Raw genomic sequence first — 111,473 nt, forward strand, 5'->3', positions numbered from 1 at the left:
GGGACCCATACTCCCCGGCGGTTCTTGTTGGAAAAGATAGCGGCTCCAGCCTTGGCTCAAACGACATCCTGTGGTTATGGGGCCCGGGTCGCGCGGAGCCTGTCATCGGTCCGCGCTTTGCGCGGACCCGGTGGCTTGCCCGGGACGACAGCGGGGGTTGCTCGCACCATTTCAGGTGCGGCGTGACCGCACGCATCCTGCAAAATCCCTGGCGTCTCCTGCTCGCGATAAACGCGGCGGTCATCGTCGGCGTGTTCGTCCACAAGATCCAGCTGCCGCCTTACGTCCCCTACATCCACCTCCTCGTCGACTATCATTTCGGCTTCATCAAGCGGGCGCTGATCGGCGCCATCGTCGCCTTGTTCACGGACAAGGTGCCGGTGTGGCTGGTGTTTGCGCTCGCCGGGGCGACGTGGCTGGTGACGCTTGGGCTGTACGTGAGGCTATTCCAGAAAACGTTCGGCTTCACCGCGAGGACGCTGCCGCTGTTCGTCTTCATCGCGGGCTCGCCGTTCTTTCTCAAGAACTTCATGCACACGCTCGGCCATTTCGACATCTATGGCTGCGCACTGGCGCTGATCCTGCTGCTGATGCCGGCCGGCTCGCTGCTGTTCGTCGCAACGGCTGCGCTGTTCGCGATCGTCCTCGTGCTGATCCACCACATTCATCTGCTGATGTATGTGCCGACGATCATCACCATCGTCGTGATCAGGCACTATCTCACGCATGGTGTCACCAGAGCGAATGTCGCGTTTGGTTTGGTCGTGCTGCTTTGCGTGAGCGCGCTGTTCTTCGCGGCGCAATTCCTGGGAACGATGCCGATCCCCGAAGCGGATTTCGTTGCCTACCTGAAGACCCGGATGGCCGATCCGGCGCGGACCGACCTGCTGCAATTCGCCTACATCTGGTACCAGCCGCTGGCGAAGGAGGTTTCGGATACCTGGGGCCGCCTGCCGCACAACATCCTCGGCGTGCCGGTGTTTGCCCTGCTGATCTGGCTGCACACGCCACTCTGGCGCTATTTCGCCGGCCTGATCGGCGCGCTCGCGGATGACCTGCACCGGCGCCTCGTCATCGCGGCGCTGATCGGCATCAGCCTCGCCTATCTCGTGATGTTCGCGATGGTGTTCGACTATTCGCGCTGGATCTCGAACTGGGCGGTCTGCCTGTTCCTGATCCTGCACGCGGTGAAGATGCTGCCGGCCAAATACAATGCACCGCTGATCGCGTCGGAGGATCGGAAGACAAACATCTTCGGCCTGATCCTCACGCTGATCCCGCGCGTCGGAATCGTCCGGCCGTTCTAATACCTCGCCCGGCGTATCCGCACATAGAGCGCGCCCTCGCCGCCGTGGCCGATATGCGCCTCCTCGAAGCCGACGACGAAGGCGCGGAATTCCGGCAAGCTCAGCCATTCCGGCACCTGGCGGCGGAGCACGCCGCTTTCGCCGCCGCTCCGTCCCTTGCCGGTGATGACGAGCACGAAGGTCAGGCCGTCGTGATGGGCGCGGTGCAGGAAGCCGGTCAGGGCCCGGTGGGCGCGTATCTGGGTCATGCCGTGCAGATCGAGCCGCGCCTCGATCTCGCTGCGGCCGCGCGACAATTTTGTGCGCTCGCGCTTGCCAAGCGGTGCCAGCGGCGGCATGGCCGGCTTTGCCACGCGCACAGCCGGCGCAGCAGCGATCGGCCGTGGCGATGGCGCAGATCGCGTGGCCGGCGCTGCCGGTGAAGGCTCAGCGCGCGGCGAGGCATGCGCCTTCGCCGCGCGATGCTTTCTCAGCGGCTTGACCTGTTTTGCGACCGCATCCCACAGCGCGCGCTCCTCCTCGCTCAGCGCACGGCGGCGCGGCGAGGGACGAGGCTCCAGCACGGGCGGACGGGACGATCGCTTCATTGCTGCCGATGGGGACGATTCTTGACTGGCCGCCGCGGCTCCTGAACGGGCTCTATCACGGGACGCGGCACCGGCAACGGGACCGGATTGGCAACGGCGACTGTCTCACCTTTACCTTGTGCCACGGCCGCGGCCGGAGCCGCCGCCGGCTTGGTCTGATCCTTGGTCGAATCCCTGGCAGGATCGGTCTGCGGAAACAGCTTTGCGATCTTCTCCGAGGGACGCGGGTCCGGCACCGGCAATTTCGCGGCGCGTACTGCGGGATCGAGGCCCTTCGGTACCAACATGACGAAGTGCATGGGATGGCGCAGCCGTCCCGAGACGCGGCCGGCATCCGCGCCGGCGCCGAAATAGAGATCGGCGCGCGCGGGGCCGATGATGGCCGAGCCGGTGTCCTGCGCGATCATCAGCCGGTGGAACGGCGTCTTGGAGCGTTCGGAATCGATCGGCAGCTCGCCCTCGATGAAGAACGGCGTGCCGTAGACGTGCAGCGCCTTGTCGACCGCGATCGAGCGGCCGGCGGTCAGCGGAATGCCCTGCGCCCCCACTGCTTCTTCCTTGTCGGACAGATTGACCTCGCGGAAGAAGATGTAGGAACGGTTCTGGCGGCGCAGATCCTTGGCGCCATCGGGGTTCTGCGCCATCCACTCCCTGATCTTCTGCATCGACATCTCCTCCTTCGGAATGATGCCGCGCTCGATCAGGACACGACCGACAGCCGTGTAGGGATAGCCGTTATAGGCGTCGTAATTCAGCCGGACCGTGCCGCCGTCGTCGAACTTGATCCGCGCCGAGCCCTGGATCTGGGCGAACAGCAGATCGGTCGGGTCCTTCAGCCAGGCGATCTCCAGCCCGCGACCGGCGATCTTGCCGTCCTCGATCTCGCCGCGATCGTAATAGGGCACCAGCTTGCGGCGGCCGATCTTGCGATAGACCGGGCCCTTGTTGGGCAAGCTGACCGAGTCCTGCTTGTAGCCGCGCACGAACAGGTTCGATGGGCGACGATAGACCGGCACGTTGAAGGCGTCGGTCTGCGTCCGCGATCCCTCCAGCACCGGTTCGTAATAGCCGGTGACGAAACCGTCGGGCTCGCCGAGGCGCGAGATCCGCAGCGGCGCGAAATTCTCCTCAAAGAAGATCTTGGCTTTGCCGTCGTCGGTGAGCTCGAGCGACTTGGCGGCCCGGCAGGGCTCGCTCAGTGAGCCGCCAAGCGCCTTCGGTTCGGCCGCACCGGTCTGCGCGTTGATCGTCCGGCAGCTCGCGCGGAACGTCTTGTAGGCGGCCAGATGGTCGTCGTCGCTCCAGCCTTTCACGTCCGTCCAGGTCAGCGGCAGATATTGCGCACCGGGGATTTCGAACGGCAAAGGGAGCTGCGGATAGGGCAAGGCGCGCGGCGGGGCGGCGGCAAGTGCCGGGAGATGATGGTGATGGCTGCGATAGTGACGCCGCGCCGCCTCGGCGCCGAGCGAAAACGACGACAGCACGACGGCACCTGCGCAAAGCGCCGTCGCGCTGTTCTTCAGGAAATTCTTAATTCGCGCTTCCKGTGCCAACCAGCTTCCAGTTTGGATCGCGAGAGGTGATATCGCGGGCGAAGGTCCAGATGTCGGTGATGTCGGCGACCGTGTCCGCACTACCGTCGACGATATTGCCACTCTTGTCGCGGGTGGCCGAGATCATCTGCGAGACGAATCGTATGGTGAGCTGAGCCGTGCGGTCGCGCAGCTCGGCGCCGACGAGCTCGGCCTTGTCGATCGAGACGAAACGCGTYTCGGTCTTCTGCTCATACTTCTCGCGTTCCTTGATAGCGGCGTCGAAGCTGTCATAGACCTCCGACGACAGCAGGTCGCGCAATGCGCGGCGGTCGCCATTGGCAAAGGCCAGCACGATCATCTCATAAGCGCCGCGGGCGCCCGAGATGAAATGGCGCGGATCGAAGGTGGAATCCTTGTCGACGATGGCGTCGAGACCCTGGGCGAGCGCGGTGCCCGGCTCGGTCAGGCCCTTCCAGCGATCGGAGGGCGGGGCCGGCTCGGCGGTCGGCGCCAGCGGGGCCTGGTCGATCACCTTGCCCGGCATGGTCACGACGTTCTTGTCCTGGGCACCCCCCAGCGCATTGCGGGCGGCGGTGCGGTCGAACGGCGGCCGCTCGTTACCCGTCCGCTGTCCCAGCACGCTGCGCAGCCTCAGAAAGATGAAGACCGCCAGCGCCAGGAAGATGATGGTGTAGATGTCCACGTCGTATTCGCTTTCTGGTCTTCGCTGAAAGGGGCCGTCTCGGGTCGTCGCCGGGAAAATCAATCCGGCCAGTAGACCGTTCCATACGGGAACGGCAAGTCTACATCACCATTTTAGGTCCGCGCGTCTGGTCCTCGGGATGTAGGCACGAAATCTTGCCCGGCCAATGGCGCCTTTTGGCACAGCGCCGAGTGTAGCGCGTTTTATGCTTAAGGGGAAACCCGATCCTGCCCGGAAATCGCGCATCTTCAATCGTTTAACGCGCGATTTCGTCAGGAGGGCCGGGTGAACGTCACAATTGCGGGGGCGGCGCGGATACCCGATCCGGGGCCGTTCGTCCTTGTGGAGTGAGGCGGCCCTATGTTAGCCAACCGCCGCGAAATTCAGCCCAAATCGGGTAAGGAGAGACTCTCATGACCAACGGCAACGGCACCCCTCCCGAGGCGGCCCAGGCTGCCCAGCTCAACGTTCTGGCGCAGTATATCAAGGACCTTTCGTTCGAGAATCCGAACGCGCCGACCTCGCTCCAGCAGCAGGGCCAGCCGCCCCAGATCAACATCCAGATCAATGTCAGCGCCATCAATCTCAGCGAAACCGAGTTCGAGGTGACGCTGTCGGTCGAGGGCAAGGCCGAGACCGCCGGTAAGATCATGTTCTCGTTCGAGCTCGCCTATGCCGGTGTGTTCCGCATCACCAACGTGCCGAAGGAGAATTTGCATCCGCTGGTCATGATCGAGTGCCCGCGTCTGCTGTTCCCGTTCGCCCGCGAGATCATCGCGACCGCAGTGCGCGACGGCGGGTTCCCGCCCCTGATGCTGGATCCGGTCGACTTCGTCGGTCTCTATCGTCAGAACATGGAGCGGCAAATGGCCGCTCAGCAGACGAGCGGTCAGGCCTGACCAGCCGGAGAGGCGGCTGGAGCGGGCAGGAACTCGTTCCAGATCGCCTTGTCGCCGAGCGTTGCGATGAAGGCCCGATGAGCCTCGCGCTCGGCATCGGAAATCCGCGGCGCGAGCGGCACGGTCCGCTGCCGCCGCGGCGCATCGCCAGCCGCATTACTGCGAATGTCCTCGCCTTCCGAAGCGAGGAGCAATTGCGATTGCCGCGCCCCGACCAGATCGACATAGACTTCGGCGAGCAACTCGGCGTCGAGCAGCGCGCCGTGCTTGGTGCGGTGTGAATTGTCGATCGAATAGCGCGAGCAGAGATCGTCGAGCCGGTTCGACACGCCCGGATGCTTGCGCCGCGCCAACAGCAGCGTATCGACCAGCCGCTCGCGCGGGATCGCGATACGTTTGACCTTGTCGAGCTCGGCGTTGATGAAGCCGATGTCGAACGAAGCGTTGTGGATCACCAGCGGCGCATCGCCGATGAACTCCAGAAACGCATCGACGACCTCGTGGAACAGCGGCTTGGTCGACAGGAACTCGGCCGACAGCCCGTGCACCGCAAAGGCTTCCGCCGGCATGTCCCGTTCGGGATTGATATAGACGTGATACGTCTGGCCCGTCGGCATGCGGTTGAAAATCTCGACGCAGCCGATTTCGACCAGGCGATCGCCGCGGAGCGGATCGAGGCCGGTGGTTTCGGTGTCGAGAACAATTTCGCGCATGATCTAGGAGGCCGTGTGAGGCAGCGAATCAGGCTCGCCGCTGCGGCATCTTAACGACCTCGGCCAGAATGTGCGTGATTTGGGCGCGCACGGGTTCAAGTCCGTGTGACGTATCCACTACGAAATCGGCCCGCTTGCGCTTCTCGGCATCCGGCGTCTGCTTGGCGATGATCGCATCGAGCTTGGCCTCGTCCATCGTCCCGCGCTCCAGCACACGCTTGCGCTGGAGTTCCGGCGAGGTCGACACCACGACGACGGCGTCGACCCGCTTCTCGCCGCCGGTTTCGAACAGCAACGGGATATCCAGGACCACGACGGGTGCCTTGGCTGCTTCCGCATCGGTGAAGAATCTTTGCCGGGAAGCGCCGAGCATTGGATGAACGATCTGCTCGAGCTGCTTGATCGCGGCCGGATCATGCACGACGCGCGCGGACAATTTTGGACGGTCGACCTTACCGTTCGCGGTGGTGCCGGGAAAGGCGGCCTCTATCGCGGGCGCGGCCTCGCCCTCGTAGAGCTGATGGACGGCGGCATCGGCGTCATAGACGGGAACGCCGGCCTCCGCGAACAATTTCGCGGTGGTGGATTTTCCCATCCCGATCGAGCCGGTCAGTCCAAGGATCCGCATCAGCAAGCAGCCGTTTCTGTCATTCACACCGCAACTAGCCGTTCGCGCCGCAGGAACGCAAGCAACGGCAGCAGCGGCAGGCCGAGAATGGTGAAATGGTCACCCTCGATGCGCTCGAACAGATGGCAGCCAAGACCTTCGAGCTGATAGGCGCCGACGCTGGTCGTCACCGCGTCGCCAGCGGCGTCGAGATAGGCGGAAAGCTCCGTCTCGGTCATCGGCCGCATGGTCATGCGGGCCACCGAAACATCCTCGAAAACGATCTTGGCATCTCGCGCCACGGCCACCGCGGAATTCAGCGCGTGGCTTTCGCCGGCGAGGTCGAGCAGTTGCGCCATCGCCTGTGCGCGGCCTGCCGGCTTGTTGAAGAGACGCCCGCCGAGAGCCAGGGTCTGGTCGGCACCGATCACATAGCTCCCCGGATGACCGGCCGAGACTGCCTTGGCCTTCTCACGCGCCAGCAGCAGGGCGATGTCATGCGGGCCTGAAAGTTTCGAGGCGGCCTGAATGCCGCGCTCGTCGATATCGGCCGTAATCGCCTTGAACTCCAGTCCGGCACCGGCCAGCAGCATCTTTCGCGCGCTGCTCTGCGAGGCCAGTATCAACGGAGTTTCGCCGCGCCAGAGAGACATCGCCGAAACTATCCCGTGGGCCGGTTGCGCTGGCGATCACTGTAGAGCTTCATGATCGCCGCGGCGGTTTCCTCGATCGATCGCCGCGTGACGTCGAGCAGCGGCCAGTCGTGTTTGGCGCTCAGCTTGCGCGCGAACGCGACCTCGTCGGCGACCGCCTGCCTGTCGGTATAGGTGTCGCCGCTGGTATCGGCACCCATCGAGAGCAGGCGGTTCTGGCGCACCTGGATCAGGCGTTCCGGCGTCGCATGCAGGCTCACCACCAGCGGCCGCGTCAGGGTCTCCAATTGTGCCGGCACCGGAATGCCCGGAACCAATGGCACGTTGGCGGTGCGGATGCCGCGATTGGCCAGATAGATCGACGTCGGTGTCTTGGAGGTGCGTGAAACGCCGACGAGCACCACGTCGGCATCATCGAGGCCTTCGACATGCTGGCCGTCGTCGTGGATCATCGTGTAGTTCAGCGCGTCGATGCGCTTGAAATATTCCGCATTGAGGACGTGCTGGGCGCCGACGCGGCCCGTGGTCGCAGCACCGAGATAGGCTTCGAACAACTGCATCACCGGACCGATGATCGACAGGCTCGGAACGTTGATCTGCTTGCACTTGTCCTCGAGCCGGGAGACCAGATCCTTCTCTAGCAGCGTGAACAGCACGATCCCCGGCGCCTCCTCGATCTCGTCGAGCACGCGATCGAGCTGCTTCTGGCTGCGCACCAGGGGATAGACATGCTCGACCGGGGTGACGTTGGCGTACTGCGCCGCGACGGCGCGCGCGACGGTGATCAGCGTCTCTCCGGTGGAGTCGGAGACCAGGTGGAGATGGAAATAATTGTTCGAGGTCGGCACAAAAGCCCTTTGTATGGAGGCGGTGTGGTTTGTGGATTTCTGTGGACCTTAACCCCTCGGAAAGGGTTGCGCGACACCAGGGGCGGGACAAGTGCCAATTTTCTTCACACCACTGCCCATCGGAACAAGTCCGGCGACCCGTTGCGAGGAAAACGGGATTGCGCGGACAACCCCCTTGATAAGCTGCCGACAGAAACGCGCAAGCCTTTGAAGCTGGCCGACTTATCGAAGGCCGCCGAAAGCATCAGGGATATGTTGATGGATGTGAACAAGCGCACGTGAACGTGCGGACGGAATTGTGTGAGTCCTATTCACGGTCACATAGACTCAAACCTTAAGAATCTAAGATTCTAGATTAGAGGAAGGCGCTACGGACGGATAAGTGTGTAGGGTGAGACCTTAACGAGTTCTTACTATCCCCAGCGTTCCCTGCGCTGGACAGAAAGCCGGGCGCAGAAAATGTTCGAAGACGTCTATCTCTGGATCAAGGCGCTGCATGTGATCGCCGTCATCTCCTGGATGGCGGGCATGCTCTACCTGCCGCGGCTGTTCGTTTATCACTCCGAGGCCGAGATCGGATCGAAGCAGTCGGAAACCTTCAAAGTGATGGAACGCCGGCTGCTCAAGGCGATCATCAACCCCGCCATGATCGTCACATGGCTTGCCGGGCTCTATCTCGCCTGGTCCGGCCACTGGTTCTCTTTCGGCTGGCTGCACGTAAAACTGGCACTGGTCCTGGCGATGTCTGGGGTCCACGGCTTTTTTTCACGCTGGTGCAAGGATTTCGCCGCCGACCGGCGTCCGCGTAGCCAGAAATTCTATCGAATTATCAATGAGGTGCCGACTGCTCTGATGATTTTGATCGTCATCATGGTGATCGTGAAGCCGTTCTAGGCAAGGCTTGCGATGAATCGCTCAGCGCTTCGGCTTGCGGAGTGGAAAGCGATTTTCTATATTGGCGATATCCCACCCAACGCAGGCGGATGTGGTTTTGTCTGAGCTTTCCAGAGGCCGGACACCGCATCAGGTTTGAAGCCTCACCGGCGCTCTCCTTGCCAGACCTGCGGACCTTACCTTCTCGCGTCCGCATTTCAGAGCCTCCTCGCACCCCCTCCCAAGGTTACCCCACAGGACCACCCCAATGCGGGAAATTAAACTCCAGGACCTCAAGTCGAAGACGCCGGCCGAGCTTGTCTCGTTCGCGGAAGAGAATGGGGTCGAGAATGCCAGCACCATGCGCAAGCAGGAGCTGCTGTTCGCCATCCTCAAGCAGCTCGCGATTGCTGAAACCGACATCGTTGGCGAGGGCGTCGTCGAGGTGCTCTCCGACGGCTTCGGATTCCTCCGCTCGCCGGACGCCAATTATCTGCCGGGACCGGACGACATCTACGTTTCGCCCTCGCAGATCCGCCGCTTCGGTCTGCGCACCGGCGACACCATCGAAGGCCACATTCGCAGCCCGAAAGAGGGCGAACGCTATTTTGCGCTGCTGAAGGTCAACACGCTCAATTTCGAAGACCCGGAAAAGGCCAAGCACAAGGTCAATTTCGACAACCTCACGCCGCTGTTTCCGAATCAGCGTTTCCGTATGGAAATCGACGACCCGACGCGAAAAGACCTTTCTGCAAGGGTGATCGATATCGTCGCGCCGATCGGAAAGGGCCAGCGCGCGCTGATCGTCGCGCCGCCGCGCACGGGTAAAACCGTGCTGATGCAGAACATCGCGCATTCGATCGCGCACAATCACCCCGAATGCTATCTGATCGTGCTGCTGATCGACGAACGTCCGGAAGAAGTCACGGACATGCAGCGCTCGGTGAAGGGCGAGGTCGTTTCGTCGACCTTCGACGAGCCGGCGGTTCGTCACGTCCAGGTCGCCGAGATGGTGATCGAAAAAGCAAAACGGCTGGTCGAGCATGGCCGCGACGTCGTCATCCTGCTCGATTCGATCACGCGCCTGGGCCGCGCCTACAACACCGTGGTGCCGTCATCCGGCAAGGTCTTGACCGGTGGTGTCGACGCCAACGCGCTCCAGCGCCCGAAGCGCTTCTTTGGTGCCGCCCGCAATATCGAGGAGGGCGGCTCGCTGACGATCATTGCAACCGCGCTGGTCGATACTGGCAGCCGCATGGACGAAGTCATCTTCGAAGAGTTCAAGGGCACCGGTAACTCCGAACTGATCCTGGACCGCAAGGTCTCGGACAAGCGCACCTTCCCGGCGATCGACATCTCGCGCTCCGGCACCCGCAAGGAGGAGCTCATCACCGATCCGCAGGTGCTCAAGAAAATGTACGTGCTCCGCCGCATCCTGAACCCGATGGGCACCATGGATGGGATCGACTTCCTGCTCGACAAGCTGCGCTCGACCAAGAGCAATTCCGAGTTCTTCGACTCGATGAACACCTGAGTGCGGTGCAGCATGAGATCAGAGGGCGCCTTCGGGCGCCCTTTTTTCTTTTGTGCGGCTTTGCTGCGGAAGAAATGCAGCATGGCGATGGGACGAAAGGAAAATCCGGATCCTCCGTAAGTTGTTGATATCTTTATGTAATGTTTGACGCTGGCTGACCATTTGGTGTTTGGGACGAGGCTGCCTCTGCAGCAAAATGCTGCGTCTTATATTGCATCGCAATAGAGCCGTTGCTGCGGGCCAGAGCGCAGCAAAAGGAGCGTCGGCATCGCGAGAACGGGCCGTTTGCCTTTTCGTCGCCAGCCGGACAAATAGGCCATGCATCCGCGAGACCAGACCATCTTTGCGCTGTCGTCCGGCCGTGCGCCGAGCGCGATCGCCGTGGTGCGGGTCTCCGGATCGCAAGCGGGGCTCGCGCTCACGACGCTGGCGGGGAGGCAGCCGGCGCCGAGACAGGCCAGCCGCCGGCTGCTCCGCGATGGCGCGGGCCAGCCGATCGACGACGCGGTCGTGCTCTGGTTTCCGGGGCCGGCCAGTGCGACCGGCGAGGACGTCGCCGAATTTCACGTCCACGGCGGCCGCGCGGTGCTCGCGGCACTCCTCTCCGCTATTTCGCTTATTCCGAATACGCGCGCGGCCGAGCCCGGCGAATTCACGCGGCGCGCCTTCGAGAACGGCAAGCTCGATCTCACCGAAGCCGAAGGTCTCGACGATCTCATCCATGCCGATACCGATCGTCAGCGCCGCCAGGCGCTGCGCCAGTTGCAGGGCCTGCTCGGCGATCGCGCGCGCGACTGGCGCGAGCGCATCATCGAGGCCTCGGCGCTGATCGAGGCCGGCATCGATTTTTCCGACGAGGGCGATGTGCCGGCCGAGTTGAGGGCGCCGGCGGTGAAGGCGATCAAAGCGCTGCATGACGAAATCTCAGAAGTCCTTGCGGCACAGGGGCATTCTGAACGCCTGCGCGACGGCCTGGTGGTCGCGATCGCCGGTGAGCCGAATGTCGGCAAGTCGACGCTGATCAATCAGCTCGCGCGCCGCGAGGTCGCGATCGTCTCGCCCTACGCCGGGACCACGCGCGACGTGATCGAGGTGCAGCTTGATCTCGACGGCTACCCGGTCACGGTGATCGACACGGCTGGCATCCGGCAGACCGACGATCCCGTGGAGCAGGAAGGCGTGCGCCGGGCGCGAGCCCGAGCCGAAGATGCCGACCTCGTGCTGTGGCTGGTGGAGGGTGGGCGCGCTGTCGATCCGGGCGCGATGCAATCGCTGGTGAAGTCCGGCTCCGGGCGTGATCAATCGGGCGGCTCGGTCTGGATCGTCCGCAACAAGATCGATCTGGGCGAGGCGGGGGAGGTCGGGCCGCGCGGCGAGTTCGGGATCTCGGCGAGCCGGGGGGACGGCGTTCCCGACCTGATCGACGCGCTCGTGAAATTCGCCGCCGAGTTTTTCGGGACCACCGAGGGCGCATTGGTGACCCGCGCCCGCCAGCGAGATCTGTTGCGCCGGGCATCAGACAGCTTGCGCCGGAGCCTGGAGCTTGTAGAAGACGGCGAAGAGCTTGCCGCCGAAGAGCTGCGTGCAGCGGCCTATGCCTTGGGTCGCCTGTTGGGCCGGGTCGACGTCGAGGACGTCCTCGGGGCCATCTTCCAGAAATTCTGCATCGGAAAGTAGGACTAGTTCTTCATTGTAGAACTAGCGCTTGTTCCAGTCCTTGCGTTTCACGTGAAGCGGCAATGGGATGGGTTCCGGGCCGTTTCACATGGAACAGGTGCTTGCAGTTTCGTAGCCCGGATGAAGCGAAGAGCAATCCGGGACGGCTCCGCAGCCGGAACACCTTTCCCGGATTTCGCTGCGCTCCATCCGGGCTACAAGCCTGTCCCGCTCCTAGCGTTTCACGTGAAGCAGCAGCGGGATGGGTTCCGGTCCGTTTCACGCGGAGCGCGTGCTTGCAGGCTCCGGCCTGTTTCACGTGAAACAGCGGGGCGAGTGGCCCGCCTCGGTCTCAGTCTTCGTGCGCACGGTCTGATCGCCTGAAGGGCAGTGAAGGTCGTGGCCGGTGGCCGTCCCCCAAGCTCGTCATTGCGAGGAGCCCTTGCGGCGAAGCAATCCAGACGGCCTCCACGGAGGGATTCTGGATTGCTTCGCTCCGCTCGCAATGACGGAGTAGGCCGATCGCTTGTGCCCTCTCTTCCCCCGTCCAGAGCCGTGCGAGATCTCGCCAGGAGTTCTCGCCCGGTTAGACCCATCCTGTTTCACGTGAAACAGCAGTCCGCTCAGTTCCGGTTCTACTGTGCATGGGGTTGTTTTCGCGAAAATGCGCATCGCCTCCTGCCGCCCCGTTTCACGTGAAACAACCGCCTCACCCAGTTTCTACTTCCGGCTTCTCCACCTCTGAGATAGAAGTCGGCCCATGCGAACAGAGCGAGAGAGTTTCGACGTCATCGTCATTGGCGGCGGCCACGCCGGCTGTGAAGCCGCGGCTGCTTCCGCCCGGATGGGTGCGACGACCGCTCTGGTGACGCACCGTTTCTCCACGGTCGGCGCGATGTCCTGCAACCCCGCCATCGGCGGTCTCGGCAAGGGCCATCTGGTCCGCGAGGTCGACGCGCTGGATGGTCTGATGGGCCGGGTCGGCGATGCCGGCGGCATCCAGTTCCGCGTCCTCAATCGCCGCAAGGGACCGGCTGTCCGGGGCCCCCGGGCTCAGGCCGACCGGAAGCTCTATGCCGCAGCCATGCAGGCCGCAATCCAGGACACCGAAGGTCTTTCCGTCATCGAGGGCGAGGCGGACGAGCTGATCGTGGTCGAGGGCCGGGTCACCGGACTACGCCTGGCGGACGGCCGCGAGCTTCGGGCAGGGGCTGTCGTCGTCACCACCGGCACCTTCCTCCGCGGTCTGATCCATCTCGGCGAGAAGAACTGGCCCGCCGGCCGGGTCGGCGAGGCGCCCGCGATGGGTCTTTCCGCCTCCTTTGAGCGGGCAGGCTTCACCCTTGGACGGCTTAAGACCGGGACTCCGCCCCGCCTGGACGGCACCACGATCGACTGGTCAGCGGTCGAGATGCAGCCCGGAGACGAGCCGCCGGAGCCGTTCTCGGTGATGACCGAGCGGATCACGACCCCCCAGATCCAGTGCGGGATCACCCGGACTACGCCCGCGACCCATGAGGTGATCCGCGCCAACGTCCATCGCTCGCCGATGTACTCCGGCCAGATCAAGAGCTCCGGACCGCGCTACTGTCCCTCGATCGAGGACAAGATCGTCCGCTTCGGCGACCGCGACGGCCATCAGATCTTCCTGGAGCCCGAGGGGCTCGATGATAGCACCGTCTATCCCAACGGCATCTCGACCTCGCTGCCGGAGGAGGTCCAGCTCGCGATCCTCGCCAGCATTCCTGGCCTGGAGCAGGTGAAGATGGTCCGTCCGGGCTACGCCATCGAATACGACCACATCGATCCCCGCGAGCTCGATCCGACCCTCCAGACCAAGCGTCTGCGTGGCCTCTTCCTGGCGGGTCAGATCAACGGCACCACCGGATATGAGGAAGCTGCCGGGCAGGGCATCGTGGCCGGCCTGAACGCGGCTTTGGCCGCGAGCGGCGCCGCGCTAACCGTGTTCGACCGTGCCGATGGCTATCTCGGTGTGATGATCGACGACCTCGTCACCCGTGGGATCAGCGAACCCTATCGGATGTTCACCTCCAGGGCCGAGTACCGGCTGACCCTGCGCGCCGACAATGCCGATCAGCGCCTCACCGAGAAGGGGATTGCGCTCGGATGCGTCGGGAGCGCCCGGACGCAGCATCACCGCGCCAAGATGGACGCCCTGAATGCGGCCAGGGCGCTGTCGAAGTCCCTGACGATCACCCCGAACGAGGCGATCAAGCACGGCCTGTCGCTGAACCGGGACGGCCAGCGCCGTTCGGCGTTCGAGTTGATGGCCTATCCGGACATCGGCTGGAGCCAGGTCCGGGCCATCTGGCCGGAGCTGTCGGCGATCGACCCGGTCATTGCCACCCATCTGGAGATCGACGCGAAGTATGACGTCTATCTCGAGCGCCAGAGCGCCGACGTCGAAGCTTTCAGGCGAGACGAGGGGATGGTGCTGTCGGACGTCGATTACCAGCAGGTCCCGGGTCTTTCCAATGAAGTGCGGGCCAAGCTTGAGAAGGCGCGGCCGTTCACCGTCGGCCAGGCTGGCCGGATCGATGGAATGACGCCGGCGGCGCTCGGTATCCTCGCGGCCTACCTCCGGCGCGAGGCACGGAAGATCTCAAAGGCGATCGCATAGGCGTTTCACGTGAAACAGCGCGGGCCGGGCGGCAGATCGTCATCAGCGAAACCATCGGCAGGTGAGGGCGCAAGCCGTCGATCCGAGCCGACGCCGATCAAACCGAAGATCGACAAGGCCAGCGCCAACGATCGGTCGCTGGACTCCATCATCGCCGCGGACAAGCTCGCAGCGCTCAGGCTCGCCCCCGTTTCACGTGAAACCGAGGAGCGACTCGACCGCTACATTGCGCTGCTCCGCGAGTGGCAGGCCAAGACCAATCTGGTCGCGCCCTCGACCCTGCCGCAGCTCTGGACCCGGCACATCGCCGACTCGCTCCAGCTCGTCGATCTCGCCCCTTCCGCGAAACGCTGGGCCGACCTCGGCAGCGGCGGCGGCTTTCCCGGAATCGTCCTCGCCTGTGCCATGGCCGGGACGCCTGGCGCCAGCGTCCATCTCGTCGAGCGAATCGCCAAGAAGGCGGCCTTTCTGCGCGAAGCAGTTCGCGTCACCGCATCTCCGGGGCTCGTACATCTCGCGGAGATCGGGGATAATGTGGATAGAATCACCGGCCCCGTGGATTGCGTCACCGCGCGTGCGCTGGCTCCGCTACATCAACTCATCGGCTTTGCGGAGCCGCTGATGCGCCAAGGTGCAAAAGCGCTGTTTCTGAAGGGTCAAGATGTAGAGGCTGAATTGACCGAAGCCGCTAAATATTGGAATATCCAGCCGCAGCTTCACCAAAGCCGTACCGGCGACGGTTGGATCGTCGAGCTGACGTCCGTCGAGCAGCGCGGCTGAGGCGTTCAGGGGTCGAGTGGGGAATTTGCGATGAGCGTGATTGACGAACCGCAGCAGCAACAGACCGGCGAAGTGCCGCAGGGCCACCCGCGCATCCTGGCGCTGGCGAATCAGAAGGGCGGCGTGGGAAAAACAACCACGGCGATCAATCTTGGCACGGCACTCGCTGCGATCGGCGAGCGCGTCCTGATCGTCGATCTCGATCCGCAGGGCAACGCCTCGACCGGCCTCGGCATCGATCGCCGCAACCGCTCCTGCTCGACCTATGACGTGCTGATCGGCGAAGCCGCTCTGCGCGAGGCGGTGGTCTCGACCGCGGTGCCGCGGCTGCACATCGCACCCTCGACCATGGACCTCTCCGGCCTCGAGCTTGAGCTCGGCACCACGCCCGGCCGCGCCTTCAAGCTGCGCGACGCCATCGGCGCGCTCAACAACAACGTCTCGCCGGACGCCGATTACACCTATGTGCTGATCGACTGCCCGCCCTCGCTCAACCTGCTCACGGTGAACGCGATGGCAGCCTCCGATGCGATCCTGGTGCCGCTGCAGTGCGAGTTCTTCGCGCTCGAAGGTCTGTCGCAATTGCTGCAGACGGTGGAGCAGGTGCGCTCGACGCTCAATCCGAACCTGTCGATCCACGGCATCGTGCTGACCATGTTCGACTCGCGCAACAACCTCTCGAACCAGGTCGTCGCCGACGTCCGTCAGTTCATGGGCGAGAAGGTCTACAAGACCATGATCCCGCGCAACGTGCGCATCTCGGAAGCGCCGTCCTACGGCAAGCCGGTCCTGGTCTACGATCTCAAATGCGTCGGTAGCGAAGCTTATCTGCGGCTCGCCACCGAAGTGATCCAGCGCGAGCGCGAGCTGCGCACCACGCATTGACGATGCCGTAGGGTGGGCAAAGGCGTCTTCGCCGTGCCCACCATCTTCCGCGCAAACTGGTGGGCACGCTTCGCTTTGCCCACCCTACGATTCGAAATTCAGTTCTGGAGTGTTGCACCGTGAATCCAAGGGAGCTGGCGATGGCCGACGAAGCGCGTTCGCGACTGGGCCGGGGTCTTGCGAGTCTGATCGGTGATGTCGGCGGCGAGGCTCAGCATGTCGATCGTCCGCGCGCGCAGCGCAAGGTGCCGATCGAATTCATCAAGCCCAATCCGCGCAACCCGCGCCGCGCCTTTTCGGAAACGGAGCTCAAGGAGCTCTCTGATTCGATCAGACAGCACGGCGTGATCCAGCCGATCGTCGTGCGTCCAGTCAAGGGCGCGCAGGATCGCTTCGAGATCATCGCCGGCGAACGGCGCTGGCGCGCGTCGCAGATGGCCGGCCTGCACGAAGTGCCGATCGTGCCGGTCGACATCAGCGACAGCGATGCGCTGGAGTTTGCGATCGTCGAGAACGTGCAGCGCGAAGACCTCAACCCGATGGAAGAGGCGCTCGGCTATCACGCGCTCGCCAACGAGTTCAAACGCAGCCAGGACGACATCGCAAAGGTCGTCGGCAAGAGCCGCAGCCACATCGCCAACATGATGCGGCTGACGAAACTGCCGGCCGAAGTGCAGGCCTTGATCACGAGCGGCGAGCTGACCGCCGGCCACGCCCGCGCGCTGATCGGCGTGCCCGATCCGCTCGCGTCAGCCAGGCGCATCGTCGCGGAAGGCCTCAACGTCCGCCAGGCCGAGGCCCTCGCGCATGAAGAGGGTGTGCCGGAGCGCAAGCCGCAGAAGGCGCGCAGCACCGGGGGCAAGGAAAAAGACCCCGACACGATCGATCTCGAAAAGCGCGTCAGCGATGCGCTTGGCCTCAAGGTCACGGTCAATCACCGGGACCCCGGCGGCTCCGTCCAGATCAACTACCGCAACCTCGACCAGCTCGACGAGGTGATGAAGCGGCTGGCGAAGGGCGCGCTGTAGACCTAGCCCTCAGTGTCGTCCCCTGGGCGATGGCGGCGGCGAGCGTCGATTGCTTGCGGGTGTCGAGCGCGGCGGTCGCGAGCTGCTCGATGATTGCAGCGAGCCGCGCCACGCTGAAATTGCGCAGCGCCGTTTCCACCGCGGGCTTTCGCGAAAAATGCAGGCGCGGATAGCCGCCCTCAAGCACGGCGGAGGCAGGCTGGCCGTCGGCGATTGCGAGCGCAGATTTGTGCAGCCACGCGGCCTGGCGCTGCGCGGCGGAGATGATCACGCCGGGATAGGTGCCGGCGATCATGGCCTTTGCAAATTCGGTCTCGACGATGTCGGGCCGGCCGGCGAAGGCACCGTCGACGATGGGGTCGAGTTTCAGCTCGGATGCATCGGCAACGACGGACATCACGTCATCCAGCGTGATCTCGCCTTTGCCATGCGCATAGAGCGTCAGCTTGCGCAGCTCATTGCGCGAGGCCTGGCGGTCGCCGCCGAGGAATGACATCAGCGCCGCGCGGGCATCCTGCGCGATGCGCAGATTGGCGATGCGGAGCTCGTCGTCCATCAGCTTGGCAAGGTCGCGCTCGGTGTCGGGATAGCAGCCGATCGCCACGGCCGTCTTGGCGCGCTCGCAGGCTTTGCGCAGTGGCGATTCCGGGCGCAGCTCGCCGGCTTCGATCACGATGCGGCAATCCTTCACGCCCATCTCCGCCAGCGTATCGATACCGCTGGCAAAGCTGCGCGAGCCGGCGCGGACGCGGATGGCGCGGCGGCCGCCGAACAACGGCACCGTCATGGCTTCATCGACGAGCCGCGACGGCTCGGCGGAGAGTTCGTCGCCGTCGAGCTTGACGAGCGAGAAGGGATCGTTGGGGTCGTCGACGGCCGAGGCAATCAGCGCATCGGCGCGCTCGCGCACGAGGCCGGCATCGGGACCGTAGAGCAGGATGATCGGTCGGCCCCCGTCAGGACGGGCGAGGAAGGCGTCGATCTCTTTTCCGCGCAGCGCGACCATTGGGCCCAACTGTCATTCCAGGGCGCACGAAGCGCGAACTACGGCGCGCAATTGCGCGCCTGAGAATCTCGATCAATAATCTCTGGATTCCGGATCCGCCCTGCGGGCGCTCCGGAATGACGGGGATGACTTAAGTGCCGGCGATGAAGAACGAGGCGAGGCGAGTGTTGATGTTCTCGGCGATCTCGTTGGCGGCACGATCCTCGGCATCGCGAAGGGCCCGGTTGCGGGCAAAGCGCTGGTAGGAGCCGGGCATGTCATAGGACACGCGCGCGAACGTCGTGCCGGTCATGACCGACTTGCCGCTGACGACCTCGATCAAATTGTACTGGGCGTCGATGCCGTAGTTTTCACTGTTCGGCAGGCCGGTATTGGGATCGACGATCAGCGACGTTTTGCTGCTCGCGAAGCGAATCTCCAGGCGATGGGTCGGCGGCATGCCGGTGGCCGTGCCGTAGAGCTTGAAGGCCAGGGCGTTGCGGACCTCGACGCCGACACGGGCCTCGCGGGAGGCATTGGCCTTGTTGATCGGCGGAAGGTCGACCCCCATCAGCTTCTCGCGCAGGCCGGGGGTGCCGTCACCGCGCTCGGCATACATCGGCTGGAAGCAGCCAGCCGTCAGTGCCGCCAATGCGGCGACCGCCAGCAAGCGGGCAGCGATCCGGATCCTAGCCGACAACATTCACGATCCTCTTGGGGACGATGATCACCTTGCGGACGGGCTTGCCGTCCAGGGCCAGTTTTACCGCATCGAGGGCCAAAACGGCAGCCTCGATTTCCGGATTCTGGGCCACTGTTGCAACTGTGACCTCACCCCGCTTCTTGCCATTGACCTGGACCACCAGGGTCACGGCGTCTTCAACCAGCAAATCGCGTTCGATTTGGGGCCAATCGGCCTCGGAAACCAGCCCGCTGTGGCCCAGAACCTGCCAACACTCCTCGGCCAGATGCGGCATCATCGGGGAGAACAGCTGAACCAGGATCTGGCTGGCCTCCCGGACCGCCCAGGCGAGGTCAGCTGTGGGCTGGCCGGGGCGCTGGAGCACCTCCGAAAACGCATTGGCGAATTCGCGGATATGGGCAAGGCAGACATTGAAGTGCAGCCGCTCGATGCCGGTGGTGACCTTGTCCAGCGCGCCATGGGCGGCCTTGCGCAAGGTGGTCGCATCCGGGCCGAACGAGCCCGGACGGTCCGCCGGCGCGGCCTGGCCGAGCTCCACTGCATCGTTCACCAGCCGCCACAGCCGCTGCACGAAGCGCGAGGCGCCCTGAACGCGCTCGTCGCTCCAGATCACGTCGCGGTCGGGCGGGGAGTCCGACAGCATGAACCAGCGGGCGACATCGGCGCCGTAGGTCTCGATGATGTCGTCGGGGTCGACCGTGTTCTTCCTCGACTTCGACATCTTCTCGATCGGACCGATCTGGATGTCTTCGCCTGACCTCAGCAGCGTCGCGCGCCGGCCGTTGCCGCCGACCTCGATCTTCACCTCGGCCGGTTGCACATAGGTGCCGTCGGCCTTCTGGTAGGTCTCGTGCACCACCATGCCCTGCGTGAACATGCCGGCGAACGGCTCGTCCAGCGCAATGTGCCCGGTCGCCTTCATCGCGCGGGTAAAGAAGCGGCTGTAGAGCAGATGCAGGATCGCGTGCTCGACGCCGCCGATATACTGGTCGACCGGCAGCATCCGGTTGGCGACAGCTGGCGTCGTCGGTGCGTTCTCATTCCAGGGATCGGTGAACCGCGCAAAATACCAGGACGAATCCACGAAGGTGTCCATGGTGTCGGTTTCGCGCTGGGCCTTGCCGCCGCATTTGGGGCAGGTGACGTGCTTCCAGGTCGGATGATGGTCGAGCGCATTGCCCGGTCTGTCGAAGGTCGCGTCATCCGGCAGCGTCACCGGCAGGTCGGCGTCCGGCACCGGCACCACGTCGCACTTTGGGCAATGGATGACGGGAATCGGGCAGCCCCAATAGCGCTGCCGCGAAATACCCCAGTCGCGCAGGCGGAAATTGACCTGACGCTCGCCAACCGGCGCATTGCCGCGCAGTTCGCCTTCCAGCCGCTTTGCGACCTCGTCCTTGGCCTGCTCGATGGTCATGCCGTCGAGGAAGCGCGAATTGATCATGCGGCCGTCACCGTCATAGGCGGTATCGGTGATGACAAACGTCTTCGGGTCCTGGCCCTCGGGGCACACTACCGGAATGTTGCCGAGATTGTACTTGTTGACGAAGTCGAGGTCGCGCTGGTCGTGCGCGGGGCAGCCGAAGATCGCGCCGGTGCCGTATTCCATCAGCACGAAGTTCGCGACATAGACCGGCAGCTTCCAGCTCGGATCGAACGGGTGCACCGCGCGGATGCCGGTGTCAAAACCCTGCTTTTCCGCGGTGTCGATGATCTCTTGCGCGGTGCCGATCTTCTTGATGTCGGCGATGAACTGGGCAAGCTTCGGGTTCTTCGCGGCGGCTGCCTGCGCCAGCGGATGATCCGACGAGATCGCCATGAATTTGGCGCCGAACAGGGTGTCCGGGCGCGTCGTAAAGATCTTCAGCTCGCTCTCGCCGGCGGGCGTCGTCGCCTGATCCAGCGCGAAGCGGACCAGCAGGCCCTCGGAGCGCCCGATCCAGTTGCGCTGCATCAGCCGCACCTTGTCGGGCCAGCGGTCGAGCCCATCTAGCGCCGACAGCAGATCCTGCGAGTACTTCGTGATCTTGAAGACCCACTGGCTCATTTCCCGTTGTTCGACAACGGCACCCGAGCGCCAGCCGCGGCCGTCGATCACCTGCTCGTTGGCGAGCACGGTCATGTCGACCGGATCCCAGTTGAGCTTGCGCTTCTCACGCTCCGCGAGGCCGGCGGCGAGCATGTCCAAAAACATCTTCTGCTGATGCTTGTAGTAGCTGGGGTCGCAGGTCGCGAATTCGCGCGACCAGTCCAGCGACAGCCCGATCGAGCGGAGCTGCTTCTTCATCGCGGCGATGTTGTCGTAGGTCCAGGCCTTCGGGGCGACCTTGCGCTCGATGGCGGCGTTCTCGGCCGGCAGGCCGAAGGCGTCCCAGCCCATCGGGTGCAGCACGTTGAACCCCTTGGCGCGCATGAAGCGGGCCAGCACGTCGCCGAGCGTGTAGTTGCGGACATGGCCGATATGGATACGCCCGGACGGGTAGGGGAACATCTCCAGCACGTAGTATTTCGGCCGCGAATCGTCGTTCTTGGAGACGAAGATCGCCTGCTGGTCCCAGGCGGCTTGCCAGCGCGGTTCGGCGTCGCGGGCGTTGTAGCGTTCGGAGGTCATGGAATCGTTGGGTTTTCGTGGATTCGGCCGTCTAAAGACGGCGGACTAGGCCATAGAAGTCCTTAGGGGGTCAATGGGTTGCCGCTGGCGGCGGCCCCCCGCAAGGCTGCTCCGCTAAAGTACGGACGGCCCATTGGGATCGGATTAAGGGGTCGGTGCGAGGTTGGCCCCCGACAGCACCCCGCCAGGCGATGGAATCAGGCTTCGACGATCTCGATTACGACTATGCCGCGTCCATCGCCGGACGGGCGGTGCGGAGCATGGCCGAGCAGCGGATTCCGCCAACGCCGACCAATTTTGCCGTCTGGTTCCACTATTTCGCAGGCAGCCATGACGACCTGCGCAATGCCATCGATCTCCTGATCGACCACAACCGTCCCTTCGACGCCAGGACCAACCAGGATCTGTTCGAGACCTATGTCGCGCCCCGGGCGGGCGCCGTCGCCTCCGAGACGTCCGATCGGCTGCATGCCCTCATGGGGGCGGCGAAGGAGTTTCTGGCGACGGCCATGGCCGACAATCGTTCCCAGATGCAGGCGATCAGCGAGGTCGCTGATCGGGGCAGGGCCGGTGTCGATCCGAAGGCGCTGGTCGCCCAGCTCATGAATGAGCTGGCGCGGGCCGCCACGAGGGCGACCCGGCTCGAGGCCGGCTTTGCGGAAAAGACCCGCGAGCTCGACGTGATCCGCGACTCGCTCTCCAAGTCCGAAGAGCGCGCCCGGACCGATACGCTGACGGGGCTGGCAAACCGGCGGGCGCTCGATGAATTCCTGCGCAAGGCACAGACGACCGCGGATTGGGGCGAGCCGCTCGGCGTGCTGATGCTCGACATCGACCACTTCAAGACCTTCAACGACAATTTCGGCCATGGCGTCGGCGACCAGGTGCTGCGCCTGATTGCGAGAGTGCTGCGCGAAAAAGTTCGCGAGCAGGATCTGTCGGCCCGCTATGGCGGCGAGGAGCTGATTGCCGTGCTGCCGGATGCCGATCTCGCCACTTGCGCCGAGATCGCCGAGCGCATCAGGCGCGCGATCGCCGAATGCACGATCACGCGCCGCTCGACCGGGGAGACCCTGCCCGGCATCAGCGTGTCGATCGGCGTGGCGCAGTACCGGACCGGCGAGACGATCACCGATCTGATCGAGCGCTGCGACCGCGCGCTCTATCTCGCCAAGGGCGGCGGCCGCAATCGCGTGGTAACAGAAGTCGAGCTCGATCGCGCGGCGGCTGCGGGCTAGGCGCTCGCGGCCAGCATCATGGCGGCCGCGCTGTTCTCGATTACCTGGATGCCGTGCTCCATGACATTGTTGCGGCCGCGGTGTTTTGCGGCGTAGAGCGCGGCGTCGGCAGCTTCGATGAGATCGCCGGGGCGCAGCGTCTCGTTCGGCTTCGTTGCGGCAACGCCGATCGAGACGGTGACGATCATGTGGGCGGAGGTGATGTGCGGCAGGCACAGCTTCAGCACGGCCGCGCGCACCTGCTCGCCGATCTCGACGGCGCGGTTCACATCGGTGTTCGGCAGCAGCAGGCAGAACTCCTCGCCGCCATAGCGGGCCGCAAAGCCCATCGTGTCGGCGGCGATGCCGGACAAGGATTCGCCGAGCCGGGTCAGGCAGGAATCGCCTTCGAGATGGCCGTAGGTGTCGTTGAACAGCTTGAAGTGGTCGACGTCAATCATCAGCAGCGCAAGCTCGCTGTCATACTGCTGCGCGCGCATCCATTCGAAGTCGAGCCGGCTCTGGAAGCCGCGGCGATTGGCCAGCCCCGACAGCATGTCGATCGAGGCCATCACGGTCAGGCGGTCGTTGCTCGCGATCAGCTCGCGCTCGCGCTGGCTGAGCTGCGCGGCCATCGCGTTGAAGGCGCGGGCCAGCGGCACGAACTCGGCCGGCAGCCGGTTGCGCGCGGCGCGGGCCGAGAGATCGCCTTCGCCGAGGCGTTTGGCCATGTCGGCCAGCATCTCAATCGGCTTGATCACGAGCTTCTCGGCGGCGATCAGCGCGCCGAGCAGCACGAACAGGACGACGAACGCGAGCTGCAGATAGGCAGTGCGGATGTCGCGGCTGACCGCCGCGGACACCTTGTCCTCGTCGATGCTGGCAATCAGGCGGGCATTGGTGCCGGCGATGCGGATATAGCTCACCGCGCGGCGGGAGCCGTCAGCGGCGAGGAAAGAGAGTGAGCCCTCGTCCTGGTCCGAACGCAGCGCCCTGTCGGCGATCGCCGACATCAGCGGCATGTTGTCGAGCGGACGGCCGATCGCGCTGTGCTGGTCAGCCGGCGCGGCGAGCACGGTGCCGGCGCTGTCGACCAGCACGGCAGTGATGCCGGCACGGCCGCCGAGATTGCTCATGACCTTCGACATCCAGTCGAGGTTCACGGTGGCGAGCACGACGGCATCCGCCACACCGCTGAAGGCCGACACCGGATAAACCGCCATGACGGTCGGCGACGGCACGGGCCGCGACAGGATGAAGTCGCTCAGCACGAAGCGGCCGGTTTCCTGCGCCTGCTGGAAGTATGGCCGGTCGCTGAGGTCGAGGCCGACATACATGTTGTTGGTGGCGCACTGGATGCGTCCGTCCTGGCCGGCGATCAACAGCGTGCGGATCCAGGGAAGGTTCGACGGCAGGCTCGCGCGCAGCACGTCGCAGCTCTTGCTGATGCCGCCGGCGGAGGCGCGGATGAAGGCTTCAGATTTCAGGATGGTTTCGACCGACGAGATCACTTCGCGCTGCGCATCGGCGCTGTGTCTTGCAATGGTGGTGAATTCGGTCGCGGCCTGCGCGATCTGCCGCGCGCGCGTGTCCTCGAGCGAACGGATGCGCTCGAACATCAAAGGCGTCACCAGAATCACCGCGAGCAACGCAAGCCGTGCCCGGATTCCGAGAACCTGCTTGAGTTTCACTCGTTTGCGGTTGAAACTGACGTTTGCCATCTTCGCTGCCCACCCCATCGGCCAAGGTAAAGCGAAGGGTTCAAAAACTCTTTCTTGAACTCGGTAAAATTAGAACTAGCTCCGCAACAATCCAGTCCGAACCGACGTCATGACCGAAACCAACACCGCGCCGGTAACCGGCCATTCACCAAACGCGCTCGCTGCGGTCGAAGCCGAAATTGTCCGCGCCTGCAAGGAAGCGCGGCGCGATCGTGCCTCCGTGACGCTGATCGCGGTGTCCAAGACGTTCGCCGCGGATGCAATTATCCCGGTCATCGACGCCGGACAGCGCGTATTCGGCGAAAATCGGGTGCAGGAGGCCAAAGGCAAGTGGCCGGCGTTAACGTCCGCTTATTCCGGCATCGCGCTGCATCTGATCGGGCCGCTGCAGTCCAACAAGGCGAAGGAGGCGGTGGCGCTGTTCGATGCCATCCATTCGGTCGACCGCCCGAGCATTTGCCAGGCGTTAGCCAAGGAAATCGAATCCCAGAACAGGCACCCGGAGCTGTTCGTCCAGATCAACATCGGCGAGGAGCCGCAGAAGGCCGGCATCGCTCCCGGCGAGGCCGATGCCTTCATCGCGAGCTGCCGCGACAGCTATGGGCTGACGATCTCCGGCCTGATGTGCATCCCGCCGGTCGACGAGCCGCCGGCGGCGCATTTCGCGCTGACCGCCAAGATCGCGGAGCGCAATGGATTGAAGAATCTCTCGATGGGCATGAGCGCGGACTTCGCCACCGCGATCATGCTCGGCGCCACCCATGTGCGCGTCGGGAGTGCGATCTTCGGGCATCGGTAGTTGCTGTCGTCCCTGCCTAGTGCGCAATTGCGCACGGGGCGCAGAGACCCATACCGCGTGATCTCTGATTGGTGGGTGGTCTTCGTACCGGCGAAAGTGAGGTAACTGCCAGTCTTCGCCAAACTTCTCCCTGGGGTTATGGGTCCCTGCGTCCGCAGGGACGACGGCGGTGTGTGCGGTGGTTACGCAAACCCCACCGACACCTGCCCCAGCACACCAAAATCCACCGCGAAATGGTCGCCGGCCTGGATCGGCAGCGGCGGATGGCACGTGCCTGTCGTCACCGCCTCCCCTGCCCTCAAGGTGATGCCGAGCCCGCGCAGCTCGTTGGCAAGCCAGGCCAGGGCAACGCGGGGATCGCCGAGCACGTTCTTGCCGTGGCCGAGATAGCGCTGGCCGCGAAGCGTGATCTGCGGCCGCTCCTCGACGAGATCCATGGCGCGCCAGTTCGCAGTCGTGGCGGCGCCCAGCACAAACAGATGCGCGCAGGCATTGTCGGCGATGAGCTGTGCCTCGCCGGCGCTGGCGAAATCGCCAAAGCGCGAGTCGGGAATCTCGATCGCGGGATGCAGGGTGTCGACGGCGGCGAGCACGTCGTCGACATTGTACGGCGTCGCGCGCTTCGGCAGATCGCGGCCCATGACGAAGGCGAACTCCGGTTCGCCGACGCGCATCTCGTTGCCCTTCATCGACGCGGTGCCGCCGTCGGCGATCACGGTGTCGCTCATGATGCGGCCGGCCAGCGGGCCCGCGACATTGATGTGCTTCTGTCCGGCCTCGCTTGTCGCCGCGATCTTCCAACCGAACAGCTTTCCAAGCGGTTGGTTTTCGAGGACGGCCTGGATGGCATAGCCATCGGCGCGGCTCTGCGGTCGCAACCGCGGCTCCAGCGCGTCAAACTTGGTGCCGTCGCGCCAATGTTTGACCAGGACCTGCGATGCGGCGGCGATCTGATCCTTGTCGAGCATGTGCCCTCACCCGATGATGATTCTTGTTCTTGGTCCCAGTCGCCGCAGCAATTGCAGCATCGCCGCTTTGGTCATCGAGACGCAGCCTGCGGTCGGCCCGAAATTGTCGCGCGCCAGATGCAAAAACACCGCACTGCCGCGGCCGGCGATGCGCGGTCTGGTGTTGTGGTCGATTTCGATGATGAAGTCATAGAGATGGTCGGTCCGCTTGAGACGGTCACCGCCCTGCTCCGGTCCGAGCCGGATCGCCTGATTGTAGTGGCGATCTCCGGCGTCCTCGCACCAAGCGTCCGTGTTGCCGATGGTCCGGGCCGGAAGAAAGGTCCGCGGACGGCTGTGGCGGTCGCCCCGCCACCACAATTGCCTGGGACGGAAGCTGCCCCGCGGGGTGCCGCCATCGCCCTCGCGCTTGTTTGCCAGGATTCCGCCCCGCCCCAGCGCCACCGGGATCGTCAGCGCGCCGGCCGTCAGCCAGCCCCGGCGCGGATTCCCGGCAGCAGGTTTAACGCGGATCGCTCGAAGCGGTCCGGAGCTTCGATTCCTTGGGTAACTAGCTGAATTCGCTTTGTTTTTCATGTGAACGTGCGATGTCGAATTCATTACAGGACATTCATCAAAACGGCCTGAGATTTTGAGTTAGAGTGCTTCTGGCTTGTGAATCGGTAACAGCCCACTACTTCAACACGAACAACAATAATAACGGCGACCCCCCTAACTTTCCCTCGCGGCTGGGTGCAGCATGCATGCGCGCCGAGCCGGACTCCAAAAGGATGACCCCCTATGGCCAATGCCCGCAAGATCCTCATCGTGGATGACGATACCGATCTGCGCGATACGTTGGTGGAGCAATTATCGCTGCACGAAGAATTTGAGGCCTCCGCCGTCGATACCGGGGCCAAGGGCGCGAGCGCCGCGAAGGCCAATGCCCCCGATCTCGTCCTGATGGATGTCGGCCTGCCCGACACAGATGGCCGCGAGGTGGTTCGTTCCTTGCGCAAGGGCGGCTTCAAGGCGCCGATCATCATGCTCACCGGGCATGACACCGATTCCGACACGATTTTGGGGCTGGAATCCGGCGCCAACGACTACGTCGCAAAACCCTTCCGTTTCGCCGTACTGCTGGCCCGCATCCGCGCCCAGCTCCGCCAGCACGAGGCGAGCGAGGACGCGGTGTTCTCGGTCGGCCCCTACTCCTTCCGCCCGGGCTCGAAGATGCTGACCGCGGCCAATGCCCGCAAGGTCCGGCTCACCGAGAAGGAAACCGCCATCCTCCGCTTCCTCTACCGGGCCGGCCAGATGCCGGTCTCGCGCGAGACCCTGCTCCAGGAGGTCTGGGGCTATAATTCCGGCGTCACCACCCACACGCTCGAAACCCACATCTACCGCCTCCGCCAGAAGATCGAGAAGGACGCCGCCAATCCGGAGATCCTGGTCACGGAAGCCGGTGGCTACAAGCTGGTGCCGTGATACGCTTTAGGGGCGTGCGAATCGTTTTAGATCGCATGCCCTTTGAGCCCCGGACCTGAATGTCAATCGACGACGACGTAGCGCTTCTCGAGCGTGTCCCGACACTGCGCTTGTTGGGAGACGCGTCGTTGCGCATGCTGGCGATCGGCTCCGAGCAGCGTAATTTCGTCCGCGGCGACGTCCTGTTCAATCTCGGCGACGAAGCCGATGCCGGATATGTGGTTCAACGCGGCGCCTTTCGGGTCGACGACGGCGCCGGCGCGGAGATGATCGCAGGTCCCGGCGCGCTGATCGGCGAGCTCGCGCTGGTGGTGCCGATGAAGCGGCCGTCGAGCGCGGTCGCGCTGGAGCACGCCTCCGTCATCCGCGTCGCGCGCAGCTTGTTTCAACGCGTGCTCGAGAGTGACCCCGCGGCTGCGGTGCGCCTGCGTGACGAATTCGCGGTGCGCTCCAGCCAGATCGCGAGCGATATCCTGATGGCGGGCGCGAAGCTGACGTCGTCGTAGCCCGGACGGCGCCGCTACACCTCCAGCGTCACCGTCACCGGCACGTGGTCCGACGGGCGCTCCCAGCTCCGCGCGTCGCGCAGGATCCTGAAATCGCTGACCGCGTCCTTCAATGCGCGCGAGACCCAGATGTGGTCGAGCCTGCGGCCGCGATCACCGACGGTCCAGTCGGCGGAGCGATAGCTCCACCACGTATAGACCTTCTCCGACATCGGAAAACGCTCGCGCGCGACGTCGACCCACTCACCGGCTGCCAGCGCGGCTTGCAACTTCTCGGTCTCTACAGGTGTATGCGAAACCACTTTCAGAAGCTGCTTGTGCGACCACACGTCGTTCTCGTGCGGCGCGACGTTGAGATCGCCGACCAGGATGTGGCGATCCTCCCCGCGCGGATGCAGCGGCTCGCAGGCCTTCATCTCGTCGAGGAAGCGAAGCTTGTGGTCGAATTTCTCGTTCAGCGCGGGATCGGGAATGTCGCCGCCGGCGGGCACGTAGAAATTATGCAGCACCAACGGCTTTGCGATGCTGGCCTTCTCGCCGAACGAGACCGAGATGTGGCGCGAATCCACCTTGTCGCAGAAGGTGCGGATGTCTTTCGATTCGAACGGGATCCTCGAGACGATGGCGACGCCGTGATAGCCCTTCTGCCCGTTCAGCGCGACATGCTCATAGCCCAGCCGCTTGAAACGCTTCAGCGGAAAGGCATCGTCGATGCACTTGGTTTCCTGGAGGCACAGCACGTCCGGCCGCGCGCTCTTGAGAAACTTCGCGACCAGGTCGATGCGCAGCCGCACCGAATTGATGTTCCAGGTTGTCAGGGAAAGACGCATGAGGGATGCGTCTTAGCAAGCTCTCGTAGGGTGGGCAAAGGCGCAAAGCGCCGTGCCCACGTCTTTTCGGGTTTGGGTGCAAGGTTCGTAGCGAGCCCTCGTAGGGTGGGCAAAGCGAAGCGCGCCCACCAATGCCTGCCGCAAGGAGAGATGGTGGGCACGGCGCTAATGCGCCTTTGCCCACCCTACGGCAGTAGAGCTTTCAACCCGGCGATGGGCCGTAATTGGTGAAATCGATCTTGAACATGGCAGGATCGAGCTTCTTGCCCGCATCGAGATTGTAGACCGCGATCGTGGTGTCGTAGCCCTGCGGGTCGGTGACGGTCCACTGCTTCAACTGGCCGTCCTTGGCGCCGAACATCAGCAGGAGGCGGCTGGTGCCGACCAGCGCCTGCTTCTCCTCGATGGTGACGCTGACGAAGACGTCATCAGCCGAGACGTTGACGACATTGGTGTCCTTCATCAGGTCGATGCGATCGGACAGCAGGAAGCGCAGCGGCGTCTGCGACAGCGGATAGACGTCCTGGGTCGCGAGCTTGCGGTCGCGCACCACCAGCGAGGATCCGTCGGCGACGATGTCGATCGGGCTCGGCGCGTCATATTCGAAGCGCACCTTGCCGGGCTTCTGGATGTAGAAGTCGCCCTGCGTCTTGCTGCCGTCGGGGCCGACCTGGACGAAATTTCCAACCAGCGTCGACAGCGAGGACAGATAGGCGCTGACCTTGGCCGCCTGCGCCTTCTGGTTGGCGTCGAAGGTCTGGAAGATGCTGGTCGGCACGTTGCGGCGCGGATCCGGGATGACCGGGTTCGGCGGCGTCTGGGTCGCGCCGGTGACAGCGGGGCCTCCGCCATCGCGGCCCTTCGGCGCGGGCTTCGGCACAGGCACGGTCTGCGCGAACGACGCCGCGGTCACCATCGMGGCGGTGACGAGAAGCACGCCGGCCATACGCGCGCTTCGCGCAGCGATGGTGGCAGCGAATCGAATGTCCGGATGTCTGATCAACGCGTCGTCCTGTGTGGCTGGGCGCCCTTTTAGCGTGATTTCGCTACTGCAGATATCGATTTTGCGTGAAATTATGTTCAGAGGCGGCTCGCCTCACATGTGGCTGTCTTCTTCCTCGACCAGAATCTCGCGCTTTCCGGCGTGGTTGGCGGGTCCGACGATGCCCTCGAGTTCCATGCGCTCCATCAGCGAAGCGGCGCGGTTATAGCCGATCTGGAGCCGGCGCTGGATGTAGCTGGTCGAGGCCTTGCGGTCGCGTTTGACGATGGCCACGGCCTGTTGGAAGAGATCGCCGCCGCCATCCGCGCCCATGCCGCTGGCGTCGAACACGGCGCCACCGTCCTCGTCCTCGGTCGGCTCTTCGGCCGTGACGGCCTCGAGGTATTCGGGCTGGCCCTGCGTCTTGAGGTGACGCACCACCTTTTCGACTTCCTCGTCCGACGCGAAAGGTCCGTGCACGCGGCTGATGCGGCCGCCGCCCGCCATGTAGAGCATGTCGCCCTGCCCGAGCAGCTGCTCGGCGCCCATCTCGCCCAAAATGGTGCGGCTGTCGATCTTGGACGTCACCTGGAAGGCGATGCGGGTCGGGAAGTTCGCCTTGATGGTGCCGGTGATGACGTCGACCGACGGGCGTTGCGTCGCGAGGATCACATGCAGGCCGGCGGCGCGCGCCATCTGCGCGAGACGCTGCACCGCGCCTTCGATGTCCTTGCCGGCGACCATCATCAGGTCGGCCATTTCGTCGACGATGATGACGATGTAGGGCAGCGGGTCGAGCGAGAGCTTCTCTTCCTCGTAGATCGCCTTGCCGGTTTCCTTGTCGAAGCCGGTGTGCACAGTGCGCGTCGGTTCCTCGCCCTTGGCTTTCAATTCGAGCAGGCGCGTATTGTAGCCGTCGATGTTGCGCACACCGAGCTTGGCCATGTTCTTGTAGCGCTCTTCCATCTCGCGCACGGCCCATTTCAGCGCGACCACCGCCTTCTTCGGGTCGGTCACAACAGGCGTGAGCAGATGGGGAATGCCGTCATAGACGGAGAGTTCGAGCATCTTCGGATCGACCATGATCAGGCGGCACTGGTCCGGGCGCAGCCGGTAGACCAGGCTGAGGATCATGGTGTTGATGGCGACCGACTTGCCGGACCCGGTGGTGCCGGCGATCAGCATGTGCGGCGTGCGCGCGAGGTCGATGATCACGGGGTCGCCGCCGATGGTCTTGCCGAGGCAGAGCGGCAGCTTCGCAACCGAATCGACAGTCTCCTTGGCGACCAGCAGCTCGCGCAGATAGACCTTTTCGCGATGCGCATTCGGTAGCTCGATGCCGATGGCGTTACGGCCGGGTACGACGGCGACGCGTGCCGACAGCGCGCTCATCGAACGGGCGATATCGTCGGCGAGACCGATCACGCGCGATGACTTGATGCCGGGCGCCGGCTCCAGCTCGTACAGTGTGACGACGGGACCCGGATTGGCTTTCACGATCTCGCCGCGCACGCCGAAATCCTGCAGCACGCCTTCGAGCGAACGCGAATTGGCTTCCAGCTCAGCCTTGCTGAGCGGCTGGCGATCGCCCGCCTTGGGCGCGGCCAGCACGGACACGGACGGAAGCTCGAACTTGTCGGAGGATTTCTTGGAAGCGGCCTTTGGTGCAGCCTTCTTGCGCGGGGCGCGCGCGGCCGGCTCCTCCTCTTCCTCCTCCTCGTCTTCCTCTTCTTCGTGCTCGTCCTCGTCAATTTCGTCTTCGGACTGCGGCGAGATCGACGGCGCGGCGCGGCCGGCGCCGAGATTCGGCTCCTGGCGGCTGAACGCAACGGCTTTGGTCTTCGGTCCGCTCGAGACCAGCGAGCGGTAAGCGGTGCCGAGCAGCCAGATCAGCCGCGCCTTCGTGCTCATCAATGCGTGGAACAGCCACCCCAGCGACACCGAGCCGCGATCGCTCTCCTCGTCTTCGTCGAGCGGCTTGTCGTCGTCCTCGATCTCCGCGAACTCGTCGTCGTGCGCGCGCGCGCCGAGGCCGCAGGCGATCAGGAAGGTCGCGCCCATCGCGGCGAACAGGATCGTGCCCAGCACCATGCGATAGATCGTGCCCGCCGGTCCGAAAATCACCGCGGGCGCGCGTACGAGCGCATCGCCGACCACGCCGCCGAGGCCGGTCGGCAGCGGCCAGGCGCCGCCATGCGGCCAGCAGCTGGCAAAGCCCGCAGCGATCACGGTGCAGAGAATCCAGGAACCGAGCCGCAGCGCCTCGCGGTCGAACGGGCGATGGGTCATCATGCGCCAGCCCCAGACCGCGACCGTCAGGACCAGCATGATCGCGCCGAGCCCGAGGATCTGCATCGCAAGGTCGGCGCCGATCGCGCCGGCATAGCCGAGAATGTTGCGGATCGGCCGCGAGGTCGCGTGGCTGAGGCTTGGATCCTGCACCGACCAGGTCATCAGCGCGGCCGAGGCGACGCCGGACAATGCAATCAGGCCGAAACCGGTGAGTTCGCGCATACGCCGCGCCAGCCCCTCGCGGATCGACGGTGGCAGATGGCCGACCAGTGGAATGACACGTTCGATTGCCGACATGCTCATGGGCCCCGCCTAACCCAGAGTCTCGACCAGGCGGTGCAGCGCCTGCGCCGTGGTCTCGCCATCCTGCACCAGCGCAAGGCGAATGAAACCTGCGCCCGGATTGAAGCCGTCGGGCTGGAGCCGCGCCAGATAGCTGCCGGGCACCACGCGTACGCCTGCTTCCTTGAAGAGCCTGAGCGTGATCGACACGTCGTCGCCGAGCGCGGACGTGTTGAGCCAGACGCAGAAGCCCGCGTCAGGCCGGCGATAGCCGTAACGATCGCCGATGATCTGGTCGGCGAGATCGAACTTGATCCGGTAGAGCCTGCGGTTCTCCTCGACATGCGCCTCGTCGCCATAGGCAACGGTCGCGACATGCTGGAGCGGCACCGGCACCTGCGGCGCCGCGATGTTGCGCAGTTCGAGGAACATGCCGATGAATCGCTTGTCGCCGGCGGCGAAACCGACGCGCAGGCCCGGCAGGTTGGAGCGTTTCGACAGCGACTGGAACGCAACCACGCGGGTGAAATCAGGGCCGGCGCATTCGAGCGCGCTGCCCGGGGCCTCGCGGGTGTAGATCTCGGAATAGCACTCGTCGCTGAGGATCACGAAGCCGTAGCGGTCGGCGAGCTGCTTCAACCGCCTGAAATAGTCGGGCTTGGCGACCGAGCCCTGCGGATTGGCCGGCGAGGCCAGATAGAACGCCACCGTGCGCGCCAGCGTCGCTTCGTCGATGGCATCGAGATCGGGCAGAAAGCCGTTTTCCACGGTGGTCGGCAGGTAGACCGGCTCGCAGGCCGCGGCTCGGGCGCCGGCGCCATAGACCGGATAGAACGGGTTCGGCATCAGGATGGCGGGCTTGCCGGGGCGCGGGCCGACATAGCGCGCGGCCGCGATCGCGGCGAGGAACAGCCCCTCGCGGCTGCCATTGAGGACGAGAATCTCGTTCTCGGGGTCGAGCGGCCGCGGCAGCTTGAAGCGCGACGACAGCCAGGCGCCGGCGGCGTTCCGGAACGGGTCGGTGCCCTTGTTCGCGGGGTAACGGCCGAAATCGGCGATGTGCTTGGCCAGCACCGGGCCGACGAAGTCAGGCACGGGATGCTGGGGCTCGCCGACTGCAAGCGTAATCAAGGGTTTACCCGGCTGATGGGGTGCCAGCAGCTCGTTCAGCCGGACGAAGGGCGAGCGTTCGCTATCGGAGCTTCCACTGTCCTGCGGCGCACGGGATGAAGCGGTTATAGCCATTCTGGACGCCAGCACTCTTGGAACAGCCGGTCGCACCAAGGCGCCGGCGGGAAGCGGTTCACTTCACCATAGATAGGGCGAGGTTAAGACGCGATTAACCATCGGCTTTCCGCGCCATCAAGAGTCATTTCCGTGACCTGGATTTGAGGTCCGGCCCGTTCAGAGCGGGAATAATGAGGCCGCGTACAATGGATGCGGGGTGGGCCTGGGTCTCGTCATGGCCGGGCTTGTCCCGGCCATCCACGGCCTTCCTGCCACGCCCCAGGAACGTTCATGCCCAGGGCAAGCCCGGGCATGACGAGTTTCCGGATATGGGCGCGCCTAGTGCCCCGGCAATTTCTCGAACGTCGCCATCCCCGCAGGGATCGCATGGAACTCCTGCTTGTCGCAGGTGTAGATCGCCATCTGCGGATGGAACTGCTTTGGCTCGCCAGGGTGCCGACCTTCAGGATCGCCGCTGGCAGTCCCGGAACCTTGGTCACCAGATGGGTGCCGCATTCGGCGCAGAATTCGCGCGTGACGGCGCGTTCGAGATCGTTGCGCGTGAATTGCTTGGGCTGCCCGGTGATGTAGCTGAAGCCGGCCGCCGGCATCGCGATGAAGGTGTTGGGCGCGCCGCCCGAGATGTACTGGCACTCGCGGCAATGACACTGGGCCTGCATCATTGGATCGCCTTCGGCCACGTAGCGCACTTCGCCGCAATAGCATCCGCCTTCCAAACGCATGATGACCTCCCGATTTGTTTTTCGTTGTGGTCGATATTTCTGCGCCGGCAATCTGAAATGGCAATCTATTTCTTTTGCGCAACGGTCAAAAAGAACATGGCGTTCTCGATGGGAAGGCTGCGGAGAATGCCTTACGCCTATCGCTTGGCGATGCCGCAGCCGTTGAAAGCTCGACTTCTCCAGCATCCGCTGCTCATGCATTCCGCTTCCTGCCGCACGCAGAAGGTTGAGCCACAATTGGGCTGGCCGCCAAAACTGACGCAAGCCACCGCGCAATTTCTGCGCATCGTGGAGCAGCTCATCCCGTTGCCGCCCGGCGCGGCCTGTCCGCCGTCGCGCCGATCGGAAGGCGCAGCAGCCGCATTGTCATTGCGCTTTGCGGCGCGCTTCGGGTCGGGCTGCCTCCGCTCGGATTCTCCGCTTGGCGCTGATACCTTTGAAAAGTCGTAGCGACACGGCCAATAGGTTTCCGTGCGGACCCCAGCCCCTTTGGAAGCCTTCAGTTCGAGCACGATCTTGTATCGATAGGACGAGCCCGCGGCGCGATTCAGCGGATCCTTGTCGCCAATGATACCGTTGACGGAGATAGTGCTGTTGCCGTCCGCTTCGATCTTGCCGTCATAACTCACAGAGCCGGGCTTGCCCTCGTCCCCGAGCACCGTGTGCAGCACTCCTTCCTTGATGCGAAAGACATATTGGCGATGGGCTTCCGGAAAAGGCGGTTTGCTCTCGCAGCTTTCGTTGGCGATCCAGGTTCCGTCGAAAGTCGTCGGGCGCTTTGCGCTGTCGATGGATTTCGACAGCAGCTCGATGCGGTATTTCGCCAGGTCTGCAAAGGCGCAGGACGGGAAGCGAAGCAGATGATCCTTGAAGGCCGTGATGGTCCCGAGCGCGTCCGCACCGCGCCAATGGTCGGCGGCCTCTGCGCAAGGGTCAGTCCGAGGTGAAGATGGTGTCAGCGCCGCGGGTTCGGCTTTGCCATTGAGGTAAAACTCGCCGAAGAACGACAACGACAGCTCCGGGACCTGTGATCCCTTGGTGCGCTTGTAGACGCCGGCGCCGATGGTCTGGAACACTGTATTGATGTTGTCCCTGTCGCTGATGTGCTCCAGGAACGAGCTGGTATAGGGACTGTTGCGGCCCTTGCCGTCGTCGGCCGTGCGACCGGCCTGGGTCGCATAGGAGATGATGGTGCCCTCCGGGCTCTCCATCTTGGCCAGCCCGCGGCTGACGGTTACGCCGCGCCCCTGCCCGATGTTTCGCCGGAGCTCGTCCGCGAAGGGATTGTCGCGGCAGGCGTCGAGCACAAGGATGCGCAGGTTCTTGGCCTGCTGCAAATCCGCCAGGATCTCGTCGGCGCGCACCAGGCGCCGCAGATCAACCTCGTCGCGCACGACGGCATCGACGGGCACCAGATAGTTGACGCCTGCGAATTGCAGCGCGTGTCCGCTGTAATAGAACAGGGCGACGTCGGCGCCGCGGGCCTCGCGCGCAAAGCGAAGAACGGTGTCCTGCATGGCGGCCTGATCAAGATCGGTCGCGACCAGGGGCTCGAATCCCGATCGCTTCAGCGCCGCGCCGATGTCGGCCGCATCATTGGTCGGATTGGCGAGCGTGGGAACGTTCCGGTAGGCGCCGTTGCCAATCACCAGCGCAACGCGCTTGTCGGCCTTGGCGTCGAGGGCAGACAGGGCAAGCGACAGCAAACACAAAGCCACGAAACGCAACAGGCTCATGAGACCGTGCTCCGGACGGGAGCATGATATTCACCAGTTTCGGGACAATGCAATTTGGGCTTGGTGCAGGCGTGGCCGCTGCGACGATGCGGCGCGCCAAAAAGAAAGGGGCTCCAGCTTGCGCTGGAGCCCCTCAACGGTCGGGACATTGCCGGGTATGTGCCCCAAACCGTAGTTGTGGGCACGGCCCCCGCGGAGGCCGCGCCCGGGAGGAGAGTTACATGTTGTAGGCGCGCTCGGTGTGCTCGGTGATATCGAGGCCTTCACGCTCGGTCTCGACATTGGCGCGGAGGCCAACGATCACATCGACGACCTTGTAGAGGATCGCCGAACCGATGCCCGACCACACCAGCGTGGTGCAGACGCCCCAGAGCTGGGAGATCATCTGCGCCGCGAAGTCGTAATCGGCAACCTTCGGCGGGATCGCGGTGTAGTCGATGATGCCCGCACCACCCAGCGCCGGATTGACGAGGATGCCGGTGCCGAGGGCGCCGACGATGCCGCCGACGCAGTGCACGCCGAACACATCGAGGCTGTCATCGTAGCCGAGCGCGTTCTTCACGACGGTGCAGAAGAACAGGCAGACCACGCCGACCACGAGGCCGAGGACGATCGCACCCATCACGCCGGCGAAGCCGGCGGCAGGCGTGACGGCCACGAGGCCCGCGACAGCGCCGGAGATGACGCCGAGCACCGACGGGTGACCCTTCACGATCCACTCCGCGAACATCCACGACAGCGCGGCGGCCGCTGTGGCGACGAAGGAGTTGGTCATGGCGAGGGCTGCGCCGCCGTTGGCCTCGAGGTTGGAGCCGGCGTTGAAGCCGAACCAGCCGACCCAGAGCAGCGAGGCGCCGATCATCGACATGGTCAGCGAATGCGGAGCCATCAGCTCCTTGCCGTAGCCGACGCGCTTGCCGATCAGCAGAGCGCCGACGAGACCTGCGATGCCGGCGTTGATGTGCACCACGGTGCCGCCAGCGAAGTCGATCGCGCCCTTCTTGAAGATCCAGCCGGCGTCGGCGTTGATCTCGTCGAGCTTGGCCTGCGCCGCGGTCTTCGCAGCCGCATCAGTGGCAGCAGCGAGTGCCTTGGCAGCGTCCTGGATCATGTCCGGGCCGGGCCAGTACCAGACCATGTGCGCGATCGGGAAGTAGATCAGCGTGACCCAGAGCGGGATGAAGAGCGCGATTGCCGCGAACTTCATGCGCTCGGCGAAGGCGCCGACGATGAGGGCCGGCGTGATCGCCGCGAAGGTCATCTGGAAGCACATATAGATGAGCTCCGAGATGTTGGCGTCGACCGAGAAGGTCGCGGCCTTCGAGTCGGTGGTGACGCCCATCATGAAGGCCTTGGAGAAGCCGCCGATGAAGTCGGAGCCGCCGGTGAAGGTGAGGCTGTAGCCGTACACGGCCCAGATCACGGTGACGACGCAGACGGTGTAGAACACCTGCATCAGCACGGAGAGCATGTTCTTGGAACGGACGAGGCCGCCGTAGAACAGCGCGAGGCCGGGGATCGTCATCAACAGCACGAGCACTGTCGATGTCAGCATCCAGGCGTTGTCTCCCTTGTTGACCGTTGGCTCGGCATAGGCCGCGGTCGCAGCGAACATGCCGACTGCGAGAGCCGCCAATCCCGCGCCATAGGGACGCTTAAACGTCATTTTATTCACTCCTGATTGGTAAAGGTTGAGCGCGAAATCAAAGGGCCGCGGCATCGGCCTCGCCGGTGCGGATGCGAACCGCATGGTCGAGGTTGATGACGAAGATCTTGCCGTCGCCGATCTGCCCGGTTTTCGCGGCGGACGTGATGGCGTCGATGGTCTTGTCGACCTGGTCGGAGGCGACAGCGACCTCGATCTTGATCTTGGGCAGGAAGCTCACGGCGTATTCAGCACCGCGATAGATTTCCGTATGGCCTTTCTGGCGGCCATATCCCTTGACTTCCGTCACCGTGAGACCGTGAACGCCGATGGCGGTCAGGGCGTCACGGACTTCTTCCAGCTTGAATGGCTTGATAATCGCCATAACAATTTTCATGGGTCCTATCCCCGCTTGGCCCGGTCCGGACGTGGCCGGGCGTTTCTCGACTGGTTCGCCACGAGGGAGAAGTTCACTACGCGGGCACAGCCAGCACCCTTAGAATCAAATGCCGTGCCAGATCGGGCGCGTTGCCTAACGGACTATGAAAACGGGTGTTTTCGCGTTTGACGCGTGCTGCGGTGCAGTGCGCTATTACGTCGCGCTCAAAACGTGGTCACGCCTGATCAAAAAGCGGGCACGACAGGCTGTCGACACAATTGCTGCTCACGTGTCGGGCAGCACGAAGGTATTTAATTACAGAAGGGGACTGACAAAGGACCCCGCCGCCCTGCGAAATATCGAACCGGCCCTCGGCCTGCTCACTGGATGCGCGAAACCGGCCTGAATCGTCAGGCGGCCTCGCGCTCCGCAAAGACCCGGTCGATCAATCCCCATTCGACCCCTTGCTGCGCGGTCATGAAGTGGTCGCGGTCCAGGGTCCGTTCCACCTCCGCGTCGGTGCGCCCGCAATGCTGCGCGTAGAGCCGGGTGATGCGCCGCTTGGTCTCCTGCATTTCGTTGGCATGGATCAGGATGTCGGACGCCTGGCCCTGGAAGCCGCCGAGCGGCTGATGCACGTGAAGGCTCGCATTGGGCAGCGCGGCGCGGTGACCCGGCTCGCCGGCCATCAGCAGGAACGAGCCCATCGAGCGCGCGGTGCCCATGCACAGCGTATGAACCGGCGCCTTGATGAACTGCATGGTGTCGTACATGGCGAGACCAGAGGTGACCACGCCGCCATAGGAGTTGATGTAGAGATTGATAGGCCTGTTCGGATTCTCCGCCTCCAGGAACAACAATTGCGCGCACACCAGTCCGGACATCGCATCATTGACCTCGCCGTTGAGGAAGATGATGCGTTCGCGCAGGAGTCGCGAATAGATGTCGAAGGATCGCTCGCCGCGGGCGGATTGTTCGACGACCATAGGGACGAGCTGAAGCATGTCGCGCATTGGCGACCTCCATGTTTGCAGGTGACGAAGTCTTGTTGGTGTTTAAGCCGCCGCGCGCATCAGGCAGCAATTGCTGTTGGCCGGCTGCGGCAGCTTTGTTTGCTCTTCGCAGGCTTGCTGGATGATGCGGAAGCGTGTGCCGCCGTCCTCGTTCGGCTCGATCCGGAAGATGACGTGGCTCTCGCGAAACGGCGGCTCTGAATCGCGAAGTCGGTAGCGCACCTCTTCGCCTGCGATCGTTGATTCAGGCTCGGCGCCTGCAAGGTCGCAATCCGGCAACCAGCGCTCGCGCAAGGCCGGAATGGTCACGGCGCGCCAGACCTTTGCTGGCGGCGCATCGAAATCAAATTCAAGTACCAGGGCTTCGTCGGGACGATCAGGCTTCGCGGCGTCGCTCATTGATCCCAGTCCTTATTGATCCATGTCCTTGAGGAGATCGGCGAGTGCTTCCATGCGCTTCGGCCAGTAGGCACGGTAGCGCGCAAGCCATGTGCCGATGGCCACGATTCCGTCCGGGTCGACTTCGTAATTCACGAAGCGGCCCTGTCGCTGTTCGCGCACGAGGCCTGCCGCGCGCAGCACCGAAAGATGCTGCGACATCGCCGGCTGGCTGATCTCCAAACCGTCGCGCAAAGCGCTGGCATTCAGGCTTCCGCCGGCGAGCTTCTCAAAGACTTTTCGGCGCGTCGGGTCGGCCAGTGCCTTGAAGATGTCGGCTTCGATCATGCCAACACATAAGCATTTACTTATGTGTCGCGCAAGCCCCCGATTACTGAAGCGCTTCTCCGTGCTGCGAGATATCCAGTCCCTCCAGCTCGTGCTCACGGGATACGCGCAGGGGCACGAACAGGGAGACCAGCTTGAGCAGGACGAAACTCACGCCGGCCGCCCAGACGAAGGTGACGGCGACCCCGTAGAGCTGGATCAGCAATTGCTGCGGATGGCCCTCGATCAGGCCGGCGGTGCCGCCGATCGCGCTGGTCGCGAACACACCGGCCAGCAGCGTGCCGGTCAGGCCGCCGATGCCGTGGACGCCGAACACGTCGAGGGAATCGTCATAGTTGAAGCGGTGCTTGAGCCAGGTGCAGGCCCAGTAGCAGACCGCGCCGGCGACGATGCCGATGACGATGCCATGCCAGGGCGCAACGAAGCCCGAGGCCGGCGTGATCGTGCCGAGCCCCGCGACCGCGCCGGAGATCATGCCGAGCACCGACGGCTTGCGGCGGGTCGACCATTCGATCGCGCCCCAGGTCAGCGCGCCGGAGCAGGCCGCAAGATGCGTCGCGATGATCGCCAGCACCGCGCGCGAATTGGCCGCGCCTGCCGAGCCGCCGTTGAAGCCGAACCAGCCGACCCACAACAGGCCGGTGCCCATCACCGCGAGCGACAGATCGAACGGCGAGAGATTTTCGGTGCCGTAGCCGTGGCGGCGGCCCATCACCTTGGCGGCGACGAGGCCGGCGGTGCCGGCCGACAGATGCACGACGAGGCCGCCGGCGAAATCCAGCACGCCCATGCTGGCGAGGAAGCCGCCGCCCCACACCCAATGCGCCAGCGGAATGTAGACGAAGATGAACCAGGCGACCGAGAACACCAGATAGGCGGAGAATCGCATCCGGTCGGCGACCGAGCCCGCGACCAGCGCCACCGTGATGATGGCAAAGGTCATCTGGTACAGCATGAACAGCGCTTCCGGGATCGTCTTCGCCGCCGGGTTGACGCTGTCCATCGTCATGCCCGCGAGGAACCAGCGGTCGAGCGTTCCGATCCAAGGCCCGTCGCCGACGAAGCAGAGCGAATAGCCGAACGCCACCCAGAGGATCGAGATCATCGTCACCGCGGCGAGGCTCTGCGCCATGGTGGCGAGCACGTTCTTCTTGCGCACCATGCCGGAATAGAACAGCGCCAAGCCGGGGATCGTCATCATCAGCACCAGCGCGGTGGCGACGATCATCCAGGCGGTGTCGGCGGTGTTGATCTCGGAGCCCGCGGCGTATGCGGGCGCCGCAACAAACGTCACAAATCCGAGCGGCGCAGCCATAGCAGCTGCGCGGCGCAACAATCCCGCCATGTCATTCCCCCCGGCATCAATTGGCGTCGCACGCTGTGGCGTCGTTGCCCGGTGCGATCGAAGAAGGATCAAAGCGTTTTCGAGCGAAGTGGATACCGGTTCGCGTGAAGAAAACGCATCAAAACAAAAAACCTTAAAGCGCGTCGCTGTCGGTTTCGCCGGTGCGGATGCGCAGCGCGTGGTCGATCGGCGTGACGAAGATCTTGCCGTCGCCGATCTGCCCGGTGCGCGCCGTCGCGGTGATCACGGCGACCGCCTTGTCGGCGACGTCGGAGGCGACCGCGATCTCGATCCTCAGCTTCGGCAGGAAGTTCACGACATATTCCGCGCCGCGATAGATCTCGGTATGACCCTTCTGGCGGCCGTAGCCCTTCACCTCGGTCACGGTCATGCCGTGGACGCCGATCGCGGTCAGCGCCTGGCGGACTTCATCGAGCTTGAAGGGTTTGATGATCGCGACGACGAGTTTCATGGTCAGGCCTATTCCCCGGGGATGCGCCACGCCGTATGTCCCCGGCGCAGCGTCAATCTGGCATCTTTCCGGGCAAATGGCATAAAAAACTTGCAGACTGAAGCGGAAAAACGTTTGGCCATGTGAACCGCCGCCTCTGTACAGGGCATCCGTTCATCCTTCACAATGCGTTTTTGGCATGGATGCGGTGAACCGAAGCGTCCCGGCCGGTACAAAATATGTTTGAGGGGGACGCTTCATGGCGAGTTGGTTCTACGCATCCGAGGGCAAGCAACAGGGGCCCTATCCGGAAGGGCAATTCCGCGACCTGGTCGCGCAGGGAGTTGTGCGCCCGGATACGCTGGTGTGGTCCGAGGGCATGGCCGGCTGGCAGAAGGCCGCCGAAATCCCCGGCCTGATCGGCGGCGGCGGTGCGCCCCCGATGATGCCGGCCGGCGGTCCGCCGATGATGGGCTCCGGTGGTTACGCTGGCGCCGGCTACGCTGGTGGTGGCGGCGGCGGCGGAGGAGCGCTGGCGGTCGATTTCGGCATCCTCGAGTTCACCTGGCGCAGCATCGTGATGCTGATCGGCATGTGCCTCATCATTCCGGTGCCATGGGTGTTCGTCTGGTACACGAAATGGATCGTGTCCTGCGTGAAGGTGCCCGGCCGGCCCAATCTCAGCTTCACCGGCAATGCGATGACGCTGGTGCCCTGGTTCTTCGGCTTCATCGTTCTGGCGATCGCGATCGGCGTCATCGGCAGTGCGCTGCTCAGCAATCTGCTGTTCATCGCGCAGATCGTGCTCTACTGGCTGCTGATCAAATGGATGGTCGCGAACCTCGCCTCCAACGGGCAGCCGCTCGGGCTCAGCTTCTCCGGCTCAGCTTGGGCCTATATCGGCTGGAATCTGTTGTTCGCGATCTCGATCATCACGATCATCGGCTGGGCCTGGGTCGCCGCGGCGCAGATGCGCTGGTTCTGCCGCAGCATCGAAGGCACGCGCCGCGAGATCGTGTTCAAGGGCAGCGGTCTCGGCATTCTCTGGCGCGGCATCGTCGCCGCGATCCTGTCCAGCCTCATCATCCCGATCCCGTGGGTGTATCGCTGGATCATGAACTGGTTTGCATCGCAGACCGAGCTCGCGCCGCGCGGGTCGCTCGGAGCTTGATCGCAAATCCCAGGCGCGACGAACTCGCGCCTGGGCTCTAGGACTTGCGCTCGCGCACAGAACCTTCTTGCGCGACGGAGGCGACCAGCGTGCCGTCGGGCTTGAAGATCGAGCCGCGGGTCAAGCCGCGGCCGCCGCGTGCGTTCGGCGAATCCTGCGCGTAGAGCAGCCATTCGTCGGCGCGGAACGGGCGGTGAAACCACATCGCGTGGTCGAGGCTCGCCGGCATCATGCGCTTGTCGAACAGCGTGCGGCCGTAGCGTGCCATGATCGCGTCGAGCAGCGAAAAATCCGAGGCATAGGCCAGCGCGCACATGTGCAGCGCCGGATCGTCGGGCAACTTCGCCGCGGTCCTGATCCAGACGTGAATGCGGCCGTCCTCGATCTTCTGGCCGAAATAACGGCCGAGCTCGACCGGGCGCAGCTCGATCGGACGATCGGACTCGTAGTAGCGGCGGATGAACTCCGGCATCTCCTTGAACATCGGCTGCTTCGCCACCTCCTCCGCCGTCAGCTTTTCCGGCGGCGGCACGTCGGGCATCTTGTCCTGATGATCGAACGCGCTCTCCTCGTCGGCGTGGAACGACACCATGATCGAGAAGATCGCGTTGCCGTGCTGGATCGCGGTGACGCGACGGGTCGAATAGCTCTTGCCGTCGCGCAGGCGCTCGACCTGGTAGATGATCGGGATCTGCGGATCGCCCGGCAGGATGAAATAGCAATGCAGCGAATGCGGCAGCCGGCCCTCGACCGTGCGGCAGGCCGCAACCATCGCCTGCCCGATCACCTGGCCGCCGAACACCCGCTGCCAGCTCGTCTTCGGGCTGTTGCCGCGGAACAGATTCACCTCGAGCTGTTCGAGGTCGAGAATCGAGATCAGGTCGATCAGGCCTTTGGACATGATGGTGCTTTCGAAGGATCTCGTCATTCCCGGGCATCGCGACAGCGATGACCCCGGAATGACGAGCCGATAACCTCTGGATTCCGGGTTCGCGCCTGTGCGCGCTCCGGAATGACGGAATGAGGCAGTTCCGCCCTTGTTTCACCGCACTGTTTCGCCCACCTCAAGTCTGCTAGCAAGGCCTGGAAAAGCCGAAGTGTGAGCCAGGAATTTGGTATGCCGGTACAGGGTAGCATTGTCATTGGTGGCGGCGCGTTTGCCGGCCTCGCGCTGGCCCTGGCGTTGCGCCAGGGGCTCGGGCCCGAGATTCCCGTCATCGTCGCCGACCCCGCGCTCGCGACCCGTCCGAGCCGCGACCCGCGCGCGACCGCGATCGTGGCCGCCTGCCGCCGCCTGTTCGAGGCCATCGACGCCTGGGACGCCGTCAGGGGCGAGGCGCAGCCGATCCTCGACATGGTCGTCACCGATTCAAAGCTGGAAGACGCCACCCGTCCGGTTTTTCTGAACTTTGCCGGCGATGTCGCGCCCGGCGAGCCCTTTGCGCACATGATCGAGAACCGCCGTTTGATCGACGCGCTGGTGGTGCGGGCCGAGGCCGAGGGCATCGATCTCCGCGCCACGACGGTCGCGTCCTATGACGCGCGCCCGGAAGGCGTCGACGTGACGCTTGGCGACGGCAGCGTGATTGCGGCAAGCCTGCTGGTCGCCGCCGATGGCGCGCGGTCGAAACTGCGCGAGCGCGCCGGTATCGTCACCCATGGCTGGGAGTACGATCAATCCGGCATCGTCGTCACCGTCGGCCATGAGCGCGATCACGACGGCCGCGCCGAGGAGCACTTCCTGCCCGCGGGTCCCTTCGCGATCCTGCCGCTCTCGGGAAAACGATCCTCGCTAGTGTGGACCGAGCGCCGCAGCGAAGCCGCGCGCATCATCGCGTTGAGCGACGAGGAGTTCCACGGCGAGCTCGAGCGCCGGTTCGGCCTGCATCTCGGCGAGGTCAAGGCGCTCGACAAGCCGCGCGCGTTCCCGCTGTCCTATTTCGTGGCGCGCTCCTTCATCGCCGAGCGTCTCGCGCTGGTCGGCGATTCCGCGCATGTCATCCATCCGATCGCGGGCCAGGGCCTCAACATGGGGCTGAAGGATGTCGCAGCACTGGCCGAAGTCGTGGTCGATGCCGCGCGGCTCGGCATGGATCTCGGCGGCGTCGACGTGCTCGAACGTTATCAGCGCTGGCGCCGCTTCGACACCATGGCGATGGGCGTTGCCACCAACTCGCTGAACTTCCTGTTCTCCAACCAGTCGACGCTGCTGCGCACGGTGCGCGACATCGGCCTCGGCCTCGTCGACCGCGCCCCGCCGCTGAAGAACCTCTTCATCCGCCAGGCCGCCGGTTTGACCGGTGAGATCCCGCGGTTGCTGAAGGGTGAGGCGTTGTAGGAGTTCGCGCTGCGTCTTCGTAGCCCGGATGGAGCGCAGCGCAATCCGGGGCCGCCGTATCGTCAGCGCGAAGTCCCGGATTTCGCTGCGCTCCATCCGGGCTACAAGAACCTCAATCGATCTTGCGCGCCTCTTCCGGCAGCATGATCGGGATGCCGTCGCGGATCGGGTAGGCGAGCTTGGCGCTGCGCGAGATCAGCTCCTGCTTTGCGGAATCGAACTCCAGCGGACCCTTGGTCAGCGGGCAGACCAGGATCTCCAGCAATTTGGGATCGACGCTGGTTTCGGGGCGTTCGGTGGGAGCGTTCATTGTGGTCTCCGAAGATCGCTTGCCTCTAGCACAGAAAATCGCGGTCGCCCATTGCGCCAACAGAGCGTTTTCGAGCGAAGTGGGTACCGGCTCGCATAAAGAAAACGCGTCAAAACAAGAATCTAGGCAGAGACCATCCGCATGATCTCGTCGACCAGGCCCGGGAGCCGTGCCGCCGGCACCGGCGTGCCCGACAAGGCAAAGCCCAGGAATGTCCAGTACAGGATCTGCGCGCGCGCCTGCGCCTTCGCCGGCTCAAGCCCCCGCATCGCAAGCAGCGTCTCGATATAGTCGATCCTGCGGCGGTCGATCGCGCGGACCGCGCCTTGCGCGGCCGTATCGAACGCCGCCCAGCTGCGCACGGCGCGCTCCAGGTCGAGCCGGGCGCCAAAGGATCTCCGCAGCAGCGCCTTCAGCGGCTCGTCGCCGGCGGCCTCGACATCGGCGATGATCTGTTCGGCCGCGATCTCGCGCCAGCGCTTCAGGACTTCAGCGTGGAACGCGCCGAGATCGGCGAAATGCCAATAGAAGCTGCCGCGCGAGACGCCCATGGCCCTTGCGAGCGGGTCGGCTTTCAGGGCCGTGAAGCCGTTCTTGGCCAGCGCCTTCAGGCCCTGTTTGATCCAGTCGTCGGCGGAGAGTTGTTCGGTCATGACCGGTTCCGGAATTGGCCATACACTAGTGTATTGACAGGCGGCGGGCCAGCGCCTATCTCACCATACACAACTGTATGGACGAAGCTTCAGGGAGCTGTGCCGATGCGTGATCTCTTGCTCCAGTGCTCCGGCGTCGTGGCCATTGCCGTAGCCCTCATCCATGGCGTTCTCGGCGAGACCAAGGTCTTTGCCCGCGCCCGCATCGAGCCGGAACGGCTCCGCACCCTGATTCGCCTGGTCTGGCAGGCCTCGACCGTCGCCTGGATCGGCGGCGGCGTGCTCCTGATCGCGGCGCCCTGGATGGAATCGGAGCTGGCGCGCCGCTGGATCGTCGTCACCATGGTCTGTGTGTTCGGCTTCTCGGCTGTCGCCAACGCGTGGGCCACGCGCGGCCGGCATTTCGGCTGGATGGCGCTCAGTGCCGTCGTTGCGATGGCGGTTGCCGGCTATTGAGGTGCCGCGCACAGAATGCCGGCCGTCAAACCGTGAGGCGTAAGGCCGCAGCGGCCGTTCAAATGCGTGCTGCCTACGGAGCCAACTGATCTTTTCCGGATCGTTAGAATAACTCTAAAGCCATCTGCGTCCAAACCGGATTGACTTCATCATCTCCTTTGCTTCCTTCGGTCCCGCTTCGCGGCTCCGCGCAGCGCCCACGACAGAGGAGGAGACGTTCGTGAAGGTCATTCGTGTAGTTGCCATTGCACTGACGATCGGAATTGGCATGGGATCGGCGGCCATGGCCGACGGGTTCAAGGACTGCACCAAGCTCGACAAGGCGTCGTGGAAGCCGGCCGCCGAAGCCGAAGCCAAGGCCAAGGCGCTGGGTTACGAAGTGCGGCGCTCCAAGATCGAAGGCTCGTGCTATGAGGTCTACGGCGTCAAGGAAGGCAAGCTCTACGAGCTGTTCTACAGCCCGGAAGATCTTAGCCTGAAGAAGACGGTTGCCAAGTAGGGTTTCAAGCAAGGTATTGAGCAAGGCTTGAGGATAGTCACGGCTTGATCGAAGAAGCGGTGCCAGAAACGCGCGGGGGGGCCGACAGGACCCCCGCGGATCGAACCGCCTCGCGGACGATCTCGGTCTGGGACCTCCCGCTACGCCTCTGGCACTGGGCCCTCGCGGCTTGCGTTCTGGCCGCCTGGTTCACCCCGACCGTCTATGACGGGCTTCACCGCATCCTCGGCTATACGGTGCTCGGGCTCCTGGCCTTCCGCCTCGCCTGGGGTTTCCTGGGAAGCCGCTATTCACGCTTCCGCATGGTCGGCGTCAGGCTTCGTGCCGCGCCAGGTTATCTCTGGAACCTGCGCCGCGGCATGACGGGCCGCTACATCGGTCTCAACCCCGCCGGGACGTTGATGCTGGTGGCGCTGCTGTTGTCGCTCGCCGTCTCGACCATCACCGGCGCGATGTCGGTGACCGTGACCTTCTTCGGCGTCTGGTGGGTCGAGGACACCCACCATTATTCATCGGATGCGGTCATTGTCCTGGTCGTGCTGCACGTCGCGGGCGTGGTGATGATGGGGATCCTCCAGCGCGAGAACCTGATCCGCGCGATGATCACGGGACGCAAGCGCATCCGCAGTCACCTCTGAACGTTCGTTGCCGGTCACAGCACAAATTGTTCACGATCGGCAGCCGGCAATCCGACGTCCTCTCCCGCAAATGCTCGGCAATTCGAATTGCGCAGGCAGCGTTACCAGCCGATGCCTGCCTCTGACGTCGCCAGAATGCTGCGGCGAGGTGCCGGAGCAGCCGTCCGCGCTGCCTGAGCATTCAGCCCCTCACTGCAACGGCGGATCGCCGCTGGTGCGCTTCTTGGCGAGATCCATCTCGGTCACCGCGATCAGGATTTCGGCGCGGGTCTTCAAATCCGGCGCCTCCAGCATGGCCTGCTTTTCCGCGGGGCCATAGGGCGACATCATCGCCAGTGCGTTGACGAGCGCCTCATTGGGCGCGCTCTCGACGCCTTCCCAGTCGACCTTGAGATTGTTGGCCTTCAGGAAATCCGCCAGCACGGTCAACAGCGCCTCGCGATCGACCTCGTCCTCGCCCATGCGCGCGGTGAAGTCGTCGACGAAGGTGAAGAAGTCCACCTTGCACTGGCGGTAGGCGGTCAGCACTTCAAGCTCCTTGACCACCTTGAAGCGCGAGACGCCGGTGAGCTCGAGGAGGTAGCGGCCGTCGCCGGATTCGGCCAGCTGGGTGATGCGGCCGACGCAGCCGACGCGGAACAGCGCCGGCCTGTCGGAATTCTTCGGCGAGTGCGCGACGTCGGGCTGGATCATGCCGATCAGGCGATGGCCGTCGCGCAAGGAATCGTCGACCATCGAAAGGTAACGCGGCTCGAAGATGTTGAGCGGCATCTGGCCGCGCGGCAGCAAAAGCGCGCCCGGCAGCGGAAATACCGGAATGATCTCCGGCAGGTCGGCGGGGCCGCGATATTCGATGTTGATCGGCATCTGGACCCCGCTAGACTCGCTAGAGCATGATCCGGACCCGGAGGGCCGCGTTAGCGCAAAGTGTGAAGCGGCTTTCCGACAAGATCATGCTCCAACAATAACCCTTACGAAAACAGGATCGTCGACAAGCGCTTTCGTCCCTCGATGGTAGCATCATCCGTGCCACCCCAGGCCTCGAAGAATTGCACGAGCTGCTTGCGGGCGCCGTCGTCGTTCCACTTGCGGTCGCGCTTGATGATCGCCAGCAACTGCTCGGTGGCCGCCGCCCGGTTGCCTTGCGCATTCAGCGCGGTCGCAAGGTCGAAGCGAGCCTGATGATCGAGCGGGTTTGCGGCGACTTTCTGTTCCAGCTCGGCCACCGGCCCCAGCTGCTCCGCCTGCTCGGCGAGATCGATCGCGGTCTGCACGGCTTTCACGGCGGGGTCGTTGCGCTTCGATTCCGGCACCATCGCCAGCGTCTGCTTGGCCTGCTCCATCGCGCCGGAGACGGCGTAGCATTTCGCGAGTCCGGCAAGGGCCGCGATGTTGGTCGAATCGTGCTGCAGCACCTCGGCATAGATCTGCGCGGCGGCGGCGGCGTCCCCCTCGGCGAGCACCGCCTCGGCCTCTTGCAGGATCTCGGCGATATTGGGCTCGCCCGGCGCCGTCACGCCCTTGGTCACCTTTTCGATGAAGGCGTTGACCTGGCTCTCCGGCACTGCGCCCATGAAGCCGTCGGCCGGCTGGCCGTTGACGAAGGCGATCACGGCCGGGATCGACTGGATGCCCATCTGGCCCGGGATCGCCGGATGCTGGTCGATGTTCATCTTGACCAGCTTGACCTTGCCCTTGGCCGCCTTGACCGCCTTTTCCAGCACGGGCGTGAGCTGCTTGCAGGGGCCGCACCACTCCGCCCAGAAGTCGATCAGAACCGGCTGGCGCTTCGATTCCTCGATGACGTCCTTCACGAAGGTCTGGGTGGTGGTGTCCTTGATCAGATCGGCCGCGGCCGCGCCCGCCGCTCCGTTACCCTGGTCGATGATCGTCACGGGATCCCCTCGTCTGATGTCTGGAATGGCGGCTCTTTAGCACGTCGCCAAATCATATGCTTCGTTGTCGGCTCCTAGATTGGGCCGAATGGGCCGAATTTCAATCCATCAGGGCCGATTCGCCGGTTCCGGGACGTTTTCGGGCGATTTGGCCGCGTTCGGGGTCCATATGGCCCTTCAATTGCGAATCTCTGCTGCCGGTAGCTGTTGCATTCGCCGTCCGCTTTTGGCATACGACAGCCGTTGCCGGCGCGTCATGCGACCGACACAGGATGCGGGTGTAGCTCAGTGGTAGAGCACGACCTTGCCAAGGTCGGGGTCGAGGGTTCGAGCCCCTTCGCCCGCTCCAATTTTTCCCAAAGCATCCAGCCAAACCGGGTCGGGCCGTGGTTTTCCACGCCGCTGGCGGCTGTATTGGGTCTCAAATGACAATACTGGTCACGGGCAGCGCGGGCCACCTTGGGGAGGCCGTTCTCCGTATGCTCCGGGGACGCAGTTTCCCCGCGCGTGGAATCGATCTGAAGCCATCGCCCTTCACCGATGCCGTCGGCTCGATCGTCGATTCCGACTTCGTGCGGCGCCGGATGGAGGGCGTCACCGCCGTGATCCACACCGCGACGCTGCACAAGCCGCATGTGGCGACCCACGGCAAACAGGATTTTGTCGACACCAACGTCACCGGCACGCTCAATCTGCTCGAGGCAGCGGTCGCCGCCGGCGTGAAGAGCTTCGTCTTTACCAGCACCACCAGCGCGTTCGGCTCGCAGCTCCGGCCGGAGGCAGGGCAGGCTGCGGTGTGGGTCACCGAGGATCTGGCGCCGGTGCCGAAGAACATCTACGGCACGACGAAGCTGATGGCCGAGACGCTGTGCGAGCTGTTCTTTCGCGAGCGCGGCCTGCCCGTCGTGATCTTGAGGACCTCGCGCTTCTTCCCTGAGGACGATGACGATCCGGCGATGCGCTCGGCTTACCCGCTGGACAACGTACAGGCCAATGAGCTGCTCTATAGACGGCTGGATATAGCGGACGCGGTGAGCGCCCATCTCCTCGCCGTCGAGCGCGCGCCGAAGATCGGTTTTGCCCGTTACATCATCTCCGCGACGAGCCCGTTCGAGCCCCGTCATCTCGCGGCGCTCGCGCGCGACGCGGCCGGTGTCGTGCGCGAGCTCTACCCGGATTGCGCGCAGCTCTATGCGGCGCGCGGATGGCGGCTATTCCCCGAGATCGACCGCGTCTATGTCAACGACCGTGCGCGGCACGAGCTGGGCTGGCGGCCCGAATTCGACTTCGCGCATGTCCTGAACAGCCTGTGCGAGGGCACGGATTTTCGCAGCACGCTGGCACGCGAGATCGGGTCGAAAGGCTATCACGACACGGTATTCGACGACGGACCCTATCCCGTCGCCTCGTAATCGCCGTCTTTGCCGTTTTGCTCGATGCATCAAATGTCTGTCCGGCGTCACTGGGAGCAGACCGGGCTAAGCCGTTCTACTGTGCATGGGGTTGTTTTCGCAATTTTGTGCGACCGCCCCTCCTGCTGCCTGCAAATCAGTCACGCGTTATTTTGATTCCGCGTTGCAGCGAGACCGTTGTCGGCGCCGTGCAAATCTTCGTGGCATTCAGTCTCAATTTCTATTGAGTCTGACTGCAGTGCTCCCGACGCGCTTCTCACCGTCCGCAGATGTGCTAACCTTTTTGCGTCTGTCGTCCTGACAGACTCCGAACTTCGCCTCTCGACTAGCAAAACAAAATAACGTGCAGCCCTGACGGCTGCCTTAGGGGAGTGACGTGATGAAATTCCATCAATCCGTCTTTCAATCCGTCCTGGCGCTTGCAGCGGTTGCCCTTCTCGCGGGGACAAGCGCAGTCAGCGCGCAACAGCAGGACAAGAACCGCCAGCTGAAGAAATACGAGTCCGGCACCAAGGAGTTCTGGACCCATCCGCCGGATGACTGGTTCCTCGGCGACGAGACCGAGGCGCAGAAGGGCCTCGCGCCGCCGTCGGGCCCGCCGACCGGCGCGTCGGAGGCCGAGCTCGCCGCGATGATGAAGAAGATCAAGCTGCCGGCCGGCTTCAAGATCGAAGTCTATGCGCCCGGCGTTCTCGCCGCGCGGCAGATGGCCTGGGGTGACAAGGGCACGCTGTTCGTTGGCTCGTTCGGCCTCGGCAACGTCTATGCCATCAAGGACAACAACGGAAAGAAAGAGGTCAAGACCATCCTGAAGGGGCTGAACATGCCCACCGGTCTCGCCTTCAAGGATGGCGCGCTCTACGTCATCGCGGTCGACAAGCTGATCCGTTACGACAACGCCGAAGCCAATCTCGACAAGCTCGGTGACGGCAAGGTCGTCTATGATGACATGCCCTCCTATGCCGCGCATGGCTGGAAGTACATCGCGGTCGACAAGGAAGGCTGGTTCTACCTGCCGTTCGGACCGCCCTTCAACGTCGGCGTGCCCCCGACCAGTGTCTCGCAGATCCGCCGCGTCGATCCCAAGACCGGCAACGCCGAAATCTATGCGCTCGGCGTTCGCAACTCGGTCGGCGGCGACGTCGATCCGCGCACCGGCAAATATTGGTTCACCGAGAACGCGCGCGACTGGATCAGCGACGATCTGCCCTCAGACAAGCTGAACATGATCTCGAAGATCGGCGAGCATTTCGGCTATCCCTACTGCCACCAGGGCGACCTGCTGGATACGAAGTTCGCGATGGGTCACAAGTGCTCCGAGTTCACGCCGCCCGTGCTGAACCTCGGCGCGCATGTCGCTCCGCTCGGTATGAAGTTCTATACCGGCGATCAATTCCCCGCCGAGTACAAGAATAACATCCTGATCGCCGAGCACGGCTCCTGGAATCGTCACAAGTACCAGGGCGGCAATATCACGCGCGTGATCGTCGGCCCCGACGGCAAGAACGCCAAGAAGGAGGTGTTCGCCTCCGGTTGGATCGAGGGTGACCAGGGCTATCTCGGCCGTCCCAACGACATCATCCTCGCCAAGGACGGCTCGATCCTCGTTGCCGACGATTGGGCCGGCGCKATCTACCGCATCAGCTACAGCAAGAAGTAGCGTAAGACGACACGAGGCTGCGACCGGACGACGGTCGCAGCCTCTTTTGTTTGTGACAGGCTTGCAGCGGAACGCGTTCGTCATGCCCGGACTTGATCCGGGCATCCATCAAACGAGAAACCTCTTTGCAAACGGGATGGATTGCCGGGCCTACGCCAAGCAGGCGGGTCAAGCCCGGCAATGACAGCCGGAGAAATCAGCCATGCGAGTCGTTCGGTTTGGAATTCTGTCTGTGACGCTATCGCTCGCAGCACTTGCAATCGTCCGTGCTCAGGCCGCCGATAATGCCGCGATCCAGGAGAAGGCCGCCGTCTGCTCCGGCTGTCACGGCGAGAACGGCATCTCGCAGACGGAGAACATCCCCTCGCTGGCCGGCCAGCCCGATCAATTCATCCAGTGGCAGCTCGTGTTCTTCCGCGCCGGCTCGCGCAAGAACGACCAGATGCAGCCGATCGCCGAGGAGATCACCAACGAGGACATCCGCAATTTCGGCGCCTACTTCGCGCAGATGACGCCGCCGAAGGCCGCGGAAGACGCGGATCCGGACCTGTCGAAAAAAGGCGCGCAAGTTGCCGTCGGCCGCCGCTGCGCCTCGTGCCATACGGATAGCTTTGCCGGCACCAAGGCCGTCGCGCGGCTCGCCGGCCAACGCGAGGAATACCTGGTCAAGGCACTGCACGACTACAAGAGCAGCCAGCGCGTCGGCGGCGGTGGCGCTGCGATGGCCGATGTCGCCTATCACATGAGCGATGAGGAAATCACCGCCGTCTCGCACTATCTCGCGTATTTCAAGTAACGCGGAGTCGTTGCGGCAAACGCCGCTGTCGTCCCGGGGCGCGACGAAGTCGCGAGCTACGATGCGCAATTGCGCATCTGAGGACCCATAGCCGCAGGATCAAGTTTGGCGAAGACTCGTGGTGACCAGCTCGCGTCATAACCACTCCCTGTGGTTATGGGTCCCGGGCTCGCGCTCTGCGCGCCCCGGGACGACAGCAAAGTTTGGAGCTACCCCGCCCGCTGCCTCTCATACGCCTTCAGATGCGTATACGCGATGCGCAGCTTCGGCACCGGCACCTTGGCGGCGTCGGCGCGCGCGATGAGGTCGCCAATGACGTGATCGGCCTCGACCGGCAGGCCCGCCTTGATGTCGCGGAACATGGATGCCGTCATCGGCGATCCCTCGGTGGTGAGGTTGCCCTTCACGCGCTCGAAGAACGGGCCGCCCGGCGTGTAGCCCGACGCGGTGGCGATCGCGCTGGTCTCGTCCAGCATGCCGAGCAAAAAGTCTCGGCCGCCGGGGGCCGCGAGGATGTTGCCGACGGAGGTGCGCATCAGGCTGGTGCTTGCGGCGAGCGAAGACAGGAACACCCACTTCTCCCACATGTCCTGCATGATGTTCTGGCTGGCGGCGGCGCCATTGATGCCGCTCTTGAAGGCCTCGTCGATCGCCTTTACCCGGTCCGAGAGTTTGCCGTCGCGCTCGCCGTAACTGAGCGACTGCATCGGCTGGAGCTGCACCACTTCGCGCTTCTCGTTCAGGGTTGCCGCGATGGCGCAGAGGCCGCCGAGCACGCGCTCCTTGCCGAATTTTTCGTCGAGCGTGTCGAGATGCTTCATGCCGTTGAGCATGGGAATGATCGCCGTATCAGGGCCGACCGCGGCCGCGAACGACTTGATGGCGTCGTCGAGGTCGAACGCCTTGCAGCTCAAGAGCACGACGTCGAACTTTCCCTTGAGCGCGTCGGCCTGAACGGTCGGCGGATTCTTCAGCGTCACGTCGCCGCTCGGGCTCTTGATGACGAGGCCGGCGCTCGCGAGCTCGCCGGCGCGCCGCGGCCGGACCAGGAAGGTGACGTCGCGGCCGGCCTGTAACAGCCTGCCACCAAAGTAGCCGCCGATGGCGCCGGCGCCGACCACGAGGATACGCATGGGAGAACTCCGTTCTTATTCTTGGCTTTATACTTGGCTTTATTTTTGGCGGATGGCGATTAGGAAGTAGCGAATAGCAGGCGCGATTTCCACTCGCTATTCGCTACGCGCCATTCGCGCGCTTCACTTTCCCGACACCATCTCCTCGACCTCGCGCAGCTGCTCCTTGCCGAAGAACATCTCGTTACCGACGAAGAAGGTGGGCGAGCCGAACGCACCGCGGGCAACGGCGTCCTCGGTGTTCTTGATCAGCTTGCCCTTGACCTCGGGCTCCTGGGCGCGCGCGAACAGTTTATGGGCATCGAGGCCGGAGGATGCCAGTGCCTTCGCCGCGACTTCCGGGTCGTCCATCTTCTTCGGCTCGCGCCACATGTGGTGGAAGGCGGCCTCGACATATTTTTCGAACACGCCCTCGGCCTGTGCCGCGATCGCGGTACGCATCAGGTTCAGCGTGTTGACCGGGAAGAACGGATTCATGACATAGGGCGGGACCTTGAAGCGCTTGACGAAGCGCTCGGTCTCGACCGCCTGGAATTCGCGCTTGTTCTTGATGCCGGCGAGCGTCTCGGCCGGCGACTTGTTGTTGGTCGACTTGAAGATGCCGCCGAGCAGGATCGGCACGTACTCGAATTTGACGCCGACGCGCTGCTCGATCGCCGGGATCGCAAGATGACTGAGATAGGCGTTCGGGCTGCCGAAATCGAACAGGAATTGCGGGGCTGTGCGGGTCAAAATCGTTCTCCCTGACCTGGCTTTTGATCTGGCTTTTCATCCATTGTGGCGCAGCGCGCGCCACGGGTCCACCGTTTAATGATGGTCATAATATCTTGATGATCCGGTCAGATCAGACGCCGGATCGCGCGCCTGCGCCACACCGTGAGGTAATAGCCCATCTGCAAAACGAACATGGCGCAGAACACGATCGGATAGGCGGCCCACACACCTTTCAGGCCGATCGTGCGGCTCAGGATCACAGCGGCCGGCAGCTCGATTGCGACAATGGCGAAGATCGACAGCAGCATTGGCGTCAAGGCGACGCCGGCCGCGCGCATGGCTCCGGAAAACACGGTGGCCAGGCCGAACGGCACCGAGCTCCACAGCGCGATGTGAAGCAGTCCCCCGGCGAGGTCGAGTACGGCACTGTCGGTGATGAAGAGTCCGAGCACGGCCCGCGGCGCCAGATAGATCAGCCCCACCAGCCCGCCGGTCAGGACGATGTTGAACATGAGGCCGGTGCGCACGATGCCATCGAGCAGCGTCCTGTTGCCGCCGCCGATGGCCTGTGCGCCGAGGATCGAGACCGCGATCGAAATCGACATTGCCGTGAACTGCGTGTAGCCCATCACCTGGTTGACCGCGCCATACGCGGCGGTGGCATCCGATCCAAAGCCGTTGACGAGCCCGAGCAGCACGAGCTCTGCGATCGCCATCACCACCATGCCGACTGCGCTCGGCAGTCCGATGCCGAGGATCTTTCCGAGCACGGCACGATTGAGCCGCAGATGACGCAGCAGCGCGGCATCGGGTGCCAGTGCATGCTTCGTCCGCAGCAGATAGAGGGCCAGCGCGAGCAGCGTCAGCGCGTTGGCAATCGCTGCCGCCCAGGCTGGGCTGGTGATTCCCGCGGCAGGCAATCCGAACGCGCCGCGGATCAGTATCGGCGTCAGGATCAGTCCGATGGTGGTCGACAAGGCCAGCGCCAGCAGCGGCGTCACGGCGTCACCGACGCCGCGGATCATCGCCGTCATCAGCAGGAAGACGAAGCCGAGCGGCATGGTGAGCAGCATGATGCGCGCATAGGCACTGGCCTGGTCGAGGATGTCCGCTGGCGTCGCGAGCATCGTCATTAGTTGCCGGCTGAAGAAGCCGCCGACCAAAGCAACCGAAAGCGAGAGCAGCAGGCCGATCGCGAGCGTCGTGCCGACGACGATCCTGATCCTGCCATGCTCGCCAGCGCCAAAGGCCTGGCCGATCAGCACAGTGGCGCCGGTGCTCAGGCCCATGACGAAGGCGAACAGGAAGAACATCACCGGGAAGAACGCCGACACCGCTGCGAGTGCGTCGACGCCGATCATCTGGCCGAGATAGACGTTGCTGACGGTCCCGAACAGCGATTGCAGCGCGTTGCTCAGCACCAGCGGTGCGAGGAAGCGGAGGAATGTCGTCCAGAGCGGTTTTGGCGCGGACATGGATAGGCCTTTCATCAGGGCGTGCGAAGCCGTTGCCGCGCGATGCACGCGCGGCTTGGCCGTCGATGGGGTGAGAGAAGTGCTGCGCCTAAGCGCGGTCGCTGTAGGCGAGCTTGACGATGTGGTCGCGGACGTCGACCGGCCAGTCGGCGATCAGTCCGGTGAAGCGCCGCCGGTCATCCGCGAACAGGGCGCGCGAAGCTTCCTCGAACTGCGGCAGATTACCCGCCATGGTCGACATGAAGTGATAGGCCGCATCACGCGCCTGCCGCTCGCGGTCCTTGTCGCCGCTTGCGCGTCTCGCCTCGTCGACGAGTTTCCGCAGCGCGACCGAGGCGCCGCCCGGCTGGGCTCCGAGCCACTCCCAGTGCCGCGGCAGCAGCGTCACCTCGCGCGCGACCACGCCGAGCTTCGGCCGGCCGCGCCCGCGGGGCTCGCTCGGTGGCGCGGTCTCCTCGACCGGCGGCGGGACAAGCTTCGCCACCCGCGCCAGCACCTCGCGATCCCCGCCGCGCAGATCGAAGTCGATCGATCGGCCCGTGTGGTCCTCGAAGATGATGATGGGCTCGTCCGGCGGTGGCGTGATCCGCTTGACGACCAGCGCGACCTCTCCTGCTGGCCCGGACGCCAGGCGGCGATGGCCCTGGAACGCCGTGAAAGTCCGTTGCATTGAAATCATTGCCATATTGATGACGTTGGCCCTTTAATATCCGGGTAAATTGCGGTCGTCAATATACCCGGATGAAATTATCCGTGGGGATGGCTCGACATTGCGTTCCCGGGCTGGCACGAACGCGCGACCGACCACGCCTAGCCTGGGGACCTCAACGATGCTGACCGTTCACCACCTCAACAATTCCCGCTCACAGCGGGTGCTGTGGCTGCTCGAGGAGTTGGGCGTGCCCTACGAGATCGTGTGCTATCAGCGCCAGCCGGACATGCGCGCGCCGAAGGAGCTGCGCGCCATCCATCCGCTCGGCAAGTCGCCCGTCATCACCGACAACGGCAACACCATCGCCGAGTCCGGCGCGATCATCGAATACCTCATCGCCACCTACGGCAACGGCCGGCTGATTCCGCCGCCGAACACGCCGGAGCGGCTGCGCTTCACCTATTGGTTGCACTATGCGGAGGGCTCGGCGATGCAGCCGCTGCTGCTCAAGCTGCTGTTCACGCTGATGCCGAAGCGCGCACCCGCACTGCTTCGCCCGCTGGTGCGCAAGGTCTCGAACCAGGCGCTCACCGCGCTGGTCAATCCGCAGCTCAAGCAGCACATGGATTATTGGGAAGGCGAGCTCGGCAAGAGCGAGTGGTTTGCCGGCAACGAGTTCACCGCCGCCGATATCCAGATGAGCTTCCCGCTCGAAGCCGCGCAAGCGCGTGGCGGGCTCGAGCTCGGCCATCCCAAGGCGATGGCATTCCTGGAACGCATCCATGCGCGCCCGGCGTATGCCAGAGCGCTGGAAAAAGGCGGGCCGTACCAGGTGGGGCGGTAAATTACTTCACCGCCCCGGGTGACAACGCCGGACTAATCCGCGTGCAGCACGCGCCCGCGCGTCTCCGGCAGCGCGAAGGCGGCAATGAAGAACAGCACGTAAGCCACCACCGCGAACATCGCGATCGCATTGGCGAGCGACGTCGTCGCCGAGAGCGCGCCGACCAGGAACGGAAACAGCGCGCCGATGCCGCGGCCGAAATTGTAGCAGAAGCCCTGGCCGGAGCCGCGCAGCCGCGTCGGATAGAGCTCGGTCAGGAACGCGCCGATCCCCGAGAAATAGCCCGAGGCGAAGAAGCCCAGCGGGAAGCCGAGCACCCACAGGATCTCGTTGGTCAGCGGCAGCTGCGTGTAGAGCAGCACCACGGCCATGGCGCCGATCGAGAAGATCAGGAACAGATTGCGCCTGCCGATGCGATCCGCGAGCCAGGCTCCGACGAGATAGCCGATGAAAGAGCCGATGATCAGCGTCGAGAGATAGCCGGTCGAACCGACGATCGACAGGTGCCGCTCCTTGGTCAGGAACTGCGGCACCCAGAAGGTGACGGCGTAGTAGCCGCCCTGGCAGCCTGTCGCCATCAGCGAGGCCAGGATCGTGGTCTTCAGGATCGGGCCGGAGAAAATTTCCCAGAGCGCCGGACGATCGCCGCTCGCGGCCTGTTTTGCGCGGGCCTCGGCCGCGATCTCGGGCTCGGTGACGGAGCGGCGGATGTAGAACACCAGCAGCGCCGGCAGTGCACCGATCACGAACATCCAGCGCCACGCCGTCTCCGGCGGCAAAGCCGAGAACAGGATCGCCTGCGACAGCACGGCGAGACCCCAGCCGACCGCCCAGCCCGACTGCACCGAACCGACTGCGCGTCCGCGATATTGCGGACGGATCGCCTCGCCCATCAGCACGGCGCCCGCCGCCCACTCGCCGCCGAAGCCGAGGCCGAGCACGGCGCGTGCGATCAGGAGCTGGTCGAAATTCTGCACGACCGCGCAGACCAGCGAGAAGAACGAGAACCAGATGATGGTGATCTGGAGCGTCCTGACACGTCCGATATGATCGGAGAGATAGCCGCCGAGCCAGCCGCCGATCGCGGAGGCCAGCAGCGTCACGGTGCCGGCGAGTCCGGCCGAGGCCGCATCGACCTTCCACAGCGCGATGATGGTGCCGATCACCAGCGGATAGATCATGAAGTCCATGCCGTCGAGCGCCCAGCCCGCCGCGCAGGCCCAGAACGTCCGTCGCTCCGGCGCGTTCATGTCGCGATAGAAGGCGAGGAGGCTGGTGTCTTCGATCTCCGCGCGCTCAATGCGCTGGGTCGGATCGGCTGTGCTCATGTGCGTTTCCCCGGCGGTCCCTTAAAGCTGCGCGGTGGTAGCACGCACGGCAGCCCGCGCAAGCTGCCGTGCCATGCAACGGCGAGACTACTGTCCCGCGGCTTCCGCGCCGCGGGTACGCGGATCGGGCGCGCCGAGTGGCCCGTTCGGCGTCACCAGAATCGAATTGGCCGAGGTCTGTCCCATCGGCTCGACGATGAGGTGATCCATCGCCCTCAGCTCGAACAGCACATCGCCGGAAAAGCCGCTCTCGACGCGCACCTCGTCCGGCAGCCATTGGTGATGCAGCCGTGGCGCAGCGACGGCGGCGGCCACATCCATCTTGTAGTCGAGCACGTTGACGACGACCTGGAGCACGGTCGAGATGATGCGGCTGCCGCCGGGTGAGCCCGTCACCAGCACCGGCTTGCCGTTCTTGAGCACGATGGTAGGGGACATCGAGGACAACGGCCGCTTGCCGGGTCCGGGCAGATTGGGCTCGAAACCGACGAGGCCGTAGGCGTTGGAAGCGCCGACCGCGGCGGTGAAATCGTCGAGCTCGTTGTTGAGCAGCACGCCGGTTCCGTCGGCAACGAGGCCGACGCCATAGCTGAAATTCAGCGTGGTGGTGTTGCTGACGGCATTGCCGCCGGCGTCGACGACGGAAAAGTGCGTGGTGTTGGTGCCCTCGCGCGGCGCGGGAGGGGCGGAGACGAGCTGCCTCGACGGCGTGGCGCGCTCCGTGGAGATGCCGGCGCGCAGCTTGGCGGCGTAGTCCTTTGCCGTGAGCGTCTCGATCGGTGCATTGACGAAGGCGGGATCGCCGAGATAGCGCGCACGATCCGCATAGGCGCGCTTCATGGCTTCGATCAGCAGATGCAGCGAAGCTGGCGACCCCTGTTTCAGATCGGCCAGCTGAAAGCCCTCGAGGATGTTGAGCGTCTCCACCAGCACCACGCCGCCGGAGGACGGCAGCGGCATCGAGACAATGTCGTAGCCGCGATATGTGCCGCGCACCGGGGCACGGACCACGGCCTGATAGGATTTCAGATCGGCCGGCGTCATGATGCCGCCGGCGTCAGTCACGGCCTTGGCGAGCTTGTCCGCGACCGGCCCCTCATAGAAACCGCGCGGCCCCTGTGCAGCGACGGCCGACAGCGTTTCGGCGAGATCACTCTGCACCAGCCTGTCGCCTTCGCCGAGCGGTGTGCCGTCGGGGCGCGAGAAGATCCTGGCCGACGACGGCCAGCGCGCCAGCCGCCGGTGCCAACCCGGCAGCGTGTCGGCAAGGTCGTCGGTGACAACAAAACCGTCGCGGGCGAGCCCAATCGCGGGCTCGAGCAGCTGTGCCAGCGTGAACCGGCCCGAGCCGTATTTTTCCAAGGCCAGCACAAGACCGGCGACGGTGCCGGGCACGCCGACGCCGAGCGCGGAATCCCGCGACTTCGCCGCATCGGGCTTGCCGTCAGCGCCGAGGAAGATCTGCGGGGTGGTCGCAGCCGGCGCGGTCTCGCGATAGTCGATCGTGATGTCCTCGTTGCGCTCGGCCGAATGGATCACCATGAATCCGCCGCCGCCGATGTTGCCGGCGCGCGGATACGTCACGGCCATCGCAAAGCCGGTGGCGACCGCGGCATCGACCGCGTTGCCGCCGCGGCGCAGGATGTCGGCGCCGACTTGCGCCGATATCTTTTCCTGCGCCACCACCATGCCGTGCTCGGACGGAACGGCGTGCACCGCGTCGAGCGCGGGTGGGACATAGGCTCGCCGCGCATCCTGTGCGGTGGCAGACGAAAAACCAAACGCCAGAGTGGCAATGAAGGCGAAAAATGTCCGCCGTGTCGGATATGACGACATCATCAAGCTTCCGTCGCGGCCTCAGGCCAGTTCCCACGCGTCGCTTCAATGCTATACGCTTTGCCCCAACAGAGGCAAAACTGTTCGTGATGGGGACTGGAATATGACGACGATCGCCTCGGATGCGCGCTTGGCCGGCGCGCAGCGGACCTATCCGCCGCGCGCCGCCGTTATCAGCTGGATCTTCTTCGATTGGGCCGCGCAGCCTTATTTCACGCTGATCACGACCTTTGTTTTCGCACCCTATTTCGCCACCAGCATTGCGCCAGATGCCGCCACCGGCCAGTCGTTGTGGGGCTTTGCGATGGCAGCCGCGGGCCTCGCGATCGCGCTGATGTCGCCGGTGCTCGGCGCCATTGCCGATGCCTCGGGCCGCAGGAAGCCGTGGATCGCGGGATTCGGCACACTGCTGGTGCTGGCGGCCTGCACGCTGTGGATCGGCAAGCCCGGCGATCCCACCATCATTGCGCCGCTGCTCACCGCGGTCGCGCTCGCCAGCGTCGGCGCGGAATTCGCCACCGTCTTCAACAACGCGATGATGCCGACCCTGGTGCCGCCTGAGCGGATCGGCCGGCTCTCCGGCACCGGCTGGGCCACGGGTTACATCGGCGGCATCGTCAGCCTCGTCATCGTGCTCGGCTTCCTCGCCGCCAATCCCGAGACCGGCCGCACGCTGCTCGGCTTCAAGCCGCTGTTCGGGCTCGATCCGGTCAGCCATCAGGGCGATCGCATCGTGGGACCGCTGACCGGGCTGTGGTTCATCATCTTCGTGACACCGTTATTCCTGTTCACGCCGGATTATCCGGCGAAGCACCCGGTGTGCGAGGCGCTGCGCGTGGGATTGTCGGATCTCAAGCAATCGATTAAGGGCCTGCCGCAGCGGAAATCGCTCGCGGCATTCCTGCTCGCCAACATGATCTACACCGACGGCCTGGTGTCGCTGTTCGCGTTCGGCGGCATCTATGCCGCCGGCACCTTCGGCTGGCACACGATCCAGATCGGCACCTTCGGCATCATGCTCGCGATTGCCGGCGCCCTTGGCGCGTGGCTCGGCGGCAAGCTCGACGATGGTCTCGGGCCGAAGCGCGTCATCGCCGGCAGCCTGCTTGTTCTGTTGCTGGCGGTGGCGGCGATTCTTCTGGTCGACAAGGACAGCGTCCTGTTCGTCAAGGTCGCGCCGCCTCTTCCGGGCGCGCCCTTGTTCTCGAGCGCTGCCGAGCGCGCTTATCTCGTTTTGGGTTGTCTCATCGGCGCTGCAGGCGGCCCGCTTCAGGCCGCCTCGCGCACTCTGCTGATCCGTCTCGCGCCGAAGGATCGCATCGCGCAGTATTTCGGCCTGTTCGCGCTGACGGGGAAGGTAACGTCCTTCATCGGCCCGCTGCTGATCGGCATGATCACCGCGGTGACGGCGAGCCAGAAGGCCGGCATGGCCGTGCTGGTGGTGTTCTTCGTCGCGGGGCTGGGGTTGTTGATGCGGGTACGGGATTAGTGGCGTAGCCCGGATGGAGCGAAGCGCAATCCGGGGCCGCTGTTGCTGAGACGTGAAACCCGGATTTCGCTGCGCTCCATCCGGGCTACGCTCGCGGTGAGTTAGTGCCTGAAGTGCCGCGTGCCCGTAAACACCATGGCGATGCCGTGCTCATCGGCGGCCTTGATCACCTCGTCGTCGCGCATGGAGCCGCCGGGCTGCACCACGGCGGTGGCGCCGGCCTCAATGCAGGCGAGCATGCCGTCGGCGAACGGGAAGAACGCATCCGACGCCACCACCGAGCCCTTGGTGAGCGGCTCTGCGAGCTTGAGCTCATTCGCCGCGTCCTGCGCCTTGCGCGCCGCGATCCGCGCTGAATCCACCCGGCTCATCTGGCCCGCGCCGATGCCGACGGTGGCGAGATCCTTGGCGTAGATGATGGTGTTGGACTTGACGTGCTTTGCCACGCGGAACGCGAATTTCAGATCGCGCATCTCGGCGTCATCAGGCGCACGTTTGGTCACGACCTTGAAGGTCATGTCGTCGACCACCGCGTTGTCGCGGCTTTGCACGAGGAGGCCGCCGGCGACCGTCTTGGCGGTGAGGCCAGGCGCGCGCGGATCGGGCAGGCTGCCGGCGAGCAGCAGGCGCAGATTCTTGCGCGCGCCGATGATGGCGATCGCCTCCTCGCTGGCGTCGGGCGCGATGATCACCTCGGTGAAGATCTTTGTGATCTCGCGCGCGGTGTCGGCGTCGAGCGCGCGGTTCATCGCGATGATGCCGCCGAACGCCGAGGTGGAATCGCATGCGAGCGCCTTGCGATAGGCGCTGACGAGATCGGAGCCTTCGGCCACGCCGCACGGATTGGCGTGCTTGACGATGACGCAGGCCGCGGTGCGCTTGGCGTCGAACTCGCCGATGCACTCGTAGGCCGCATCGGTGTCGTTGATGTTGTTGTAGGAGAGCTCCTTGCCCTGGAGCTGGCGCGCGGTCGAGACGCCCGGCCGCTTGTCGGGCGTCGCATAGAACGCGGCGGTCTGGTGCGGGTTCTCGCCATAGCGCAGCGACTGGATCAGTCTGCCGCCGAAGGCGCGGAAATCGGGCGCGTCGATTTCGAGCTGGCGGTTGAACCAGTTCGAGATCGCGGCGTCATACGCGCCGGTGCGCGCATAGGCCTTCGCGGCAAGCCGCCGGCGCAGTGTCAACGTCGTCGATCCGTTGTTGGCGGCAAGCTCGTCGAGCACGGCCTTGTAGTCCTCGGCCTCGACCACGACGGCGACGTCGTCATGGTTCTTCGCCGCGGCGCGGATCATCGCGGGGCCGCCGATGTCGATGTTCTCGATGCAATCCTCGAAGCCCGCGCCTTTGTCGACGGTCGCTTCGAACGGATACAGGTTGACGACCAGGAGATCGATCGGCGCGATGCCGTGCGCCTTCATCGCCTCCGCATGTTCCTTGTTGTCGCGGATCGCGAGCAGGCCGCCATGCACCTTCGGATGCAGCGTCTTGACGCGGCCGTCCATCATCTCGGGGAAGCCGGTGAGGTCGGAAACGTCCTTCACCTTGAGGCCGGCCGCGGCGATCGCCTTGGCGGTGCCGCCGGTCGAGACCAGCTCGACATCGTGCGCGGCAAGCGCCTTTGCGAACTCGATCAGGCCGGTCTTGTCGGAGACGGAGAGAAGAGCACGGGTGACGCGGCGGGGATGGTCAGTCATGAGCAAGATCCTCTGTCTTAAGGAGTGTCTATGCCCAGGCGCGCGGCGTCTCAGTCCCGCGCTTCCCGATGGTGCTCCATCCAAGGTCGCCAGTCGCGCGAGCGAGGGCTCGATAGCAGCTTTCGGCCGTTTTCACAACGATGAGATGGGGCCGAATCGTGCGCGTTTACAGCGGAAGTTCCGGCTCGCGCCGGGCGTTGCGGCGGGCATTGGTGACCGCAKGCGATGCAGTGGAGCGGACGAAGCTCCAGCGGATCGACGGCGCCTGCCGCGCATCCTGCCGGATCACGATCTGCGCGGTGCGGCGCGGGCCGTCATTGCCGGCCAGGAACACGCTGTCCTCGAGGTCGACCTTGTCGTCCAGCGCCTCGAAGGTCCAGACGTCGCGGTTGGGCAGCACCAGCATGACGCCACGGGCATCCGACAGCCGGCTCGCCTTCACCGCCGGATGCAGATGGAAGCGCAGCGCGAAGTCGGCGTCGGCGCCCTTGAAGCGTCCGCCCTGCGGCGGCGACAGCGTGTCCTCGCCGTCGATGCGTGCGCCGTCATTGGCGACCATCAGCACGCGGCGATGGATCGCGCCGAATTTCGCGAGGTAGCCGTCATGCGAGGTCGTGAGCAGCGTGCCGTTCTGAACGATCTCGCGATAGCTCTCGACCTCGACGGGGCCGCTGGTGACGGGTGAGCCGTGCAGGAGGCGCTTCATCGCCGACATCTCGACGAATTGGCATGAGGACGTCTCATGATAGGTCAGCGTCGAATGCGCCGCGGTGCCGCGTGCGAACGGCCGCCAATTGTCGCGTCCCGTGGTCGGCATGCCGCAATTGGTGACGATGCGGCTGATGCCGGAAGACAATTCGAACGACAGGCAGCCGGCATGGGCGTCGTGGCTGACGCCGGCCGGCGGCGGGGGGCCGGTGTCGATGATCAGCGTGGTCTGGCCGGCGTCGAGGCGCTGGAAGCCGGTATGCGGCATATTCGCCATCGGCGCGCCGTGAGTGTCGTCATAGGCGAGCAGCGTGGCGAGCAGGTCCGAGGGCGTCGCGCTCATGCCGTTGAAGAGCGCGAAATTGCCGTCGCCGTGCCGGAAGAAGCGCAGCATCGGCATCATGCGGTCGATCGCGTTGAGCAGCGCCGGCGGCGGTGCGATGTTGCGCGCGGCAAAGGTCTGCCGCAGCGGCAACAGGTCGATCAAGAGCTCGATCAGCGCGCCCGGATTGCGGGAGATGTGGCCGCCGTCGGGCAGGATCTGCCGCTGCAACTCGTCCGAGAGCTTTTTCGAGGCACTGCGGATCTGCCGCGCCTGGTTGGCAAGGCACAGCGCCGCGTAGCACAGCGCGATCAGCACCTGGAGCTTCGGCACTCCGTCGGGCATGTTGACCATGGTGTAGCGCAGAAGGCGGATCTCCCGCGCCAGCGCCCGCAGATAGCGGCGGTAGAATTTGTTGTCGGTGTCGTTGAGCACCAGCGGCGCCTGCGACAGCAGCGAGATCACGCGCCGCGCCAGCACGTCGGCACGCCGCGCGACGGCGCGGCGCTTGTTGGCAGGGTTGGCGATCCAGTCCTCGACCAGCGCGCGCGCATTGGCGCGCGTCAGCGCAGTGTCGGCGGCGCGCAGATGGCGCAGCCAGCCGAAGCCGAGCAGCGCGACCTCCCAGTCTTCCGACGGCGGTTCGAGATCGAAGATCGAGCGGCCGTGGCAATTGACGATCTTGCCGGCGAAGACGAAGCGTCCGGCATAGATCTCTGCGGCGCGGGTCGCATCCGCCGTGCGCAGGTCATGCGGCGCGATGATCAGCCGGTCGGTACGGCCGGGCCAGACCCGCGACAGCGCAACGGAACCGCCGCTCGCGCGCGCGAGCATGTTCCGCGCGAAGCGGTTCATCACCAGCGTCGAGATACGTCTGCGTTGAGCGACCGACACGCCTTGCCTTGAAGGGGGAGAGGATGAACGACGAATCCTTCTTAATCCCAAAATCGGACGTCTGACACCATCTTGAAGCGTCGCGAATCAGCGCTGGCGCAAAAACCGGTGCAAAATCAGGATTTAACGAGCCGGGCTGCGTAGAAACCGTCGAGCCCGCCGAGCTTGGGATCGGCGTTCGGCAGGTGGCTGGGCAGCGTGCGCAGGTCGCCTTCCGTGGTGATGATCTCGCTGAGCCCGGAGACCTCGGAAGCTTCGATCGGCACGCGGCGCAGGCCGCCCTCCGTGGCCAGCAGCGCCGCGATCGCCTGCTCGCCCTCTTCGGGTTCCAGCGAACAGGTGCAGTAGACCAGCGTCCCGCCCGGCTTGAGCAGCGAGACGGATTTCTTCAGCAGCCGCTGCTGGAGCGCGGTCAGGGCGGCGACGTCGGATTCCTGCCGGAGCCAGGCAACGTCGGGATGGCGCCGGATCGTTCCGGTCGATGTGCAGGGTGCATCGATCAGGATGCCGTCAAAGCCCTCGGCAGGGCCGGCCCATTCCACGGCGTCGGCGACGACAGTCTCGGCCTGGAGCGACAGCCGCGTCAGATTCTCGCGCAGACGCGCCACCCGGGCGGGTGAGCGGTCGATCGCCGTGACATGCGCGCCGGCCTGTGCCAGTTGCGCGGTCTTGCCGCCCGGGGCGGCGCAGAGATCGGCAATGGACTTGCCCTTGATGTCGCCAAATAGCCGAGCTGGCAACGCGGCGGCGGCATCTTGCACCCACCATTGCCCCTCGGTGAAGCCGGGCAGCATGGTCACGGCGCCGTGCAGCACCGTGCGCACCGATCCGGTCGGCAGTACTTCACCGTGCAGCCGGTTCGCCCATTGCGCGGCGTCCGATTTCACGGTGAGGTCGAGCGAGGGCTCGTGGCCGAGCGCCAGCGCCATGTCTCTTGCGGTCGCCTCGCCGTAATGCGCGCTCCAGCGCGCGAGCAGCCAGGGCGGCAAGTCCAGCGATTGCGTGGCAACTTCATCCACCAGCGCCTTGCCCTCGCGCGCGCAGCGGCGCAGCACGGCATTGACGAGGCCGGCATAACGAGCGGCACGCCGGTCGGATTGAACGAGGCGGACGGAGAGATCGACCGCGGCGTGATCGGGCACGTCCATCCAGAGGATCTGGGCGGCGCCGATCAGGAGCGCGCTCTGCGCGCGCGGCGCTTCGGACGGGATGCCCTTGTCGAGCAAGCGGGACAGCACATGGCCGAGCGTGCCGAGCCGACGCAGCACGGTCGCGACCAGGCGGCGCATCAGCGCGCGGTCGCGGTCGGCGAGCGTCTTCAATCCGGGATGGGCACCGCTGCCGTCGAGTTGATCGTCAAGCGTGCGGTGCTTGTGCAGCACGCCGTCGACGATGTCAGCGGCGATCCGCCGCGCCGCGAGACCGGGCACTTCGGACGGAGGAGCGAAACGTTGAGATGGCATGCGGCTTAAGGTTCTTGGCGAGCGGCAGTTCCGCCGCAATGGGCGCATGCCTCGAGAGACCTATCTCTGGCATGCGAATATGCCAAATGTAAGAATGGCCTCTCGCGTTTACAGCCCGGCATGACCATCTCAGCAATGCGTTATTGGACGTCGCACACCCCGTGATCCTGCGCTAGGAACCGCCGAGATGAGTGACCAGCCCCCCGTTCCCGATCGCAAGCCGCTCCCGCCGGCCGCCCAGCGCGCGCTGGCCGAGGCCGAAGCGCGCCGGCAGGCTGCTGCTGCCCACGCCGCGGCGGCGCCGAAGGAATTGCAGGGACCGAAGGGACCCGAGCCCACCCGCTACGGCGATTGGGAGCGCAAAGGTATCGCCTCGGACTTTTGAGGCTGTCGTTTGAGGCTGGCTTTTGAGGCCATCTTGCCGGATCGCCCGACTCAGCCCTAGCGTGCGCGGATGCCGCGTTTCGATCCCAGCCATCCATACCGGCCCTCATACAGTGGTTCGCCGTTCGGCCGTCACTTCTCGGGGCTGTTGCCGTGGATGTTCGTGGTCGCAATCGTGGTGGCCGTCGTGCTTACCTTCCGGCACGGGATGAACTGGCCCTTCCCGCATGCGATCGATGGTCAATCGCGAGATGCCCAGATCATTTTGCAGCAGGCCAATCCGGACATCCGTCAGCCGGTCGACGTCATTCGCACGATCGACGGCGATACCTTTCTCGCTCGCGTGCACCAGCGCGACGGACGCGTTCTCGTTGCGCGCGTTCGCCTGCGCGGTATCGATGCGCCGGAGATGAAAGCATCCTGCCAGGATGAATTGGACAAGGCTCAAGCGGCGACAGGCGCGCTGCGCGATCTGCTCGGCCAGGGCGGCGTGACGATCAACAATCTCGGCCCCGACAAATACGGCCGTGTTCTCGCCAATGTCGCGACAAAGCGAACTGCGGACGTATCTGCCGCGCTGCTCGCGGGCGGTTACGCGCGGAGCTACAACGGCGGCCATCGCGACGGCTGGTGCGCGCGCGGCTGGCGCTTCTGGTAACAAAGAGCCGCGTCGATGGACGCGGCTCTTTCAATTCTGTTACGAGTTTGGAGATCAGCGCGTCACGACCACCGTCGTGCCGACCGAGACGCGGCTGTAGAGATCGGTGATGTCGTCGTTGAGCATGCGGATGCAGCCATAGGAGACGAAGCCGCCGACCGAGCCCGGCACATTGGTGCCGTGGATGGCATATTCGCCGCCGGCCAGCGTCATCGCCGCAACGCCCATCGGGTTGCGCGGCGAGCCGCCTGGAATAACGTCGGGGATGCTGGGCTTGTCGCGCTTCACTTCAGCAGGCGGCGACCAGGCCGGGTTGAGATACTTGCCGTCGATGCGGGTGGTGCCGGCCCATTGCTTGCCGGACTTGCCGACGCCGACCGGATAGCGCACGGCGTGGCCGTTATCGAGGATGAGATAGAGCCGCCGCTCGTTGGTTTTGACCACGATGGTGCCCGGCGAATAGTCGGCCAGGTGTGCCCCCACCATTTCCGGCCGCGCCTCTGCGGCCGTCGACATCAAGACCCCTGCCCCAATGGTGGCGGCGAGCGCCACAGCAATCCTTACCGACATCAATTTTTCCTCTACCCCGAACGGATCGTCCAAAACTACGCAGCACCGGCAATTGCCCGCTTGCCCGGATATTCTTAACCGCGCCTGTTAACCGGATGGTTTCCACGCGCGGCCGCCAAGGGCCCGCCAGCACGCGGAACAAAGAAAATGTTCGAAATAAAGTAAATGACAAGAAAACAACACTTGGCTGGAAAGACGCGGGCGCGACGGATCGCGCCCTGACAAGTGCGTGAGGGTGTGAACGGCTGTTATTTCGGGGGGGCTCTGTGTCCCGGACGCGCTGCAGCGCCTTGGCGCTGCTGCGCAGAGCCGGGACCCGGGAGGCCACACGCTCTGCCATTGGATCGGCACCGGCTCTGCAGCGCACCGCTGAAGAAGCGCTGCGCCGCGTCCGGGGCACGAGAGCGTGCCTTACGCCGACTTCTTGTTCTGCCGGTTCTTGACGAGATCGTCGACCACGGCCGGATCGGCGAGCGTCGAGGTATCGCCGAGGCTGCCCGGCTCGTCCTCGGCGATCTTGCGCAGGATGCGGCGCATGATCTTGCCGGAGCGGGTTTTGGGCAGACCGGGCGAGAACTGGATCTGGTCGGGCGCGGCGATCGGGCCGATCTCCTTGCGCACCCAGGTGACGAGCTCCTTGCGCAATTCGTCGCTCGGCTCGACGCCGGCCATCAGGGTGACATAGGCGTAGATGCCCTGGCCCTTGATGTCGTGCGGGTAACCGACTACGGCGGCTTCCGACACCTTCTCATGCGCGACGAGCGCGCTCTCGACTTCCGCGGTGCCCATGCGGTGGCCGGAGACGTTGATGACGTCATCGACGCGGCCGGTGATCCAGTAATAGCCGTCGGCGTCGCGCCGGCAGCCGTCGCCGGTGAAATACTTGCCCTTGTAGGTCGAGAAATAGGTCTGCTCGAAGCGGGCGTGATCGCCATAGACCGTGCGCATCTGGCCCGGCCATGACCGCGTCAGGCAGAGATTGCCTGATGTCTCGCCGTCCAGCACCTTGCCGTCGGCATCGACGATCTCAGGCACGACGCCGAAGAACGGCTGCGTCGCCGAGCCCGGCTTCAGCTTGGTCGCGCCCGGCAGCGGCGTGATCAAGATGCCGCCGGTCTCGGTCTGCCACCAGGTGTCGACGATCGGGCAGCGATCGTCGCCGACGACACGGTGATACCACTCCCAGGCTTCGGGATTGATCGGCTCGCCGACCGAGCCGAGCAGGCGAAGCGAGGCGCGCGACGTCTTCTTCACGGGCTCGTCGCCGCTCTGCATCAGTGCGCGGATCGCGGTCGGCGCGGTGTAGAAGATGTTGACCTTGTGCTTGTCGATGACCTTCCAGAAACGGGAATTGTCCGGATAATTCGGCACGCCTTCGAACATCAGCGTGGTCGCGCCGTTCGCCAGCGGCCCATAAAGGATGTAGCTGTGTCCGGTGACCCAGCCGACGTCGGCGGTGCACCAGTAGATGTCGCCGTCGTGATAGTCGAAGACGTATTGATGCGTCATCGCGGCGAACACGAGATAGCCGCCCGAGGTGTGCAGCACGCCCTTGGGCTGGCCGGTCGAGCCCGACGTATAGAGGATGAACAGCGGATCCTCGGCGTGCATGTGCTCGGCCCGGCATTCCGTCGTCACCATCTTGGCGGCGTCGTGATACCAGAGATCGCGCGACGGATTCATCTCGACCGTGCCGCCGGTGCGCTTGACAACGACGACCCAGTCGACGCCGTCGGCCTTGGCGAGCGCTGCATCGACATTGGCTTTCAGCGGCACCTTCTTGCCGCCGCGCAGGCCCTCGTCCGCCGTGATGATCACCTTGGATTGGCAGTCGTTGATGCGCTGGGCGAGGCTGTCGGGCGAGAAGCCCGCGAACACCACGGAGTGGATCGCACCGATCCGCGCGCAGGCCAGCATCGCGTAGGCCGCTTCGGGAATCATCGGCAGGTAGATGGTGACGCGGTCGCCCTTCTTGACGTTGCGGGTGCGCAGGATGTTGGCCATCCGGCAGACCTCGTCGTGCAGCTCCTTGTAGGTGATGTGCCGGGATTGCGAGGGATCGTCGCCTTCCCAGATGATCGCGGTCTGGTTGGCGCGCTTGTGCAGATGCCGGTCGATGCAATTATGGGCGACGTTGAGGATTCCGTCCTCGAACCATTTGATCGAGATGTTGCCGGGGGCGAAGGAGACGTTCTCGATCTTCGTCGGCGCGTGCATCCAGTCGATACGCTTGGCCTGCTCGGCCCAGAAGGCGTTCGGGTCCGAGATCGAGCGGGCGTACATGTCCTTGTACTTGGCTTGGTCGATCCAGGCGCGCTTGGCCCATTCCGCGGGGACGTCGTAGGTCTTCTCGGACATGCTTCCCTCCAGATACGGCAAGCCGAGCCCAGGCGACCGGCGAGCCGACGTCATCATTGAACCGATTATGCGTCCGCCTAACCGGACCCGACAAGGAGCACAAGCTGGACCTTCGGCGAGCGGGCAGCCATGCGGAAGATCAACGGCGCCTGGCGCGACTGTCGCAGATCTGAAACAGGCTTGCGCGGCTTTCCAGGTCTTTACCAAGACGCCGGAATAGGCCTGTGCAGGGCGCCCATGCGCCGCATGAGGTATTTAGAAACCGTCTGTCACTGATTCGGGACTCGCAATGCGGTTCGGAACACCCTAAATGGCCAACCCGGGTCCCGAGAGACCGTCCAAGAGACTGTCCAATAGACCCTTGGAACAAAAATCAGAACAGCGGCATTGACCGATAACAGACAGGGCTAAGGCTTAAGGCTATGATGGATCAGCGGAATCTCGGGACGATGCGGCTCGCTTCGGCCGATCCTGCTGCTGTCGCGTTGGCCAAAGCCCTCGGACAATGGCCGAAACCGGCCGGTTCCGCCCGTCTCAGCCCGAAAAAGGTCTTCGACACCGCGCCTGCGACCTCGGTTGAGGCGATCGCCAAGGAGCTGGGCCTGCGGCTCGGCGACCAGAACGAGCTGACCATCCGGCGCATCAAGCGCGGCAAGGGCTATTCCTTCGTCCGTCCCAACGGCGCGCATATCCGCGACGCTCGCACCATCCGCCGGCTGCACGCCATGGCGGTGCCGCCGGCCTATCGCCAGGTGCGCTACTCGGCCGATCCGAGCTCGCATCTCCAGGCGGTGGGACGCGATGCCGCGGGCCGGCTGCAATACCGCTACCACACCGATTGGGAAAAGGTCCGCGAGCACCGCAAGGCGCACCGGCTGGAAAAGCTTGTCGGCGCGCTGCCAAAGATCCGGCGCAAGGTCTCGGCGTTCCTGTCGGGTGACGAGCCGACGCGTGAATTCGCACTCTCGGCCGTGATCGAGCTGATCGCGCGCACCGCGATCCGTCCCGGCAACGAATCGTATGCCCGCCTCAACGGCACCCGCGGTGCCACCACGATGCTGAAGTCGAACGTTACGCTCGAGGACGATTCCTTCGTGCTGACCTTCAAGGCCAAGGGCGGCAAGGCGGTGCGCAAGGAGTGCGACGCGGCCAAGCTGGTACGCGCCATCGGCATCCTGAACGGCGTTCCCGGCAAGCGCATGTTCCAGTATCGCGACGCCTACGGCATCGTGCGCGCGGTCAGCACCACGCAGGTGAACGCGTTTCTGCGCGAGATCGCCGGCATCAAGATTTCGCTGAAGGATTTTCGCACGCTGATGGCGTCCGCAGTCGTGGTGGAATCGCTGTCGCGGATCACGCCGGCGACCAGCCAGCGCGGCCGCAAGAAGCAGGTGCTGGACGCGATCCGCGCCGCAGCGGACAAGCTCTCCAACACGCCGGCGATCTGCCGCAAGAGCTACGTCCACGACACCATCGTCACCGCCTTCGAGGACGGTATCCTCGAACGCTTCGCCGCCACCATGAAGGGCCAGCGTTCGCAGGCCAGGCGCGAGCAACTCTTGCAGCAGGTGGTGGCGACCGCGGCAGTTTAAGCGGCGGTGCCGTAGGGTGGGCAAAGGCGCGAAGCGCCGTGCCCACCATTCTTCACGACATTGTTGATAGGCCGCGTGGGCACGCTTCGCTTTGCCCACCCTACGAGAGCTACATCTTGTCTGAGATACCCTTGTCCGGACCGGGATCACGGCCCGCGGCTGCGCTCGTGAGCCGGCCCAGATAATGCGCCCATCCTTTCGCGTGCGCGGCGGCCTGTTCCTCGGTCGGGAGCCCGCTATGGGTCATGCGCAGCAGCGTGCCGCCGTCGCGCTCGATCAGGTCGATCTCGATCAGGCTCGAGCCRGGCGGCACTTCCTGACCGCCCTCCCAGCCGAATGTGTAGGCCAGACGATGCACCGGCACGACCTCGCGGAAGGTGCCGCGGCCGACGCCGCCACGCGGTCCGATGCCCTTGAGGAGATAGAGCCCGCCGGGGTGCGGCTCCGTGGTCGCGTCGGAGCCCATCCAGCTCAGGATTTTCTCTGGATCGGTCAAATAGGCGAAGACGGTGGCGCGGGGGGCTGCGATCTGGGTTTCCCGTCGCACTACGAACGGCTCGGTCATCGGCGATCATCCCTGGGCTGACACTGGCCACATGGCGGCGGTGGAGCGGTGCGTCAAGGATTGCCCGTGACAAAGATGGCCGACCTTCGCCATCATCGGGCCATGCAACTCTCCCGGACCCTTGCCTGGCTCGTCGATGCCGCCTCGGATTGCCCCGGGGCCGACCGTCTGCTCGCGGAACTCGGCGCTCATCTGGTCGCCGACGGTGTGCCGCTTGCGGCAGGGAGCCTGACGTTGGAGGTGCCGCATCCGCTGATCGCGAAGCGGACCTGGCTGTGGCGCGCGGAGACCGGCCGGGTCATCGAGGCGCTCGGCTTCGCACCAAGTGGGCTGGCACCCGACCCGCCCAATGATGCCGGCCGCCGCTGGCTGCGCGACATCGCGCGCGGCGAGGTGCACGAAGAGGTGGTCGGACGACAAGATGGGCCGCAGCTCGGCTGGATCGGGCCGCGTCCGTTCACCGCAGACGAGATCGAGCAATTGCGCCAGGCTGCGCGTTTCGCCGCGACGCCGCTGGCCGTGCTCGCTGCGCGCGCCACGTTGCGCGCGACGCTCGATGCCTATCTCGGCAAGCGCAGCGCGGAGCGGGTGCTGGCGGCGCCGTTGCGGCGCGATCTCGGCGAGACCATTCAAGCCGCGCTGCTCTATGCGGATCTGCGCAACTTCACGACCTTGTCGGAGACCACACCGCCGGCCGACGTCATCGCAGCGCTCGACGCCTGGTTCGATCGCATCGCCGGTGCCGTTCATGCCTTCGGCGGCGAGGTGCTGAAATTTATCGGCGACGGCGTGCTCGCGATCTTCCCGGTGGTCGACGCGTCGCCGCGCCGCGCCTGCGACGCCGCCCTGCGTGCCGCAGGCGCAGCCGAAGCCGGCATGGCGTATCTCAACGGGGAGCGCGGCGCTCAAGGACTGCCGCCGCTTGCGTTCGGCGCGGCCCTTCATCTCGGCGAAATACTCTGGGGCAATATCGGCGCCGCCAACAGGCTCGATTTCACGGCGATCGGTCCCGCCGTCAATCTCGCCAGCCGGCTCGAGGGATTGTGCAAGCCCCTGGAACGGACCGTGCTGGTATCGGGGGCGCTGGCCGCGGAGACGGATACGCCTCTCGTCGCGCTCGGATCGCATCCGCTGCGCGGCATCGCTTCGCCATGCGAGGTGTTTACGCTGCCGGCGACGCAAGTGCGGACATCGTAGCCCGGATGGAGCGCAGCGTAATCCGGGGTCGTGCGGCATGAAGACTTTCCCGGATTGCGCTGCGCTCCATCCGGGCTACGGCAATAACTTACATCCCGCCCATCTTGCAGACGAGCTTCCACTCTTCCGTCGTCACCGGCTGCACCGACAGCCGCGAATATTTCACCAGCGCCATATTAGCGAGCTTCTTGTCCGCCTTGATCGCGGCCATCGTCACCGGCGTCTTCAAGGGCTTGTCGGCCTTGATGTCGACGCAGACGAATTTTTCGGTCTTGTCGGTCGGATCGGGATAGGCCTCCTTGATGACCTCCGCGATGCCGACGATCTCCTTGCCCTCGTTGGAATGATAGAAGAACGCCTTGTCGCCCTTCTTCATGCTCACGAGGTTTATGCGCGCGGTGTAATTGCGCACGCCGGTCCAGGCCTCGCCCTTGGCGCCCTTCGCTACCTGCTGGTCCCAGGACCACACCGACGGTTCGGATTTCACCAGCCAGTAGTTCATCGCGCGTCCTATCCGTTCGTCATGGCCGGGCTTGTCCCGGCCATCCACGTCTCTGCCACCAATTCAATATCAAGACGTGGATGCCCGCGACAAGCGCGGGCATGACGAGAAAGACGTCATTCCTCTGCCTTGAAGGGGCGCGTCAACAGTCCCGAGATCGCAGCGTCGATCGTGCTCCGGCCGCTCAGGATCGAAGCGACCGCTTCTGATACCGGCATCTCGATGTTGTGCGAAGCTGCGAGTTCGATCAACACAGGCGCGGTGAACTCGCCTTCGGCGAGCTTGCCCGCGGGCGGCTGCTCGCCGCGGCCCAGCGCAAGGCCGTGCGCGAGATTGCGCGATTGCGGGCTCGAGCAGGTCAGGATCAGATCGCCGAGGCCGGACAGGCCCGCGAGCGTCTCGCTGCGCGCGCCGAGGGCACGGCCGAGGCGCGTGAGTTCGGCAAAGCCGCGGGTCGTCAGCGCAGCCTGGGCGGAGGCACCGAGCTTGCGCCCGACCGCGATGCCAACCGCGATCGCCAGCACGTTCTTGGCCGCACCGCCGATCTCGACGCCGCGGACATCTGTCGTGTGATAGGGCCGGAAGGTCGCTGAGCCCAGCGCCTGCACCAGCGCGCTCGCCAGCGCTTCGTCCTTCGCCGCCAGCGTCACCGCGGTCGGCAAGCCGCGCGCGACGTCGTCGGCAAAGCTCGGGCCCGACAGGATCGCCGGCTGCGCGTGAGGTGCGGCTTCCGCGATGACGTCGGTCATGAATTTATGGGTGCCGTGCTCGATGCCTTTGGCGCAGGCGACGATCGGCACCGGCTTTGTCAGATGCGAGGCCAGTATGTTGACCGCGCCGCGCAAATGCTGTGCGGGCGTCGCGATCAGCACCATGTCCGCGCGCGCGGTCTCCGCAAGCTCGTGCGTCACGACGATCTCCGGCGCCAGCCGCACGCCGGGCAGCCGCGGATTGTCGCGGGTCGAGGCGATTCGCGCGGCATGTTCGCTGTTGCGCGCCCAGAGCGTCACGTTCCGTCCGGCGCGCGCCGCGACCGTCGCCAGCGCCGTGCCCCATGCGCCCGCACCAATCACCGCGACGGACCGGAACGCCGTCATAGCTAGAATCCCGCCCGCGTGTTGCCGTAACCGGCCGGCGCCGTGGCGTTGGCATCGAGCAGCCAGCGTGCGCGGGGTTGGGCTTCCATCGTGTCGATCATGCCGAGCGCCAGGCGCTCGGCGCCGGCCCAGGCAATCATCGCGCCGTTATCGGTGCAGAGCGCGGGCGGCGGCATGATCAGTTGCGTCCCGGCCTGCCGCGCGACGTCATGCAGGGCGCCGCGGATCGCCTGATTGGCCGCGACCCCGCCGGCGGCGACGAGGGCATGCGGAGCGCCGAACTGCTCGCGGAAAAGCCTCAGGCCGACGCTCAACCGGTCGGCCGTCGAGTCAAGCACTGCGGCTTGAAAACTCGCGCAGAGATCGCTGATATCCTGCGGCGCGATCTCAGTTAACCGGCTCGCCTCGTTGCGCACCGCCGTCTTCAATCCAGACAGCGAGAAATTAGCATCGGGCCGTCCCTGCATCGGGCGCGGGAAGGCGAAGCGCGTGGCATCGCCGGTTGCCGCGGCGCGTTCGACCTGCGGCCCGCCCGGATAGGGCAGGCCCAGCATCTTCGCGACCTTGTCGAAGGCTTCGCCCATCGCGTCGTCGACGGTGGTGCCGAGCCGCACATATTGGCCGACACCGGTGACGGCGACGATCTGGGTATGCCCGCCCGAGGCGAGGAACAGGCAGTAGGGAAATTCAATTCCGTCGGTGAGGCGCGGCGTCAGTGCATGCGCCTCGAGGTGGTTGACCGCGACCAGCGGCGTGTCGTGCACCATCGCGATCGCCTTTGCGGTGGTGAGGCCGACGATGACGCCGCCGATCAGCCCCGGCCCCGCCGCGGCGGCGACACCGTTGAGCTGCGCATAGTCGATGCCGGCCTCGTGCATGGCCCGGTCGATGATGCCGTCGAGGACGTCGACATGCGCGCGCGCGGCGATCTCCGGCACTACGCCGCCGAAGCGGGCATGCTCCTCGATCTGGGACCGCACGATGTTGGAGAGGATCTTGCCGCTGCCGTCGGGCGCGCGCTCGATCACGGCCGCGGCGGTCTCGTCGCAGGTGGTTTCGATGCCCAGTACCAGCATTGGCGAATTGTTATCCAATTTGCGCCCTTGCGCTCATCCGTAAAGCAGAGTTCTGGTACGTCCGGTAGCATTCCGGGGTCCACTTGCGCAATCGTCACGCGCGGCCGCCTTCGTGAATGCGTCACCGCCACGTGGTTCGGGAACACAAGCGATGTCCATTCTTGTCACACGGCCGCATCCCGACAATGAGGCGACGGCAGAAAATTTGCGGGCGCGGGGTCATGTGGTGCTGCTCGCCCCGATGCTCAAGTTCGAGCCGGTCGCCTTTCATGACGAGAGTGAGGCCGACTACGGCGCCATCATCGTCACGTCGGCCAATGCGATCCGCGCCGTCGCGCCACAATTGCAGGATCTTGGCTTAAAGAATCTTGGCCTCCTGAAGCTGCCGCTGTTTGCGGTCGGCGAGCACACGGCTGCCGCGGCGCGCGACGCCGGCTTCGCCGAGGTGATCGTCGCCGGCGGCGATGCCGCGGCCTTGCGCGACAAGGTGATGCAGAGCGCGCGCGACAAGCTGCTGAAGAAGAAAAGCACGCTGCTCTATCTCGCGGGCGCGGATCTGTCGCGCGATCTCGGCGGCGAGCTTGGCGCGGAGGGCTTCAGTGTGGTGACGCAGACCACCTATCGCATGACTCCGGTCAAGGTCCTGCCGCGCGATGTCTGCGATGGCTTTGCCGCACATGGGATCGAGGCGGTGCTGCACTACTCCCGTCGCAGCGCACGGGCCTTCCTGGATGCGGCACGGGACGAAGGCGTCGAAATCTCGGCGCTGGCGATCCCGCAATGCTGCCTGTCCGAGACGGTCGCCAGCGTGCTGCGCGATGCCGGCGCGTCGCAGGTTCTGGGGGCCGCGACGCCGGACGAAAATGCCCTATTTGATACCTTGGAGCGTGCTTTGCGGACCCGTTTGGCGTAAGAGGTCGGGCCGAATCCGACGCGATCGGGTCCGTTCAGGGCATTTGAGTGTGAGGAACCGTCACGATGGCCGATGACAAGCCTGAAGACGCAGGATTGGCTCCCGAGTCAGGCCGTGCCAAGCGCACCCCGCCCACCATCGACCTTGAGGCGACCGAAGTCTCGACCCAGTCGCAGCCAACGGCGGCCGCCGAACCGGAGGTTCAGCCGACGCCGGAGCAGGCCACGCAAGAGCAGGCCACGGTCGAAGAGTCCAAATCCGAAGAGGCCAGGCCCGACCCGGAGCCCGCGCACGCGGAGGACGCGGTTGCTTCCGCTCCCGCGTCGGCGCCGGTTTCGCCCTGGGTCATTGCGCCGTTCTCCGGCGCGGTCGCAGCCGCAATCGTGATTGCCGTCGGCTGGATGCTGGGCTGGCCCGCCGTGGAGGCGCCGCCGGCCGCGCCGCAGGTCACGAGCGCGACTGTCGACGCGCTCAGCGGACGTGTCGCCGCGGTCGAAGCCAAGGCGGGCAAGCCCGCCGCCGATCCGGCCGTGGTGGCGCGGATCGATGCACTGGAGAAATCCGCAAGTGCCTTGCGCAGTGACATCGCCAATCTGCGCGCACAGTCCGACAAGACCGCCAACGACGTGAAATCGGCACCGCGCGCTGCCGCGCCTGATCTTGCTGCTCTCAGCGACCGCATTGCGCAGCTGGAGCGCGCCAGCAAGACGGAGCGCGCCGAGCTCGCACAGCAGGGCGAGAAGATTGCCGACAACAAGGCGACGAATGACAAGCCGCTGCGCCATGTCGTGGCGGCGGCTCTGCTCGACGTCGCGGTTCGGCATGGCGATCCTTACGAATCGCAATTGGCCGCGGCGCGGTCGCTCGCGGCCAAGCCCGATATGCTGAAGCCGCTCGACACCTTTGCATCATCAGGCATTCCGACGCCGGTCGCGCTGAGCCGCGAGCTGCTCAACATCGTGCCCAAGCTCTCGCCGCCGGCGGAAGCCCCGGCCGCCGGTGCCGGCATCGTCGAGCGTCTCCAGGCGGGGGCCTCGAAACTCGTTCGTATAGAGCGCACCGACGGCGTCGGCAATGATCGCGGCGCCATCGTCGCACGGGTGACGGCGGCGGCGCTCCGCAACGATTTCGTCGAGGCGCGGCGCGAGCTGAAGACGCTGCCCGACGCCGATCGTGCACCCGCGCAGGCCTGGCTCGACAAGGCCGATGCGCGCGACGCCGCGCTCGGTGCCTCCCGCAAATTCGCCGACGATGCCATGGCGGATCTCGCCAAGCCCGATCTGGTCAAGCCTGCTCAGTAAAGGTTCGCGCAATAATCAGCGCGTAATAGGGATCGCCATGCTTCGCATCGTCCTCTTCCTCGTCCTGATCGCGCTGGCGGCGGCCGGCGCGGCCTGGGTTGCCGATCAGCCCGGCGATCTCGTCCTGACCGCGGGCGGTTTCCGCGCGTCAACGACGCTTCCGAGGTTCGTGTTTCTGCTCGGCGTCTTTGCAGCAGCGGTCGTGCTGGTCTGGAGCATCGTGACGATGATCTGGCGCGCGCCGGGACGCCTGCGCCGCCGCCGTCATGAGAAACGGCACGCGCGCGGCCGCCATGCCATCACCCACGGCCTGCTCGCGATCGGTCATGGCGATACCGCCCTCGCCCGCCGCCACGCCGATACCGCGCGGCGGCTGGCCGCGAACGATCCGCTCGCACTGCTGCTGCACGCGCAGTCGGCCCAGCTCGAAGGCAATCGCGACGAGGCCCAGCGCGTCTTCCGCGTCATGGCCGAGCGCGAGGATACCCGGCTGCTCGGCCTGCGCGGCCTGTTCATCGAGGCGCAGCGTGCCGACGATGCGGTCGGCGCCGTGATGATCGCGGAGGAGGCGATCAAGCTGTCGCCGTCCTCGACCTGGGCCTCGCACGCGGTGCTCGGCTTCCGTTGCGCGCGCGGTGACTGGAGCGGCGCACTTGCGATCCTGGATTCGAATCTGTCCGCGGGCCTGATCGACAAGGCGGCCTATCGCCGCCAGCGCGGCGTGCTGCTCACGGCCCGCGCGCTGGAATTGGAAACCATGGACCGCGACGTGGCGCGCGAGAGCGTGATGGAAGCCATCAAGCTCGCGCCGACGCTGGTGCCGGCCGCGGTGCTCGCGGCCAAGTTCGAGAGCGAAGCGCATCAGGTGCGCCGCTCCATGAAGCTGGTCGAGGCCGCGTGGCTCGCCAATCCGCATCCGGATCTTGCCGACGCCTACGCGCATGTGAAGCTCGGCGATTCCGCGCGGCAGCGCTTGCAGCGGGTCGAGACGCTCGCAGCCAAGACGCCCGCCGACAAAGCGGGCCATGTCGAGGGCCAGCTCGCGATCGCGCGCGCCGCGATCGACGCCTCCGAGTTCGCCCGCGCGCGCGCGGTGCTGGCACCCTACGTTAATGATCCGACCCAGCGCGTCGCGCTGCTGATGGCCGAGCTCGAGCGCACCGAGCACGGCGACGGCGGCCGTGCCCGCGCCTGGACCTTGCGCGCGGTGCGCGCCCGCCACGACCCGGCCTGGACCGCGGACGGCTATGTCAGCGACCGCTGGCGTCCGGTCTCGCCGGTCACCGGCCGTCTCGATGCCTTCCAGTGGCAAACGCCGGTCGCGAGCCTGCCCTCCGATAAGGGCGCCACGATCGAATCCTCGGCCTTCGAGGAAGCCATGCTGGCCGCCCCGCCGCCGAAGCGGGTGACGGCAGCCCCGAGCGAAGCCCCTGTGGAACCGCCGGTGGCTGCACCGGATCCGGTCCCCGCCGCACAGGACAATTCGCCCCCTGAGGCCAAGGAGACGACCGCGGAGGCCGCCAAGGAAGAGCCTGCGGTCACGCCGGCCGCCGAGCCGGTCAATCCAGCCCCTGAGGCGGCCGAATCATCGCCGGAGGCGGCAACGCCGGTGTTCCGGACCCGCGCCGACCTCGGCAAGCCTGCGCCGGCCCCGATCCAGGCCGTAATCCCCATCGTCCGCGCCCCCGATGATCCCGGGATCGATGACGAGGGTCCGAGCGATGAATTTGCGGAACAAATCGGTACGCCCAGAGCCCATGCAAAGGCCCAGGCCGGCGGCTGGCGCGGATTCTGGTCCCGCTGGGGCGCGTGAGGCACATTTCGAAGCCCGCTCCACCTTGCCAATTCGGGCCATGCCCGATATCAGGAGCGCGCGTATCGGGACCTGCACTGCGCGGGTTCCGGCAGGGTTCGCCGCAATAGCTCAGTTGGTAGAGCACGTCATTCGTAATGACGGGGTCGGGGGTTCGAATCCCTCTTGCGGCACCATTTACCGCTCTGATTTTTCGTTGTTTTCCGCGCCGTTGTTTCGTCCTCCGATGCAGCCTCGCCGCGAGACGGCATACCATCGCCTCAGACTTTGCGCAGGCTTTCGATTTCCCACAGCGCCAGTTGCCGCCGGTCGAACGGTGGGACGTAATCGTCCAGCACCTTGATCGGCGGCGGGAAGTTGTAGGGCGGAGCGCTCAGATCGATGGAGAAGAAGTCACCCGTGCGGATCGCACGATTTCGGCCCGCCGGGTAAGTGGTCGTCAGGAGATACTTGATGTTGGATCGACGAATGTTGTCGATTGCTTGAAAAATCATCTCTTCGGAAAGATGAATGAAGCAATCGCGGCATAGCAGCAGGTCAGCTTCCGGGAGCGGATCGTTGCAGAGATCGATCCGGAGGAACGTGCGATCTGGGCGACTGTATTGGTCACCCGTGCGCGCAATCAGTTCCGGAACGATGTCTCCTCCAATGTAGCGAGAAATTGGAAGTTCGATCTTCGACAACCGATGAAAATCACCACAAGGCAAATCGAGCAAGGTACGGATCTCGAGGTCGCCAACCAGACCAGGAAGGCTTTCCCGCACCCTTTGGGTATTGTGCAGCGTGGATCCGCCGCCGGAAGCGGTTTCCTTGTAACCCCAGACGTTGCGACGATAGATCTCGCCGAACACTTCGCCAGGCGTTCCACGGAGATTGCGCACCATCTGCGTGCGCAACCAGATCAGCGCGGGCTCTGGTAACGTCTGGCGCGCGATGTCGATAGCCGTCGAGAAAAAGGCCGTCTGACGTAACCAGTCTGCAAACTTGTCGAACACATCGCCCCCGTATTGTCGCAAGCTAGATGCGCGCGAACCTGAATTGTTGCGTGCCGCGCTCGGTGGGATCCGGGCTCCGCTCAGTGATGCGAAATCCCTCATGGGCCTGGATGAATGCTTGCTCGGAGATCCAGTTGCGCTCGTATCTGACGAGCTTCTCCCTGGAGGCGAGCGACGACCCTGGACCGTTGTCGCTCAGGTACGATGTCTGAACCTCTCGCCGGGTCTCTTCGCTGATCGGAACGCGGTACCATGCCAACGTTGCCGGCCGAACCGTGCACAGCGTTCTGACGGTTTCCAATGCATCCGGGACGTACTGTATGGCCCCATTCGAGTGGATGAGATCGACAGTGCCGAGCCAGTCGGCGGCCTGGTCGATGCGCTCGAAAAACATCAGCCTATCGGTGCCAAGCTCCTTGGCGCGCTGCACCATTGCAGGCGTCTCAACTACCGCCCATCGAATGTCCGGGCGTTGCCGGCGCGCCACCTTGTAATGCAGGCCAGCGCCTCCGCCGAAATCCAGAACCGTGTTTATGCCCGCGACCAGCGGCCAGTCGCTGTCCGGGTTGTAGTTGATTGTCTTTAGGAAAATCGTTTCGACCAGTTCCGGATTCTCGTACCCCTGAACAACCTCTCGCGGCGGCAGCAGCTTACGCTTCACTCGCTTGATGAAGGTCATAACGGGCGGACTCGGCACGCCTTGTGATACGTGTCGAGCGTCTACCACAATCAGAAACATTTGGAAACAATCGTGAAACGCGCCATCCGGCGCGGCGCGTTCGAGGCTTCACCGGGAAGCACATATCTGTCCGCCCGATTCCGAGACCTTTCCGGACGTGACGTTGCGGGTTGATCGCCGCGAATGCTGATCGCGGGTTCAAGACCGAGCGCGCAGTCTACGTGATGACAGTCACATAACGCAGATCAGATCTCCCCTAATTTCCCGGTCATGCAAACACGGGGAGATTTCACATGCGCGAGATCATTCTGGTCGCCGCCATGGTCCTGGCTTCTGCATCTGCCCATGCTGCCGACCGCAGCCTGTCGCTGGCCACGGCAACGGCTGCTCCGCAGGCCACCACGACCGCCGCTCCGACGACGCAAATCAGCGAAGTCGCGCCAGCCGCGGAAGCTCCGAAATACGTCGATCGTCCGCCGGCAGTCTCGGCCCCTGCTCCCGCCGTGGCGACGGCTCCTGCCGTGACCGCGACAACGACGACTTCAGCGCCGGCGGAGACAAGCAAGCCCGCCACGAAGACCGCAAAGGCGGGCAAGCCGAAGCACAAGCGCAGCTGGACCGAAGGCCGCATCATCAGCGAGCTGCACCGCCACGGCATCTACTGGTAAGGCTGCGACTCGCTCCAAAAGCAAATGGCCGGGCAAGAGCCCGGCCATGCGCGTATTGAGGAAGCGTTGCGGGCTTACTGCGACACCGTCTGCACCACGCTCGTTATCGGACGCGCGCTCGACGTCGGCACCTTCAGGTCCTTCAGCAGCGCCTCGTCATATTCCGGCAGCGTCTGGAGCGTTGCCTTGGCCTTCATCTGCACGACCTTGTAGCCGCCAGCCTTCAGCCGCGCGAGCAGCGCCGGCATGGCTTCGCCGGTGTGCTTCTGGAAGTCGTGCATCAGGATGATGCCCTTGCCGAGCTTGTCGAGCTTGGTCATCACGTTGTCGACGATCTTCTCCGGCGTGGCACCCTTCCTGAAGTCGAAGGAGTCGATGTCGGTCGAGAACATCGCGACATTGCGGGTGCCGAAATAGCTCACCATCGCCGGATTGTGCTGAAGCTGCGGGAAGCGGAAGAACGGTGCCGGGTTGGTGCCGAGCGCGAACCTCACCGCGCTGAAGCCCTTCTCGACCTCGTCCTTGACCTGTTGCTCCGTCATCTTCTTGCTGTTCAGGTTGACATGCGACCAGGTGTGCGTGCCGACCGTGTGGCCCTGGGCCAGCACCTGGCGCAGGATTTCCGGATGATAGGTCGCGTGCTTGCCGACCGAGAAGAACAGACCCTTGGTGCATTCATCCGCAAGCGCCTTCAGCACCGCGGGCGTGTTGACCGGCCACGGACCGTCGTCGAAGGTCAGCACGACCTCCTTATCGGTGAGGAAGTCGAACTGCTTGAAATGCTCGAAGCCGAAGCCGGGTCCGCCGGTGGTGTCGATCTCGACCACGCGGGCAACGCCCAGCGCGTTCGGATTGGCACAGGTCGACTTCTGCTGCACCGGCACGACCGGAGCGGGCGCAGGCGCCGCTGCCTGAGCAACCGCCGTCGGCCTGGCCGCGATCGCCGCGGTGGTCTCGACGTCATCCTTGGCGGCGAGCTTCGCCTGTGCCGGCAATTGATCGGCGGCACGGGCGGCCGTTGTTTTGGGGGCGCCCTGATCGGCGCGCGCGGAATAATAAAACCAACCGCCGACGGCGATCACGACCGCCGCAACTACACTGGCCAGCATCAGGCCCAACGCATTACGCATCGCTATTCTTTCCAATTACGCAACCAACCCTGCGGAATCTCCCGCGCGACGAGCCATTAATGCGAAGGAACAGTTAACGTGACACCAACACGACGGCGTTTGCGCCGGATTTTCAGCGAGGTGCGCCATGTGACGGAGGTCACAGATGGATGGCCACCCGTGACCGTCATCACAGTGGAAACTGTTTTGCCGGAGCATCGTAGTTCCCACCAACAACGGGCCCCGCTTCCAGCGGCGCCAATGGGAGCTTCAAATGACCAAATCTTCTTCGGCTAAGTCTTTCTCTGCGAAATTGCTGACGAGTAGGATCCGCGACACCAGCCTGGCTCTGGGCTTTGCCGCCATCGTCTCGATCGTCTCGACGACCGCGAGCTTCGCCTTCTCGGCCGAGGCGCAGCAGCAGTGCACCGGCGATGCCTTCCGCCTGTGCTCCTCGGAAATCCCCAACGTCCCGAAGATCACGGCGTGCATGATGAAGCATCGCTCCGACTTGAGCGCCGGCTGCCGCGCGGTGATGGACAAGGACCTCGCAAAGGGCGCCTCACGCAAGGTCGCTGACGCCCAGGACAAGCAGTAGGACAACGCGCAACGGCGATCGTTGTTAGCTCCCCTCGCGATGTGCTCCCGGCGTCAAGCCGGGGCCACGCGCGCCAGTCCCGCTCGGCAATAAAGCCGTTGCGGCCCCGGGATCGTCGCACTAGCTTCGCCCGCACTTCCTTGGGGTAAGAGGCATTACGCGATGACCAGATTTCTTTTCATTGTTTCTTTGATTCTGTGCGCATCGAGCGCCTCAGCGCAACAGCAGCCTGGCCACGATGCCTGCGCGCGCGATGTGACGCGCTTCTGCCGTGCCGTGATGAACAATGGCGATGGCGCCGTGCTCGCTTGCCTCAAGCAGAACCGCACCCGCCTCAGCAAAGCCTGCGACAAGGTGCTGACGGATCACGGGCAGTAAGATGTGCCGTCGCAGCCCGGCTGAGCGAAATCCGGGGTCTGCCCGCGCGTGAGATCGTCCCGGATCGCGCTTCGCTTCATCCGGGCTACAGGCCAAAACCTACGTGCTGCTTCCCGCCACGCTCGCGACCACCGGCAGCACCTCGGCGCCGGCACGATCCGGCGTCTCTTCCTTCCAGCGCACCGAGCCGAACGGACGCTCCAGCATGCGGCGGATCCGCACCGGATCGGGGCCGATGTGGAAATCGATCGCCTGCTGATGCAACGCGCGCTCGGACTGCGTCGAGCGGTTGCGCTGGCGCAAGTAATCGAGCCAGGTCGGACAGTGGTAGCGCTCGGTCCATAATTCGGGGTCGGCGATGTCGCGCGCGATCGACCAGCCATAGGCGCCGTTGCGCTGCCGGGAGAGCTGCACGTCCTGCATCACATTGTGGAAGGCGCGCGCGTTCTCCTGGCTCACCCTATATTCGATCTCGACCACCAGTGGCCCGCTGCGCGCCGTGAGCGACAGTTTGACTTCCGGATCGGCGAGCACGTCCGCGTCCTCGTTGCGGGCGCCGACGCGCGGCATCGCCAGCCAAATGCCCAGCACCGGCGAGATCAGCATCAGGCTGGCGGCCGTCAGCAGCGCGACCTCGACGCCGGCATAATCGGTGAGATGGCCCCAGCCCCAGGCGCCGATCGCGATGCCGCCGGATATCGAGGCCTGGAACGCCGCGAGCGAACGGCCCGCGACCCAGCGCGGCGCCGAGAGCTGCACGCCGATGTTGAACAGCGCGACGGCCGCCATCCAGACCGCACCGGCGAGCACAAGCGCCGCCGCCGTCAACACCGGCTCCGTGCTCACGGCAAGCGCGGCCATCGCAAATGCCATCGAGATGGTGCAGGCGCGGATCGCGGCCTCGCCGCTCATGCGCTTGCGCAATTCATGGATGTTGAGCGCACCGACGACGGCGCCCATGCCGAAGGCACCCAGCATGATGCCGTAGGTCTGCGCGCCGCCATGCAGCAGGTCGCGCGCGATCAGCGGCATCAGGGCCATGATGGCACCGCCGATCAGGCCCATCACCAATGTGCGCAACAGCACGATCTTGATCGGCGGCGAATTGGTGATGTAGCGGAAGCCCGAGACCATCGCGCGGTTGAGCTTCTCCCGCGGCAGGCGCGAGGGCTCGGTGTTGCGCCGCCAGAGCAGCAGCACCACCAGCAGCGGCAGATAAAGGATCGCGTTGCAGGCAAACGCGGCCACCGCGCCGAGCGAGGCGACGATGACGCCGCCGACCGCGGGACCGAAGCTGCGTGCAATATTGTAGCTGATGCCGTTCAGTGCGACGGCTGACGGCAGTGATTCGGGCGGGACCTGCTCGCTGACCGAGGATTGCCACGCCGGCCCGAACAGCGCATTGCCGCTGCCCACTACGAAGCAGAAGACGAGCAGCGTTTCCGGGGTGATCAGCTTGAGCCAGGCCAGCACCGTCAGCGCAGTCGCGCCGATCAGCGCGATCGCGAGCGAAATCAAGGTCACGATGCGCCGGTCATACATGTCGGCGATGGCGCCGGCCGGCATCGAGATCAGCATGATCGGCAGCATCAGCGCGGTCTGCACCAGCGCCACCTTGTCGGCCGAGGCCGCCATCTGCGTCATCGCCCAGGCCGCGCCCACGCCCTGGATCAAGAGGCCAAGATTGGAGAGCAGGCTGGCGAGCCAGATGCGCCGGAACACGGTGTACCGCAGGGGTGCGGCGATGCCGTCGCCGGCGAATTTCTGACGGTTCGGCTGCTCGGTCATATCCCCTTCCATATGGGCTGGCAGAAGTGGTCTTGGAATGGTCTTTGGGTGATTCCGGCAGGTTCAGTGATGCCTGCGAAAGTCCTTCGCTGTCCAGTGGTTAGGCCGGTATAAGCGGTCCAAAGACGTGGTTTTTCCGGAGAAACATATGAAGCTGTCGCGACGGTCGATCCTGCTGGGGGCAGGCAGCTTGCCTTTCGCGGTTGCGAGCTTGCGGACAGGCGCGCTGGCGCAGACCGCGCCCACGGCTCAGAATGCCGAGGTGCCGCCGATCCTGTTCGTCCACGGCAATGGTGAATACGACGCGGTCTGGATGACGACGCTTTGGCGGATGGAATCCGACGGCGTCGCGCGCGATCGCATGATGGCGATCAATTTCACGGATCCGCTGGCGCGCAGCGACGACAAGGTCGAGCAAGCGGGCCGCTCCTCGACCGGGGACCAGCGCCGCGAGCTCGCGGCGGCCATCGCGGAATTGAAGCGCCGCACCGGCGCGGCCCGCGTGGCGCTGGTCGGCAGTTCGCGCGGTGGCTACGCCATTCGCAACGTCATCAGGAACGGCGGTGCCGGCGATGTCAGCCATGCCGTGCTGTGCGGCACGCCCAATCACGGCGTGTTCGCGACCGACGACCAGCCGAACAACGAATTCAATGGCCGCGGTACATTTCTGCGCGGCCTGAATGAGGGCGAGAGCGAGGTGACGCCGGGCACGGCCTTCCTCACCCTGCGCAGCGATGGCATGGACAAGTACGCGCAAGCCGACGGCCGCTTCATCGGCAAGCCCGGCACGCCGACCGGCGTTACCGTCGAAGGGCCGGAGTTGACGGGCGCCACCAATCTCGTGCTCGTCGCGCTCGACCATCGCGAAGTGGCGTTTCACCCGCGTGCCTTCCGCGAGATCTACAAATTCATTGCCGGCCGCGAGCCCGCGCGCATCGCGATTGTGCCGGAGCAGAGCGTCAGGTTGAGCGGCCTTGTGACCGGTACGCCAGGCGGCGTGTCGACCAATCGCCCGGTGGCGGGTGCAACCGTCGATGTCTTCCGCGTCGATCCTGATACCGGGGAGCGCAAAGGCGGCGCGGTGCACAGCGCGAAGACCGGCGCCGACGGCCGCTGGGGTCCGGCGCAGGTCGAGCCTTCCTGGTTCCTCGAATTCGCCCTGACGTCGCCGGACGCGCCGACGACGCATATCTACCGCACGCCGTTCGCGCGCTCGTCCGATGTCGTGCATCTGCGTGCCGCGCGCCCGCTCGGGCCCGCGGACAAGGATGCCGGCGCCGTCGTGATCATGTCACGCCCGCGCGGCTATTTCGGCCTGCCGCGGGACGTGGTGCTGCTCGACGGCAAGGAGCCGGCCGACGTCAAGCCGGGTGTGCCCACGGATTCGGCAGCAACCTTGCGGCTCCCGGCCGCGGAGGCCGGGCGTAACGTCGTGGCCCAGTTCGGCGAAGAACGAATTGTGGCGCGTGCCTGGCCCGCCTCCGAGAACAGGATTGCGATTGCCGAGCTGACTTACTAGCTATTGGCCTGGGTCATATCTGCGGGAGAGAGCCATGAACATCGCCAGTGTGCGTCGGCCCATCATCCCTCCGACCCCGCCGCGTGCGCCCGACGACATGTCGTTTCTCGGCCGGGTCGCGGTCCTCAAGCAGAACATGATCGCGACCTGGGGCCAGCGTGCCTACGAAGAAGAGGTCATCAAGGGCCGCTTTTTCCTCCACAACAGCTTCATTCTGAATCAGCCGAATGCAATTCGGCATGTCCTGCTCAGCAATTATGAAAACTACACGCGCACGCCGGCGGGGATCCGCATGCTGCGTCCGGTGCTCGGCGAAGGAGTTCTGATCGCGGAAGGCCACGCCTGGGCGCATCAGCGCCGTACGCTCGCGCCGGCCTTCACGCCGCGTGCGACCGCAAATCTCGTCCCGCATATGACCGCGGTGCTCGACGAGACCATCACAAAGCTCGATGCGCGAACAAGCGAGCCGGTCGATCTGCGCGAGACGATGCAGCGTATGACGCTGGAGATCGCCGGGCGCACGATGTTCTCGTTCGGCATGGACCGTCACGGCCCGACCTTGCGCAACTTCGTCATGGAATACGGCGCGCGGCTGGGACGGCCCTATTTCCTCGACATGCTGCTGCCGGTGTCCTGGCCGACCCCGATGGATTTTGCCCGCGCCCGCTTCCGCAAGCGCTGGACCGAATTCGTCGCGATGCTGATCGCCGAGCGGCGCACGATGGGCAAGAAGGACGGCGCGCCGCCGCGCGACCTGTTCGATCTCATGGACGCGGCGCGCGATCCCGAAACCGGCAAGGGCTTTTCGGACGCGCAACTCGTCGACGAGGTCGCGACCATGATCCTGGCGGGTCACGAGACCACGGCGACGGCGCTGTTCTGGGCGCTCTATCTGCTCGCGCTCGATCCGGAGACGCAGGAGGAAGTTGCCTCCGAGACCCATGGCGAGCATCTCGACAGCATGGCCGACATCGATCGCCAGAAGTTCACCCGCGCGGTGATCGAGGAGACCATGCGGCTCTATCCGCCGGCCTTCCTGGTCGCGCGTGCCGCGCGCGAGAAGGATAATGCGGCCGGCGTCGAGATCGGCAAGGGCGACATCATCATGATCGCGCCCTGGCTGCTGCACCGGCATGAGAAGCTGTGGGATCAGCCGAACGCCTTCATTCCCAAACGCTTCATGTCGAACGAGGCGCCCGACCGTTTCGCTTACCTGCCGTTCGGCGCGGGTCCGCGCGTCTGCATCGGCGCGCCGTTCGCGCAAGCCGAATCCGTGCTGGCGCTGGCCCGGTTGATCGGCGCGTTCCGCATCGAGCTTGCCGACAGGGTTCCGGTGATCCCGCTCGGCGTCGTGACGACCCAGCCGGACCACTCACCTTTGTTCCGCATCACGCGTCGGTGACAGACATTCGTCTGCCCGATGGCGCGATCCACCCCAGATAGAGCCTCCGCCATGAGCGACATCCAGGCCCAGTTTTCCGTTCTGAAGCAGACCGCCGACGCCAAGGTGGTCGACGCGATTGCGCGCCTCATCGAGGACGGCGAGGATCACGAGCTCAACCGCGTCAATGTTCTCGATTTCTCCAGGCAGCATGGCCTCGATGAAGAGCACACGATCTCCACCTTCCTGCACTCGGCGCGGCTCGGACTGTTCGATCTCGGCTGGAACGTGCTCTGTCCGGGCTGCGGCGGCGTGCTGGGGGCCCATTCGACGCTGAAGGCGCTCAAGCCGGACGATTATCACTGCGCGCTCTGCGCCTGCGGCTACAAGGCGTCGGTCGACGATCAGGTCGAGGTCTCCTTCACCGTGAATCCGCGCGTGCGGCGCATCGCAGCGCACGATCCCGATACGCTTCCGGTGTGGGAATATTTCAAGCAGGTATTCTGGAGTTCCGGCGTCGACTTCAACAAGGAATCCTTCGCGACGCTCGCCAACGAGGTGACGCTCGATACGCTCGAGCTTCCGGCAGGCGAGAAGGCGACCATGTCGCTGCAACTGCCGGGCGACTTCATCATCATCTTCGAGCCGGTGACGCACGCCGCCCATTTCATCGACGTCCAGGGCGAGCCGACCAAGGAGCGCCAGCAGTTCGCGATCATGTACAACAAGGTGCAGGCTCCGACGGGGACGACGACCATGCGGCCGGGGCCGCTGCGGCTGTCGCTGGAGAACCAGGCCGGCGTGCGCGTGTTGCCGTCGGTGTTCATCGCGGCCGAGGCGCTCCATCATCTCATCGGCAAGCGCAAGCCGTTCCTCACCGCCAAGCGCATGCTGTCGAACCAGACGTTTCGCGATGTCTTCAAGGCGGACAATCTCAGCCTCGACCAGCGGCTCCAGATCACGTCGCTGACATTCCTGTTCACCGATTTGAAGGGCTCGACCGCGCTCTACGAGCGCGTCGGCGATCTCGCCGCCTTCGATCTCGTGCGCGCGCATTTCCATGCGCTGCTCGAGATCATCTCCTCCGAGAAGGGCGCGGTGGTGAAGACAATCGGCGACGCCGTGATGGCGACCTTCATCCGTCCGGAGCACGCCATCGTCGCGGGCCTGCGGATGCGGGCCGCTATGGACGAGCTCAACAGGCAGCGCGGCACCGACGATCTCATCGTCAAGATCGGCATCCATGAAGGCCCCTGTCTTGCGGTGATGCTCAACGAACGCCAGGATTATTTCGGCCAGACCGTCAACATCGCCGCTCGCGTCCAGAGCCTGTCGACGGCGCGGGAGATCCACATCACGGGCCCCGTGCTCGATGCGCCCGCAGTCGCCGAGGTGCTCGAGCAGCGCGCGATCAAGCCGATCCAGAAGCAGGCGGCCCTGCGCGGCATCGCCGACAAGATGGTGGTGTACGAGATACCGTGAGGACGGCACTCCCGATCATTGCGAGCTTAGCGAGCATCCGGAGTCTTTCCAGTGAGGCAGTCTGGATTGCTTCGCTGCGCTCGCAATGACGATGTGGAGACAGGTGCGTGCCACACTCACTGTCGTCATGCCCGGGCTAGTCCCGGGCATCCACGTCTTGCTTCGCTGTGGCGCGTGGATGGCCGGGACTAGCCCGGTCATGACGGTAACCAGCTCGTCCAGATTGCAGAAAGGTAATGCCCGCGCGGAGCTGACGCACGTTGCGGCGGTTGGGTTTCCCGCTCATATAATGCTGGTGGCGGCCGCACTCCCGCGGCTTCATCGTTTTTGGTAGGATCCTATGCTCGACGGCCTGCGCCAATTCATCGCCGACATCGTGGCCCCTCATGCCGGGGATCGCGCATTCGGCGATGGCGATTACCGGCTTGCGGCCACCGCGCTGCTGGTTCACGTGGTCTCGCTGGACGGTCAGCCGACGGCGACCGAGCAGCGCAAGCTGCACAGCCTGATCGAAAGCCATTTCGGGCTGGATCGCGGTACCGCCGACCGCCTGATCGCGGACGCCACCCAGGTCGAGGGCGAGGCCGTCGACCTCTATCACTTCACCAGTGTCATCATGCGCTCGCTCGACGAAGAGGGCCGCAAGCGCATCGTCCAGATGATGTGGGAGCTGGTCTATGCCGATGGCCAGGTCTCCGAGTTCGAGGACAACGTCGTCTGGCGCGCCTCCGACCTGCTCGGGATCGCCCAGCGCGACCGGATCGACCTCAAGCATGCGGTCGCAAACCGCGCCGGTGGTCAGGTCAAGGACGGTGCCGTCGGGGGTTGAACCGTCTCGACGCGGTATTATCGGCGGTTGTGCTGACCACATGACGAAACTTTAATATACACCCGTCGGCCAGCCCGGCCCGGATTTCCCCGTAAAATCCGTGGTTTTCCTGCTTCCCTGTTGCCCGCTCAAGCAGCCATGCTGCCGGTGACGCTTGCCTGTCGCGCTCGGCCTATGCTCTCGTTCCGCCATTGCGGGGCCAAAAAACTTCAATTCAAGAGACTTCGATCGTGACTGAGCGGGTAACATTGATCACCGGTGCGTCGGCGGGCATCGGCACGGAGCTGGCGCGTGTGTTCGCCGCCAACGGGCATCGCCTCGCGCTGACGGCGCGACGGGCGGACCGGCTGGAGGCGCTTGCGAACGAGCTCGCCGCCAAGGGCGGCAAGAAGCCGATCGTGATCGCCTGCGACCTGCAGGAGGCAGATGCGGGTGACAAAATCGCCGCCGCGCTCGCCGCCGAAGGTGTCGAGCTCGACCATCTCGTCAACAATGCCGGCTTCGGCGTGTTCGGCGATGCGATCGAGCGCGACCGCGTCGAACAGGTCGGCATCGTCGATGTCAACGTCCGGGCTCTGACGGATCTGTCGCTGCGCTTTGCCGATCAGCTGATCAGGAACAAGGGCGGTCTTCTCAATGTCGGATCGGTCGCGGGCTTTCTGCCCGGCCCCGGCATGGCCGTGTACTACGCGTCCAAGGCCTATGTGATTTCCCTCACCGAGGCCCTGCGGGCGGAGCTCGCGCCGCGCGGCGTTCGCGTCACCGTACTTTGCCCGGGTCCGGTGCCCACCGAATTCCAGGCGCGCGCCGGCGTCGGGTCCGGGCATGACACAACTCTTCTCAACGTGTCTGCCGCCGATGTCGCGCAACAAGCCTATCGAGGCCTGATGGCCAACAAGCGGGCAGTGCTGCCTGGTCTCGGCATCAAGATCGTGCCGTTCGCGCTGCGTTTCTTCCCGCGCGGCTTCATCCTGTCCGCCACCAGCCGGTTCCAGAGGCAGAGGCACTGATTTCTTGTTTTGACGCGTTTTCTTGACGCGAACCGGTATCCACTTCGCTCGAAATCGCTTTGAAGAAAGCTCAAAGCTCCGTAGTGGCCCGGAGCTTGCTTCAATATCGGGACGTGTGTGCGCGAACTCACACGATGTTAACTACCGCTTAGCTATGCTGGCGGTCTGAACCGATAGCACTCGCAGAGGCCATGTCGTTCCGGACGGACAGGTTTGGTGGCGCAGAATTGGTGCCCTTCCCCAGAAGGACGCCGAGCGCCGCCGCCTCCGAAGCCCGGTTGCCGGTTCTGATCATCCTGCATCAGGAATCCTCGACGCCCGGCCGCGTCGGCAATGCGCTGCGCGCGCTCGGCCATCGCCTCGACATTCGCCGACCGCGCTTCGGCGATCCCCTGCCCGATACGCTCGATCAGCATGCCGGCGCTGTTTTTTTCGGCGGTCCGATGAGCGCAAACGATTCCGACGACTACATCCGTCGCGAGATCGACTGGATCGAAATTCCGCTCCGCGAACAGCGACCGTTCCTCGGCATCTGCCTCGGCGCGCAGATGCTGGCGATGCAGTTGGGGGCCCGCGTCGCGCCGCATGCGGAGGCGCTGACCCAGATCGGCTACTATCCGATCCGCCCGACCGCCGCGGGCCACGCGCTCTGCCCGAATTGGCCGGCGCAGGTCTATCACTGGCATCGCGAAGGATTTGAACTGCCCGTCGGCGCTGAGCTGCTTGCGGAAGGCGATGATTTTCCGATCCAGGCGTTCCGCACCGGCAATGCTTTCGGGGTGCAGTTTCATCCTGACGTGACCTGCGCGATGATGCATTGCTGGACCACGCGCGGCTATGACGGCCTCAGCGCGCCTGGCGCGCGCGAGCGGCATCATCATTTCGGGGACCGTGCCGTCTACGACGTTGCGGAGCGGGCCTGGCTCGATCATTTCATCGACGGCTGGCTGGCGCGCCGGCGGGTGCTGGCGCAAGCCGCCGAGTGATCGCGCCTCTGCGCAAGGCCTTCGCGCAAGGCCTTGGCACAAGCTCTTGCCTCACCGTTGGATATGCTAGGCTCGTTCCTAACGAGCGCGCGCGAACGCGTGCCGGCAGACACAGGGAGAGCGTCATGGCCTACGAACACATTCTGTATGAGGTGAGCGACAAGGTCGCGACCATTACGCTCAACCGCCCTGATCGCATGAATGCGTGGACGCCGACGATGGAGCGCGACGTGCGTCACGCAATGGAAGCATCGAGCGCGGATGACGATGTCCGCGTCATCGTGCTCACCGGCGCGGGCCGCGCCTTCTGCGCCGGCGCCGACATGGATGCGCTGAAGGGGCTCGACCCCAACGACGTCAGGCGTGCCTCGAACCTGCCGCCCTTCGACATGAACCGCCGGCCGGACTGGCAGACGCGCTACGGCTTCTATCCGTCGATCGGAAAGCCCGTCATCGCCATGCTCAACGGCGCGACCGCCGGCATCGGCCTCGTGCACGCGCTTTATTGCGACCTGCGCTTTGCCGCCGACAATACCGTCTTCACCACGGCCTTTGCGCGGCGTGGCCTGATCGCCGAGCATGGCATGTCCTGGATGCTGCCGCGCATCGTCGGCCACGCCAACGCGATGGATCTGCTGCTCTCGGCCCGGCGCGTGTCGAGCGACGAGGCGCTGCGGATCGGCCTGGTGAACCGGCTCTGCTCGCCCGAGAAGCTGCGCGAGGAGACCTACGCCTATGCGCGCGACCTCGCCGACATGGTTTCCCCGAGCGCGATGGCCGTGATCAAGCGCCAGCTCTACGAGGTGCCGTTCCAGACCCTGGCGGAGGCGACGATCGAGGCCAACCGCGAGATGATGGTCGCGCTGAACGGCAGCGATTTCCGGGAGGGGGTCGCGAGCTTCATGGAGAAGCGGCCGCCGAGGTTTACGGGGGGGTAGGGGGAGAGGTTTCCGGATGAAGCCCGCCGTCGCCCTGCGGGCTATGGCGTGGCAGCCTTCGCTCACTTCGCTACGGGGGAGCCTGGCTGGCTTGCCTTAGCGGTAGCTCGCGAATGTCAGTGATGGTGGATGGGGTCCGCCGTCGCCCTTCGGGCTATGGCGGGACAGCCTTCGCTCGCTTCGCTACGAGGGAGCTCGGCTGGCTTGCCTAGCCGTAGCTCGCGAAGCGAGCGAAGGCTGGTGGAGCCAGGCGGGATCGAACCGCCGACCTCGTCATTGCGAACGACGCGCTCTCCCAGCTGAGCTATGGCCCCGTTTGGCGGCCGCTCTGGTGAATGCGGCCGACAACCGGGCGCCATTTAAGTCCCCGCCAAGGTCAAGTCAAGGACGGGTGTGACCCGGTTTTAACCATCCCCGGCACCGACTTCCCTTGTTTGGGCCGGGGGGAACCGATATCTAGCAAAAAGCGTCAATCCCGACCGAAAGCCAGAGTCTTCAATGCGTGCCGTTCTCGACATCGTCATCATCGTGCTCGACCTCTACGTCTGGCTGCTGATCGCCTCCGCGATCCTGTCCTGGCTGATCGCTTTCAACGTCGTGAACACCCGCAACCAGTTCGTTTCGGCGGTGGCGGAGTTCCTGTACCGGATCACCGAGCCGGTGCTGGCGCCGATTCGCAATTTCCTGCCCAGTCTCGGCGGCCTCGATATCTCGCCGATCATCCTGATCCTGCTCATCATGTTCATCGAGCGGGTGATCCTGTATTACATCTACCCGAACGTGATCTAAGCAGGCGGGAGCGCCTTGGTTGCGAAAGAGGCCTTCAAGGAACCCTGGCGCTATTCGGTCGCAGGAATCAGCATCGCGCTGCGGGTGACGCCGCGCGGCGGCCGCGACGACATCGACGGGATCGAGCAATTGGCCGACGGCCGCAGCGTGCTCAAGGTGCGGGTGCGCGCGATCGCCGATGGCGGCGAGGCCAACAAGGCCGTTCTGGTGCTATTGGCGAAATCGCTCGGCGTCCCCAAGGCCAGTGTAAAGCTGCTATCCGGTGCCACCTCGCGGCTGAAGCAGATCGCGGTCGACGGCGATCCGGCGCGACTCGGCGAAGCCCTGCGCAAGCTCGCCCAAGCCAGATCGGCAGACGCCAAACCGACAGACCAAGGGAACTGACATGACGGCCAAGATCATCGATGGAAAAGTCATCGCTGCGGAACTCCGCGCGCGCGTCGCTGACGAGGTTGCCCGCGTCAAGCGCGAGCACAATCTGGTGCCGGGCCTCGCGGTGGTTCTGGTCGGCAACGACCCCGCCAGCGAGGTCTATGTCCGCTCCAAGCACACCCAGACCCAGGCGGCCGGCATGGCCTCGTTCGAGCACAAGCTGCCGGCCGACGTGTCGCAGGCCGATCTGCTGGCCGTCGTCGCCAAGCTCAACCGCGATCCGGCCGTGCACGGCATTCTGGTGCAGCTGCCGCTGCCGAAGGGCCTGAACACCGAGGCCGTCATCAACGCCATCGATCCCGCCAAGGATGTCGACGGCCTGCATCCGAACAATGCCGGCCGGCTCGCCGGCGGCTTTGAAGCGCTGTCGCCTTGCACGCCGCTCGGCTCGATCATCCTGACCAAGAGCGTCCACGCCTCGCTCGAAGGCATGAATGCCATCGTCATCGGCCGCTCCAATCTGGTCGGCCGTCCGCTGGTGCAATTGCTGCTCAACGAGAATGCCACGGTGACCATCGCGCATTCGCGCTCGCGCGATCTGCCCGGACTCGTGAAGCGCGCCGACCTCGTTTATGCCGCGGTCGGCAAGCCCGAGATGGTGCACGGCGACTGGCTCAAGCCGGGCGCGACCGTGATCGACATCGGCATCAACCGCATCCCGAAGGACGACGGCAAGACGCGTCTCGTCGGCGATGTCGCCTATCAGGAAGCACTCGCCGTTGCCGGCGCGATCACGCCGGTGCCGGGTGGTGTTGGCCAGATGACGGTCGCCTGCCTGCTGGTGAATACGCTGCGCGCGGCTTGCGCGATCGCCGGGCTGCCGAAGCCGGCGGTTTAACTCCAGGTCTCGCGCCCCGGACGCTGCGCAGCGCATCACTTCGTGATGCACCGCGTCCGGGACACGCAATCTCACGCCTTCTTTTTCTTCTCGCGCTCGATGCCTTCGAGGATCAGCTTCTGCGCGTCTTCCGGGCCGCCCCAGCGCAGAATCTTCACCCACTTGCCCTTCTCGAGATCCTTGTAGTGCTCGAAGAAGTGCTGGATCTGCTGCAGCGTGATGTCGGGCAGGTCGGAGTACGACTTCACCTTGTCGTAGCGCTGCGTCAGCTTCGACGACGGCACCGCGAGAATCTTCTCGTCGCCGCCGGCTTCGTCTTCCATGAACAGCACGCCGACCGGGCGCACGCTCATGACGGCGCCGGGGATGATGGCGCGGGTGTTGATGATCAGCACGTCGCAGGGATCGCCATCATCGGACAGCGTGTGCGGGATGAAGCCGTAGTTACCGGGGTAACGCATCGGCGTGTAGAGGAAGCGGTCGACAACGAGCGTGCCGGCTTCCTTGTCCATCTCGTATTTGATCGGTTCGCCGCCCACGGGGACTTCGATGATGACGTTGACGTCGTGGGGTACGTTTTTTCCGATCGAGACCGCATCGATACGCATTCAAGGCTCCGTTGTTGCCGAGGTTAAATCGCGCCCGGCAGCGATTTTGGCGCTGTCATACGCGGGCTTGGCGCGCCAATCCATCGTGTTTTTGTGAAATAATGAATCCAGCGACTACCGGCTCAAAAGGCAACGGTATCGACGGATGGGAAGCGCTGCCGGCTAGACTTTCAGCAGCTCAATTGGTCCAAGCGAAGGCAACCTTGTCGAGCGACTTCGGCCCGAAACGCTCGGAGGAGCGCGCCACCATGCGGCCGCCCAAGGCGCGGTAGAACTCGGTCGCCGGATCGTTGTCCGAGAGCGCCCACACGACCATGCTCTTCAGGCCGCTCTGCATCAGGTCGCGGCGGGCTGCGGTGAACAGGCGGCGGCCGAAGCCGAGACCCTGGAATTCCGGACGCAGATAGAGCTCGTAGATCTCGCCGTCGAAGTGCAGGCTGCGGGCGCGGTTGCGGCCGTAATTGGCATAGCCGGCGATCTTGTCGCCGAACACGAGCACGCTGACGCGGCTGCCTTTGCGAATCGCACTGTCCCACCACTGCGGACCGCGGCGGTTGATCAGCTTTTCCAGCTCGCCGCCGGGAATGATGCCCTGATAGGCGGAGCGCCAGGCTTCGTCATGGGTGGACGCCACCGCAGTTGCATCTGCAGCTTTGGCCGGCCGGACCTCGATCAGGGTTGTGCTCATGGAGACGATCAAACCAAGTCGCCGCGCCGGCGGCAAGACCTATCGTTAATTATCGGTTAATGTGTGGATTTTGTGCATCAGTATTTTAACCATGTCGTACCGAAAGAAGACAAGATGCCATCTCGAACGGCACCGGCCTGCCATTGCCGGTGCAAAACTGCCCTGCGGCAACCAATGAACCGCGATGGCAACGCAAAAAGTCCGCCGAAAATGATTCGTTCCTGCAGATCCGTTGCTGTCCGTGTTCGCCTGCGGCGATTCATGCGCCTCTTCAACATCTTCGCCCTCCTGCCTCTGCTGCCCTTGCTGATGGCGTCGCCTCTGTGCGCACAGGTCACGTTTGGGTCATCGGGTGAGGAGGGCGAGCCGTTTCGCCGGCAACAATGGCGCGTGCCATCGCCGGATAAAGACATTGCCGCGCATGCGCTGCTGTTTCGCCCCGTCGGCGCCGGTCCGTTCCGGCTTGCGGTGATCGCACATGCCTCGACGCAAAATGTGCTGCGCCGGGCGCAAATGCCGCAGCCTGAATACCGCGCGCTGGTCGCGTTTCTCGTCGCGCACGGCTTCGCCGTGCTGGTGCCGGAGCGGCTCGGCCATGGTGCGACCGGCGGCCGCTATGTCGAGGACCAGGGCGGCTGCGACGAGGCGGATTACGCGCGTTCGGGCCGCGCGACGGCCGCCGAAATTTTGCTCACGCTGGATTTTTTGCGAAAGCAGGATTTCGTTCGTCAAGACTCGGTCGTCGTGCTCGGCCATTCGGCCGGCGGTTGGGGGGCGTTGGCGCTCGCGAACGCCGATCCGAACGCGATCTCCGCGATCATCGCGTTTGCGCCGGGGCGCGGTGGCCACGCCAATGATGAACCGAACCGGATCTGCGCGCCGCAGACGCTTCTCGCCGCGGCGGCCGAGTTCGGCAAGGCGGCGCGCATTCCCGTCACATGGCTCGTGGCGACCAATGACAGCTATTTCGCGCCGGCGTTCTCGCGGCAATTGGCGGATGCGTTTCGCGGCGGAGGCGGCAGGGTGGACTTCCGCACATTGCCGGTCGTCGGCAGCGAAGGGCATTGGATGATCGAGAGCGAAGCCGGCGTCAAAGCCGCCAGCCGCGAGCTCGGGCTTGCGCTGAACCAGTCCAAACCGGCGGCGGCCAAGAAGCCATGACGCTGTATCTCCTGGTCAAATACCTCCATGTGCTGGGCGCCATCGTCATTCTCGGCACCGGCACCGGCATCGCCTTCTTCATGCTGATGGCGCATCGCACGAACGACGCCGAATTCATCGCGCGCACCGCTTCGGTGGTGGTGATTGCGGACGCGATCTTCACGCTGTCGGCCGTGATCCTCCAGCCGGTGACGGGCGGCGTGCTGATGATGCTTTCGGCCATGCCGATCACGGAACGCTGGCTGCTGGCCTCGCTTGGGCTCTACGTCTTTGCGGGCCTGTTCTGGGTCCCCGTCGTCTTCATGCAGATCGAGATACGCGATCTCGCGCGCAAGGCGGCCGAGCAGCGCGGCGCTCTGCCTGAACGCTACTTCGTGCTCTACCGCCGCTGGTTCGCGTTCGGTTTCCCCGGCTTCGGCGCGACGATGTTGATCCTGTGGCTGATGATCGCGAAACCGTTTTGAGAGATGCGATGACCCAGCAAACCGTTTTGGTGCTCGGCGCCTCCGGCCTGATCGGGCGCTTCGTCACCGACGATCTGCGCGTGCGGGGATTTCGCGTGGTCGGCGTCGCGCGCAGCCTGTCGCCCGCGCAGAAGATGAGCGCGCTGGACATCGGGCAGCCGATCTTGTCGCTCGGTGCAGCCGCGCTGATGCGCCTCTTCAGCGAGCACGCCGTCGACGTCGTCGTGAACTGTCTCGGTGTGCTCCAGGACGGTCCCGGCAGCGACACCGGCGCAGTGCATCGCGATTTCGTCGCGCGTCTGCTTCAGGCGATCGCCGACAGCGGCCGCGCGATCCGGCTGGTGCACATCTCGATCCCCGGGACGGCGGAGGCGGATCGCACCGCCTTCGCGACGACCAAGCGCGCAGCCGAACGCCTGGTTGCAGCCTCCGGCATTCCCCACGCTGTCCTGCGGCCCGGCTTCGTCGTCGCACCATCAGCCTATGGCGGCAGCGCGATGCTGCGTGCGCTCGCCGCCTTCCCGCTCGATCTGCCGCAGAAGGAGATGTCGACGCCATTCCAGTCCGTCGCAGTCGAGGACATTTCGGCCACCATCGCCTGGCTCGCCGCGCGCGATATCGACGACGCCTCAGTCAAAGCCGTGACGTGGGACCTGATGCAGGCCGAGGCAGTCACCATGGCCGGCGTCATCAAACAGTTCCGCCACGCCTTCGGCACGGCCGGCTGGCCGCGCCTCGTGATGCCATCCTTCATGCTCGATCTCGGCGCGCAGATCGGCGATCTCGCCAATTATCTCGGCTGGATGCCGCCGATGCGCTCCACCGCCATCGCCGAGCTGCGCCGCGGCGTGACCGGCGATCCCTCCGCCTGGATCGCCGCCACGGGCATCGCGCCGAGGACGTTGACTGATACGATCGGGCGCCATCCCGCCACCATCCAGGACAAATGGTTCGCGCGACTATTCCTGATCAAGGCGCTGATCTTCGCCAGCCTCATTGCGTTCTGGGTCGTCTCCGGCTTCATCGCGCTGTTCGTCTCCTACCGCGCCGCCGCCGGGATTTTGAGTGCGCACAACTTCCCGCCCGCGCTGGTCGATCCCATCACCATCGGCACCAGCCTGATGGACATGAACATCGGCGCGCTGATCGCCTTCCGCCGCACCGCGGCGATCGGTTTGGTCGCAGGTATCTTCGCTTCGCTTGGGTATATGTTTGGTGCGGCGATCCTCACGCCCGACCTCTGGATCGAGCCGCTCGGCGCGCTGGTGAAGACAGGGCCGGCCATCGTGCTGATGCTGGTCGCGCTTATGATGCTGGATAATCGCTAGCGTTTTCGAGCGAAGTGGATCCCGGTTCGCGTGAAGAAAACGCGTAAGATAGAGAGACTGATGAGCAAATGGCCCGACGATGACGTGATCCTGTTCGACGGCGTCTGCATCTTCTGCTCGCGCTGGGTCCGCTTCGTCGCCAGGCGCGACACGGCGAGGCGGTTTCGCTTCACGCCGATCCAGTCGGATTACGGGGCGCGGCTTGCACGTGCGTTTGGCATCGATCCTGACGATCCCGACACCAATGCCGTGGTTCATGACGGAGAGGTCTTTATGAAGTCCGACGCCGGGCTGACCGTGCTGTCGCATCTGCCGGGATGGGGTTGGGTGCGCGCGTTGTTTGCCGTGCCAAAGTCGCTGCGGGATCCAGTCTACAGCCTCATCGCGCGCAACCGCTATCGCATCTTCGGGAAGTATGACGCCTGCTTCGTTCCGGACGTGGACTTACGGGCAAGGGTGATCGAACAGGGAGGCCCCAAAAAATGGCAATGATTAGGAAGTTTTTAGAACGCTCTATGGAGCGGAATTCAATCCACGATGAAATCGAAGCGCGCTACTCGATATTCGAGCGCGATGGGCGAAGCTTCCTGCAAATCGATACCTATGGTCGTAAGTCACGCGAAATGCCGGAGAAGAAGAGTCAGTCCATTCAGCTAGATCGCAGCTCTGGACTGGAACTGCTTAAGATTTTGAAGCAGGCGTTTCACGTCGATTAGAGCTGCTCCTTAGCTCCTTCGCCGCGCGCTCCCCGCTGTCCCTGGCTCCATGCGCCGTCGTGAAGAAGCTTGGCGACGTCGCTTCCCCCGCGAAGAACAGCCGCCCATCCACCGGCGCCGCCAGCACGGCCCGGTCACCAGCATGCCCTGGCAGCGCGTGTGAATACGATCCTCTCGCGAAAGGGTCGTGGGCCCAGCGCGACTCGTAGAGCGGCTTGAGCTTTCGCCTGATGTCGTTGCCGAGGAAGCCTGCGATCTCGTCGATGCTGTGCGCGGCGATGGCGCCGTCGCCGGCGTGTTCCAGCTCGCGGGCGAAGCTGCCGCCGAAAAAGCCTTCGATGCAGGGCTGTCCGAACGGGCGGATGTGATAGGTGCCCATCTCGGTGCGCATGGTGGCGCCGCGCAGATTGCCCTCTTTCGGGAAGGTTTCTGCATCGTCGAGCGCCAGCGTCACCTTGTCGTCGACGCCGAGCGGCAGGCCGGCTGCCGCATCGACCTTGGCGGGCAGCGGCGGTGAGAAGCGGATCGCCTCATCGGCGATGAGATTGGTCGGAACGGTGACGATCACCTTGTCGGCGGTCAGCGTACCCTGCGATGTCTCGATGCGGAGGCGCTGGCTGGAACGATCGATCAGCGTGACATTGCAGCCCAGGGCCACCGGGCAGGGGGCGCCATAGGCCGCGATCAGTGCGCCATAGCCACGGCGGACGCGCCAATTGAGGTCGCTGTCCTCATAGGCGTCCCAGTCGAGTGTCGACATGTCCTTCAGTTCGCAGCCATTGATGTAGGTCGAGACCGCGTCGATCATGGGATTCCAGCGATTGCCCGGATCGAGGCTCAGGCTTGCGGGCTCGTCCTTGCCCTTTTGCGCCGCCTGCCACAGCCGCTCGTAGAATGCGTCCATCGCGCGCATGAAATCGTCGCGCTCGGCCTGCGGAAACGCGTTGCCGAAGGCGCGCTCGCGCCAGGGCGGCAGGTCCTTGTTGAGCTCGAAACCGAGCTGCTTGGCGATTCCGACGAAGGAATTCTTGTCGGCCGAGTGCAGCCAGCCGCAGCCGACGTCGAAGGTCACCTCAGGCGAGGCCTGCACGGTCCAGGCGCGTCCGCCAATCCGGTCGCGCGCCTCCAGCACGATCACGGAGAGGCCGGAGCCAGCCAGCGCATGCGCCGCGCCGAGGCCGGCTGCGCCGGCGCCGATGATCGCGACGTTGACGGAGGAGGGCAGGGAGGTCATCAGCGGGCTCTAGCACGTTCGCTGGGTGCGCTGAAGCCACCACAAAGTGAGGTGTCATCACCCGCCTTGTGCGCGATTGCGCACTGGGCGAGTGATCCACTTTCGTAGGGTGGGCAAAGGCGCTCTTGCGCCGTGCCCACCATTGCCGACCGGGATTTCAAGTGGTGGGCCCGCTACGCTTGGCCCACCCTACGGCACTACGGTGTGGAGTGGCCTTACGCCACCGCTTCCTTGGACTTTTCCGCGCGCTTGCGCTCGTTCGGGTCGAGATGCTTCTTGCGCAGGCGGATCGACTTCGGGGTGACCTCGACGAGCTCGTCGTCCTCGATATAGGCGAGCGCCTTTTCCAGCGTCATGCGGATCGGCGGGGTCAGGCGCACCGCTTCGTCCTTGGACGTCGTGCGGATGTTGGTGAGCTGCTTCCCCTTGAGCACGTTGATCTCGAGATCGTTGTCGCGGGTGTGCTCGCCGACGATCATGCCCTTGTAGACCTTCCAGCCCGGCTCGATCATCATCGGGCCGCGGTCTTCCAGCTTGAACATGGCGTAGGCCACCGCTTCGCCCTGGTCGTTGGAGATCAGGACGCCGTTGCGGCGGCCCTGAATCTCGCCCTTGTACGGGGCATAGCCGTGGAACAGGCGGTTCATGATCGCGGTGCCGCGGGTGTCGGTGAGCAGTTCGCCCTGGTAGCCGATCAGGCCGCGGGTCGGCGCGTAGAACACCAGTCGCAGGCGGTTGCCGCCGGACGGCTTCATCTCGACCAGCTCGGACTTGCGCTCGCTCATCTTCTGCACGACGACGCCGGAATGCTCCTCGTCGACGTCGATCACGACTTCCTCGATCGGCTCCATGGTGGCGCCGGTCGCTTCGTCCTTCTGGTACACGACGCGCGGGCGCGACACCGAGAGCTCGAAGCCTTCGCGGCGCATGGTCTCGATCAGGATCGCGAGCTGCAATTCGCCGCGGCCGGACACTTCCATCGCATCCTTGTCGGTGGCCTCGACGACGCGCAACGCGACGTTACCCTCGGCTTCGCGCAGCAGACGGTCGCGGATCATGCGGCTCGTCACCTTGTCGCCTTCAGTGCCGGCGAGCGGGGAGTTGTTGACGATGAACGACATCGACACGGTCGGCGGGTCGATCGGCTGCGCCGGCAGCGGCACCTCGACGGTCGGATCGCAGAAGGTGTCGGCGACGGTGCCCTTGGTCAGGCCGGCAATGGCGACGATGTCGCCGGCTTCAGCTTCATCGAGCGGCGTGCGCTCGAGACCGCGGAATGCCAGGATCTTGGTGATGCGCCCGGACTCGACCAGCTTGCCGTCGGCATGCAGCACCTTGACCTGCTGGTTCGGCTTGAGAACGCCGGACGAGATGCGGCCGGTGATGATGCGGCCGAGATAGGGGTTGGCCTCCAGGATGGTGCCGATCATCTTGAACGGACCTTCCTCGACCGTCGGCGGTGCGACGTGGCGCAGGATCAGGTCGAACAGCGGCTCCATGCCCTTGTCCTGCGGACCCTCGGGGCTTTCGGCCATCCAGCCCTGCTTCGCCGACCCATAGAGGATCGGGAAGTCGAGCTGCTCCTCGCTGGCGTCGAGCGCCGCGAACAGGTCGAACACCTCGTTGATGACTTCGGTCGGGCGCGCGTCGGGGCGGTCGACCTTGTTGATGACGACGATCGGCTTGAGGCCGACCTTGAGCGCCTTGGAGACCACGAATTTGGTCTGCGGCAGCGGACCTTCGGCGGCGTCGACCAACACCAGGGCGCCGTCCACCATGTTCAGGATGCGCTCGACCTCACCACCGAAATCGGCGTGGCCGGGGGTGTCGACGATGTTGACGCGGGTGTCCTTCCACTGCACCGAGGCCGCCTTGGCCAGGATGGTGATGCCGCGCTCACGCTCCAGATCGTTGGAGTCCATGGCGCGATCCGTCACCTTCTGGTTCTCGCGGAACGTACCGGATTGCTGGAGGAGTTTGTCGACCAGGGTCGTCTTGCCGTGGTCGACGTGGGCGATGATGGCGACGTTACGGAGGTTCATGAGTGAGCTTCTTTGCGGTCGGACAATGGGTTAAGCGCGATCTCGCCGGTCGGACCGGGACCTCTTCTCGAAACAACGCTGGAAGACTGGAAACGGGCGCTTTCCGCCCAAAAAGGGCCGCCCGGCCATCTCGACCCGGCACCCTACGCGTTGCGGCGCAATATATGCAAAAACCGCCAAAAAACAATGTGTTCTTTGCCGGTTGGTTGACTGAATTTTGTCCGGGAATCTCCGGGGGTTAGGGTAAATCCAGCACCAAACCGGCCTTTGCTCGGGGACGAGGCCTCGATCAGCCCTGCGCCGAGCCGGGGCTGGTCTCCTCGGTCGGATAGACCCCGCGCAGCACCTCCTCGAAGTGCATCTTCACCGCGTCGTTGCACAGGCAGGCGCGCAGGCGCAAGCCGTCGAGATTGCGGACCAGGATCGCGCCGCGTCTTGTATCGAGCACGCCCTCAGCCTTGAACGACTGGAGCACGCGGCTCGCATAGCTGCGGCCGACCCCGAGCAGCGTCGCGAGCTGCTCATGTGTCAGCGGCACGCTGCTCTCGTCGCCGGTCCGCTCCATCGCCGCGATGATCCACTTGGCCGTACGCTGTTCGATGGAGTGGATGGCGTTGCAGGCGGTGGACTGGAACATCTGCGCCAGCATGCAGTCGGCATAGCGGGCGAAAATGTTGCGCAGCGAGGCCGAGCGCATCTTGGCAGCGTCCAGCTTGGCGACGTGAATGCGCGCGAATGGTCCGCCGAATTTCACGCAGATGCGGGTATAGGCCGGCAAAAATCCCTCGCTGACGATGCCGCCCACTGCGCCTTCGCGGCCGACCAGGATGGTCTCGACGTCGCGGCCGTCCTCATTGGGAACGAGAAATGTCGCAAGCGACGGCCCGCAGGGGAAGTGCACGACCTGGACATCGTCGCCGGGACTGTAGAGCAGCTCGTTGGCCCCGGCGGTGTCCAGGGTGACGTGCGGTGCTAGCAGCGCGTAGTCAGCCGGACTCAAGCGTCGCAGCAGATTGTTGGCCGGCCGGCTGTCGACTTCGGTTGTCTTGCTGATACGCGCGTCCATCGTAAATCCCCTGCTCTCCTTTCAACACTAGCGAGGTCCGATCATGGGCTGTGTGCACAAGTGGACAGACGTGAAAACTGTTCTGTGGTGAGTTTCGTTCCGGGAACCCTCCGATGCGCTGGGCGTAGGCGTCGGGATGAGGCTGTCCTTGATCGGTAAGAACATGCAGCCCTCGATGTCCACCATCATGATACCTGCTCACCCGGACGACTCCGCCGGCATGCCTTCCGATGTTCTGATCGTTGAGGACGATCCGATCATTGCGATCGATTTCGAGGATCGCCTGCTCGGATTTGGCGTGAGCAGCGTGCGCACCGTGGGGTCGGTGGCGCAGGCGCTGGCGGCGATCGCAGCGCGCGCGCCGGATTTCGCGCTACTCGACGTCGAGCTCGGCCGCGAGAAAAGCTTTGCCGTCGCCGACCGGCTGGCGGCTGCGCAGATTCCCTTCGTCTTCGTGACGGGCTACGGCGCCGAGGATCGGATCGCTCCCGAATTCAAGACGCGGCCGCGGCTGCAAAAGCCGTGTTCGAGCGAAGCGCTGGAGGCCGCGCTGCGCTCGGGCGGCGCCTGATCGCCCGTCGGCGTTCTCCCGGCTTCAGGCAGATTTCGGATCGAGCGTGGTCGACCACAGCGCGACGTCGGCGCGGTCGCGCAAGGTCACCGTCATCTGGCCGGATGCGCCGTCGATCTTGACGTGACCGAAGAACTGCATGCCTGCGGACGGCGGCAGGTTCTGGTTGTCCTTGCCCGGCGCTTTGACGAAACGCACCTCGGGCCCAAAGGTGTTGTCGAGCTCATTTGGACCAAAGGTGCCCGCATGCAGCGGGCCCGAGACGAATTCCCAGAACGGCTCGAACTCCTGGAATTGCGCCTTGTTCGGATCGTAATAATGCGCGGCGGCGTAGTGCACGTCCGCGGTCAGCCAGACCGTGTTGTTGATCGGCGCCATCTTGATGAAGCGCAGGATGTCGGCGATCTCGAACTCGCGGCCGCGTACCGGGCCGTCGCCCTGCGCAATGGCTTCCGATCCGCCCTTCGGCGTGTCCGAGACGACGAGGCTGAGCGGCATGTCGGAGGCGATGACTTTCCATGTGGCGCGCGAGTTGAGGAGGCCGCGCTTGAGCCAGGCGATCTGGTCCGGGCCGAGGAAGTAGCTGGCGGGCCCGTAAGCGGTTTCGAGATTGGCGCCGTTCGGGCCGCGATAGCTGCGCTCGTCGAGCATGAACACGTCGAGATGCGGGCCGTAGGAGATCTGGCGATAGACGCGGCCCGGCTCAACGATGCTCTCCCGCATCGGATACATCTCGTGAAAGGCGCGGCCGGCGCGGGCTGCCAGCAGGGAGATGTCGCGCACCTTGTAGGACGCCGGCAACTCCTTCGACAGCGACCAGTTGTTGGTCACTTCATGGTCGTCCCACTGCACGAAGATCGGCACTTCGGCATTGAAGGCGCGGACGTTGTCGTCGGTGAGATTGTATTTGTGCGCGGCGCGGTACTCGTCCAGCGTCTCGGCGACCTTGGCCTTCTCGGGGATGGTGACGTTCCTCCAGGTCTTGCCGTCGGCGAGCTTCACCTCGGATTCGATCGGACCGTCGGCATAGATCGTGTCGCCGGAATGCAGGAAGAAATCCGGGCGATGCTTGCGCATCGCGGAGAAGGTGAACATGCCGCCATCATCGGGATTGATGCCCCAGCCCTGCCCTGCGACGTCGCCGCCCCAGACGAAGCTGACGTCGCGACGGTCGGCCGGAGCGGTGCGGAAGCGGCCGACCACTGGTTCGCCCTCGATCGCGGTATGCGAGAGATCGCGAAAGCGGACGCGATAGAAGATGTCCTGTCCGCCCGGCAGGTTCTCGATCAGCATCTTCGCGGTGAAGTCGCTCTCCGGCAGCGCCGCGATCGGCGGCAGCGCGCGGGCATCCCTGAAGGACTCGGTCGTAGCCACCTCGACCAGCATCTGCGATGGCCGGTCAGTGCGCGCCCAGACCACGCCACCGTCGACCGTGACGTCGCCGGACTGCACACCATGCGTAACCGCCGGCCGGTCGGCCGCGCGCGAGAGATGGGGCATCGCGATCGCGCCGAGTGCGCCGGCGCTGGTGGTGAGGAAGCGGCGGCGGGAGAATTTGATGTTCATGGCGGCTTCGCTTTTTGTCTCGTGCGCATCTCGCGTCGTCATTCCGGGACGGTCCGAACGACCGGACCCGGAATCTCGAGATTCCGGACTCGCGCTGTGCGCGCTCCGGAATGACAGCGAAAGCTATACTGAGACAGTATGACGCAGCAATAACGCGGCAGGCGTTTACGCGTTGCCGGCGGCCCTGAATTGCGCGCCTGCGCGCTGCAGGCTTTGCGGCATGGCAAACAGCACGGCCTTGCGGTCGGCGACGGCGGCGTGGAACTGGTCGAGCACGATGTTGATGGCGGTGAGCCCGCCCTCTTCGATCGCGCCGTGATCGAAGCAGCGCAGCGTGTCGCGCAGGATTTCGTCAGCCTCGGTTTGCATCTGGTCGAGCTCGTCGGTCGTCTCGCTCTTGCGCGCCGCCGCGATCAGGTCGAACAGGCGGTCGCGCAAATGGCTGTTGTTGTCGCGCTCGTCCTTCTTCAGGTAGCCCGCGAACCAGGCGCCGATCGAGCCCATCGCCGAGAGCGCCATCAGGGTCCACCAGATGTAATCGCTGTATTTGTCGAGGAAGGTCTTTTCCTCGCCGTCGACGAACGCGGCGGCGCCCGGATGCACGGGGATCACCGCATCCTTGTCGGTGTCGGGCGTCTCGATCTTCGCCGCCATCGGGAATTCCGCCACCAGTTGCTGGCGCACGGCGAAGAGCTGGCGCGTGAATGCCGCGATGGTGGTATCGGACACCCCTTTGCGCGCCACGATGTGGTGCGAGAAGCTGATGGTCTTGACCTCGTCATCGGGACGATCGGGCGAGCCGCCATAGGTGCCGGCGGGAATCTCCGATGCTTCGTAGACGGGATGGTTTTGCGCGATCGCGTCCGCGGAATCGATCGCGAGGAACGTCGGCGTGCCGCTGTCCTTGGCGGAAGCCGCGATCGCATCCGAGGTGATCTTGCTGTTGACGGGGCCGGCTGCGAGATAGGCATCGGCCTTCTGGGCCTTGATCGCCTCGGCGGCTTCATTGGCGGGGAACTGTATGACCTCGACCTTGGCGGGATCGACGCCGTATTGCTGGAGGATCACCTTGAGCAAATTGACGTTGGCCTGGGTTCGGCCGATCACCCCGACGCGATGGCCGGCGAGCTGCGCGATCTTGGTGATCTTCGCGCCCTTCTTCTTGCCCTTGCCGGGCACGGACCACAGCACCACGACGTTCTTGCGCAGGGTCGCAACGGCTTGCGCGTTCTTCGGCACGTCGACGTCGCCGCGCACGATGGCGAGATCGACCTTGTTTTCCGCGAGCGCATCGGCGCTGGCGGTGGCGCCGTCGGTCTGGATCGGG

At 64.6% G+C, this 111,473-nt stretch carries 106 protein-coding genes, 3 tRNA genes, 1 pseudogene and 1 riboswitch (1 of these 111 cut by a window edge); of the genes and pseudogenes, 52 read left to right on the forward strand and 58 right to left on the reverse strand.

Translation table 11 applies throughout. The annotated features are described in order from the left end of the window. Window positions 1-182 precede the first annotated feature (182 nt). Entirely contained in the window at window positions 183-1,307 is a 1,125-nt protein-coding gene (locus tag AC1DW2_RS29520; RefSeq protein WP_477007778.1) for a hypothetical protein, read from the forward strand. Here AC1DW2_RS29520 and AC1DW2_RS29525 read toward each other — a convergent pair. Genes AC1DW2_RS29525 through AC1DW2_RS29535 form a run of 3 tightly spaced genes read right to left on the reverse strand, consistent with a single transcriptional unit; the run spans window position 1,304 to window position 4,132 of the window. Beyond that, on the reverse strand, window positions 1,304-1,894 hold the full coding sequence (locus tag AC1DW2_RS29525) for a Smr/MutS family protein (protein WP_477007779.1): 591 nt from the start codon (window positions 1,892-1,894) through the stop codon (window positions 1,304-1,306). The two genes, AC1DW2_RS29520 and AC1DW2_RS29525, sit on opposite strands and share 4 nt — an antisense overlap. After that, a complete protein-coding gene (mltA, locus tag AC1DW2_RS29530; protein ID WP_477007780.1) occupies window positions 1,891-3,447 on the reverse strand; it encodes a murein transglycosylase A in 1,557 nt (518 codons plus the stop codon). Before mltA ends, AC1DW2_RS29525 begins: the two co-directional genes overlap by 4 nt. Then, window positions 3,425-4,132, reverse strand: a complete 708-nt coding sequence (locus tag AC1DW2_RS29535) for a Tim44/TimA family putative adaptor protein (RefSeq protein ID WP_063980275.1) — start codon at window positions 4,130-4,132, stop codon at window positions 3,425-3,427. The genes mltA and AC1DW2_RS29535 overlap by 23 nt, the downstream gene beginning before the upstream one ends. Window positions 4,133-4,545: 413 nt before the next feature. Here AC1DW2_RS29535 and secB point away from each other — a divergent pair, with 413 nt between their 5' ends. Further along, window positions 4,546-5,031, forward strand: a complete 486-nt coding sequence (secB, locus tag AC1DW2_RS29540) for a protein-export chaperone SecB (RefSeq protein WP_028150166.1) — start codon at window positions 4,546-4,548, stop codon at window positions 5,029-5,031. Here secB and dnaQ read toward each other — a convergent pair. From dnaQ to AC1DW2_RS29560, 4 genes are read right to left on the reverse strand one after another with little or no spacing between them, the layout of a single operon-like run. Next, window positions 5,022-5,744, reverse strand: coding sequence for a DNA polymerase III subunit epsilon (dnaQ, locus tag AC1DW2_RS29545; protein ID WP_477007781.1), 723 nt, complete (start codon window positions 5,742-5,744; stop codon window positions 5,022-5,024). The genes secB and dnaQ overlap by 10 nt on opposite strands. A 28-nt stretch (window positions 5,745-5,772) precedes the next feature. Next, window positions 5,773-6,372, reverse strand: coding sequence for a dephospho-CoA kinase (gene coaE, locus AC1DW2_RS29550; protein WP_477007782.1), 600 nt, complete (start codon window positions 6,370-6,372; stop codon window positions 5,773-5,775). Between the two features lie 23 nt (window positions 6,373-6,395). Beyond that, window positions 6,396-7,004, reverse strand: coding sequence for a Maf family protein (locus tag AC1DW2_RS29555; protein ID WP_477007783.1), 609 nt, complete (start codon window positions 7,002-7,004; stop codon window positions 6,396-6,398). Window positions 7,005-7,012: 8 nt separating this feature from the next. Next, complete coding sequence (locus AC1DW2_RS29560) at window positions 7,013-7,852, reverse strand: pyruvate, water dikinase regulatory protein (protein ID WP_028150170.1); 840 nt, start codon at window positions 7,850-7,852, stop codon at window positions 7,013-7,015. A gap of 66 nt (window positions 7,853-7,918) precedes the next feature. On the opposite strand from AC1DW2_RS29560, the gene AC1DW2_RS29565 reads away from it, so the two are divergent. The 8 genes from AC1DW2_RS29565 (at window position 7,919) to AC1DW2_RS29600 (ending at window position 17,249) form a co-directional block, all read left to right on the forward strand. Further along, window positions 7,919-8,134 carry a hypothetical protein gene (locus AC1DW2_RS29565; protein WP_477007784.1) on the forward strand — a complete coding sequence of 72 codons (216 nt, stop codon included), beginning with the start codon at window positions 7,919-7,921 and terminating at the stop codon, window positions 8,132-8,134. 177 nt (window positions 8,135-8,311) lie between these two features. Continuing rightward, window positions 8,312-8,746, forward strand: coding sequence for a protoporphyrinogen oxidase HemJ (gene hemJ / locus AC1DW2_RS29570; RefSeq protein ID WP_028150172.1), 435 nt, complete (start codon window positions 8,312-8,314; stop codon window positions 8,744-8,746). A gap of 247 nt (window positions 8,747-8,993) precedes the next feature. Next, window positions 8,994-10,259, forward strand: coding sequence for a transcription termination factor Rho (rho, locus tag AC1DW2_RS29575; RefSeq protein WP_045004625.1), 1,266 nt, complete (start codon window positions 8,994-8,996; stop codon window positions 10,257-10,259). Between the two features lie 318 nt (window positions 10,260-10,577). After that, complete coding sequence (gene mnmE, locus AC1DW2_RS29580) at window positions 10,578-11,936, forward strand: tRNA uridine-5-carboxymethylaminomethyl(34) synthesis GTPase MnmE (protein WP_477007785.1); 1,359 nt, start codon at window positions 10,578-10,580, stop codon at window positions 11,934-11,936. A 739-nt stretch (window positions 11,937-12,675) separates the two neighbouring features. Next, entirely contained in the window at window positions 12,676-14,556 is a 1,881-nt protein-coding gene (gene mnmG / locus AC1DW2_RS29585; RefSeq protein ID WP_477007786.1) for a tRNA uridine-5-carboxymethylaminomethyl(34) synthesis enzyme MnmG, read from the forward strand. 138 nt (window positions 14,557-14,694) lie between these two features. Further along, complete coding sequence (gene rsmG, locus AC1DW2_RS29590; protein WP_477007816.1) at window positions 14,695-15,336, forward strand: 16S rRNA (guanine(527)-N(7))-methyltransferase RsmG; 642 nt, start codon at window positions 14,695-14,697, stop codon at window positions 15,334-15,336. Window positions 15,337-15,366: 30 nt separating this feature from the next. Next, window positions 15,367-16,221 carry a ParA family protein gene (locus AC1DW2_RS29595; protein ID WP_071908759.1) on the forward strand — a complete coding sequence of 285 codons (855 nt, stop codon included), beginning with the start codon at window positions 15,367-15,369 and terminating at the stop codon, window positions 16,219-16,221. A 140-nt stretch (window positions 16,222-16,361) separates the two neighbouring features. Then, a complete protein-coding gene (locus tag AC1DW2_RS29600) occupies window positions 16,362-17,249 on the forward strand; it encodes a ParB/RepB/Spo0J family partition protein (RefSeq protein WP_028150177.1) in 888 nt (295 codons plus the stop codon). On the opposite strand, the gene holA is transcribed toward AC1DW2_RS29600, so the two are convergent. From holA to leuS, 3 genes are all read right to left on the reverse strand, one after another. Continuing rightward, window positions 17,185-18,255, reverse strand: a complete 1,071-nt coding sequence (gene holA, locus AC1DW2_RS29605) for a DNA polymerase III subunit delta (RefSeq protein WP_477007817.1) — start codon at window positions 18,253-18,255, stop codon at window positions 17,185-17,187. The genes AC1DW2_RS29600 and holA overlap by 65 nt on opposite strands. Before the next feature lie 130 nt (window positions 18,256-18,385). After that, window positions 18,386-18,937: an LPS assembly lipoprotein LptE gene (lptE, locus tag AC1DW2_RS29610; protein ID WP_028150179.1), complete on the reverse strand. Its 552-nt coding sequence runs from the start codon at window positions 18,935-18,937 to the stop codon at window positions 18,386-18,388. Then, complete coding sequence (gene leuS / locus AC1DW2_RS29615) at window positions 18,924-21,548, reverse strand: leucine--tRNA ligase (protein ID WP_477007787.1); 2,625 nt, start codon at window positions 21,546-21,548, stop codon at window positions 18,924-18,926. Before leuS ends, lptE begins: the two co-directional genes overlap by 14 nt. 191 nt (window positions 21,549-21,739) lie before the next feature. On the opposite strand from leuS, the gene AC1DW2_RS29620 reads away from it, so the two are divergent. Then, on the forward strand, window positions 21,740-22,786 hold the full coding sequence (locus AC1DW2_RS29620; protein ID WP_477007788.1) for a GGDEF domain-containing protein: 1,047 nt from the start codon (window positions 21,740-21,742) through the stop codon (window positions 22,784-22,786). Here AC1DW2_RS29620 and AC1DW2_RS29625 read toward each other — a convergent pair. Then, a complete protein-coding gene (locus AC1DW2_RS29625; protein ID WP_477007789.1) occupies window positions 22,783-24,486 on the reverse strand; it encodes a diguanylate cyclase domain-containing protein in 1,704 nt (567 codons plus the stop codon). The two genes, AC1DW2_RS29620 and AC1DW2_RS29625, sit on opposite strands and share 4 nt — an antisense overlap. 109 nt (window positions 24,487-24,595) lie before the next feature. On the opposite strand from AC1DW2_RS29625, the gene AC1DW2_RS29630 reads away from it, so the two are divergent. Continuing rightward, on the forward strand, window positions 24,596-25,285 hold the full coding sequence (locus AC1DW2_RS29630) for a YggS family pyridoxal phosphate-dependent enzyme (protein ID WP_477007790.1): 690 nt from the start codon (window positions 24,596-24,598) through the stop codon (window positions 25,283-25,285). 182 nt (window positions 25,286-25,467) lie between these two features. On the opposite strand, the gene AC1DW2_RS29635 is transcribed toward AC1DW2_RS29630, so the two are convergent. Together AC1DW2_RS29635 and AC1DW2_RS29640 are read right to left on the reverse strand one after the other, a co-directional pair. Beyond that, window positions 25,468-26,253 (reverse strand): 2-keto-4-pentenoate hydratase, encoded by a 786-nt coding sequence (locus AC1DW2_RS29635; RefSeq protein WP_477007791.1) that lies wholly within the window; start codon window positions 26,251-26,253, stop codon window positions 25,468-25,470. Between the two features lie 6 nt (window positions 26,254-26,259). After that, a complete protein-coding gene (locus tag AC1DW2_RS29640) occupies window positions 26,260-26,829 on the reverse strand; it encodes a L,D-transpeptidase family protein (RefSeq protein ID WP_085403075.1) in 570 nt (189 codons plus the stop codon). A 204-nt stretch (window positions 26,830-27,033) separates the two neighbouring features. On the opposite strand from AC1DW2_RS29640, the gene AC1DW2_RS29645 reads away from it, so the two are divergent. Both AC1DW2_RS29645 and AC1DW2_RS29650 read left to right on the forward strand, forming a co-directional pair. Then, window positions 27,034-27,720, forward strand: coding sequence for a response regulator transcription factor (locus tag AC1DW2_RS29645; RefSeq protein WP_007598630.1), 687 nt, complete (start codon window positions 27,034-27,036; stop codon window positions 27,718-27,720). 59 nt (window positions 27,721-27,779) lie between these two features. Beyond that, window positions 27,780-28,226, forward strand: a complete 447-nt coding sequence (locus tag AC1DW2_RS29650; protein WP_071908749.1) for a cyclic nucleotide-binding domain-containing protein — start codon at window positions 27,780-27,782, stop codon at window positions 28,224-28,226. Window positions 28,227-28,240: 14 nt separating this feature from the next. Here the strand turns inward: AC1DW2_RS29650 and xth are convergent, their stop codons facing one another. The 13 genes and pseudogenes from xth to AC1DW2_RS29715 all read right to left on the reverse strand — a co-directional run bounded on the left by xth (window position 28,241) and on the right by AC1DW2_RS29715 (window position 41,898). Beyond that, window positions 28,241-29,056 (reverse strand): exodeoxyribonuclease III, encoded by an 816-nt coding sequence (gene xth / locus AC1DW2_RS29655; RefSeq protein WP_477007792.1) that lies wholly within the window; start codon window positions 29,054-29,056, stop codon window positions 28,241-28,243. A 202-nt stretch (window positions 29,057-29,258) separates the two neighbouring features. Beyond that, window positions 29,259-30,002, reverse strand: a complete 744-nt coding sequence (locus tag AC1DW2_RS29660) for an outer membrane lipoprotein carrier protein LolA (protein WP_477007793.1) — start codon at window positions 30,000-30,002, stop codon at window positions 29,259-29,261. Window positions 30,003-30,152: 150 nt separating this feature from the next. After that, window positions 30,153-32,633, reverse strand: coding sequence for a DNA translocase FtsK (locus AC1DW2_RS29665; RefSeq protein ID WP_208083832.1), 2,481 nt, complete (start codon window positions 32,631-32,633; stop codon window positions 30,153-30,155). A gap of 9 nt (window positions 32,634-32,642) precedes the next feature. Next, entirely contained in the window at window positions 32,643-33,857 is a 1,215-nt protein-coding gene (locus AC1DW2_RS29670; RefSeq protein WP_354118395.1) for an aminotransferase class I/II-fold pyridoxal phosphate-dependent enzyme, read from the reverse strand. A 321-nt stretch (window positions 33,858-34,178) separates the two neighbouring features. Beyond that, window positions 34,179-34,582: pseudogene (locus tag AC1DW2_RS29675) on the reverse strand (GFA family protein). Window positions 34,583-34,719: 137 nt separating this feature from the next. After that, a complete protein-coding gene (locus AC1DW2_RS29680; RefSeq protein ID WP_477007794.1) occupies window positions 34,720-36,318 on the reverse strand; it encodes a caspase family protein in 1,599 nt (532 codons plus the stop codon). Window positions 36,319-36,535: 217 nt separating this feature from the next. After that, the gene (locus AC1DW2_RS29685) at window positions 36,536-37,984 is read right to left on the reverse strand and encodes an ammonium transporter (RefSeq protein ID WP_085403070.1); all 1,449 of its coding nucleotides are present in this window, start codon (window positions 37,982-37,984) and stop codon (window positions 36,536-36,538) included. Window positions 37,985-38,021: 37 nt separating this feature from the next. Beyond that, on the reverse strand, window positions 38,022-38,360 hold the full coding sequence (locus tag AC1DW2_RS29690) for a P-II family nitrogen regulator (RefSeq protein ID WP_008142813.1): 339 nt from the start codon (window positions 38,358-38,360) through the stop codon (window positions 38,022-38,024). Between the two features lie 392 nt (window positions 38,361-38,752). Next, a complete protein-coding gene (locus tag AC1DW2_RS29695) occupies window positions 38,753-39,355 on the reverse strand; it encodes an ATP-dependent Clp protease proteolytic subunit (RefSeq protein ID WP_354241289.1) in 603 nt (200 codons plus the stop codon). A gap of 42 nt (window positions 39,356-39,397) precedes the next feature. After that, window positions 39,398-39,754 carry an SRPBCC family protein gene (locus AC1DW2_RS29700; RefSeq protein WP_135213952.1) on the reverse strand — a complete coding sequence of 119 codons (357 nt, stop codon included), beginning with the start codon at window positions 39,752-39,754 and terminating at the stop codon, window positions 39,398-39,400. 12 nt (window positions 39,755-39,766) lie between these two features. Next, window positions 39,767-40,081, reverse strand: coding sequence for an ArsR/SmtB family transcription factor (locus AC1DW2_RS29705; protein ID WP_014490770.1), 315 nt, complete (start codon window positions 40,079-40,081; stop codon window positions 39,767-39,769). 43 nt (window positions 40,082-40,124) lie between these two features. Next, the gene (locus AC1DW2_RS29710) at window positions 40,125-41,426 is read right to left on the reverse strand and encodes an ammonium transporter (protein ID WP_063980296.1); all 1,302 of its coding nucleotides are present in this window, start codon (window positions 41,424-41,426) and stop codon (window positions 40,125-40,127) included. Window positions 41,427-41,559: 133 nt separating this feature from the next. After that, on the reverse strand, window positions 41,560-41,898 hold the full coding sequence (locus AC1DW2_RS29715) for a P-II family nitrogen regulator (RefSeq protein ID WP_008142802.1): 339 nt from the start codon (window positions 41,896-41,898) through the stop codon (window positions 41,560-41,562). 238 nt (window positions 41,899-42,136) lie between these two features. Between AC1DW2_RS29715 and AC1DW2_RS29720 the strand changes: the two genes are divergently transcribed. Continuing rightward, the gene (locus AC1DW2_RS29720; protein WP_477007795.1) at window positions 42,137-43,048 is read left to right on the forward strand and encodes a DUF4339 domain-containing protein; all 912 of its coding nucleotides are present in this window, start codon (window positions 42,137-42,139) and stop codon (window positions 43,046-43,048) included. 37 nt (window positions 43,049-43,085) lie between these two features. On the opposite strand, the gene tesB is transcribed toward AC1DW2_RS29720, so the two are convergent. Then, window positions 43,086-43,949: an acyl-CoA thioesterase II gene (gene tesB / locus AC1DW2_RS29725; RefSeq protein WP_477007818.1), complete on the reverse strand. Its 864-nt coding sequence runs from the start codon at window positions 43,947-43,949 to the stop codon at window positions 43,086-43,088. A 216-nt stretch (window positions 43,950-44,165) separates the two neighbouring features. Here tesB and AC1DW2_RS29730 point away from each other — a divergent pair, with 216 nt between their 5' ends. After that, window positions 44,166-45,386 carry a ubiquinone biosynthesis hydroxylase gene (locus AC1DW2_RS29730; RefSeq protein WP_477007796.1) on the forward strand — a complete coding sequence of 407 codons (1,221 nt, stop codon included), beginning with the start codon at window positions 44,166-44,168 and terminating at the stop codon, window positions 45,384-45,386. 112 nt (window positions 45,387-45,498) lie between these two features. On the opposite strand, the gene AC1DW2_RS29735 is transcribed toward AC1DW2_RS29730, so the two are convergent. Further along, window positions 45,499-45,696, reverse strand: coding sequence for a Trm112 family protein (locus tag AC1DW2_RS29735; RefSeq protein ID WP_011083431.1), 198 nt, complete (start codon window positions 45,694-45,696; stop codon window positions 45,499-45,501). 122 nt (window positions 45,697-45,818) lie between these two features. Beyond that, entirely contained in the window at window positions 45,819-46,349 is a 531-nt protein-coding gene (locus AC1DW2_RS29740; RefSeq protein WP_135213948.1) for a TetR/AcrR family transcriptional regulator, read from the reverse strand. Window positions 46,350-46,454: 105 nt separating this feature from the next. Between AC1DW2_RS29740 and AC1DW2_RS29745 the strand changes: the two genes are divergently transcribed. The 3 genes from AC1DW2_RS29745 to AC1DW2_RS29755 all read left to right on the forward strand — a co-directional run bounded on the left by AC1DW2_RS29745 (window position 46,455) and on the right by AC1DW2_RS29755 (window position 47,942). Then, window positions 46,455-46,805: a hypothetical protein gene (locus AC1DW2_RS29745; protein ID WP_085403062.1), complete on the forward strand. Its 351-nt coding sequence runs from the start codon at window positions 46,455-46,457 to the stop codon at window positions 46,803-46,805. A 220-nt stretch (window positions 46,806-47,025) separates the two neighbouring features. After that, a complete protein-coding gene (locus tag AC1DW2_RS29750; RefSeq protein ID WP_135213946.1) occupies window positions 47,026-47,304 on the forward strand; it encodes a PepSY domain-containing protein in 279 nt (92 codons plus the stop codon). A 44-nt stretch (window positions 47,305-47,348) separates the two neighbouring features. Further along, the gene (locus AC1DW2_RS29755; RefSeq protein ID WP_193560868.1) at window positions 47,349-47,942 is read left to right on the forward strand and encodes a cytochrome b/b6 domain-containing protein; all 594 of its coding nucleotides are present in this window, start codon (window positions 47,349-47,351) and stop codon (window positions 47,940-47,942) included. Between the two features lie 189 nt (window positions 47,943-48,131). Here the strand turns inward: AC1DW2_RS29755 and AC1DW2_RS29760 are convergent, their stop codons facing one another. Together AC1DW2_RS29760 and trxA are read right to left on the reverse strand one after the other, a co-directional pair. Continuing rightward, entirely contained in the window at window positions 48,132-48,809 is a 678-nt protein-coding gene (locus AC1DW2_RS29760) for an LON peptidase substrate-binding domain-containing protein (RefSeq protein WP_135213945.1), read from the reverse strand. A gap of 104 nt (window positions 48,810-48,913) precedes the next feature. Next, entirely contained in the window at window positions 48,914-49,837 is a 924-nt protein-coding gene (trxA, locus tag AC1DW2_RS29765) for a thioredoxin (RefSeq protein WP_167767935.1), read from the reverse strand. Window positions 49,838-50,111: 274 nt separating this feature from the next. On the opposite strand from trxA, the gene AC1DW2_RS29770 reads away from it, so the two are divergent. The 4 genes from AC1DW2_RS29770 to AC1DW2_RS29785 all read left to right on the forward strand — a co-directional run bounded on the left by AC1DW2_RS29770 (window position 50,112) and on the right by AC1DW2_RS29785 (window position 53,705). Continuing rightward, window positions 50,112-50,186 (forward strand) — tRNA-Gly (locus AC1DW2_RS29770). A 76-nt stretch (window positions 50,187-50,262) separates the two neighbouring features. Beyond that, entirely contained in the window at window positions 50,263-51,249 is a 987-nt protein-coding gene (locus AC1DW2_RS29775; RefSeq protein ID WP_477007797.1) for an NAD-dependent epimerase/dehydratase family protein, read from the forward strand. A gap of 379 nt (window positions 51,250-51,628) precedes the next feature. Next, window positions 51,629-52,909, forward strand: a complete 1,281-nt coding sequence (locus AC1DW2_RS29780) for a PQQ-dependent sugar dehydrogenase (protein ID WP_085403055.1) — start codon at window positions 51,629-51,631, stop codon at window positions 52,907-52,909. A gap of 202 nt (window positions 52,910-53,111) precedes the next feature. Then, window positions 53,112-53,705: a c-type cytochrome gene (locus AC1DW2_RS29785; protein ID WP_135213942.1), complete on the forward strand. Its 594-nt coding sequence runs from the start codon at window positions 53,112-53,114 to the stop codon at window positions 53,703-53,705. Window positions 53,706-53,914: 209 nt separating this feature from the next. Here the strand turns inward: AC1DW2_RS29785 and panE are convergent, their stop codons facing one another. From panE to AC1DW2_RS29805, 4 genes are all read right to left on the reverse strand, one after another. Then, window positions 53,915-54,838, reverse strand: a complete 924-nt coding sequence (gene panE, locus AC1DW2_RS29790; RefSeq protein ID WP_135213941.1) for a 2-dehydropantoate 2-reductase — start codon at window positions 54,836-54,838, stop codon at window positions 53,915-53,917. Between the two features lie 123 nt (window positions 54,839-54,961). Continuing rightward, complete coding sequence (locus AC1DW2_RS29795; protein ID WP_135213940.1) at window positions 54,962-55,570, reverse strand: 2-hydroxychromene-2-carboxylate isomerase; 609 nt, start codon at window positions 55,568-55,570, stop codon at window positions 54,962-54,964. Window positions 55,571-55,677: 107 nt separating this feature from the next. Then, window positions 55,678-57,027, reverse strand: coding sequence for an MATE family efflux transporter (locus tag AC1DW2_RS29800; RefSeq protein ID WP_477007798.1), 1,350 nt, complete (start codon window positions 57,025-57,027; stop codon window positions 55,678-55,680). Window positions 57,028-57,115: 88 nt separating this feature from the next. After that, window positions 57,116-57,712 carry a DUF2239 family protein gene (locus AC1DW2_RS29805; RefSeq protein WP_135213938.1) on the reverse strand — a complete coding sequence of 199 codons (597 nt, stop codon included), beginning with the start codon at window positions 57,710-57,712 and terminating at the stop codon, window positions 57,116-57,118. Window positions 57,713-57,857: 145 nt separating this feature from the next. Between AC1DW2_RS29805 and AC1DW2_RS29810 the strand changes: the two genes are divergently transcribed. Next, complete coding sequence (locus tag AC1DW2_RS29810; protein WP_135213937.1) at window positions 57,858-58,523, forward strand: glutathione S-transferase family protein; 666 nt, start codon at window positions 57,858-57,860, stop codon at window positions 58,521-58,523. A 32-nt stretch (window positions 58,524-58,555) separates the two neighbouring features. Here AC1DW2_RS29810 and AC1DW2_RS29815 read toward each other — a convergent pair whose 3' ends face one another. Then, window positions 58,556-59,851 (reverse strand): MFS transporter, encoded by a 1,296-nt coding sequence (locus AC1DW2_RS29815; protein ID WP_063980311.1) that lies wholly within the window; start codon window positions 59,849-59,851, stop codon window positions 58,556-58,558. 87 nt (window positions 59,852-59,938) lie between these two features. Then, entirely contained in the window at window positions 59,939-61,690 is a 1,752-nt protein-coding gene (gene ggt / locus AC1DW2_RS29820; protein WP_441497778.1) for a gamma-glutamyltransferase, read from the reverse strand. Between the two features lie 100 nt (window positions 61,691-61,790). Between ggt and AC1DW2_RS29825 the strand changes: the two genes are divergently transcribed. After that, window positions 61,791-63,176: an MFS transporter gene (locus AC1DW2_RS29825; RefSeq protein ID WP_135213935.1), complete on the forward strand. Its 1,386-nt coding sequence runs from the start codon at window positions 61,791-61,793 to the stop codon at window positions 63,174-63,176. 101 nt (window positions 63,177-63,277) lie between these two features. On the opposite strand, the gene purH is transcribed toward AC1DW2_RS29825, so the two are convergent. The 3 genes from purH to AC1DW2_RS29840 all read right to left on the reverse strand — a co-directional run bounded on the left by purH (window position 63,278) and on the right by AC1DW2_RS29840 (window position 68,257). Continuing rightward, on the reverse strand, window positions 63,278-64,870 hold the full coding sequence (gene purH, locus AC1DW2_RS29830; protein WP_135213934.1) for a bifunctional phosphoribosylaminoimidazolecarboxamide formyltransferase/IMP cyclohydrolase: 1,593 nt from the start codon (window positions 64,868-64,870) through the stop codon (window positions 63,278-63,280). 25 nt (window positions 64,871-64,895) lie between these two features. Then, window positions 64,896-64,977, reverse strand: a riboswitch (ZMP/ZTP riboswitch). 59 nt (window positions 64,978-65,036) lie between these two features. Beyond that, window positions 65,037-66,755 (reverse strand): heparinase II/III family protein, encoded by a 1,719-nt coding sequence (locus AC1DW2_RS29835; RefSeq protein ID WP_477007819.1) that lies wholly within the window; start codon window positions 66,753-66,755, stop codon window positions 65,037-65,039. Between the two features lie 155 nt (window positions 66,756-66,910). Then, window positions 66,911-68,257 (reverse strand): RsmB/NOP family class I SAM-dependent RNA methyltransferase, encoded by a 1,347-nt coding sequence (locus AC1DW2_RS29840; RefSeq protein ID WP_135213932.1) that lies wholly within the window; start codon window positions 68,255-68,257, stop codon window positions 66,911-66,913. A 187-nt stretch (window positions 68,258-68,444) separates the two neighbouring features. On the opposite strand from AC1DW2_RS29840, the gene AC1DW2_RS29845 reads away from it, so the two are divergent. Further along, complete coding sequence (locus AC1DW2_RS29845; RefSeq protein WP_028151091.1) at window positions 68,445-68,642, forward strand: DUF1674 domain-containing protein; 198 nt, start codon at window positions 68,445-68,447, stop codon at window positions 68,640-68,642. A 69-nt stretch (window positions 68,643-68,711) separates the two neighbouring features. Further along, complete coding sequence (locus AC1DW2_RS29850) at window positions 68,712-69,299, forward strand: thermonuclease family protein (protein WP_477007799.1); 588 nt, start codon at window positions 68,712-68,714, stop codon at window positions 69,297-69,299. Between the two features lie 54 nt (window positions 69,300-69,353). Here AC1DW2_RS29850 and AC1DW2_RS29855 read toward each other — a convergent pair whose 3' ends face one another. Together AC1DW2_RS29855 and acs are read right to left on the reverse strand one after the other, a co-directional pair. Beyond that, window positions 69,354-69,869 carry a L,D-transpeptidase gene (locus tag AC1DW2_RS29855; protein WP_135213930.1) on the reverse strand — a complete coding sequence of 172 codons (516 nt, stop codon included), beginning with the start codon at window positions 69,867-69,869 and terminating at the stop codon, window positions 69,354-69,356. Window positions 69,870-70,280: 411 nt separating this feature from the next. Next, on the reverse strand, window positions 70,281-72,227 hold the full coding sequence (acs, locus tag AC1DW2_RS29860) for an acetate--CoA ligase (RefSeq protein WP_477007800.1): 1,947 nt from the start codon (window positions 72,225-72,227) through the stop codon (window positions 70,281-70,283). A 422-nt stretch (window positions 72,228-72,649) separates the two neighbouring features. Here acs and AC1DW2_RS29865 point away from each other — a divergent pair, with 422 nt between their 5' ends. Beyond that, a complete protein-coding gene (locus AC1DW2_RS29865) occupies window positions 72,650-73,819 on the forward strand; it encodes a DNA topoisomerase IB (protein WP_135213929.1) in 1,170 nt (389 codons plus the stop codon). Between the two features lie 109 nt (window positions 73,820-73,928). Here AC1DW2_RS29865 and AC1DW2_RS29870 read toward each other — a convergent pair whose 3' ends face one another. Continuing rightward, window positions 73,929-74,384, reverse strand: coding sequence for an SRPBCC family protein (locus tag AC1DW2_RS29870; protein WP_063980321.1), 456 nt, complete (start codon window positions 74,382-74,384; stop codon window positions 73,929-73,931). Window positions 74,385-74,486: 102 nt separating this feature from the next. Between AC1DW2_RS29870 and AC1DW2_RS29875 the strand changes: the two genes are divergently transcribed. Next, a complete protein-coding gene (locus AC1DW2_RS29875; protein ID WP_167767952.1) occupies window positions 74,487-75,581 on the forward strand; it encodes an adenylate/guanylate cyclase domain-containing protein in 1,095 nt (364 codons plus the stop codon). Window positions 75,582-75,669: 88 nt separating this feature from the next. Here the strand turns inward: AC1DW2_RS29875 and AC1DW2_RS29880 are convergent, their stop codons facing one another. The 3 genes from AC1DW2_RS29880 to tsaD form a co-directional block, all read right to left on the reverse strand. After that, entirely contained in the window at window positions 75,670-76,083 is a 414-nt protein-coding gene (locus AC1DW2_RS29880; RefSeq protein ID WP_135214095.1) for an EVE domain-containing protein, read from the reverse strand. Window positions 76,084-76,199: 116 nt separating this feature from the next. After that, a complete protein-coding gene (locus tag AC1DW2_RS29885; protein ID WP_135213927.1) occupies window positions 76,200-77,180 on the reverse strand; it encodes an NAD(P)H-dependent glycerol-3-phosphate dehydrogenase in 981 nt (326 codons plus the stop codon). Window positions 77,181-77,182: 2 nt separating this feature from the next. Continuing rightward, window positions 77,183-78,256, reverse strand: a complete 1,074-nt coding sequence (gene tsaD, locus AC1DW2_RS29890) for a tRNA (adenosine(37)-N6)-threonylcarbamoyltransferase complex transferase subunit TsaD (protein ID WP_135213926.1) — start codon at window positions 78,254-78,256, stop codon at window positions 77,183-77,185. Window positions 78,257-78,407: 151 nt separating this feature from the next. Between tsaD and AC1DW2_RS29895 the strand changes: the two genes are divergently transcribed. The 4 genes from AC1DW2_RS29895 to AC1DW2_RS29910 all read left to right on the forward strand — a co-directional run bounded on the left by AC1DW2_RS29895 (window position 78,408) and on the right by AC1DW2_RS29910 (window position 82,459). Beyond that, complete coding sequence (locus AC1DW2_RS29895; RefSeq protein WP_135213925.1) at window positions 78,408-79,169, forward strand: uroporphyrinogen-III synthase; 762 nt, start codon at window positions 78,408-78,410, stop codon at window positions 79,167-79,169. Between the two features lie 65 nt (window positions 79,170-79,234). Then, window positions 79,235-80,470, forward strand: a complete 1,236-nt coding sequence (locus tag AC1DW2_RS29900; RefSeq protein ID WP_135213924.1) for a hypothetical protein — start codon at window positions 79,235-79,237, stop codon at window positions 80,468-80,470. Window positions 80,471-80,507: 37 nt separating this feature from the next. After that, window positions 80,508-82,283: a heme biosynthesis protein HemY gene (locus AC1DW2_RS29905; RefSeq protein WP_135213923.1), complete on the forward strand. Its 1,776-nt coding sequence runs from the start codon at window positions 80,508-80,510 to the stop codon at window positions 82,281-82,283. A gap of 100 nt (window positions 82,284-82,383) precedes the next feature. Continuing rightward, window positions 82,384-82,459, forward strand: a tRNA-Thr gene (locus AC1DW2_RS29910). An 84-nt stretch (window positions 82,460-82,543) separates the two neighbouring features. Here the strand turns inward: AC1DW2_RS29910 and AC1DW2_RS29915 are convergent. Then, window positions 82,544-83,278 (reverse strand): class I SAM-dependent methyltransferase, encoded by a 735-nt coding sequence (locus AC1DW2_RS29915; protein ID WP_135213922.1) that lies wholly within the window; start codon window positions 83,276-83,278, stop codon window positions 82,544-82,546. Between the two features lie 22 nt (window positions 83,279-83,300). Further along, window positions 83,301-83,957, reverse strand: a complete 657-nt coding sequence (locus AC1DW2_RS29920; protein WP_135213921.1) for a methyltransferase domain-containing protein — start codon at window positions 83,955-83,957, stop codon at window positions 83,301-83,303. A gap of 293 nt (window positions 83,958-84,250) precedes the next feature. On the opposite strand from AC1DW2_RS29920, the gene AC1DW2_RS29925 reads away from it, so the two are divergent. Then, window positions 84,251-84,625: a hypothetical protein gene (locus tag AC1DW2_RS29925; RefSeq protein ID WP_135213920.1), complete on the forward strand. Its 375-nt coding sequence runs from the start codon at window positions 84,251-84,253 to the stop codon at window positions 84,623-84,625. A gap of 74 nt (window positions 84,626-84,699) precedes the next feature. On the opposite strand, the gene AC1DW2_RS29930 is transcribed toward AC1DW2_RS29925, so the two are convergent. Beyond that, window positions 84,700-85,755 (reverse strand): polysaccharide deacetylase family protein, encoded by a 1,056-nt coding sequence (locus AC1DW2_RS29930; protein WP_135213919.1) that lies wholly within the window; start codon window positions 85,753-85,755, stop codon window positions 84,700-84,702. Window positions 85,756-86,008: 253 nt separating this feature from the next. Here AC1DW2_RS29930 and AC1DW2_RS29935 point away from each other — a divergent pair, with 253 nt between their 5' ends. Further along, window positions 86,009-86,332 carry a hypothetical protein gene (locus AC1DW2_RS29935; RefSeq protein WP_135213918.1) on the forward strand — a complete coding sequence of 108 codons (324 nt, stop codon included), beginning with the start codon at window positions 86,009-86,011 and terminating at the stop codon, window positions 86,330-86,332. A 162-nt stretch (window positions 86,333-86,494) separates the two neighbouring features. Next, window positions 86,495-86,710, forward strand: a complete 216-nt coding sequence (locus AC1DW2_RS29940; RefSeq protein WP_063980334.1) for a hypothetical protein — start codon at window positions 86,495-86,497, stop codon at window positions 86,708-86,710. Window positions 86,711-86,809: 99 nt separating this feature from the next. Here AC1DW2_RS29940 and AC1DW2_RS29945 read toward each other — a convergent pair whose 3' ends face one another. Next, complete coding sequence (locus tag AC1DW2_RS29945; RefSeq protein WP_135213917.1) at window positions 86,810-88,498, reverse strand: MFS transporter; 1,689 nt, start codon at window positions 88,496-88,498, stop codon at window positions 86,810-86,812. A gap of 148 nt (window positions 88,499-88,646) precedes the next feature. On the opposite strand from AC1DW2_RS29945, the gene AC1DW2_RS29950 reads away from it, so the two are divergent. From AC1DW2_RS29950 to AC1DW2_RS29980, 7 genes are all read left to right on the forward strand, one after another. Beyond that, complete coding sequence (locus AC1DW2_RS29950; protein ID WP_477007801.1) at window positions 88,647-90,017, forward strand: hydrolase; 1,371 nt, start codon at window positions 88,647-88,649, stop codon at window positions 90,015-90,017. A gap of 34 nt (window positions 90,018-90,051) precedes the next feature. Next, a complete protein-coding gene (locus tag AC1DW2_RS29955; RefSeq protein WP_063980337.1) occupies window positions 90,052-91,419 on the forward strand; it encodes a cytochrome P450 in 1,368 nt (455 codons plus the stop codon). A gap of 51 nt (window positions 91,420-91,470) precedes the next feature. After that, window positions 91,471-92,880 carry an adenylate/guanylate cyclase domain-containing protein gene (locus tag AC1DW2_RS29960; protein ID WP_135213915.1) on the forward strand — a complete coding sequence of 470 codons (1,410 nt, stop codon included), beginning with the start codon at window positions 91,471-91,473 and terminating at the stop codon, window positions 92,878-92,880. 340 nt (window positions 92,881-93,220) lie between these two features. Beyond that, window positions 93,221-93,709, forward strand: coding sequence for a tellurite resistance TerB family protein (locus AC1DW2_RS29965; RefSeq protein ID WP_028151070.1), 489 nt, complete (start codon window positions 93,221-93,223; stop codon window positions 93,707-93,709). A 230-nt stretch (window positions 93,710-93,939) separates the two neighbouring features. Beyond that, entirely contained in the window at window positions 93,940-94,719 is a 780-nt protein-coding gene (locus tag AC1DW2_RS29970) for an SDR family NAD(P)-dependent oxidoreductase (RefSeq protein WP_208083868.1), read from the forward strand. A 191-nt stretch (window positions 94,720-94,910) separates the two neighbouring features. Beyond that, complete coding sequence (locus tag AC1DW2_RS29975) at window positions 94,911-95,705, forward strand: glutamine amidotransferase (RefSeq protein WP_135213913.1); 795 nt, start codon at window positions 94,911-94,913, stop codon at window positions 95,703-95,705. Between the two features lie 125 nt (window positions 95,706-95,830). Continuing rightward, window positions 95,831-96,643 carry an enoyl-CoA hydratase gene (locus AC1DW2_RS29980; protein WP_441498092.1) on the forward strand — a complete coding sequence of 271 codons (813 nt, stop codon included), beginning with the start codon at window positions 95,831-95,833 and terminating at the stop codon, window positions 96,641-96,643. Between the two features lie 238 nt (window positions 96,644-96,881). Here the strand turns inward: AC1DW2_RS29980 and AC1DW2_RS29985 are convergent. Then, a tRNA-Ala gene (locus AC1DW2_RS29985) sits at window positions 96,882-96,957 on the reverse strand. A 184-nt stretch (window positions 96,958-97,141) separates the two neighbouring features. Between AC1DW2_RS29985 and AC1DW2_RS29990 the strand changes: the two genes are divergently transcribed. Genes AC1DW2_RS29990 through folD form a run of 3 tightly spaced genes read left to right on the forward strand, consistent with a single transcriptional unit; the run spans window position 97,142 to window position 98,702 of the window. Continuing rightward, window positions 97,142-97,432, forward strand: a complete 291-nt coding sequence (locus tag AC1DW2_RS29990; protein ID WP_007598721.1) for a YggT family protein — start codon at window positions 97,142-97,144, stop codon at window positions 97,430-97,432. Window positions 97,433-97,447: 15 nt separating this feature from the next. Beyond that, a complete protein-coding gene (locus AC1DW2_RS29995) occupies window positions 97,448-97,816 on the forward strand; it encodes a DUF167 domain-containing protein (RefSeq protein WP_063980343.1) in 369 nt (122 codons plus the stop codon). A 1-nt stretch (window position 97,817) separates the two neighbouring features. After that, window positions 97,818-98,702, forward strand: coding sequence for a bifunctional methylenetetrahydrofolate dehydrogenase/methenyltetrahydrofolate cyclohydrolase FolD (gene folD / locus AC1DW2_RS30000; protein ID WP_135213911.1), 885 nt, complete (start codon window positions 97,818-97,820; stop codon window positions 98,700-98,702). Between the two features lie 71 nt (window positions 98,703-98,773). Here the strand turns inward: folD and ppa are convergent, their stop codons facing one another. Then, the gene (gene ppa, locus AC1DW2_RS30005; RefSeq protein ID WP_014490715.1) at window positions 98,774-99,310 is read right to left on the reverse strand and encodes an inorganic diphosphatase; all 537 of its coding nucleotides are present in this window, start codon (window positions 99,308-99,310) and stop codon (window positions 98,774-98,776) included. 178 nt (window positions 99,311-99,488) lie between these two features. After that, window positions 99,489-99,998, reverse strand: a complete 510-nt coding sequence (locus AC1DW2_RS30010; RefSeq protein ID WP_014490714.1) for a GNAT family N-acetyltransferase — start codon at window positions 99,996-99,998, stop codon at window positions 99,489-99,491. A 261-nt stretch (window positions 99,999-100,259) separates the two neighbouring features. Here AC1DW2_RS30010 and AC1DW2_RS30015 point away from each other — a divergent pair, with 261 nt between their 5' ends. From AC1DW2_RS30015 to AC1DW2_RS30035, 5 genes are read left to right on the forward strand one after another with little or no spacing between them, the layout of a single operon-like run. Beyond that, window positions 100,260-101,159, forward strand: a complete 900-nt coding sequence (locus AC1DW2_RS30015) for a dienelactone hydrolase family protein (protein ID WP_135214094.1) — start codon at window positions 100,260-100,262, stop codon at window positions 101,157-101,159. Beyond that, window positions 101,156-101,623 (forward strand): DUF2269 family protein, encoded by a 468-nt coding sequence (locus tag AC1DW2_RS30020; protein ID WP_441498094.1) that lies wholly within the window; start codon window positions 101,156-101,158, stop codon window positions 101,621-101,623. The genes AC1DW2_RS30015 and AC1DW2_RS30020 overlap by 4 nt, the downstream gene beginning before the upstream one ends. Window positions 101,624-101,631: 8 nt before the next feature. Continuing rightward, a complete protein-coding gene (locus AC1DW2_RS30025; RefSeq protein WP_477007802.1) occupies window positions 101,632-102,951 on the forward strand; it encodes an SDR family oxidoreductase in 1,320 nt (439 codons plus the stop codon). 60 nt (window positions 102,952-103,011) lie between these two features. Next, entirely contained in the window at window positions 103,012-103,443 is a 432-nt protein-coding gene (locus AC1DW2_RS30030) for a thiol-disulfide oxidoreductase DCC family protein (RefSeq protein WP_477007803.1), read from the forward strand. Beyond that, complete coding sequence (locus AC1DW2_RS30035; RefSeq protein WP_354178839.1) at window positions 103,434-103,667, forward strand: methionyl-tRNA formyltransferase; 234 nt, start codon at window positions 103,434-103,436, stop codon at window positions 103,665-103,667. Before AC1DW2_RS30030 ends, AC1DW2_RS30035 begins: the two co-directional genes overlap by 10 nt. Here AC1DW2_RS30035 and AC1DW2_RS30040 read toward each other — a convergent pair. The 3 genes from AC1DW2_RS30040 to AC1DW2_RS30050 form a co-directional block, all read right to left on the reverse strand. Beyond that, window positions 103,633-104,901 carry a flavin monoamine oxidase family protein gene (locus AC1DW2_RS30040; protein WP_477007804.1) on the reverse strand — a complete coding sequence of 423 codons (1,269 nt, stop codon included), beginning with the start codon at window positions 104,899-104,901 and terminating at the stop codon, window positions 103,633-103,635. The genes AC1DW2_RS30035 and AC1DW2_RS30040 overlap by 35 nt on opposite strands. A 215-nt stretch (window positions 104,902-105,116) precedes the next feature. Beyond that, the gene (gene typA, locus AC1DW2_RS30045) at window positions 105,117-106,943 is read right to left on the reverse strand and encodes a translational GTPase TypA (RefSeq protein ID WP_071908699.1); all 1,827 of its coding nucleotides are present in this window, start codon (window positions 106,941-106,943) and stop codon (window positions 105,117-105,119) included. Window positions 106,944-107,232: 289 nt separating this feature from the next. Further along, window positions 107,233-108,009 carry a Crp/Fnr family transcriptional regulator gene (locus tag AC1DW2_RS30050; RefSeq protein ID WP_477007805.1) on the reverse strand — a complete coding sequence of 259 codons (777 nt, stop codon included), beginning with the start codon at window positions 108,007-108,009 and terminating at the stop codon, window positions 107,233-107,235. A 136-nt stretch (window positions 108,010-108,145) separates the two neighbouring features. On the opposite strand from AC1DW2_RS30050, the gene AC1DW2_RS30055 reads away from it, so the two are divergent. Continuing rightward, a complete protein-coding gene (locus AC1DW2_RS30055) occupies window positions 108,146-108,580 on the forward strand; it encodes a response regulator (RefSeq protein ID WP_477007806.1) in 435 nt (144 codons plus the stop codon). 24 nt (window positions 108,581-108,604) lie between these two features. On the opposite strand, the gene AC1DW2_RS30060 is transcribed toward AC1DW2_RS30055, so the two are convergent. Beyond that, complete coding sequence (locus AC1DW2_RS30060; RefSeq protein ID WP_477007807.1) at window positions 108,605-110,146, reverse strand: alkaline phosphatase D family protein; 1,542 nt, start codon at window positions 110,144-110,146, stop codon at window positions 108,605-108,607. A 165-nt stretch (window positions 110,147-110,311) separates the two neighbouring features. Then, a protein-coding gene (locus AC1DW2_RS30065; RefSeq protein ID WP_085402976.1) for a TAXI family TRAP transporter solute-binding subunit crosses the window boundary here: on the reverse strand, window positions 110,312-111,473 show its 3' portion. It continues 284 nt past the right edge of the window; 1,162 of the gene's 1,446 nt are visible here — the last part of the coding sequence; its start codon lies off the right edge, out of view; it ends in the stop codon at window positions 110,312-110,314.

It is taken from the genome of Bradyrhizobium sp. P3_C3 (assembly GCF_056402655.1).

What these genes read in the sequence shown, in the direction of transcription:
- AC1DW2_RS29525 (WP_477007779.1), bottom strand. Translation starts at nt 1,894, where the DNA reads ATGAAGCGATCGTCCCGTCCGCCCGTGCTGGAGCCTCGTCCCTCGCCG.
- secB (WP_028150166.1), top strand. Translation starts at nt 4,546, where the DNA reads ATGACCAACGGCAACGGCACCCCTCCCGAGGCGGCCCAGGCTGCCCAG.
- dnaQ (WP_477007781.1), bottom strand. Translation starts at nt 5,744, where the DNA reads ATGCGCGAAATTGTTCTCGACACCGAAACCACCGGCCTCGATCCGCTC.
- coaE (WP_477007782.1), bottom strand. Translation starts at nt 6,372, where the DNA reads ATGCGGATCCTTGGACTGACCGGCTCGATCGGGATGGGAAAATCCACC.
- AC1DW2_RS29555 (WP_477007783.1), bottom strand. Translation starts at nt 7,004, where the DNA reads ATGTCTCTCTGGCGCGGCGAAACTCCGTTGATACTGGCCTCGCAGAGC.
- hemJ (WP_028150172.1), top strand. Translation starts at nt 8,312, where the DNA reads ATGTTCGAAGACGTCTATCTCTGGATCAAGGCGCTGCATGTGATCGCC.
- rho (WP_045004625.1), top strand. Translation starts at nt 8,994, where the DNA reads ATGCGGGAAATTAAACTCCAGGACCTCAAGTCGAAGACGCCGGCCGAG.
- mnmE (WP_477007785.1), top strand. Translation starts at nt 10,578, where the DNA reads ATGCATCCGCGAGACCAGACCATCTTTGCGCTGTCGTCCGGCCGTGCG.
- mnmG (WP_477007786.1), top strand. Translation starts at nt 12,676, where the DNA reads ATGCGAACAGAGCGAGAGAGTTTCGACGTCATCGTCATTGGCGGCGGC.
- AC1DW2_RS29595 (WP_071908759.1), top strand. Translation starts at nt 15,367, where the DNA reads ATGAGCGTGATTGACGAACCGCAGCAGCAACAGACCGGCGAAGTGCCG.
- AC1DW2_RS29600 (WP_028150177.1), top strand. Translation starts at nt 16,362, where the DNA reads ATGGCCGACGAAGCGCGTTCGCGACTGGGCCGGGGTCTTGCGAGTCTG.
- holA (WP_477007817.1), bottom strand. Translation starts at nt 18,255, where the DNA reads ATGGTCGCGCTGCGCGGAAAAGAGATCGACGCCTTCCTCGCCCGTCCT.
- lptE (WP_028150179.1), bottom strand. Translation starts at nt 18,937, where the DNA reads ATGTTGTCGGCTAGGATCCGGATCGCTGCCCGCTTGCTGGCGGTCGCC.
- leuS (WP_477007787.1), bottom strand. Translation starts at nt 21,548, where the DNA reads ATGACCTCCGAACGCTACAACGCCCGCGACGCCGAACCGCGCTGGCAA.
- AC1DW2_RS29620 (WP_477007788.1), top strand. Translation starts at nt 21,740, where the DNA reads ATGGAATCAGGCTTCGACGATCTCGATTACGACTATGCCGCGTCCATC.
- AC1DW2_RS29625 (WP_477007789.1), bottom strand. Translation starts at nt 24,486, where the DNA reads ATGGCAAACGTCAGTTTCAACCGCAAACGAGTGAAACTCAAGCAGGTT.
- AC1DW2_RS29630 (WP_477007790.1), top strand. Translation starts at nt 24,596, where the DNA reads ATGACCGAAACCAACACCGCGCCGGTAACCGGCCATTCACCAAACGCG.
- AC1DW2_RS29635 (WP_477007791.1), bottom strand. Translation starts at nt 26,253, where the DNA reads ATGCTCGACAAGGATCAGATCGCCGCCGCATCGCAGGTCCTGGTCAAA.
- AC1DW2_RS29640 (WP_085403075.1), bottom strand. Translation starts at nt 26,829, where the DNA reads ATGAAAAACAAAGCGAATTCAGCTAGTTACCCAAGGAATCGAAGCTCC.
- AC1DW2_RS29645 (WP_007598630.1), top strand. Translation starts at nt 27,034, where the DNA reads ATGGCCAATGCCCGCAAGATCCTCATCGTGGATGACGATACCGATCTG.
- AC1DW2_RS29650 (WP_071908749.1), top strand. Translation starts at nt 27,780, where the DNA reads ATGTCAATCGACGACGACGTAGCGCTTCTCGAGCGTGTCCCGACACTG.
- xth (WP_477007792.1), bottom strand. Translation starts at nt 29,056, where the DNA reads ATGCGTCTTTCCCTGACAACCTGGAACATCAATTCGGTGCGGCTGCGC.
- AC1DW2_RS29665 (WP_208083832.1), bottom strand. Translation starts at nt 32,633, where the DNA reads ATGAGCATGTCGGCAATCGAACGTGTCATTCCACTGGTCGGCCATCTG.
- AC1DW2_RS29670 (WP_354118395.1), bottom strand. Translation starts at nt 33,857, where the DNA reads ATGGCTATAACCGCTTCATCCCGTGCGCCGCAGGACAGTGGAAGCTCC.
- AC1DW2_RS29680 (WP_477007794.1), bottom strand. Translation starts at nt 36,318, where the DNA reads ATGAGCCTGTTGCGTTTCGTGGCTTTGTGTTTGCTGTCGCTTGCCCTG.
- AC1DW2_RS29685 (WP_085403070.1), bottom strand. Translation starts at nt 37,984, where the DNA reads ATGACGTTTAAGCGTCCCTATGGCGCGGGATTGGCGGCTCTCGCAGTC.
- AC1DW2_RS29690 (WP_008142813.1), bottom strand. Translation starts at nt 38,360, where the DNA reads ATGAAAATTGTTATGGCGATTATCAAGCCATTCAAGCTGGAAGAAGTC.
- AC1DW2_RS29695 (WP_354241289.1), bottom strand. Translation starts at nt 39,355, where the DNA reads ATGCGCGACATGCTTCAGCTCGTCCCTATGGTCGTCGAACAATCCGCC.
- AC1DW2_RS29700 (WP_135213952.1), bottom strand. Translation starts at nt 39,754, where the DNA reads ATGAGCGACGCCGCGAAGCCTGATCGTCCCGACGAAGCCCTGGTACTT.
- AC1DW2_RS29705 (WP_014490770.1), bottom strand. Translation starts at nt 40,081, where the DNA reads ATGATCGAAGCCGACATCTTCAAGGCACTGGCCGACCCGACGCGCCGA.
- AC1DW2_RS29710 (WP_063980296.1), bottom strand. Translation starts at nt 41,426, where the DNA reads ATGGCGGGATTGTTGCGCCGCGCAGCTGCTATGGCTGCGCCGCTCGGA.
- AC1DW2_RS29715 (WP_008142802.1), bottom strand. Translation starts at nt 41,898, where the DNA reads ATGAAACTCGTCGTCGCGATCATCAAACCCTTCAAGCTCGATGAAGTC.
- AC1DW2_RS29720 (WP_477007795.1), top strand. Translation starts at nt 42,137, where the DNA reads ATGGCGAGTTGGTTCTACGCATCCGAGGGCAAGCAACAGGGGCCCTAT.
- tesB (WP_477007818.1), bottom strand. Translation starts at nt 43,949, where the DNA reads ATGTCCAAAGGCCTGATCGACCTGATCTCGATTCTCGACCTCGAACAG.
- AC1DW2_RS29730 (WP_477007796.1), top strand. Translation starts at nt 44,166, where the DNA reads ATGCCGGTACAGGGTAGCATTGTCATTGGTGGCGGCGCGTTTGCCGGC.
- AC1DW2_RS29735 (WP_011083431.1), bottom strand. Translation starts at nt 45,696, where the DNA reads ATGAACGCTCCCACCGAACGCCCCGAAACCAGCGTCGATCCCAAATTG.
- AC1DW2_RS29740 (WP_135213948.1), bottom strand. Translation starts at nt 46,349, where the DNA reads ATGACCGAACAACTCTCCGCCGACGACTGGATCAAACAGGGCCTGAAG.
- AC1DW2_RS29745 (WP_085403062.1), top strand. Translation starts at nt 46,455, where the DNA reads ATGCGTGATCTCTTGCTCCAGTGCTCCGGCGTCGTGGCCATTGCCGTA.
- AC1DW2_RS29760 (WP_135213945.1), bottom strand. Translation starts at nt 48,809, where the DNA reads ATGCCGATCAACATCGAATATCGCGGCCCCGCCGACCTGCCGGAGATC.
- AC1DW2_RS29775 (WP_477007797.1), top strand. Translation starts at nt 50,263, where the DNA reads ATGACAATACTGGTCACGGGCAGCGCGGGCCACCTTGGGGAGGCCGTT.
- AC1DW2_RS29785 (WP_135213942.1), top strand. Translation starts at nt 53,112, where the DNA reads ATGCGAGTCGTTCGGTTTGGAATTCTGTCTGTGACGCTATCGCTCGCA.
- panE (WP_135213941.1), bottom strand. Translation starts at nt 54,838, where the DNA reads ATGCGTATCCTCGTGGTCGGCGCCGGCGCCATCGGCGGCTACTTTGGT.
- AC1DW2_RS29800 (WP_477007798.1), bottom strand. Translation starts at nt 57,027, where the DNA reads ATGTCCGCGCCAAAACCGCTCTGGACGACATTCCTCCGCTTCCTCGCA.
- AC1DW2_RS29805 (WP_135213938.1), bottom strand. Translation starts at nt 57,712, where the DNA reads ATGGCAATGATTTCAATGCAACGGACTTTCACGGCGTTCCAGGGCCAT.
- AC1DW2_RS29810 (WP_135213937.1), top strand. Translation starts at nt 57,858, where the DNA reads ATGCTGACCGTTCACCACCTCAACAATTCCCGCTCACAGCGGGTGCTG.
- AC1DW2_RS29815 (WP_063980311.1), bottom strand. Translation starts at nt 59,851, where the DNA reads ATGAGCACAGCCGATCCGACCCAGCGCATTGAGCGCGCGGAGATCGAA.
- ggt (WP_441497778.1), bottom strand. Translation starts at nt 61,690, where the DNA reads ATGATGTCGTCATATCCGACACGGCGGACATTTTTCGCCTTCATTGCC.
- AC1DW2_RS29825 (WP_135213935.1), top strand. Translation starts at nt 61,791, where the DNA reads ATGACGACGATCGCCTCGGATGCGCGCTTGGCCGGCGCGCAGCGGACC.
- purH (WP_135213934.1), bottom strand. Translation starts at nt 64,870, where the DNA reads ATGACTGACCATCCCCGCCGCGTCACCCGTGCTCTTCTCTCCGTCTCC.
- AC1DW2_RS29840 (WP_135213932.1), bottom strand. Translation starts at nt 68,257, where the DNA reads ATGCCATCTCAACGTTTCGCTCCTCCGTCCGAAGTGCCCGGTCTCGCG.
- AC1DW2_RS29845 (WP_028151091.1), top strand. Translation starts at nt 68,445, where the DNA reads ATGAGTGACCAGCCCCCCGTTCCCGATCGCAAGCCGCTCCCGCCGGCC.
- AC1DW2_RS29850 (WP_477007799.1), top strand. Translation starts at nt 68,712, where the DNA reads ATGCCGCGTTTCGATCCCAGCCATCCATACCGGCCCTCATACAGTGGT.
- AC1DW2_RS29855 (WP_135213930.1), bottom strand. Translation starts at nt 69,869, where the DNA reads ATGTCGGTAAGGATTGCTGTGGCGCTCGCCGCCACCATTGGGGCAGGG.
- acs (WP_477007800.1), bottom strand. Translation starts at nt 72,227, where the DNA reads ATGTCCGAGAAGACCTACGACGTCCCCGCGGAATGGGCCAAGCGCGCC.
- AC1DW2_RS29865 (WP_135213929.1), top strand. Translation starts at nt 72,650, where the DNA reads ATGATGGATCAGCGGAATCTCGGGACGATGCGGCTCGCTTCGGCCGAT.
- AC1DW2_RS29875 (WP_167767952.1), top strand. Translation starts at nt 74,487, where the DNA reads ATGCAACTCTCCCGGACCCTTGCCTGGCTCGTCGATGCCGCCTCGGAT.
- AC1DW2_RS29880 (WP_135214095.1), bottom strand. Translation starts at nt 76,083, where the DNA reads ATGAACTACTGGCTGGTGAAATCCGAACCGTCGGTGTGGTCCTGGGAC.
- AC1DW2_RS29885 (WP_135213927.1), bottom strand. Translation starts at nt 77,180, where the DNA reads ATGACGGCGTTCCGGTCCGTCGCGGTGATTGGTGCGGGCGCATGGGGC.
- tsaD (WP_135213926.1), bottom strand. Translation starts at nt 78,256, where the DNA reads ATGCTGGTACTGGGCATCGAAACCACCTGCGACGAGACCGCCGCGGCC.
- AC1DW2_RS29895 (WP_135213925.1), top strand. Translation starts at nt 78,408, where the DNA reads ATGTCCATTCTTGTCACACGGCCGCATCCCGACAATGAGGCGACGGCA.
- AC1DW2_RS29900 (WP_135213924.1), top strand. Translation starts at nt 79,235, where the DNA reads ATGGCCGATGACAAGCCTGAAGACGCAGGATTGGCTCCCGAGTCAGGC.
- AC1DW2_RS29905 (WP_135213923.1), top strand. Translation starts at nt 80,508, where the DNA reads ATGCTTCGCATCGTCCTCTTCCTCGTCCTGATCGCGCTGGCGGCGGCC.
- AC1DW2_RS29920 (WP_135213921.1), bottom strand. Translation starts at nt 83,957, where the DNA reads ATGACCTTCATCAAGCGAGTGAAGCGTAAGCTGCTGCCGCCGCGAGAG.
- AC1DW2_RS29925 (WP_135213920.1), top strand. Translation starts at nt 84,251, where the DNA reads ATGCGCGAGATCATTCTGGTCGCCGCCATGGTCCTGGCTTCTGCATCT.
- AC1DW2_RS29930 (WP_135213919.1), bottom strand. Translation starts at nt 85,755, where the DNA reads ATGCGTAATGCGTTGGGCCTGATGCTGGCCAGTGTAGTTGCGGCGGTC.
- AC1DW2_RS29935 (WP_135213918.1), top strand. Translation starts at nt 86,009, where the DNA reads ATGACCAAATCTTCTTCGGCTAAGTCTTTCTCTGCGAAATTGCTGACG.
- AC1DW2_RS29940 (WP_063980334.1), top strand. Translation starts at nt 86,495, where the DNA reads ATGACCAGATTTCTTTTCATTGTTTCTTTGATTCTGTGCGCATCGAGC.
- AC1DW2_RS29945 (WP_135213917.1), bottom strand. Translation starts at nt 88,498, where the DNA reads ATGACCGAGCAGCCGAACCGTCAGAAATTCGCCGGCGACGGCATCGCC.
- AC1DW2_RS29950 (WP_477007801.1), top strand. Translation starts at nt 88,647, where the DNA reads ATGAAGCTGTCGCGACGGTCGATCCTGCTGGGGGCAGGCAGCTTGCCT.
- AC1DW2_RS29955 (WP_063980337.1), top strand. Translation starts at nt 90,052, where the DNA reads ATGAACATCGCCAGTGTGCGTCGGCCCATCATCCCTCCGACCCCGCCG.
- AC1DW2_RS29960 (WP_135213915.1), top strand. Translation starts at nt 91,471, where the DNA reads ATGAGCGACATCCAGGCCCAGTTTTCCGTTCTGAAGCAGACCGCCGAC.
- AC1DW2_RS29965 (WP_028151070.1), top strand. Translation starts at nt 93,221, where the DNA reads ATGCTCGACGGCCTGCGCCAATTCATCGCCGACATCGTGGCCCCTCAT.
- AC1DW2_RS29975 (WP_135213913.1), top strand. Translation starts at nt 94,911, where the DNA reads ATGTCGTTCCGGACGGACAGGTTTGGTGGCGCAGAATTGGTGCCCTTC.
- AC1DW2_RS29980 (WP_441498092.1), top strand. Translation starts at nt 95,831, where the DNA reads ATGGCCTACGAACACATTCTGTATGAGGTGAGCGACAAGGTCGCGACC.
- AC1DW2_RS29990 (WP_007598721.1), top strand. Translation starts at nt 97,142, where the DNA reads ATGCGTGCCGTTCTCGACATCGTCATCATCGTGCTCGACCTCTACGTC.
- folD (WP_135213911.1), top strand. Translation starts at nt 97,818, where the DNA reads ATGACGGCCAAGATCATCGATGGAAAAGTCATCGCTGCGGAACTCCGC.
- ppa (WP_014490715.1), bottom strand. Translation starts at nt 99,310, where the DNA reads ATGCGTATCGATGCGGTCTCGATCGGAAAAAACGTACCCCACGACGTC.
- AC1DW2_RS30010 (WP_014490714.1), bottom strand. Translation starts at nt 99,998, where the DNA reads ATGAGCACAACCCTGATCGAGGTCCGGCCGGCCAAAGCTGCAGATGCA.
- AC1DW2_RS30015 (WP_135214094.1), top strand. Translation starts at nt 100,260, where the DNA reads ATGCGCCTCTTCAACATCTTCGCCCTCCTGCCTCTGCTGCCCTTGCTG.
- AC1DW2_RS30020 (WP_441498094.1), top strand. Translation starts at nt 101,156, where the DNA reads ATGACGCTGTATCTCCTGGTCAAATACCTCCATGTGCTGGGCGCCATC.
- AC1DW2_RS30025 (WP_477007802.1), top strand. Translation starts at nt 101,632, where the DNA reads ATGACCCAGCAAACCGTTTTGGTGCTCGGCGCCTCCGGCCTGATCGGG.
- AC1DW2_RS30030 (WP_477007803.1), top strand. Translation starts at nt 103,012, where the DNA reads ATGAGCAAATGGCCCGACGATGACGTGATCCTGTTCGACGGCGTCTGC.
- AC1DW2_RS30035 (WP_354178839.1), top strand. Translation starts at nt 103,434, where the DNA reads ATGGCAATGATTAGGAAGTTTTTAGAACGCTCTATGGAGCGGAATTCA.
- AC1DW2_RS30040 (WP_477007804.1), bottom strand. Translation starts at nt 104,901, where the DNA reads ATGACCTCCCTGCCCTCCTCCGTCAACGTCGCGATCATCGGCGCCGGC.
- typA (WP_071908699.1), bottom strand. Translation starts at nt 106,943, where the DNA reads ATGAACCTCCGTAACGTCGCCATCATCGCCCACGTCGACCACGGCAAG.
- AC1DW2_RS30050 (WP_477007805.1), bottom strand. Translation starts at nt 108,009, where the DNA reads ATGGACGCGCGTATCAGCAAGACAACCGAAGTCGACAGCCGGCCGGCC.
- AC1DW2_RS30055 (WP_477007806.1), top strand. Translation starts at nt 108,146, where the DNA reads ATGAGGCTGTCCTTGATCGGTAAGAACATGCAGCCCTCGATGTCCACC.
- AC1DW2_RS30060 (WP_477007807.1), bottom strand. Translation starts at nt 110,146, where the DNA reads ATGAACATCAAATTCTCCCGCCGCCGCTTCCTCACCACCAGCGCCGGC.